This window comes from Noviherbaspirillum sp. (assembly GCF_035654295.1).
Lineage (GTDB): Bacteria > Pseudomonadota > Gammaproteobacteria > Burkholderiales > Burkholderiaceae_D > Noviherbaspirillum.
In genome coordinates, this window is the sequence record NZ_DASRXF010000016.1 from 1 (window position 1) to 85140 (window position 85140).

Sequence of the window (85140 nt, forward strand, 5' to 3'; positions counted from 1 at the left end):
GCCAAACAAGGACTTATTCTTAGCATCACGAACCTTCGAGCTGACAATATTGCCGCTGCATGTGCAAGTTTGAGTGATGTCATTGCAGCCCACATAAAAGCGTAGCCATAACGTGCTGGGGCAGAGTGTCCGCTTTGGGTCGACTGGATCGATTCGCTGGCACAAGGAGAAGGACTGCGATCCGGGCGCTGGACGAAGCTCGTAGGCGGCGCGGTCGGCGTCTCACAGGCAAGCATAGCTTGTCACTCAAAGCGATAGGTTTGGCCATTACTTCGTATCTACTTCTCGGATGCGCCAACATGCGCACTACTGCTGCTGTATTGCTCGCGGTTCTTCCGTTAGCCGGCACGAGGGCGGCTGAATCGGCATTCACGGTGGCCGGTCGCTATGAATACCGCAGGGACGCCGAAAGCCTCGAAGTGCTCGGAGACGCTGTGTGCTTCTTCCCATCACCTGGGTCCGCCCAAGCGCCACCTCGCCTCAGGTCCGATAGACGTCTTGCCTGGTTCTGCTTCACGGACACGAGACGGTCAAAGAAAATGCTTGGTATTCAGTCTCCTCCGCGAACTAATGCATGTGGACTTACAGGAGAGGCCACTGTCCGGGTCGAAAACTACGTCCCGTATGTGGGGGAAGGGGACGGCTTTGATACCGCTTCGCTACATTCCGTTCGCAGGCTGTCGAAGGTAAGAATGTTGCCGTGCCAATAGATTTCCTGCGGTAGATATGTGGCTAGCTGCACCGCCTGCGCCTGACCTTGAACGCTGAGCGTCCGGTTTGTAGAAATGCAACTTGCCGCTTCGGGTCGATTTCGTTGGACCGGCTGATCAAGAATGCTGGTCCGCAACGGGCCCGCCACGCCGCGGTGCCGGAAAATGGAAAAGCAGGACAACAAAGCAGGCGAGCGCTGAAAAATTGTTTTGGGTAAGAGAATGGTAGATAATTCCGGCCCATGAACGACACGACACAACTCCCCCCATTCCCTGACCGTCTCTCGGTCGATCCCCGCAGCCCTTACTACAATGCGGCTGTCCTCGAGCACGATGTTGGCATCAAGCTCGATGACAAGGAACGCACCAATGTCGAGGAATATTGCATCAGCGAAGGCTGGATCAAGGTTGCGGCCGGCAAGGCGCGTGACCGCAAGGGCAATCCGATGATGATCAAGGTAAAAGGCAAGGTCGAGCCTTTTTACCGATAGCGCCTTTATGCCTTACGCAACATAAGAAAGAATGGAAGATGCCGCCTGCGACATGGAAGCAGGCGGCCAATCAGTCCGCTATCGTTTTCGGCGAGCGTTTCACGAACGTGCCGCACTGAGATTTTTAAATCGACCTCCGCACACAAGACGTCGGACACCTTCAGAAGAGACAGCTTAATCGTTGAAAAACGACATGGCTATATCCGCTTTCGAGGAAGCCAACTGACTGGTTTGGGTCGTTCTCGTTGATATTTGGTACGAGGGCGATTGGCAGGAATAGCTCGCAAAGCTGTCGACCGTGGAGCAGACCGACCGCGCACGCGGCTTTCTGGAATTGGGCAGCACGACAGTCATTGGTCGAGGCGGGTTCTTCAATCTGGGTGTCGGCTTAGGCGTGACATCGTCCGCACCGAAGCCGTCGGTGACGGCGTCGGTCCCATTCCGTTTTTAACACGATATGCCTGACGCACAGGGGGGCAACCTCCAAGCGGCGGGCCGGGCTGATGCTTCTCGCTTTCCGGCTAGCTGAGAAACCGTTACGGCTCGATCTCGCCGAGGCGCGGTTCCGAGAGGGATTTCAGTATCGGCGAATGATGCATTGGAGCTAGACGCGCTTTGGGAGTCGGCCCGCGGTGAGCGCATCGGCCAGTCGCGGTCGCAAGGCGGGCCAGAAGAAGGGGACCCGGCTCTGCAGGTAGCGCTCATACGCCTCGCCATAGGCGGTCCGGAGCCGCGCTTCCTCATGCAGCGAACCGAGCACGAGATATGCGGTACCGACTGCATTGAAGGCCAGCCGGCGCGTGGTCATGTGCGGCGTTAGCCAGAACAGCGGCACGCCCGAGAAATTGAGCGGATGCCGGCTCCAGCGGTAAGGGCCGTCGGCGCCCAGTCTGCCGTCGTCCGCGAGTTCCGGCCCTTGCGCTACGGGAGCATTCGGCATATCCAGTCCCCGCAGCCACGCCTGCAGCCGGTCCGCTCCCGACCAGCGTTTCAGGCCGACCTGGCGCAGGCCCGCGAACAGATGGAACACGCCGGCGAGCTGTCCGGCGCGGAGCAACAGCGCGCCCGGCCCGCGAATGCGGTAGACGGTGTGTTTCGGCAGGCCGGCACAGTAGACAACAAGCGCGGCAAAGGAAAGCAGACCCTGGCCCACGTAGAACACCCGGTAAGTAGCGTCGTTGCGTTCGCTGCCTACCAGGGTAGCCGCAATCTTCTTTGCCTGGCGCGTGGCGAGCGCGCTGTGGACGGCGGCGAAGGCAAGGGTGGCAATGGCAGCTTTTGTGATGGTTCGCATCTTTTCCTCGTCCAGTCGGAGCCTTCACGGCAATCTCCCGTGATAACGCAAGCGACGTGCCCGGCAAAGATTTCCTTGGGCCATTGAAGGGAGAGTGTGCGGGTCTCCTGATACGCGGCATTCTTCTGACGCTCAAAATTTGACATAACAAAAATTAGGCGAATAAATGCTGTAGCGCCCGTTTTAAAATGTCCAAATCCAGCCAAGTTCAAATGTCCATATTTCAGGCCGGTCATGCTGGAGAGTCTTTCCTGCTTCAAGGAGCTCTGCCATGGCCAATACCGGGATGATTACCATGAGCATGCGCGAGTTCGTCGGCTGGGATGCAATTCCAGCACGGTTTAACCAGCATGACGATAGCTGGGATTTCATCTCAGCCTGCCGAGGTGTATGACGGTTTTTGGCCGGCTGCCGCCATCCGGCAAAGTTCTGCGGCCCCTCGGCGGACCAGGGAGCAACGTGAACAGATACCAATAGTTCGTAAAAAAACTGCTGTAAATTTTAATAAATCGCAAACGGAATTGGAAAAGGGGTAACGCATTCACCAAGCATGCTCAGTAACATAGTCACGCTGGTACGGCAGGCATGCAATAAGGAGTGCACGAAATGCACGATCGAAGCGAGGATGAGATAGCCCGTGCATTATGGGAACAGGAAGCGACTTCGGCCTGGCAGATTTCCGCATTTCGCCGACAGATCGGCACCTTCTTCGCCATGCATCTGTTCGCTGCCTCGTTCTTCCTTTGGCTCACCATCGATCCCAGCTCTTGGCAACGCAGCGCCGGCTGGGCAATTTGCATGCTGCTATGCGCGGGAATCGCGGCAGCCTGGAGTCGCAAGGCAACCGACCCGAGGCGACGCGAGGGCCGGTCTCCGCGCGCAGTGCTTGCGTCCACCTTCATCCTGTCATTGCCATGGATTCTTGCCGTTGGGCTGCTGCTCCCCGACAGCCCGCCTGCGCGACTGGCGGTCGCGTCTGTGCTTGTCCTGCTTGCCGGCGGTGTGACACAAAGCATGGGAGCATGGTTTTCCACTGCTGCAATCAGCCTTTCATGCATCTTGTTGCCATCCGCGCTCGTTCTGATCGTCGGCGGCAGCGAGTTGGAGCGCTCGCTCGGCTACTGCCTTCTCGGTTTTTTTTGCCTCTATCTGGTTCTGTGCTTCCGTTCGACCAGGCTGCTGCAGGAGAACAGCCGGCTGCGCCTGGTCAGCGAACGCATGGTCGCGCAGCTCCAGGACCAGGTGCACAGACAAAGCTACGCATGCGAACGCGTAGAAGAGGCGCTGACGGTTGCGCAGCAGGCTTGCCTGGACAAGTCCCGCTTCCTGGCGGCGGCAAGCCACGATCTGCGCCAGCCGATGCATGCGATTTGCCTTTTCCTTGCGGCGCTGAAATCCGAGGCATTCGAAACGCGGTCACGCTATCTCCTCGACCGCCTCGATCGGTCCCTTGCCGGGCTCGACGACTTGTTTAACCGCCTGCTCGACATTTCCCATCTCGATGCCGGCCTTATTGTCCCCACGATCAAGACGGTCGACGCCACACGCATTGCGCAGACATTGGAATCCCGTTTCGTGCCGGTCGCGGCTGCCAAGTCGCTCGACTTTCGCGTCCGCTGCACGCACGGCCTGCAACTGCGTACAGACCCGGAACTGCTGATAGAACTGCTGACGAATCTGTTGTCAAACGCGTTTCGCTACACGGAGCGGGGAGGCATTCTCTTGGCCTTCCGGGCACGCCGTGACAGTGTGCTGATCCAGGTCTGGGACACGGGTTGCGGAATTGCAGATGACAAGATCGGTATCGTTTTCGACGAGTTCGTCCAGTTGAACAATCCGGCGCGCGACCGCAGGAAAGGCCTTGGACTTGGACTCGCCATTGTCAAGAGGCTTGCAGAAGCGATGCATCATCGCCTGCAGGTAAGCTCGCGGCCAGGGCAAGGATCCTGCTTCGGCCTGAAGGTGGAACGCGTTCCGGGAATCGCTCCCATGGGATACGACATCACGCCGGCGGCTTCGCCACGAACCCTCCTCAGGGGTGCGCTTGTTCTGGTCGTGGATGACGAAATCGATATCCTTTCGGCAATGGAAGCAATCCTCGACTCCTGGGGCTGCCTGAGCATTCTCGCGCGTTCCATCGAGGAAGCCGAGAAGTACGTAGAGAGCAGCCTGCGCTTCCCGGACGTCGTCATCACCGACCACCGCCTCGAAAACCACCGCACCAGCATCGACGTCAACAAGGCCATCGCGCCACTGCTGCCGTTTGAAATCCCGATGATCGTGATTTCGGGAGAGTCGAGTCCTTCACTGCAAAACGACATCCTGGCCAGAGGTTGGTTTTTCATGAACAAGCCTGTCAATGCAGGAAGGCTGCATATGACCCTCAGCGCCGCGCTCGAACGCACCTCGGCGGCGCTCAACCAGGTAGCGTGATCCCTTTCGGAAGGGTCAGCAGAAAGGCAGTTTCATTCCCTGCCGCGCGACCGCGAGCATGGCCTGGGTGCGCGACGCGACCTTGAGTTCGCGCAGGATGGCGCTGACGTGGATCTTCACCGTCGACTCGACGATGTTGAGCTTGCGGGCGATCATCTTGTTCGACAATCCGAGGATGAGCAGCGAGAGGACTTCCTTCTGGCGCTCGGTCAGGTTCCAGGCCTCTTCCCCTTCGTCCCCGGGTGCCTCCGGCCCCAGCACGCTTTCCGGCAGGTAGACGCGGCCGTCCAGCAGGTCTTCCACCACGTGCCGCATCCTTTCCGTGTTTGCCGACTTCGGCACGAAAGCCTTGGCGCCCATTTCCAGCGCGCGCATGACGGTAGGACGGTCCTCATGCGCGGACACCACCACCACCGACATCAGCTCGTGCTGCCGCTTGATGCGTTCCAGCGCATTGAAGCCCGATCCGTCGGGCAATTGCAGGTCCAGGAAGGTGAAGTCGATGTGTTCGCTGTCGGCGATTTCCATGCCGCCGCTGTAGCTGCTGGCCTGCCATACCGACGCGTCAGGCCGGAGCGTCTTGATCATCAACGCGATGCCCTCGCGAATGAGCGCGTGGTCATCGATTATCAGCACGTTCATTCCGTCCGGATCCCCAGGTTCGACTCGGATACAAGGCTACACCCCACACTCGGGTCCGTCTTTACTACTTGAGTATTATCGAATTGGCAGAAGCCTTGGCGTATCGTTTGCCATGACGGACAGAGCGGCCGCGCCTGCGGGCGCGGCTCCCTTGCTCTGACCGGAGCGGCCCCCGCTAAGTTCGTCATTGCACCCGGCGCGGAAGCGGCCGCAAGTCCGCGCACCAACGACGAGGCCCTGCATGTGGAGAAACAAGGTCATCTGGTCTGAAGGCACGTTCCTGCAGACGCAGCACTTTCAACAGCAGGAACGCTATCTCGAAGGCATCGTCGTCAATCAGGCCAGGCAGTTGCACAACTACGGCTGGGGCTTTTCCTCGCTCGACATCGACCGCGCGGCGCTGGCACGCGGCGAGCTGCTGATCAGCTCGGCCTCCGGCATGCTGCCCGACGGCACCTCCTTCCAGTTTCCGGAACAGGACCCGGTGCCGCTGCCGATGGAAATCGCTCCCGGCGCCAAGGACGCGGTGGTGTATCTTGCCGTTCCGCTAGAGAGCGACAGCGAACCAAGCATCGCCATTGAAAAGCCGGACCGTCCGACCATGCATCGCTATGCCGCCAAGGTAGTCGAGCTGCGCGATGTCAATGACGGCTTCGACGAGCGCGCGGCGGTCCAGCTTGGCCGCCTCAACCTGCGCCTGCTTCCTGCAGGCGATCATCCCGGTTTTGCCCGTATCGGCGCCGCGCGCGTGGTCGAGCGACGGGCCGATGGTCAGGTGGTGCTCGACGCCGCTTATATTCCCCCCGTGCTGTGCACCCGGGCGGCGCCGCCGCTGCGTGCCTGGCTGAACGAACTGCGCGGCCTGGTGCACCAGCGCAGCGAAGTATTGGCGCAGCGGCTGACGCAGCCCGGACGGGGCGGCATGGGAGAGGTGGCGGATTTCCTGCTGCTGATGATCGTCAACCGCTACGCCCCCCTGCTTGCCCACCTGGCCGCCATGCCCGGCCTGCATCCGGAACGGCTCTACAGCCTGTGCCTGGAGATGGCGGGCGAGCTGTCCAGTTTCGGCGGCGAACGCCGCATTGCGCGCGAACTGCCGCCCTACCAGCATGACGACCTCGACACCTGTTTCCGGCCGCTCATGCAGCTCCTGCGGCTCAGCCTGAGCATGGTGCTGGAACAGACCGCCGTGCAGATCGACCTGCACGACCGCAAATACGGCGTGCGCGTGGCGGTGATCAGCGACAAGCAACTCCTCGCCTCTGCCTCTTTCGTCCTCGCGGTCAATGCCAGCCTGCCGGCCGACGTCGTGCGCACGCGCTTTCCGACGCAAACCAAGATCGGCACCACCGAGAAGATCCGCGATCTCGTGAATCTCCAGCTGCAGGGCGTTCCGCTGCGGCCGCTTCCGGTTGCCCCGCGCCAGATTCCCTACCATGCGGGCTTCAATTATTTCGAGCTCGACAAGGCGCACGAGCTGTGGCGCCAGCTTCCGACGTCGGGCGGCATGGCCATGCACATCGCCGGAGATTTCCCCGGCCTCGAACTTGAGCTGTGGGCCATCAAGGGGGCGGCGTGAGTTCTTTCCAGTCGCCCGGCGGCGAACGCACTGTCGTGCGTCCCATGCCGGGCGGGCGTGTCGTCCATCCGCAGCAGGAGGCCGGCGTGGAGGCGGCGCCGCCGAAGCGGCGCGAACGCGCCCTGCCGGAGGCCGCCTATGCCCTGCCCTCGGCAAGCCGCAACCCCATCCTCGCCGCCGCCAGTCCGCTGCTCACGCTGGCGCCGCAGATCCGCAACAGCGCCACCCATGCCAATCCTCACCAGCTCAAGGAAGAGCTCACCTACGGCGTGCGCCGCTTCGAACAGCAGCTGGCCGAGAGCGGGACGCCGCACGCACAGGCGGTCGCATCACGCTACATCCTGTGCACCTTTCTCGACGAATGTGCAGCCAGCACGCCTTGGGGCAGCGGCGGCGTCTGGGCGAGCGATACACTGCTGGTCCGCCTGCATAACGAAACCTGGGGCGGTGAGAAGGTATTTCAACTGCTCGCGCGCCTGGCGCGGGAACCGGCGCCCAACATCGACCTCCTGGAACTGATCTACGTCTGCCTGTCGCTCGGCTTCGAGGGGCGATACCGCGTGATCGACAACGGCCGATCGCAGCTGGAAACGGTGCGCGAGCGCCTGTATCAGATGATCCGGGAGCAGCGCGAGCAACCCGACCGCACGCTCTCGGTCAAGTGGCGGCCAACGGCGGCCGAGGCGCGCCGCTGGTTCGAGATGACGCCCTTGTGGGTGTTTCTCGCATTTTGCCTGGCCGCCATGGCGGTCACCTTCCTTGCGTACCGCACGATGCTCAATACGCGCTCCGACGCGGCGTTCGCCATGCTGCAGGGCCTGCGCCCGGTCAGCAGCTTCGTGCCGGCGCCGGCAGCGCCCGCCCCGCCGCCCCCGGCACCCGAACAACCGCGCCTGCGCCGCTTCCTGGAACCCGAAATCGCGGCCGGCCTCGTGACGGTACAGGAGAGCGGCGACAAGAGCGTGATCACCATAGGCGGCGACGGCCTGTTCGAACCGGGCAGCGCCGTGCTCAACCGCTCCGTGCAACCGCTGCTGGGGCGCATCGCCGCGGCGCTGCGCGAGCATCCGGGTGCGGTGCTGGTCAGCGGACATACCGACAGCCAGCCGATACGCTCGGTCCGCTATCCCTCCAATTTCCATCTGTCGCAGGAGCGCGCCGAGGGTGTCGGCAGGATGCTCGCTGCTGTCATCGGCACTGGGCGCATCCGGGCGGAAGGCAAAGCGGAGGCCGAGCCGCTCGCCCCCAATGACACCCCTGCCGGGCGCGCGCGCAACCGGCGCGTCACCATCACCCTGGTCGCAGGGCCGGGCAGGACGGAGTGATCGATGAAGTCTGCGCTGCTTTCTCCATGGACGATGCGGCTGCTGGGCGCGCTGGTGCTCGCGCTCCTGGTCTGGTTCGCCGGGCCCTTGCTTGCCTTTGCGGACTACCATCCGCTCGAACCGGAGTGGGCGCGCATTGCCTTGATCGCCGCGCTGCTGCTCTTCTGGCTGGTGCGTTACGCTCTGCGGCAGATGCGCGCGCGCCTGGGCAACCGGAAGCTCTTCGACCTGATCGTGGACCGGGCCGATGCCAGGGGCAAGCCGGGCTCCGGCAATTCCGCGCAGATCCGGGAGCGCTTCGAAAAGGCGGCGGCGCTGCTGAAGACGACGCGCTTTGAAAATCCGGGCGGCAAGCCGTCGCGCTTGCGCCTGTTCGGCGGGCGGCGCTATGCCTACCAGTTGCCCTGGTATCTCTTCATCGGCGCGCCGGGCAGCGGCAAGACGACGGCCCTGATGCATTCCGGCCTGCAGTTCCCGCTGGCCGACGCGCTGGGCACCGATCCGCTGCATGGCATCGGCGGCACGCGCAACTGCGAATGGTGGTTCACCGACCAGGCGGTGCTCATCGACACGGCGGGACGCTATACGACACAGGACAGCAACGCCGGCGCCGATGCCGGCGAGTGGAAGGAGTTCGTCGACCTGATCAAGCGCTTCCGGCCGCGCCAGCCGATCAATGGCGTGCTGGCGACGATCAGCGCGTCCGACCTGCTGGGCGCCGGTGAAGCCGAAGTGCAGAAACAGGCCACCGCCCTGCGCACGCGAATCGGCGAGTTGCAGCGCCATCTCGGCCATTCCTTCCCGGTCTATCTGCTGGTGACCAAGACCGACCTGTTGCCCGGGTTCACGCAGTTTTTTGAAGACCTGACCCGCGAGCAGCGCGAGCAGGTGTGGGGCTTTACGCTCGACTTCAGTCCAGGCGGGCTCCTCGCGGACAGCGCGCAGCAACTGCGTCCGCAGCTCGACGCCCTGGAAGGCCGGCTGTATGCGCAGCTGCTTCCCCGCCTGCAGGCGAGCAGGGATGGCAGTGCACGCGCGCTGACCTATGGATTTCCCAACCAGTGGGTCCAGCTCAAGGAAGCGGTGGCCGACTTTGCCGCGCAGGCATTTTCTGCGTCGCGCTTGGCCGGCCCGATGTGGTTGCGCGGCATTTATTTCACCAGCGGGACGCAGGAGGGCTCACCCATCGACCGGGTGCTCGGCTCGCTTGCGCGTTCATTCGGCATCGAGCGCAAAATGTTGCCACCGCAAAAGCCGAGCGGAAAATCCTTTTTCATCACTCGCCTGCTGCGCGAAGTCGTGTTCGCCGAATCCAATCTCGCCGGAACCGACCGGAACGCTGAAAAGCGCCTGCTGCGCTGGAAGTGGGGCGGCATCGCGGCCGGCGGCCTGGCCATGACGGCCGCCATCGCGGTCTGGACGGCAAGCTATGTGGGCAATGACCGGTATATCGCGGAAGTGGCCGCCGGCACGGATCGCTTCCGCAAGGAGCTCGCGCAAGACCCGCCATCCATCGACGACCTGCCCGCGATTCTCGCCGTGCTGGAACGCACCCAGGCGCTCGCCCATGCCGGCGGCGTCGATCCGCGGGAACCCCAACCGGAAATGCGCGCCGGACTGTTCCAGGGAGAAAAGCTGCAGGCGGGCGCGGAACAGGCCTACGGACGCATGCTCTCGGCCTACCTGGCGCCGCACATCTCGCAAAGAATCGAAGCCCGCCTGCGACAGCAGGACGGCAACCCGGAGCTGCAGTACGAAACCCTCAAGGCCTACCTCACCTTGCACCGGCAGGGAAAGGCGGACCAGATGTCGCTCAAGTCCTGGGTCGCATTCGATCTCGACAGCGACAAGCGCCAGCCGGTCCCGGAAGACGCGCGCGAGAAGGTGATGGCGCATCTCGCGACCCTGCTCCAGCGCGACGCCATCGGGCCCGCGGCCGGCGGCGACCCGAAGCTGGTATCGGCGGTGCGGCAGGCACAGCTGCAGGCACCCTTCGCCCAACGCGTCTACAACCGCATCAAGCGGCAGAGCCCCCCCGCCTCGCTCAGGGAATTCCGCGTGACCGATGCCGGCGGGCCGAACAGCCAGCTCGTGCTGGCGCGGGTATCCGGCCAGCCGATCACCAGCCCTGTCCCCGGCCTGTTCACCTACAACGGCTATTACAAGGCATTCAATCCGCAGCTCGATGCGATGCTGCGCCAGCTCGCCGACGAGGAAGTCTGGGTGCTGGGCGTGAAGGATTCGGAAAACGCGCGGCGCGCGGCCGCCCCCGCTTCGCGCAGGGCGCTGGGCGACGAAGTGCGCCAGCTCTACCTGCAGGACTACGCCAGCCTGTGGGAACGCTTTATCGCCGACCTTGCGCTGGTGAAGACAGCCAACCTGTCGCAGAGCATCGAGCAGGCGCGCATTCTCTCCGCGCCCGATTCGCCGCTGCCGCGCCTGTTGCGCGGCCTGGCTCGCGAGGTGACCCTGGGCGAACGCCCGCGCACGGAAAAGCCGCCGCCCGGCAAGGTGAAGGACATGATCAGCCAGGGCAAGGATCAGTTGGGGGCGCTGATGGGGATGCAGGGGCAGGACAGCGCGATGCAGGAACCCGAAGGCCGCAAGGTAGAGGCCATTGTCGACGAGCGCTTCGAGGCCTTGCGCCGCTTCGTGCGCAGCCCGGGCGGCAACCAGCCGGCGCCGGTCGACGCCTCGCTCACGCTGATCAATGATCTCTATACGCTGCTGACGGCGACCGACGCCGCGCTCAAGGCAGGCAATACCCTGCCGCAGAGCGAGGTGCCCAACCGCGTCAAGGCGGAAGCCGCGCGTATGCCTGAACCCATGCGCAGCATGCTCACCGGGCTGGCGGACGCCAGCCTGCGCCAGGCGATCAGCTCCAGCCGCAGCAATCTCAGCACCAAGCTGGCGGGCATGGTGGGCGAGCCCTGCCACAAGGCCCTGGCAGGACGCTACCCCTTCACCCCCGGCAGCAAGAAGGATGTGGTGCCGGAAGACTTCGTGCGCATCATGGCGCGCGACGGCGTGATGGATGAGTTTTTCCAGAAAAACCTCGCACCCCTCGTCGACACCAGCACGCGGCCCTGGCGTTTCCGCAACCTCGGCGATCCGTCCACCGGCGGCGTGTCCGAGGCCCTGATCCAGTTCGAACGGGCCCAGGAGATACGGCGCGTGTTCTTCCCGCCGGGCAGCAACGGCTTCGGCTTCCGGGTGAACATGCGCCCGGTGGACATGGACAAGGGGATCGACCAATCCATACTCGATATCGACGGCCAGCTCGTGAGCTACGCGCATGACAATGTGCCGGCGATGCTGGTGCAATGGCCGGGGCCGCGCGCCAGTAACCAGATCACGCTCACGGTCACGTTGGCGCGCGGCGGCGACCAGTCGCAATCCTACGAGGGCCCATGGGCGCTGTTCCGCCTTTTCGAGCGCGCGCAGATCGTGCGCAGTGCGCAGCCCGAGCGGTTCCGTGCCACCGTCCATATCGCCGGACGCCGCGTGACCTACGACGTGACGACCAGCAGCGTGCAGAACCCATTCCGCTTGCCCGAACTACAGGCCTTCCAATGCCCAGCGAAACTCTAGCCCCAGGCGAGATCGGGTGGTACGGCAAGCTGCCGGCCGCCGGCGATTTCCTCCGCCACCATCTGCCGGATGCCTTCGTCGACGACTGGGATGCCTGGCTGCGCGCCGGCATGGCGGCCGCGGCGGATGCGCAGGGCGAGGACTGGCAGGACAGCTTTCTTCGCTTTCCGGTCTGGTATTTCCTGCGCGGCAATGACGGCAGCGGCGCGTGGGCCGGACTGCTGCTGCCGGGCGTGGACCGCGTTGGACGCTTGTTCCCCATGACCGTTGCCTTCAACATCCCGCCGGACGACTTTGGCGGCCTGGCATTCGCGCAGATCGAGACGCGCCTTGCCGCGATCGAAGACCACACTCTCGCGGTGCTCGGCGACGACGACCTTGAGCGTTTTGAAGAAGCGCTCGCCGCCTTGCAGCCCTTGCAGCCGGAGCCGCAAGACACGTCCGCCACGTCCGCCACGCCGGCCGCCCTGGTCGAGACACTGGGCAAACAAGCGCTTTACGCAAGCCTCGCAGAGCGTGCGGTCTTCTGGTCATCCGTCCACGCCGCGGAGAAATTCCTGCACGCGCTGCCGGAACCCCTGCAGGCCGACAGCTTCTGCAAGCTCGTTCTGCCCGCTCCCATCCCTATCCTGAGTGAATGACATGGACGACGACAATGACAGGACCGTAGTGCGCAGCAGCCACACGCACCGGCCGCAGGCGCCGCGCGATTTCGGCGCGCAGACGCAGGGCGTCAACGGGCTGCCGGTCGGCACCCGTCTGGGCGAGTTCGAGATCACCGGACTGGTGGGTGAAGGCGGCTTCGGCATCGTGTATCTCGCCTACGATCATTCGCTGGACCGCCAGGTGGCGCTGAAGGAATACATGCCCGCGGGCATGGCCTCGCGCACCCAGGCCTTGCAAGTGACCGTGCGCTCCCGCCACTATGTCGACACCTTCACGATGGGCCTGAAAAGCTTCGTGAACGAAGCACGCATGCTGGCGCGCTTCGATTCACCCTCGCTGGTGAAGGTCTATCGCTTCTGGGAAGACAATGGCACTGCGTACATGGTCATGCCCTACTACGACGGCGTCACGCTCAAGCAGGCGCTGACGGACCGGCTGGTGGTGCCGGACGAAGAATGGCTGCGCCGGCTGCTGACCAATCTGCTCGATGCGATCGACACGATCCACCAGGTGCAGTGCTACCACCGTGACATCGCCCCCGACAATATCCTCATCCTGAAAGACGGCAGGCCGCTGCTGCTGGACTTCGGCGCCGCGCGCCGCGTCATCGGCGACCTCACGCAGGGCCTGACCGTGATTCTCAAGCCCGGCTTCGCGCCCATCGAGCAGTATGCGGACATCCCCGGCCTGAAGCAGGGTCCGTGGACGGACATCTACGCGCTGGCCGCGGTCGTCTACTTTGCCATCACCGGCAAGACGCCGCCGCCATCGGTGGCGCGCATCGTCAACGACGAGATGCTCCCGGCACGCGAGGCGGGGCGAGGACGGTACAGCGAGCATTTCCTTGGCGTGATCGACCGCGCGCTTGCCGTCAAGCCCGAGAACCGCATCGGCTCGGTGGCCGAACTGCGCGATGCGCTCGGCCTGCAGGCCGGCATTTCACGCACCATGCCGGGCCTCGGCGCGCGCGCGCCCGCCGGCGGAGCCAGCCCTTCCCCATGGCCGGGCACGCAATCTCCCCGCCGCACCGGCACCGGGAAGACGGCGCAGGACGACGACTGGCACAAGACCATGGTCTCCGACCAGCGTCAGATGCCGCCCAGGAAGCGCAGCAAGGTCGGCGCGATCCTCGGCACTCTGGTTGTCCTCGCGGGCGTGGGCGGAGGCGTGGCCGGATACCGCTGGATGACCGGTGCCGGCAATCAGGAAACGCCTACCGCAGAACGGCCGGCGGCCGCAACCGACGAAGTGCAAAGCTCAGGCTCCACCGAGGGCGCCGGGACCTCCGCCTCCGGACCGGGCCCGGGCACCCCCCCGCCCCCGGCGGCTGATGCATCGCCTCCCCCTCCAGCCGCCCCGCCCGCCACGCCGCCCGCAGCCATCACGCCTGCACCGGCACCGCCGCCCCCGGTCGCGCTCAACACGGAAAAGCCCGCGCCCGAACCCCGTCAGGCCAAGCCGCTGCCGCCCGCACCTGCTGCGCCGACGACCGCACCCGCAGCGCCGGCAGCGCCGGGCCTGTCAGCAGAAGACGAACTCTGGCGCGCGGCAACGGAAAAGGATACGCGTTCCGCCTATGAGGCCTACCTGAAGAAGTACCCGCGCGGCAAACATGCGCAGGCCGCGCGCGTGATGATCGACAGCACCGCGCCGAAACTGACGCAGGCGGAACCCGCGCCCGCTGCGCCAACGCCGCCGGTGAAAGAAGACAAGCCCGCGCCGCCGGCGTCAAAATCGCCCGACACGGCTACCGCCATGAACAATGCGACGGCACCGTCCGCGCCAAAGCCGGAAGCAAAGCCTCCCGCTCCGGAGCCGGAACGCCGCCCCGCGCAAACGTCCGTCAATCCGGCAGGTACACCCTCCGTCGCCCCGCCTGCGCCCCCGCCTGCCCCTGCTCCCGCCGCGCCACCGCCGCCCGTCACACTCAGGACCCCCGGCCCCGACCCGTCCACCGAGGCGAAAAAGGAAGCGCCAAAACCCGAAACGCCTCCGCCGCCGCCGGCAGGCACGCAGAAGACGATCAAGCTCGCGGGCCAGACCATGACCGGCAATTTCACTGCCGATCCTGCCACCGGCATCGTGTCCGGCAGCGGCCATATTGTCTGGGACAACGGCGACCGTTACGAAGGCCGCCTCGTCAAGGGCAGCAAGGAAGGCCGGGGCCAGTTCACCTGGGCCAACGGCCAGCGCTATACCGGGGACTGGGCCGGCGACGTACCGAACGGCAAAGGCGTGCTCCGCTTCGCCAACGGCAACCGCTATGAAGGCGAGGTCAGGAACGGCGAGCCCCACGGCCAAGGCACCATCCGTTTTCCGAGCGGCGACGTCTATACGGGCGGCTGGATGAAAGGCAAGCACCACGGCCAGGGCAAGTACACCTGGGCCAACGGAACGTACTGGGAAGGCGAGTTCAGGGATGGCGCGAAGACCGAGAACGGCAAGACGGTGTTTGCCGATGGCCGCGTGCAGATGGGAACCACCGCCTCGGCCGAAGCAGGCGGTGCGCAGCAGAACACCTCGGGCAGCACGACTGAGAGATAGGAGATTCGTACGTAAGTTGTATGGCGCGGCGGAGGGTATCGGCTATATCGTTATTCAACCGCTCATGAACAGCAACCAGAACAAGGAGAGATGCCATGGCTGTGGATATGTTTTTGAAACTTGACGACGTCAAGGGTGAATCGCGGGATTCCAAGCACAAGGATGCGATCGAGGTACTCGCCTGGAGCTGGGGCATGAGCCAGACCGGCACCACGCACACAGGAACCGGCGGCGGCGCGGGCAAAGTGAGTGTTCAGGACCTGTCCATCACCAAGTACATCGACAAGGCAACGCCGAGCCTCACGATGTACTGCTGTAACGGGAAGCACTTTAAGGAAGGCGTCCTCATCGTGCGCAAGGCGGGCGAGAAGCCGGTCGAGTATCTGAAGATCACGATGAAGGAAATCATCGTCTCCTCCGTCTCCACCGGCGGCAGCGGCGGCGAAGACAAGCTGACGGAAAACATTTCCCTGAACTTCGCCGAGTTCAAGGCCGAGTATGTGCCGCAGAAGGCGGATGGGTCTTCGGATTCGACGATTACTGCGGCTTGGCATATTGCGGAGAACAAGCAGGGGTAACAAGCTGTTCGCTACAGTCAGCAGAAGGAGACGGGTCGCGAGGCGACGCGCGGAGAACGGCAAGAAACGATCGCGTCGCTTCTCCTCTCCCTGCCTGGCATCTTTAGGAGAATCGCCATGCCAGTTTTCAGGCCTGCACATCTCCTCTACGAAGGAGGAAGCGAGGAGATCAATAGGTACCGGGGGAGAAAGGTACGATCCATAGGAAAAGTCGCCCTGTATCTGCCGCCGGGCCGTCCCGAGCCAGGCGGCTCTGTGGTGTATTTGAAGTCGATGTACGTTGAACCGGCCTGGACAGGATTTATCGGGGGATGGCATGCGGAAAACGGCTGTATCGCCCTCGCTTACCCCAAGGCACAACCCATCGGCGAGGTGATGACCTTCGAAAAGCTCATGTCGGGACGGAACCTGACCGAATGCCACATATTCAACCTGGTGGACATGTCCACGTTCAGGTTTCACTTCGAGATGGAAGACACCGGCCGTTCCAAGACCTAGGCGAATCTCACGAAGAGGGCCGCTGATTTTCGCTCTTGCTTCAGTGGCCTTCCATTCTCCCGATCCGGCCTATGTGCCACGAGTGCGGCGTCTCGTTTCTCATGAGTCGCTCCACGGTGTGGCAAGGAGAAAGTGATGACTACATTAGACAACACCGGATTCTCCATCCTGATGCCGAAGGACCGGCCGCGTCCAAAAATCACAAACCGGACGCATGCCCGATTACGCCATACCTACAACATGTGGCACGACGATCTTAAGGAACAGCTGGCAGAGGAAGAGGCTGTCGCACAAAAGAAATACAAGGCCAAAGAAAATCAGATTCTTTTCGATGACAATTTGAACATAGAAGATCCTCGAGGAAAGAGCAAATATACGCAGGGAAGAAAAAGCAAGTTCGACTCGGACACTTTCATCCGGCAAGCGGTTGACGAGTCCTATAAGCATCCTGCTATCGCAAAACCGGGTAAGGAAAAATCCCATTCGCACTCCATCACTTTCGACTTCGGATGCGAAGTGGGATTTGATGCAAGGCATAACCGCCGGACGTCCACGGTAACGGTTGTTGTTCATCCCGGCAAATCCGACGGCCCGCCGGAAGGCAGATTCGAACCCGGAGAAGTCATCACCGTTTACCCCGGCTTTTAGTTTCCAACAGTAGAGGGATTTTCGCCGCGCTATCGTCAATAGACCTGTTTGGCCGGCCCGTTCTCCCGTTCAGAATCTCGCGCGGCATATGGCCTTCTTTTCATTTTCAAGGAGCATAACGTGGCACTAACTTTCGATCCCCGGTGCAAAAAACTGCTGCAGGAGGAATACGCGCGCCTGAAGTATTTCAATGGACCGCTCTGCAGCATAGTGGAAGGCCTTTCGGCCTACGTATCCGGCCTGTGCAAGAAGGACGTCATGGTCACCTGCATCTGCCGCACCCAGGCCCGCAACGACGAAATCTACGCTTGCATGAAGGAGAAAGCGCGTCCCAAGCCGCGCAAGACCGCGCACAGCGTTTATGCCGCCATCGACTTGCGGTCCCGCGGGCTTGAAAAGCACATTCCAGCCATGCTCGATTGGCTTAATCAGTACAACAGCAGTAATGCCAACCCCACGAAGTCCGGCCGGACCGCCTTCTTTCATGAGGTCAACGGGCATGGCCCTCACTTTCATGTCCAGTACCAATTGAAGACGATCAAGCAAAAGCCGCTGACCAAAATGCATGCCAAGCAGGTACGGTAGACGGCCACTCGCAGCTCCGTGAAGGATGGCTCCTCGAGAACTCGTGCGTCGTTGCTTTGCGGGGGAGGAGGTAACGCTAGCCGGCACTCCAGCTAAACGGCACCCATCCTCCCTTCACACCGCCAGACGAGGCCTGCGCCGCGTACTCATAGGTTACCCGCTGGAACGTGAACGCCACGGCTTCCTCGGGCAGCTCGCGCTGGCTGTCGTGGGCCATTTCCACATTGGTCAGGCGCACCCGCTCGAACCTGATGGTGGCAAACAGCTGGGCGGCGCCGCCTGCACGCCGCATCGACAGTTTCGCCGTCGGAATTTCCTTGCCGGCCACGCAGCGCGCCATCAGCGCCGGAGAGGCGGTGTCAATGAGATGCGTGAACCGGAACTCTCGTACGTCCCCCCTGCCCGTTCCCTTGCCAGACAGGTTGTGCTCCGCATGCCAGTTCACACCCCAGTTCCAGCCGGTGACCATGATGGCGCCCTTGTAGTCGGCATCCACCGCTTCACCGGTGATCTGGTCGAACTGGATGAAGCAATCGCCCATCGCTCACTCCCTGTCAGGCGGCCTTCTGCGACGGCAGCTTCGATACCAGGCGCAGGGAGACGGTGAGTCCTTCGAGCTGGTAGTGCGGCCGCAGGAAGAACTTGGAGCTGTAGTAGCCGGGATTGCCTTCCACATCTTCCACCACGACCTCGGCCGAGGCCAGCGGACGGCGTGCCTTGGTTTCGTCGGAGGAAATGGACGGGTCGCCGTCGACGTACTGCATGATCCAGTCGTTCAGCCAGCGCTGCATGTCGTTGCGTTCCTTGAAGGAGCCGACCTTGTCGCGCACCATGCACTTGAGGTAGTGCGCAAAGCGGCAGACCGCGAACAGGTACGGCAGCCGGGCGCCGAGATTGGCGTTGGCGGTGGCATCCGGATCGTCGTATTCGGCCGGCTTGTGCAGGGACTGGGCGCCGATGAAGGCGGCAAAGTCGGAGTTTTTCTTGTGCACCAGGGGCATGAATCCGGTCTTGGCAAGTTCGCTTTCCCGCCGGTCGGAGATCGCGATTTCGGTCGGGCATTTCATGTCCACGCTGCCGTCGTCGGTCGGGAAGCTGTGTACCGGCAGATTGGGTACCGCGCCGCCCGACTCGATGCCGCGTATCTGCGTGCACCAGCCGTAGAGCTTGAAGGCGCGGGTGATGTTGGCGGCCATTGCATAGGCGGAATTGGCCCAGGTGTAGCGGCTGTGGTCGCCGGCGGCGGTGTCTTCCTCGAAGGCGAAGTCTTCCACCGGGTCGGTCTTCTGGCCGTACGGCAGGCGGGCCAGGAAGCGCGGCATGGCCAGGCCGATGTATTGCGAGTCTTCGGAATCGCGCAGGGTCCGCCAGGCTGCGTATTCCGGCGTCTGGAAGATCTTGGTCAGGTCGCGCGGGTTGGACAGTTCCTGCCAGGAGTCCATCTGCATCACCGTCGGCGAGGCGCCGGCGATGAAGGGGCAATGCGCCGCCGAGCCGATCTTGGCCATCTCCGACAACATTTCCACATCCTGCGGTGAATGGTCGAAATGATAGTCGCCCACCAGGCAGCCGAAGGGTTCTCCGCCGAACTGTCCGTACTCCGCTTCATAGATCTGCTTGAAGAGCGGGCTCTGGTCCCAGTTGGTGCCCTTGTAGCGCTTCAGCGTCTTTTGCAACTCGGCTTTGGAAATGTTCATCACGCGGATCTTGAGCATCTCGTCAGTTTCAGTATTGTTGACGAGATAGTGGAGCCCGCGCCATGCGCCTTCCAGCTTCTGCAGGTCGGGATGGTGCAGGATCAGGTTCAGTTGTTCCGACAGCTTGCGATCGAGCGCCGCCACCATCGACTGGATGGTGTCGACGACGTCGTGCTCCAGCAGCTGCGTCTGCTCCAGCGCCTGCTGCGCCAGCGTCTTGACGGCGGTTTCGACGGCAGTCCTGGCTTCGTCGGTCTTGGGCTTGAATTCCTTGTTCAACAGGCGCGCAAAGTCGTCGAATTGAACCGCGCCCTGTAATTGCTCTACTTGCAGCTCTGCCATGTCGGTCTCCTGCGGCGTTTGATGGTGACGGTTAGCTTGCTTCCGGTTTCGGGCTGGCCGCTAGCGACTTGAGCAGCTCCGGGTCGTTCAAGACTTTTTCGATCAGTTCCTCCGCGCCCGTCTTGCCGTCCATGTAGGTGATGAGATTGTTGAGCTGCTGCCTTGCCTCCAGCAGCTTGCGCAGCGGCTCGACCTTGCGCGCCAGCGCACCGGGGGAAAAGTCGTCCATGCTCTCGAAGCTCATTTCCACCTTGATGTCGCCTTCGCCCGTCAGCGCGTTGGGCACCGTGAATTCGGCGCGCGGCTTCATCGCCTTCATCGCGGCGTCGAAATTGTCGACGTCGATCTCGACGAACTTGCGCTCCGCCACCGGGGGCAGCGGGTCCTTGGGCTTGCCGGCGAGATCGGCGAGCACGCCCATCACGAAGGGAAGCTGCACCTTTTTCTGGGCGCCGAAGACTTCGACGTCGTATTCGATCTGGACGCGCGGTGCGCGGTTGCGTGCGATGAATTTCTGACCTTGTGCCATGCTGCCTCCTGTCATGCTTGCGATGAATATTCAGACGCGCCTGCTTACGCCTCTTCCCTGCTGCCGGCCACCATGTCCACGGCGGAAATCGCGTCGGGCGCGATGTCGCGCACGATGTCGTAGAAGCTCATGGTGGAGAGCCGCTGTGCGCGGCGCAGCAGCAGCGGCGCCGGATTGGTCGGTTCATGCTTTTCAAAGTAGGTGCAGATGAGATCGAGCATGCGGGCGGCATCGGCGCTGGAGCGGATTTCGTTCGATAGCTGGACGCCCGCGGCCTGGCGCGCAACCGCAGGGGAAAGCTGTTCTTGCACGGGCTCCGGGACAGGCTCGCCCGCCGATTCGCGCGGGGCCTCGTCGGACACGAACTTCCGGCAGTATTCGGCCAGCGGACGCAGGCGGTCGATCAATGGCTGCAGGTCCGGCGCGCGTTCCACGCCGACCTGTCCGGACAGATAGGCATGGAGCGCGCGCGTGAGCTCGACGGCACGCTGCGCATGGTTCTCGGAAAAGTGTCCTTCGGATTGCGCGGAGGCGACCAGTGCATCGATCTCGGGCAGCGCCAGCGGACGGGTGCTGCTATCCGATGACGGCGGCAGTATGCCGAGCGCGACTTCCAGCTCACGCACCGTGCAGCCTCCCATTCCCCGCGCCGACACGAAGACGCAGTCGCGGATGTCGGCCAGCAGGCCGGCGCGGTCCGACAGCGGCGCCAGCGCATTCATCCTGAGGGTGGGGTCGTTATCCTCGCTCTCGTCCAGCTGCGGGTAGATGTGGTCCCAGAGCGTGCGGCACAGCCGCTCGATGATCTGCAAGCCCTGGACCAGGCCGGCGGGGCCGTGCAGGTGCGTGAGCGCGCGGGTCAGCGCGCAGGCTACGCGCAGGTCGCGCGTGCGGGCCGCCAGCGTCGTCGCCTGGACCAGCACCTGTTTCCAGTCGGGCGGCTCGGCGGGTATGACGGTCTCGCCGAACTGGCGCTCCGCCCTTCCGCGCTGTGCGACGTCGAGGGCAAGGAACGCATGGTCGTATTCCAGATCGGAGCCGGCCGGGTTGTCGCCATCCAGCACGCTGCAGAACTGTTCGATCTCGATCAAGGTCTTCTCCTGTCGCTTGCGCAGATTACTCTAGCGAGAAATGCAAGGCGTGGCACTAGTACTGAAGCTGTATCCCGCGCCTTCGCAACGCGTGTCGCGCAGCAATACGGCTTTCGTACGATTGACCCTCGCCGCGCACTCTCGATACAGTCGGACGATGCGAACTCTCTTGCAGGGGAAGCGAACATGCACGTTGCGGATACGAGGGCGGCGCAGTCCGAATTGATCGGCCAGCTTCGCAAACGCCCGGATGATGTCGATGCGCGTCTACAACTTTTCCGCTACGCGGTTGTCGACGGCAACTGGGATCGCGCGCTGAACCAGCTGGACGTGGCGGAAAGACTGGACGCCGGTTTGTCGCATACCGCGCTGGTCTACCGGCGCAACATTGTGTGCGAAGGCTTGCGGCAGCGTGTGTTCGGCGGCGAAGGAACCCCGCTCTTCCTTGGCACGCCGCCGCCGTGGATCGGCTATCTGGTCGAAGCCTTGCGTGCCGAAGACGACGAAACATCCGCAAAGCTTGTACAGGCTGCGCTGGGCGCTGCGCGTTGTGCAAGCGGAATCATCGATGGCGCACCATTCGCCTGGCTGGCCGATGCCGACAGCCGGCTCGGCCCGGTGCTGGAAGCCTTCATCGACGGCAAATACTATTGGGTGCCGTTCGAACATTGTTCCCGCATCGCGATACCCGCCCCGGAGGATTTGCTCGACCTCGCATGGTGCCCGGCGGAACTGACGCTGACCAACGGCGGAACATGCAACGGCTACATTCCCACGCGCTATCCCTCCTGCGCCGCCGATGCCACCGATACCGCCGACGCACTCAAGCTCGCACGCCTCACCGAGTGGCATCCCTGGTCGGATAGCCTGCAGAAGGGCGCCGGGCAGCGCATGTTCGTCAGTGACGCGGGCGACTACGCGCTGCTCGATTGCCGCGAGATCCGCTTCGATGCCCTGCCTGCGGACCTGCCGCAATGAGCGCAGACCTGTATTCGCGCGACCGTCTGCAGCCGGCGCTCATCGATCGCCTGATCGACGACGCGCCGCAAGACAGGCAGGAAGCGCCGGAGACCAAGGCGATTTCACGCTCCCGCCTGCGCGAAATCGTGTTGCGCGACTTGAGCTGGCTGTTCAATGCCACCGCGCCGCTCGGCGCCGTGGACGAGCGGCGCTATCCGCAGGCGCGCCATTCCGTGCTGAATTACGGCATGCCCTGCCTGTCGGGCAAACTCGCGTCGCGGGTGGAGCTGTTCGATCTTGAACAAACCCTGAGGCAGGCCATCCTCGATTTCGAGCCGCGCATCTTGCCCGCCTCGCTGGCCGTGACCGGCAGGCAGCCGGAAGACGAACTCGGTCATCACAATGTGCTTCAGTTCGAGATCACCGGCGAATTGTGGGCGCAGCCTTACCCCGTCGAATTGTGGCTGAGGACGGATGTCGATTTCGAGACGGGCATGGTCAAGGTGCAGGACGGCAAGCTGAGCGCGTCAGCCTTGCGGGCACCGGGAGCAACCTGACATGCATCCCCGCCTGCTGGAGTACTACAACCGGGAACTGGCGCACCTGCGCGACATGGGTGCGGAATTCGCGCAGGAATTCCCGAAGGTGGCGGCACGGCTGGGAATGGAAGGCCTCGAGGTCGCCGATCCCTATGTGGAAAGACTGATGGAGGGCTTCGCCTTCGTGGCGGCGCGCATCCAGCTCAAGCTCGATGCCGAGTTTCCGCGCTTCTCGCAGCACATGCTGGAGATGGTGTATCCGCATTATCTTGCGCCGCTGCCTGCGTTTGCCATCGTCGCGCTGCAACCGAACTTTGCGGAAAGCGCGCTCGCGTCCGGCGTGAAGGTGCCGCGCGGCAGCACCATGCACAGTGTCATTCCGCGCGGCCAGCAGACGGCGTGCGAGTTCCGTACCGCGCACGATGTCACCCTCTATCCGATCTCGCTCACGCGTGCAGCCTCTTTCACGCATGCTGCCGACCTGCCGCTCAACCAGGCGAGGCTCGGTGCGCCGCCGCGTTCCGGCTTGCGCCTGCGGCTGGGATGCCACGGCGGCCTGCAGTTCAGCCAGATCGCCTGCGATGCCCTTCCCTTTCATATCAATGCCGCCGACGATCTAGCCGTCCCCCTGTACGAGCTGATCTTTGCGCACTGCATTGGCGCCATGGTGGTCCAGGAGGGGAAACTGCTGGCGACCCTCCCGCCCGAAGCGATCATGCAGACGGGATTCGATCCCGGGGAAGCGCTGCTTCCCTTCGGTCACCGTTCGTTCGACGGTTACCGCTTGCTGCAGGAATACTTCGCGTTTCCACAACGCTTTCTTTTCTTCAGCGTCACCGGTCTGGAACGTGCCTTGCGGGCGGCGGGGCCGGGCGAGATCGAGATCGTATTGCTGTTCGACCGGCATGAGCCGCGGCTCGACGGCGCATTGGAAGCGGAGCATTTCCGCCTGTATGCGACGCCGGCCGTCAACCTGCTGGAGCGCCGGGCGGACCGCGTGCCGCTTGGCGACGGCGAATTCGAACACCATCTGGTTATCGACCGCACGCGCCCGCTCGACTATGAGGTCTTTTCCGTGCAGCGCGTGCGCGGCTTCGGCAGCGGCGAGACCGCCGAGGTGGAATTCCTCCCTTTTTACTCCAGCGTGCACGGCCAGGGCCACGGCAGCGCGGGTCAGGCCTACTACACCTTGCGCAGGGAGCCGCGCAAGCCGTCTGCCCGCCATCAGCAGACCGGCGGGCGCAGCGGCTATGCGGGAACCGAGGTCTTCATGTCGCTGGTCGACGCCCGCGAAGCGCCCTACCCGGGCAGCATCAAGCAGCTGGGCGCGGAAGTGCTGGCGACCAATCGCGATCTTCCGCTCCTGCTGCCGGTCGCCGCGCAGAATGCGCTGTCGCTCGATGCATCGGCGCCGGTATCCCGCATCGCCATCCTGCGCGGGCCGACACGCCCCCGTTCGGGCGCGCCGGAAGGCGACCATGCGTGGCGCCTGGTGCATCACCTGTCCTTGAATTACCTCAGCCTCGGCGGCGAGGAAGAAGGCGGCGAGGAAGAAGGTGGCGTACGGCAGGACGGCGTGCGGGCGCTGCGCACGCTGCTCGGCCTGTACACGGATGCGGGCGACCCCGGCATGCGCAAGCAGATTGACGCGCTGCAGGCCATTGCGTCGCGGCCTGTCGTGCGGCGCCTGCCCATTCCCGGGCCGATCGCCTTCGGACGCGGGATCGACATCGACATCCATCTGGACGAGTCGCGCATGGCCGGCAGCGGCGGTTTTCTGCTGGGCGCGGTGCTGGAACGTTTCTTCGCGCAGTACGTATCGATCAATTCTTTCACGCAGACCAGGCTTGTCTCGGCCTCGCGTGCGGAGGTGTATCAGTGGCCGGCGAGAATCGGACGCAAGAGCCTGGCATAGACTGGTACGCGGCCTTGTCCGCGCAGCCGTATGCCTTCGACTTCTACCAGGTATTGCGGCGCATCGACGCCATTCATCGCGGCCTGCCGCGCCTGGGCGATGCGCTGCGTCCCGCCGACGAAGCGGTACGCCTGTGCCAGGAGCCCTCGCTCACCTTTGCGCCGGCCAACGTGAGCGCCTTCGAGCATCGCCCTCATGGCCCGCCACGGCTGGCGTCGCGCTTTCTCGGCCTGTTCGGGCCGCAGGGCGCACTGCCCACGCACCTGACCGAGCTTGCGCGCGCGCGCCTGCGCTCCTACGGCGACCCGACACTGGCGCGCTTTGCCGATCTCTTTCATCACCGCCTGCTGTGCGCGTTCTACAAGGCGTGGCGCCAGGCGCAGCCGGCGGCCTGCCACGACCGCCCGGAGAACGACCGTTTCGCCGCGTATATCGACGCCCTCTTCGGCGGCGAGCTTCACGATGACGCCCTGTCGCACGCCCGGCGCCATTTTGCCGGCGTACTCTCCCGGCGCACGCGCAATGCCGCCGGGCTGGAAGCCGTGTTGTCCGGTTATTTCCGCGTTCCGGTCTGCCTGGAATCCTTCCACGCGCGCTGGATGGATCTTCCGCGGGATCAGCTCTCCACCCTGGGTGGCGCAAGGAACAACTGCATCGGACGCAGCCTCGTGCTGGGCCGGCGCATCCGGGATGCGCAGCATCATTTCCTGCTCCGCATCGGGCCGTTGACGCTGGCCGAGTACACCGCGCTGCTGCCCGGCAGCAGCGCGGCGGCGCGACTGCGCAACTGGGTACGTTTTTATACCGACCGCCAGTTCGGCTGGCGCGCCCAGCTCACGCTGCGGCGCGAAGAGGTGCCGGCCTTGCAGCTTGGCCGGCAGCGGCGGCTGGGCTGGGACGCGTGGTTGGGCCGTCCCGCTCCCGGCGCAGCAGTGAAAGGCCATTTGCTGAATCCGGAACAGCGAACCGCCGCGCAATCCGCTCCAGGCATTTCCGCACCCGCCATCCATCCCGAGATCCGCACCATTCCTGAGGAGGAGCCATGTCTGAAATAACCCGTGTCGCGCTGTTCGGCAAACTCAATCCGACGCTCTACAAGGCACTCGAAGGCGCCACCGTGTTCGCCAAGCTGCGCGGCAATCCCTACGTGGAATTTGTCCACTGGCTGAACCAGGTCCTGCAATTGCCGGACTCCGACCTGCATCGCATCCTGCGCCACTTCGAATGCGATGCCGGCGTGCTCGCCGCCGACGTCACGCGCAGCCTGGACCGGTTGCCGCGCGGCGCAACCGCCATCTCCGACATTTCCCAGCATATCGAGGACAGCATCGAGCGCGCCTGGGTCTACGGCACGCTGATGTTCGGCGCCAACCAGGTACGCAGCGGCCATCTGCTGGTCGGCATGCTCAAGACCCCGTCCTTGCGCAACCTGCTGCTGCAGATCTCGGCGCAGTTCCAGCGCATTCAAATCGACACGCTTTCCTCGCGCCTGCACAGCATGGTCGAGGGTTCCTGCGAACAGGGGCAGGCGGCAAGCGGTGCGTCTGCGGCGCCCGGCGAGGCAAGCGCGGCGATTCCCCCGGCGGCGATGGGAAAGGAAGAAGCGCTCAAGCGTTTCACCCAGGACCTGACCGAGCGTGCGCGCGCCGGTGAAATCGATCCCGTGACGGGCCGCGACGAGGAGATCCGGCAACTGGTGGATATCCTGATGCGGCGGCGGCAGAACAATCCCATCCTCACCGGGGAAGCCGGCGTCGGCAAGACGGCGGTGGTGGAAGGATTCGCGCTGCGCATCGCGCGCGGCGACGTCCCGCCGGCGCTCAGGGATGTGCGACTGCTGTCGCTCGATATCGGCCTGCTGCAGGCCGGCGCATCCATGAAGGGGGAATTCGAGGACCGGCTGCGCCAGGTCATTGACGAGGTGCAGGCATCGCCCTCGCCAATCGTGTTGTTCGTCGATGAAGCGCATACGCTGATCGGCGCAGGCGGAGCAGCCGGCACGGGCGACGCCGCCAATCTGCTCAAGCCGGCGCTGGCGCGCGGCACCCTGCGCACCATCGCCGCCACGACCTGGGCCGAGTACAAGAAGTACATCGAAAAAGATCCCGCGCTGACCCGCCGCTTCCAGGTGGTGCAGGTACATGAACCGGACGAGGAAAAAGCGATACGCATGATGCGCGGCGTGGTCACGCCGCTTGAAAAGCATCATCGCGTGCAAGTGCTCGACGCCGCCGTGCGCGCCTCGGTGCAGTTGTCGCATCGCTATATTCCGGCCCGCCAGCTCCCAGACAAGTCGGTCAGCCTGCTCGATACCGCCTGCGCCCGGGTGGCGGTGAGCCAGCATGCGACGCCGCCGGAAGTCGAGGACCTGGCGCGGCGCATCGAAGCATTGGAAGTCGAAGCCGGCATCATTGCCCGTGAAGAAGCGATCGGCGAAGAGGTGCAAGCGCGCAAGGAAGAAGTCCTGCGGGCGATGGCAGCCGCGCGCGACCGGCACGCCACGCTTGAATACCGCTGGAAAGAGGAAAGGCAGCTGGTCGATCGCATCCTTGCCCTGCGCGGCGAGTTGCGCAAGGAAAACCAGGCGGTGGATGACGAGGCGGGATTCGGCACCGACGCCGGCCGGCAATCGCAGCTGGCGCAGTTGCGCGAGCTGCAGGCGGCGCTGGCGCGGCTGCAGGGCGACAGGCCGCTCATCCTGCCCTCGGTGGATGAACAGGCGGTGGCCAGCGTGGTGGCGGACTGGACCGGCATTCCGGTGGGGCGCATGGTCAGCAACGAGGTGAACGCGGTGCTGCGCCTGGCCGATACGCTCAACGCCCGCGTGCTCGGCCAGCGGCATGGCCTGGACATGATCAGCCGCCGCATCCAGACGGCCCGCGCCAGGCTGGACAACCCGGACAAGCCGGTCGGCGTCTTCCTGCTCGTCGGCCCTTCGGGCGTGGGCAAGACGGAAACGGCGCTGGCGCTGGCCGAGGCCTTGTACGGCGGCGAACAGAACGTGGTGACCATCAACATGAGCGAGTTCCAGGAAGCGCACACCGTCTCCACGCTCAAAGGCGCGCCGCCAGGCTACGTGGGCTATGGGGAAGGCGGCGTGCTGACCGAAGCGGTGCGGCGCCGCCCCTATAGCGTGGTGCTGCTGGACGAGGTGGAGAAGGCCCACCCCGACGTGCACGAACTGTTCTTCCAGGTATTCGACAAGGGCCGCATGGAAGACGGCGAAGGACGGATGATCGATTTCCGCAATACCATCATTCTGCTCACATCCAATGTGGGCAGCGACCTGGTGATGAATCTTTGCAAGGACCCGGAGCTGGTGCCGGACCCGGAGGCACTCGCCACCGCCTTGCGCGATCCCTTGCTGAAGGTGTTTCCGCCGGCGCTGCTGGGTCGCATCGTCACCATTCCCTACTACCCGCTGTCGGATGCCATGCTGGGCGACATCGTGCGCTTGCAGCTCGACCGCATCGTGCGCCGCGTGCAGGAGAACCACGGCATTCCGCTGTCCTATGGCGACGAGGTGGTGCGGCTGGTCGCCAGCCGCTGCACCGAGCTGGAAAGCGGCGGCCGCATGATCGATGCCATCCTGACCAATACGGTCCTGCCCCGGATCAGCCGCGCCTTGCTGGAGGGGATGGCGGCGGGGGAAACGATTGCCGGCATCCGGCTCGGGGTGGAGGACGGGGATTTCACGTACGCCTTCGACAAGTCCCCTAATCCGGCGGTTGCGGCGTAAGGGATCATGGGTGCCTACCGCACACCCGGCCCGCAGGGAAAGTACCTGTCGCCGCCCGGCACGGCATCAAATGGAAGGCCGAGCCAGGTGCCGCCGCCATTGTCGTCTGCGGCGTCGCCAGCGTTGCAGAAGGCAGGAAGCCCTCCCGCGTTCAGCGCGCTCGATCCGGCGGTGATCAATAGCGCCTATTTCACTGCCGACGCGCGCTACTGGTTCGAGAAAGGTGCGACACCGCGGGGAATTTTGCTCATGGAGGCCGGCACCACCATCTACAGGATGGGCAGCTCCAGTTACGCGGCGCCGGATAACTCCGGCAACAAGAGCCTGGAACAGAAGGCGAACGACAGGGAAATGCAATGGATTGAAACGAATTGCAGCAGTCCATGGTGGATGCGGCGGGCGGAGCTGGACCGCATCCTCGCAAAAGGGCAGCAGGACACGGCCTGGGCAGGCAGGGTGATGGCGGCGATTGCGGAAGTGTGGGGCAGCCTGTGCGACTTGCAGATCCGCGCGGCCACGACCTGCGATCTCTACGTCTGGATTGGCGAGCCCAAGTCAATCGACGTGAAGGGAAACGCCGTCCGCGACGATGATCACGCCGCCTACTGGATTCCGGAAAAGGACCTGATGCAGCTCTACATTCCCGGCCTCTACGGCACGCAGCTCTGGCGCCATGTCTTCCAGGACATTTCCGCCACGCCGTGGCTATGGCCCGGCGTGCAGGCCAATCTTGCGACCGGAAAGAAATACAGCCCTGCGTCTGACAAGAAAACCAGCTTGCCCGCGGGGAAGCGATAAGGCCTCTCTATACTTCGGTCGTATGGCCGCTGCGCGGGAAAATTGAGATGCTGTCGTCAGAGGGCGTTTTCCACCCCTGAAAGGAGAGCCGTCATGGCGGCGATCGCGAAGATCTTCCTCGATGGCGCCGATCAATCTTCGTCTTTCGACCTGGTGTCGCTGCACGCGCACGAACAGCTTGGCCGCTGCTATGCGCTGGACGCCGTGCTGCTGGCCGACAAGGCAAGCCTTTCTCCGGCGGAGGTGCTCGGGAAAAGCCTTGGCGTCGCGCTGACCCTGCAGGATGGCGTCAAGCGCTGCTTCAACGGCATCGTGTTCCGGATGAGCCGCGGCCCGCGCCAGGGGCACAGGCATGAATACCGTGTCCACCTCCAGCCGGATTTCGCCCTGCTCGGCCTGCGCAGCGATGCCCGGGTGTTTCAGAACAAGACCGTTCTGGAAGTCTTTGAAACGGTCGTGGCGCAGATTCCTTCGCTCGCCTGGCAGTTCTCCGCAAGCTCACTGCCCCATCTGCCGTGGGAAAACTGCGTCCAGTACCAGGAGACGGACCTGTCCTTCCTCCTGCGCCTGCTGGAACACGAAGGCATTTATTTTTACTTCGAGCACCTGGAAGGCGGGCAGACCAGGATGAAACTGCTGGACACCGTCGCCGGCGGGGCGCAAAAAAGCCTGAGCTTCAATCCCAATGCGGCCGCCAGCAAACGGCCCCACGACTATGCAGAAGCATGGAGCCGCACCAGCAAGCTGGTGCCGGGGGTGGCCGAGCTGTCCGACTTCGACTTCACCAAGCCGATGCAACAGCGTGAAGTGCGCAGCGCGCAACCGGCCGGCCACACGCACGACGCCATGGAGCTGTATTTCTATCCGGGCGAGTTCGATTCGCGGCAGGAAGGCGCCACCTTCGCCGATCTGCGCATGCAGGCGCTGCACGTCGAGCATGCCAGTTTCGAAGGAAGGACCAGCTCGCCTGACATCGCCATCGGCAAGACGATCGGCATCCAGCAGCATCCGGCCGACGACCTGAACGGCGATTATCTGGTCGTCTCGACCTCGTACTCGATCCTCAATCGCGATCCCGATGCCGGGGGCGGCGGCGGCGCTTCCATCGAGTGTCACTTCACCGCGATCCCGGCGAAGATTCCTTATCGGCCGGAACGCATTACGCCCAAGAGCATGATCTTCGGTCCGCAGACGGCCTTCGTGGTCGGGCCGGAAAACAACGAGATCCACACCGACGAGCACGGACGCATCCGCGTGCAGTTTCACTGGGACCGTTACGGCAAGCCGACACAGGACACCTCCTGCTGGATACGCGTCGCCCAGCCCTGGGCCAACCAGGGCTTTGGTTTCTGGGCGCTGCCCAGGGTCGGGTCCGAAGTCGTGGTGCAATTCCTCGACGGCGATCCCGATCGCCCGCTGGCGGTCGGCAGCGTCTACAACGGCGAAAACCGCATTCCCTACCCCCAGCCGGCGAACAAGACGCGCAGCGGGGTGCGCACCTTGTCCACGCCTGAGGGCGGTATCAATGATTTCAACGAACTGCGTTTCGAGGACAAGAAGGGCGAAGAGGAAATCTATCTGCAGGCGCAGAAGGATCTGAACACGCGGGTCAAGGCGGACGCCACCTGTGTGGTCGGCGGCGAAGACAAGCTTTCGGTGGAGAAGGGACAGAATATCCGCGTGAGCAAGGGGCGCGAGCTGACCGTGGCCGAAATCCAGGTCACGTCCATCGGCGGCGACCACAAGCTCGCCGTGGCGGGCAACCAGGCCTGCAAGGTGGACGGCGACCGCACGGCGCAGCTCGGTTCGGACAGCGTACAGGTGCAGGGTGATGCGGTGTTTGGCACCGGCGGCGACCTGGGCATTACCACCGGACAGAACTATGCGCTCAACGCGCAGCTCGGCATTGCGATGAGCGCGCAGACGACGGTGGACTTGAAGTCGGGCATGACTATCGCGATGGACGCTTCCGCCGGCCTCTCCCTGCGCTGCGGCGGTTCTTTCATCAGCCTCACGCCGGCGGGCATCTTCATCCAGGCGCCGATGCTCATGCTCAATTCCGGCGGTTCGGCATTGAATGCGAAGGCGGCCCGCCCCGCAAAAGCGAAACCGGTGCAAAAGCCGGGCGAGGCAGGCGCGATTTCGGTCGCAGACAGTCCGCCCGTGGTGCCCGCAACCCGTCAGCCGCGCGCCGGATCGCTGGCGGATGCGGCACGCACCGGCTCTCCATTTGCCGAGGCGGGCTGACATGGGCCAGTTGCGCGACCTGATCATCGCCCAACCGCGTGCGAACCTGTACGCGGTCGCGGACGCGGCAAGCCTGCCCGGCCTGCTCGAGCCGATGTATGCACCGGGACGGCGGTCCTTCGCCTGCCTGCTGCCGGGAGAAATCAGCGCGGACGTGGCCCACGTCGCTCCCTACCTGATTGCTTTGCACGGAGCGCCGGCGCTGGTGGACTGGCTTGACGCGAGGCTCGCGCTGCCCTGGGGATATGTGGTGCAAGCGGACGCGGGCCTGCTTGCCTTGCAACTGCACCTGCGCCGTTTCACCGAAACGCGCGGGCCGAATGGCGAAGAATGGCTCTTTCGTTTCTGGGACCCGCGGGTCCTGCGCACCATGCCCGACATCCTCACGCCGGCGCAGACCGCCGAATTCATGGCTGGCATTGCGCGCATCTATCTGCCCGGCCCCGGCGCAGGAAGCGCGTTGCACGCGGATTGGGATGCGGGATCGCAGCGGCTGCGCTTTGCCGGAAGGGCCGCAGCGTCCGAACAAGGAGTGGCCCATGCTTATGTTTGACCGGGAACAGCTGCGCAGCTTTGCGCAAGCCGCCTTTGTACGACGCATGCGCGATGTGCTGCATGCGCTGTCCCCCGCCGCTGAGCTGGCCGAAGGCGATCTGGACAAGGAAATCGCCGCGCAGCTGAAGACGGCGCGCGGCTACGGTTTCGAGAGTGAGCGGGATTGCGCCCGGTGGGTCTTGTGCGCATGGTGCATGGGCCGTGACTTCGACAGAAAGATCGCGTCATTGGCCGAACAGCTCAAGCGCGAGGACGTCACCCCCGCCTACAAGGCGCTTGTCCTGGAGCTGATGCTCCGTTCCGTCTTCTCGGCGCTGGCCGGACGCTCGAGGGCGGTGCCATGAGCTGGGGCAGCCCCTTCCGCAACGCCTGGGACGCGGCGTCCTCCGGCGCAAGAGCAGCGGCGCGCGAAGCGGTGATCAGTCCGGAAAAAGCCGCCGGCCTGCTGGCCGATACGCTGGCCCACACGCTGCAGCGGACGCAGTACGCGGCCCGCGACGTGCGGCGTCTGCAGCAGGCCACGCAGGCCGCGGAAACACCCGACGCGGCAGCGGCACAGGCTGCGGCGCTGCGCAGCGCGATGGACGACATCCGGGCCGGCAAGGTCCCGCCGGAACGCGCCGAGAAGCATGTGCAACAGGCGCTTCGCCCGGCCACCGGCAAAGTGGCCGTGCCGGACGGCGAGCGGCATAGTGACGGCCGGCACGCGGCCCAGCGTTTCGTGGAGCTGCGCAAACGCCTGCTCGAGCAATTGGATGAAGCGCAAGAGCGCTGGACTGTCAACAACGTTCCAGCCGACGCAGCCTTTGTGCAAGCCCTGGACCGGGCCTTTGCCCTGGTCGACGAGCTGTTCCTCGAAGGCAAACGGGCGGACGACCCCGCCGCACCGCTGCCTTCCGGCCCCGGCCCCGGCCCCGCGAAGGAGGACGCCTGATGCCCTTCGCAGCGCGCCTGACCGATATGCATGTCTGTCCGATGGCAACGCCGGGTACGCCGCCGGTGCCGCACGTGGGCGGACCTATCATCGCACCCGGCTCGCCCACGGTACTCATCCAGGGACTGCCCGCTGCGCGCCTCACAGACCAGGCCATGTGCGCGGCGCCGCTGCCCGATGTGATTGTTTCGGGCTCGTTCACGGTTCTCATCAACGGCCTGCCCGCCGCGCGCGTGGGCGACCGTACCGCGCATGGCGGCGTCATCCTTGCCGGCGCGCCTACTGTGCAAATCGGGGGATGAGGTGCTGATCCGTGTGATGCGCTTTCGCGGGCGCCCTCCCGATGTCGCCGCCGAGGCCCGGTTCAGCGAGACCGGCGGGACGATAGGCAGAAGCAGCCAGTGCACCCTGCCCCTGCCCGACCCCGACCGCCACATCTCCCGCATCCAGGCCGAAATCAATTTCGAAGGCGATCAGTTCGTTCTGGTCGACCGCGGCAGTGCGAGCTGCATCCAGCGCAATGGCGTGGATGTCGGCCCGGGGCAGACGGTGGCGCTGCAGGACGGCGATGAACTGCATGTCGGCGACTACGTGCTGCGCGTGGAGCTGCCGGCGGTAACGATGACCGTGCCCGATGATTCGTCGCGCCCCTACGATCCGTTTGCCGATCTCGTCGGGAACCCTGCACCGAAGGCGGAGGTTCCGAAGGACCATCCGCTCGCCGGTGGCGCCGCGCCGCTGATTCCTGACGACTTTGACCCGTTCGGCAAGTCCGCCCTCGTGCCGCGGGGGAAGAACGCCGCCGCCATGCCGCAGCCCGCTGCACGTCGCGAGGACAGCCTGGACGCGCTGTTCGGCCTCGGCGAGCCGCCCGGCGCGGCAAGCCGGGGCGCCAAACCACCCGATGACCTGTTCGGCGGGCCGCCTGCACACAACACGGCATCCGCGGAAGACCCTTTCGCCGCCTTGCAGGCACCGCCCTCGCCCGGCTTCGATCCGGTTCCGGACCAGGCTCCGGAGATCCACAACCCGATGCCCCTGCCCACCGCGCAGCCGCTTGCCAACGATGGTTTCCTGTCGTGGAAGACGCCGGAGGGAGCGGCAAGCAGTTCCATTGCCGGCAAGACGATTGCCGCCACTGCGCGCATGAAACCGCCGCCGGCCATCCCCGGTGGCGGCACGCCTGCCGGCCCCACCCTGTCGCGCGACGCCCCGCGGCGCTTTGCGCAGCCCCGCTCGCACAGCCCCGATGTGCAGGCATTGCTCGACGCGCTGCTCGCCGGCGCGGCGCTGCAGGAACTCCCGAAGGATCCGGCAAGAGGCGGGAAAGAGCCGCGCCAGCTGGATGAGGAAGTGATGGAGCGCATGGGCGCCCTGCTCCGCCATTTCGTGCAGGGCGCCATCGACCTGCTCGCGACCAGGGCCACGCTCAAGACCGAGATGCGTTCGCCGATGACCGTCATCGCTCCACAGGGCAACAACCCGCTCAAGTTTTCCCCGGACGCGTCGACCGCGCTTGCACTCCTGATGGCTTCACCCATGCCGCGCGGCTTCATGTCTCCGGACATGGCCGTGCAAGATGCGATGAACGATCTCGTCGCCCACCAGGTCGGCGTGCTTGCCGGCATGCGCGCGGCACTTCAAGGGCTGCTTGCGCGCTTCGAGCCGAAGGCGCTGGAAGCGCGCCTGACGAACAAGAGCATGCTCGACAGCATGCTCCCCAAGAACCGCAAGGCGAAACTCTGGGAGCAGTTCGAAAACACGTTCAACGAAGTATCCAAGGAAGCCGAAGACGATTTCGAGGCCCTGTTCAGCCGCGAGTTCGTCCGCGCCTACGAAGCCCAGATCAAGTCGCTCGAAGACCGCGACACCATTAAAAAGCCGCGAAGGTGAGCGCCATGGAGTGCCGAGTCTCTGCATTTTCCCGCGTCGGCGGACGCGAACACAATGAGGATGCCTGCGGATATGTCGAAAAAGACGGCATCGTCTGCTGCGTGCTGGCGGACGGCGCCGGCGGGCACCAGGGCGGCGAAGTGGCATCGCGCGTCGCGGTGCAATCGGTGCTCGACGACTTCCTGACCGGCCCGGAAGTGAGCGCCGCGGCACTGTCGAGGATCATGGACAACGCCAACCGGGCGGTGCTGCGCCGGCAGGAAGACTTGCCCGAGCTGGCCGACATGCGTTCCACGCTCGTCGTATTGCTCTTCGACCCGGCCCGCAGCAGCGCGGTCTGGGGGCATGTGGGCGACAGCCGTCTCTACCTGTTTCGCGGCGGCGCCTTCCATTTGCGCACGCGCGACCACAGCCTGGTGCAAAGCATGGTCGACAGCGGGATGCTGTCGCAGAGCGAAGCCGCCAGGCATCCCGACGCGAACGTCCTGTTCGCATCGATCGGCCTGCAGGACGCATTCATGCCCACGGTGCTCGACGCTCCGTACGCGCTCTGCGTCGGCGACGCCTTCCTCCTGTGCAGCGATGGCGTGTGGAGTGCGGTGGCAGAAGACGGCTTTCAGCAATGCCTCCATAGCGCCTCCGACTCCGATGCATGGTTGCGATGCATCGAGCAGAAGGTAAGCGCGGGCGTGGCAGCCGGATCCGACAACTATTCGGCTGTCGGGATCTGGTACGGGGATGCGGGAGACTTCATGCACACCATTCCGCTCGCCGGGAAAGCGTAGACTCGCCGAAACCAGGCAACCAGGCTCGAGAACGACCCGAAGCGGTCCTTCAATGGAGGAAATGCTGCATCTTGCCTTGATCTGATAGAGCGGAATGCCGATCAGTGCTAAGAGCAACTTGTACGTACTTCTGATGAGGCGATCGGTTTCACCGGCGTCCGCCTGCATATAATTTCTGATTCGGTCTCCCGGAATTCATCGCACATGCCAGTCAACTCGCCCAACACCGCATCCCTGCCGCCGATGCACGAACGCGTCATGATTCAACCGGCCCCAAGGGGCTTTGAGCGTACCGTAGTGTGTGCAATCTGGCGGACACTGGACGCCGTCCATGGCCCTGCATTCCTTGAAAGTACGATTCCAGCGAATGTATATGCGTGTCTGAACATCCTGCCTTTCGGCGATGTTCGGCTGAATCACCCGCAGGGCATCTCCCTGCCACCCGTGTTCTTGATGGGGCCACTGACAGCTCCGCTGACGACACACGCAGCCGCTCCGCTGCGCTCCTTGAGCCTGGTACTGCAACCTTGGGTGCTTCCTGCCTGGTTTCACGTCCAGGCAACGTCGCTGGTGGACACATTCGACGGCGGCACGCAAGTGAAGCGCTTGAACGAACCGCTGCTCGTGGAAGCGCTGCGCAATGCGGCGGAAACTCCCGAGCGCCTGGTCTTCGGACTGCAAATGCTTGCTGCAGCGAGTTCCGGCATCGACGAAGAAGCAATGACGCTGGCCGACATGCTGACCCACAACAGAAGCGTCTCAGCGGTAGCCGAAATGCTCGGGATTGGGATACGCCAGCTCGAGCGCCGCTGCAGGCGGGCATTCGGGCTCGGCCCGAAACAATGGCTGCAAGTGAAGCGCTTCGAAAGCTCGTTGCGGCATCTGGCGCAAGATGACGCTTCGCTGGTCGAGGTTTCGGCAGAGGCAGGCTATGCCGATCAATCGCACATGACCAGAATTTACCGCCGTACGGCCGGCCACACGCCTGCGCAGACCAAAGACGCCATCGATAGCGACGTGCCGGGTTATTGGGCGTTCATGCCGTCCAAGGCATCTTTGCCGGAATAGCAAGTTCGACAACAGATGTCGTGTTCGTTCAAGAGTAAACCGAGACGCCTGGGTACCCTGTTGACCATGGAGTATGCGTTCATTGTTCAGGGACACAAAATATGGAGAAATTCAAACGGGCCGTCGTAATGGCGGTTGGATCGGGAGGAGACGTGGCTCCCCTCGCTGCCGTCGCAGCGAAGCTGGCCGCCCACGGCATGGAGACGACGCTGATGGCACCGCAGCGATACCGGCACCTCACGGCGGGAACAGCGGTGCAATTTCAATCGATCGGGGCGGACGACGTCTTCGAGGAGGTTTTCGGCAGCGCAGATGTATGGAGTGCGACCAAAGGGCTGGAGGCTTCGTGGCGATATTATGGCGCGGCGATGTGCACCGGATTGCGCGTCTTGCGCCAGGGCTGGCATGCCGCCGATACCATCCTGGTAAGTTCGTCGTTCGCCGTTGCGGCCCGTTTGGCCGAGGAAATCGACGCGTACCGGAATACCACTGTCCATTTGTCGCCATCGATTGTGTTTTCGGCCCACAGGCCGCCAAAGTGGCCTGTGGTTTCCATCCCGCAGCACTGGCCCTTGCGGCTAAAGCGCATGATGATTGCCGCGGCTGAACGAATCGCCACCGATCGTGTGATCGGCTCGCATGTGAACACGTTTCGCTCGGAACTTGGCTTGCCGCCGGTTCGGAATCTGTTTTCGCAATGGATCCACTCTCCACGGCGTGTGATCTATGCGTTTCCCCGCTGGTTCGCGCAGGCGGCACCGGATTGGCCGGCTCAGGGGGCATTCGCCGGATTCCCGAGGTGCATGCAGCATCAGCGCGCTCTCCCCGTGGCACTGGAAGCATTCCTTCGACGCGGGACCGGGCCGGTCATGGTCATTACGGCGGGTACGGCCGTCGCTTCGCGGCCACGTTGGGTGGAGCGGCTTACAGCCTTCGCTGTTACGCAGGGTGCCAGGGTAGTCGTCATCGAGCCGGATGCGCAGGGGGACGAGATCTCGCCCGCCGTGCACAGGACGCCCTTTGCACCATTTGACCTGCTCCTGCCGCGTGTGCAACTGATCGCTCACCATGCCGGCATCGGCACCATGGCAGAAGCCCTGCGCGCGGGATTGCCACAACTGTTGGTGCCAAGCGCGCACGACCAGCCGGACAACGCCTGGCGTCTGCAACACCTCGGGATTGGACATAGTCTGCGCCCTGCCCCCACCCCGAATGACCTTACGCGCGCCTGGAATTGGGCACTAGGTAACAGCGCCCTTCGGCCGGTGTTGGACGAGGTGCAGGACAGGATCACGCAAGACGAAGAAGGGGCCGGCCGCATCGCAGAAATGGTGATCGACACGTTCCGGGTACCCGGCTTGCCAGGCAAGACCTAGTTCATAGGCTGGGATGCAATCCCGGCACTGTTTAACCATCATGACGATAGCTGGGATTTCATCCCAGTCTACCGAGATGTATGATGGCTTTTGGCCGGTTTCGACCAGCGCTGCGCTCAGCCGCTCAATTGATGCGCAAGCCGAACACCGGCTCCGGGCCGGCATGCTGGCCGAACTCAATCCCAGGTTGAGCTATGGCGGCCGCCTGTGGCAGAGAGCAAACGTCGATTAGCGCGACCATGACGCGGGAAAGTTGGTGAAAAGAATCCGACATCGCCCTCGTCTATGCGTCTTTGCAGGAGTACACAAGTCTTGCGCTTCCTGGCAAAAATGGCACTACGTATGCCGAAGCTGGCGATCGCTGCATTGTTGTTGGCGCTGGCGGGTTTGGCCGGCACCATGAGCTATGCCGGGTATCTTGTTGTCGGCGTCGTTGCAAACCATCTCGGTACTGGCCGTGTGATGGCAGGCCTGTTGCTTGGAGTGCTGTTTGCGAGGCTGCCGTGGGCACGCGAAGGGAAATGGCGCAGCATTGGTCTGTTACCGAAGCGGGCTCGGCTGCCAGTACTGCTTGCCTTGCTTGCCTTCTGCTTGCTCAGCTATCTCTACCGTGGCGAACTGCTGCCCACGCTGGTTCTGGGTTTCGCCATGACATTTCTACTCACGTATCGAAGGATGAGACAGCTGGTTATTAGCCGGGCGATATCGTCTCTCTTCAAATTTTCGCCTGACCCAAAACATCCAAAGAGCACCGATGACGCAGTCATTGATGTCGAATTCCGAGAAAAGAAAGACTAAGCGTCTGAATTCCGCCGTAGGTGAAGACGCGATTCGTGGAGCGGGTACTGGTAAGGCCCGCAGCTAGGTGAGACGAAGCACGTTATCGGTGCGTGCCGTTGCCTTGTCATCGAGTTTGAAGACGCCCACCGCAGCCGACAACCTGCCGGCCTGGTCCCGCATCGCACTCGCCGCCGCCGCGGCCTCCTCCACCAGGGAAGCATTTTGCTGGGTTACATGATCCATGTGGGAGATCGCCACATGCACTTGTTCAATGCCGGATTGCTGCTCGCCGCTTGCCATGGCGATTTCGCTGACGATTTCGCTCACCCGCCTCACCTGCTCGACGACCTGGTGCATCTTGGAACCGGCGTGGTCGACCAGCTTGCTCCCCAATTCCACCTTGTCGACGGAACCGGAAATCAGCACATGGATATCCTTGGCAGCGGCGGCAGAGCGTTGCGCGAGGTTGCGCACCTCAGAGGCCACCACCGCGAACCCCTTGCCTTGCTCGCCGGCCCGCGCCGCTTCGACCGCGGCGTTAAGCGCGAGAATATTGGTCTGGAAGGCGATCCCCTCGATGACGCCGATGATGTCGGCCATTTTTTTCGATGAGGTATGAATAGCCGTCATTGTCTCGACCACCTGCGACATCGCGGCTTCGCCCTCGGCGGCCACATCCGACGCGGATGACGCGATCTGGTTGGCGTGCCGCGCATTGTCGGCATTCTGTTTCACCGTGCTCGTCAGTTCTTCCATCGACGACGCGGTCTCCTCAAGCGAGGCGGCCTGCTGCTCGGTGCGGGACGACAAGTCCAGATTGCCCGCAGCGATCTGGTTTGAGGCTGTGGCAATCACATCGCTTCCGGTATGCACTTCACCGACAATGCGGGCCAGGTTGTCCCGCATCTGCTTGATCGCGTACATCAGGCTGTCCTCGTCTCCCGGCCGGACGTCGACGCTCACCGACAGGTCCCCTTGCGCGATCGCATTGGCGATTTCTTTGGCTTTCACCGGCTCGCCGCCAAGCTGGTGGCGGATACTGCCCGCGATGACCGCGGCAACGCCTATACTGAAAAGCATGGCCAGCGCACCCGAAACAATCAGCAAGCGCTGCGAAGCACTCGCCATGTCCTCGATATCGTTGCGCATCGTCGTGATCGATGCTGCCTGATACGCCGTCAGTTTACCGATGCCGGCGACATAGTTATTGAGCGCCGGTTCAAGCGTCGATTGAACGAGGCGGCGGGCATTCTCCTCGCTGCTGCGCTTTTCCTTGAACACTTCATCGCGCGCCGCAATGTAAGCACTCCTCAGCGCCGCAATCTCGGCAAACAAGGGCTTTTCTTCCGCGTTCTGGTTAAAAGTGTCCAGTTGCTTCTGTATCGCGGAAATTCTGGCGCTTGTTTCCTTGATCTTCTTTTGAACCTGCTCCTGGCGCGCGGCGTCGTCCGATTCCGCCACCGCGATCGTGCGAGCGCCGTTGAGATTGGTGCTCGCCGCCCACTCCGCTACCAGCCGCTCTTTCGCCATCACTTCATCGACCATCCGTTCGACGGCATTCTTGGCACCGTGCAGACGCAACGAAGCAAAACCGACGATGAGCACTAACATCAGCAAAGAGAAAGAAAATCCAATTGCCAACCGTGTACCGACCGTTGTTCTGTCAAGCTTCATATTTGCCTTTTGATCCATTGCGTTGACGCCAATAATGCCTTGCTGGCAATTCCCCTACAGCAACAATAGGTATTCAGTTGCCATTTTTCCTTGACGTAAATCAACATGCTGCACGTCGAAAAGTGTGTTGACGCTGAACAATGTTCAGAGTTCCCGTTTCGGTCCGGGAGGAACGACTCGAGCCGGAAGAAGGTCCGATCGCGGCAGTTGTGCCTCGTGTGGCAGAGAGCGAAGTTTGATGAGCGCGGCCATGACGCGGGGGAGTAGGCCTGGTGCTCTTGCGTTCTGCTTGCTGAGCTATCTCTCCTGGCCCAACACATCGAAAGAGCACCGATGGCGGAGTCATTGATGTTGAAGTGCGAGAAAGGAAAGACTAAAAGTCAGAATTCCGCCGTAGGTGAAGACGCGATTCGAGCAAGCGGCCCGAAGCCGTCATTGCCGCTTCCTCAAAGCAGTCATCGGAACTCGCTCGCGCGACAAGTTAAATTGGCTCGGCTTCATTCAACCTTTTCCTCGAATTTGTTTAGCTCTTGGATCACGGATCGATTGTTTTTATAACGCCTTTTAAGCGCAGCCAGCCGTCTATCCGTTCCAGAACAGAAGATATCTAAGCTATCGATGATGAAGGTGCGTCGCTCAATTTGTTCTGGACTGTCTCCCTCGTAGGGTTCGCAGCGAAAGTGGTCACATGTGTTTCGTTCCGCGATGAATTCCTTGACCTCTTTCGGCAGCGGTTTTGGTCCAGCTTCCGCAACGGCGAAAACTGAGAATAAACCAAGAAGTATCAGCGCTCTCATTGCCATATAGTACAGAGCTGACCGATACAAGTGTACGTGTACAGTGACAATTTAAACACTGTGCAGGTTTTCATACGTGCAGCGATAAATTTCGCTTAATGGACTGAGATGTCCTGCGAGCCGATAAATAAAAGTCATTCTCATCGTTGTTTGTATCGAGTACGAGAGGAATGCCTTGAGAGCATTGTATTGGTCCAGTCAAGGCAATCCTGGCCAGGATGACCTGCTATTCAAACTGCCACGCCTTTACGTAGTTGATTTCAAAAGCGTTGGACTCACCTGTCGGGGTGGTGTCATCCGGATCGCCGCTGGCACTGCCGAACCAGAGGTCCAGTATAGGAAATAGCGGATCTGTTATCGAAGCCTGCAGCGAATAGACTTCCTTGCCATCGAAGTAGAAGGTCGCTTTATCGGGCTCCCATTTGAGGCCGTAACGATGAAACCCGGCAGACAGGTCAGGCGTTGCAACCTTTGAATAGCCGGCCCTGTCTCCCCGGTCGATCCACACCACCGGCGCGTACATCATTGGAACGGGAATACCGTCCTCGCCGGGCGCCCCCCACGGAGCGGCTCCGCCCGGGTACGCTTCGAGAATATCGATCTCGGGCCGCCGGCCATCTTGATAGCCAAGCAGCCAGAATGCAGGCCATACGCCTTTGCCTTTGGGGAGCTTGGCTTCCATTTCAAAGTATCCGTATTGCTGCGAAAAGCGGCCGTCGGTATCGAAGGTGCGGTTAAAGAATTTACCGTTCGTCCCACGTTCGGGCCAGATCTTGAGCGTGCCGTCCTTTACGGCGTAATTGGTTACCGCAATATCGGCGTCCGTGCGCTCGGTGTTCCAGATGCTGCGGTCAAGGCCGGCGTCGAAGCTGTCGTGGAAAGTGAGCCTGTAGCCGCTGGGATCTTGTCCCGTAGGGCCGCCTGACGCGAGGAGAGTTGCCGGGTATAAGGAGGAAGTGTGGGAAGCTTGAGGCGAGCTGGAGTTTGCGGTTGAAGCAGATGCAGGAGGGGCTGCTTGTGGCGGACTGTCGGTTGTTCCCGATACTACGCCTGCATGCGTTAGCGTCGATGAAGTGTCGGGAGCCGATGCCGCTCCGCTTTCAACTGAGGTACCGCCGCATGCTACGAGTAATCCGGCAACTGCCGCAGAGATCAGATAGGTGTTTACTCTCGAATTAGGTTCAATCATTAGAACTTCTCCATTGTAAAAAATGGTAGTTCGAGAGACTCAACTCCTCATAGTTCCGGCAATAGTTCTATGTTTTCCTATAACTTTTGCTATTACGATTCGAAAAAATCGATATGGAACTTGCTGGCAGTTGCGATGCAGAGTTCGCAGGCTGGGATGTAATCCCAGCATGTTTGCCCATTTTCGATAGCTGAGATTGCGTCCCAGCCTACCGCGTTTGCAGTCTCCTCTCAGATCATCGCGTGATGCCGAGCTGGACGCGCTTCTTCTCCTTGAACGTGTACAGGGTCAGCGTCCCGTTCCTGACATCGCCCTTCGGGTCGAATGCAATCCGTCCCGTAAGGCCGTCGTATTCGAGCGTCGCGAGCTGCCCCAGGTACTTTGCGGGATCCGTTGAACCCGCCTTGCGCATGGATTCCACCATCACCATGACGGCGTCGTATGCATAGGGCGCGTACAGCTGCACGTCCGAGCCGTAGCGTTTGCGATAGGCCGTCCTGAACGCGTCGACCTTTGTCTTGTGCTTGTCTTCGATCCCGCCGGCCTCGGCACAGGTCACAAGCCCTTCACCGATCGCGTCGCCCGCCAGTTGCAGCATGCTTTCGGTGCACACGCCATCGCCGCCCATGAACTTCGCGCCAATGCCCAGCGATTTCATCTGGCGCAGCATGGGGCCGCCGACGGCGTCCATGCCGCCGTAGAAGATCAGGTCCGGCTTTTTCGACTTGACCGCGGTCAGGATGGCGTTGAAGTCGGTTGCCTTGTCATTGGTGAATTCCCTGGTGACGATTTCACTTCCGCCCTTGGCGCGCACAGCCTTCACGAACTCGTCAGCCACCCCCTGGCCGTAGGCAGTGCGGTCGTCGATCACCGCGATGCGCTTCGCCTTCACGGTGTCGACCGCGTAGCGCCCGAGCACGCTTCCCAGTTGCGCGTCGTTGGCCACGAGCCGGAACGCGGTTTTGTATCCCTGCTGGGTGTAACGAGGATTGGTTGCCGATGGAGAAATCTGTGGAATGCCCGCGTCACTGTAGATCTTGGCAGCGGGGATCGTCGTCCCCGATGTGACATGTCCGATGACGCCGTTTACTTTTGCATCGGCCAGCTTTTGCGCGGCGGCGGTACCGAGCCGGGGGTCGGCGCCATCATCCTCCGACATCAGCTCGAACCGCACATTCCTGCCGCCAATCACAGGTTTTGCCGCATTCAGCTCCTCGATCGCCATGCGTGCACCGTTCTCATTGTCCTTGCCAATGTGTGCAATCGGGCCGGACAGGGGCCCGGCGTGGCCGATGCGCACGACCACCTCTTGCGCCTGTGTTGCGGCGGCGCCCGTCGCCAGGACAATAGCTGCCCCCGCCAGATACCTGCGTGAATTCATTCGCTCCAACTCCTAAAGTGTTGATGTCTGCTGCTTCTCTTATTGCGTGAGCCTCTAACTTGCCCGAGCTGAATGAATTGCCCGGCATGTTTTGTACGCATCGGTACATTAAGGGTGAACAGAGAAAGTGTCAAGCGGTGGTCATGCACCGACGACTTTCTCTATACACTGCGGGCATCGGAAATGGCGCTCAGAACCAACGGGAGCGGGTGCAGACGCCGGCCCCGCGTTAGGGGCCGGGCAAGACAAACAACCGCGCTAGCGGCCGCGCTGCGACATTTTCCCCAGTGCGATGGCAAGTGCGGCACCGCCCAGTGCTTTGACCAGGGTCGGGTTCTGCGCATAGAAGCGGCTCATCTGGTCGATCACGCCGGGATTCTCGCGTTCGGCATGCATGGCGAGTTCCTGGAATTCATCCGGGCTCATCCGTTCCACGTCTTCGGGGCGCACGTTCATCTGCTGTTGCCCCATCGCGCCGCCGAGCAGCCCGCCGAGCATGCCGCCTCCGCCTACGCCACGGTTCAGGAATGAGCCGATGACCGCGGGGCCGAGCGCACCGAGAAGCTGGTTCATCATGCCTGCGCGCTGTTGCGTGTCCGCCTGGCCGAAGAGTTGCCCTACCATATTGGGAAACGGCGGCGTCTGGTTGGAGCGAAATGCCTCGCTCAGTCCGTCGGCGAGTTCGTCATGATGCGACGATTGCGCCACCTGGTCGAAGTGTTGCTCAACATCGTTCGGCGGCTGGGTGGGGTTGGCACCACCGCCGTACTGTTCAAGAATACGTCCAATATCGAAACCTAGTCCCATCATGCTCTCCTTTGTACACGGGCCGCCTGAGCGGCCCAATGTAGGAAGCGGATATGGGAATGAAGTTCCTTGATCGTTTGCGCAGGGAAAGGCGGCGTTCAGGGGAGGTAATCCGGCGCTGGGCCGAATCCCGACTCCTGGGTGGCGAGCGTCGCGGCCTGGCTTCTGAGGCCGTCGAATATCCGCTCAGCCACTTGAACCGGAAAATCGCCGGGCAGTTGCGCCGCGACGTCGTCGATCACTTTCGGAGTGCGATCGATGAAATGCCGGATGGTCTCCTCGAAGTCCGCTCCGAGCGCGTTGACTTTCGCGAGCGCGTTCCAGTGCCGCCGGCGGATTTCGCATATCTTGTAATGGACATTGCCGGTGCGCACGGCCATTGCCAGTTTTACTTTCGGCCACTGGAACATGTTCGGGGCATCCCCGATGGCAGGCCAGGCCGACAGGATGTCGTAGAGTGGCGTCATGCGAAAGGCATCGCCGCGATCGATGAAGATGCTGAAATTCTTGGCATGTCCGTCGGGGGCGGCAAGCAGCCAGAAGAGCAGCTGTGCGGCAAGGAAGTTGCGGCGGTCTTCGAGGGCGCGCGAACTGCCGCGCAGGCGGTCCAGGATAGCCGCCATTCCGGGGCCGCCCATGCTCTCGTACTTGCTTGTCGCCGGTTGGCCGAGCGCCTGGCAGAAGTCTTCCTGCGGCAGCCGGATGATCCAGTCCTGCTGGACAAGACGATCGAAGCGTTCAACAACGAGTACGGTATGGCGACCGAACCGGCGGATTTCGCTTGGCGCAACGGGCAGGCCATATGCCTCTGCAATCCGTGCGCACAGCCATTCGTTTTCCACCGACGTCGAGAAGTCGGCCTGCGCGGTTCCAACGATGCCGAGGGGAAGCTTCAGTATATGTGTCGTCGGGGTGGCACCGTGAGGCCGGCACCACTTGCCGCCATGCCAAAGCAATGCCGTCTTTTCCTGGGCACCGGCGATCGAGATCCGTAGTTCATCGTCTTGCGGACCGCCGGGTGCGGCAGGCGATATCGTCCCATCCAGCAATCGCTCGACCTGTTCGTCCGTCAAGGGTTCAGCGTCAATGCGCCGCACTTGCGGCGGCTCCGATCCGGCGGGAAGCAGCATGACCGAACCGACGCAGTCGCGCCCGATCTTCTCCAGGACGTCAAAAGCGCCGGTGGAGGCCGCACCGAATTTCTGCGCAAGGCGCCGGCGGATATCGGCGCTGTCGGGCAGCAGGTTGTCGAAGTAACTGGATACGATCGGACCGGTGATGGCGGCCGTGCCGACGGCCAGCGGCATGGACAGCGAGAGAGGACGTTTGCTGGGGCTTGCAAGCCAGGATGCTTCGTAGGCGAAGCTCTCCCCGGCGCGTGGTGCCAGCGTCCATTTGCCGACCAGCTCGCCGTTCATCCAGACGTCAAGGACGCGCTTCGCAGAGGGGCGGCCGGCCACTACCAGCCCTCCCCTTCGTTTGGCGGCGATACGCCTGGATCGTCGCGATCCACGGCATGAAATTCCGCACCCAGTGCCATCATGATGGTCAGGAGGGAGTCGAAACGCACTTTCTCCGGCGCGCTCTCGATCTTCGCAATCCGTTCCTGGGACAAGCCGATCCTGGCCCCGAGCTGTTCCTGCGACCAGCCCCGCGCCCGCCGGAGGGATTTCAGATACGGGCCCAACTGGCCGGACGTGCGAATCGGTGAGGAAGTCATGGCGCGCTCCAATTATTCTTCCAGAGGAATAAAACCAGTTTATTCCGTGAAAAGAATAAGGAGAAGATATTCTTTTTTGGGAATAAATACAAGTTATTCCGATAAAAGCATAATTATTGCTGTGATGCACGAGGCCCCACACGCCGAGCGCCCTTTCCTGCTTAACCGACCGGGAACTCCGTCATGGCTTGCGCCTGCCCCGCAGGCGAGGCAGTGGAAGCACATCGCGCTCGGCGGCATCGGCGAACGCGAAGCATGCGGCAAGCATGCGCAGATCGTGGTCGCTTGCGCCCGCCTCGCGAAAGACCTTGCGCCAGTCCGCCACGACAGCCTTCACCTCGCGCACGATGTCAAACGCCTCCTCCGGGTCGAGGAAGAAGCGGCCGCACTGGCTCAAGGCATTTTCCAGCGTGCCGGCGCAGCCGAATACGCCGACGCCGATCGACTGCGGGGCGTTGGGCGCCTCCAGATGCGGCAGGATGTCGAATGCGGGCGTCAGGCGAACCTGCCCCGGGGAGATCATGAGCACCCCATGATTGCGCAAGTGGTCGTCCACGTTGCCGCGCTCAGACTTCGGCGTCAGAACCGATGCCGCACGCCCAGTTGCACCGCTCTCGCATCCTGTCCGCCGCGCGTGGTGAAACCGCCGCTGTAACCCGCGCCACCCAGTGCGTACTGTGCGTTCGCCTCGTTGTTGGCGATGGCGAAGAACAGGTACACGTCGGTCCGCTTGGACAGGTTATGGTCGTAGCCGAGCGAGATCAAGGTCACGTCGCTGTCGGGGAACAGGTCGTTCCTGGTGTGGGCAACCGCGCCCATCAGGCGCCCTGCCCCGATGGTGTAGTGCATGCCGAGCGAGGCGCTGTCGGCATCCAGCCGTGCGTTCGAGTTGATCGTTGCCACTATGGCGGGCACGAGCGCAGCGCCTGCAGTGCCGAGCGATGCGGCGATCGTCGGCGTCAGTGCGAAGCCGATGCCGGGGTTGTCGTTCTTCATCGTCATGTAACCGGCAAAGAACTTCATCTTGCCCAGGGTGTACGAGCCCCCCACCACACCAGTGCGCAGCGAACGGGCGCCGAACGGGTCGTCCTCCCGGTTGTAGCCGATGCCGACGTTGAATCCGTGCGCCTGGTACCGCACGTTCCCGCCGACGAAGCGGTTCGATACGCCGAGCGAACCGGAACCGCGGTCTTCGGGGCTGTACATCAGCGATGCGCCAAGGCCGTTCGGCAGTTGCAGCCGGTACTGGATCGCATTGCTGGAACGGATGGCGACGCCCGGCGTATAGAGCGCGCTGGTACCGGTCGTGATACCTCCCCAGCCGCCGACCGTACCGGTTTCAAAGGTATCGGCGATGGCGCCGATTTCATAGGCAGGCGTGTACTGGCGTCCAAACAGGATGGCGCCGGCCGGCGTGATCAGGCCCACCATTGCCGTACGGTCGAACAAGGCGCCGTTGGCATTGACGACGGTGGGGTTCTGTCCCAACGCGGTGGCCAGTGCGACGGATGTCGCCGCCGGCAGGGGCGCACCTTGCAGCAGCGCGAAGTCGGGATTCCTGCCGAGATATCCATTGCGCAGCTCGCCGGTATCCAGCTCGAACCGCGACTCCAGCGTAAACGTTGCCTTGAAGCCGCTGCCAAGGTCTTCCATTCCCTTGAAACCGATTCGCGAGCCGTCCGCAAGGCCGCTGGCGAGGTTGTACTGCGTGCCGTTGCCGAAGCGCGATGCCTGGATGCCGGCATCGGCAATGCCGTAAATGGATAAGCTGGTTTGTGCAAGCGCCGGCATGACGCCAAGGATGCCTGCCAAGGCAGTGAGAGTCTTGAACTTCATGTTGCCTCCATAGATTGTTTTTCTTCGCAGGAAGCCGCGCCGTCGCGTACCGCGGCGCTGCCACTTACTGAATATCAGTTCGTCGGCGGGCAAGCTTGGGAGGCGTCAAAGAATGAGAGGACTAAGGGACTGCCGCGACCTTGTGTGGAAAATTCGCGACGGGTTGGGTCTGCATTGCCAATGCATGAGAGGGCTGGGCGGCAACGCCGTTGCCCGCCCTCATGCATGAATAAACGCCTTGCTCAATCGGCACTGATGTTTCTCGCCCGGATGATATCGGGCCAGCGCTTCATTTCCGAATCCAGGTACTTCGCCAATTCTTCTGGAGAAGACCCGACCGGTTCCGCGCCCAGTTGCGCAAACCGCTTGGCGACGTCCGGATGCTTGATGGCGTTGGTGATTTCCGCATTGAGACGGTCCACGATCGCACGCGGGGTCTTGGCGGGAACGAACACCGCATACCAGCCGTTGAGCTCATAACCCTTCAGGCCGGCTTCGCTCAGCGTGGGCACGTCGGGCAGAACGCTCGACCGCTTCGTCGTCGTCACCGCCAGCGCCTTGAGCCGGCCCGAGTCGATGTGCGGCTTGGCCGAGGAGACGGAGTCGAACATGATGTCCACCTGCCGGCCGAGAAGATCGGTCATCGCCGGCGCGCTGCCCTTGTAGGGGACGTGCAGAATATCGACGCCGGCCATCGCGTTGAACAACTCGGCGCGGAGATGAATCGTGGTTCCGTTGCCGGCGGAGGCGTAGGTCATCTTTCCAGGCTGGGCCTTGGCGGCTGCGATCAGCTCGGTCACGTTGTTCGCCTTGATCCCCGGACCGGCCACCAGCACGTTCGGCACGATCGCCACGAGGCTCACAGGCTCGAAGCTCTTCACCGGGTCATACGACAGCTTGGGGTACAACGCGGGATTCACCGCATGGCCGATGGAGACAATCATCATCGTGTGGCCGTCGGGCTCGGATTTTGCGACCATCGACGAGCCGATCGTGCCTCCGGCACCGGGGCGGTTTTCGATGATGACGGGTTGTTTCAGGCTCTGGGAAAGACGCTCGCCTATGGATCGCGCCATGCTGTCCATCGCGCCGCCCGGCGTGAACGGCACTACCCACTTGATCGGACGGTTCGGAAAGTTGTCGTTCGCAACGGCGCCGAATGCGGTGCCAAGCAACATGCTGGCGGATAGCAGTTTTGCAAATGCAAGTTTCATGTCATCTCCTGTTGGCAAATGGACCGCTTCAAGCGATCGCGGATGGGTGCTTGGCGAGCGGGGTCACCTTGATTTTCATGAACGGGAACAAGGGCAGGCCGGAAAGGAGCGCATGCAGTTCGTCATTCGATTCGACATCAAACACGCTGTAGTTCGCATACTCTCCAACCACCCTGTAGAGGTGGACCCATTTGCCGATGCGCTGCAGTTCCTGCGCGTAGGCCTTTTCGTGTGCCTTGATATCGTCAGCGACTTTGGGCGCGATGTCGCGCGGAATGTCTACATCCATGCGGACCAGAAACAACATGGCGATCTCCTTAATGTTTTCTGCTGTAATGGGAAAGCTTGTCTTCGTCGAGCGCGACACCGAGACCCGGCGCCTGCGGCAGGGCGAGCGCGTAATTCACGATGCCGGGACGTTCCACCACGATGTCGTCCTTGAGCAGCAAGGGGCCGAACAGTTCGGTGCCCCATTCGAGCGTTGCGCAGGCGGCAAAGGCATGCGCCGATGCGATGCTGCCGATGCTGCCCTCGAGCAGCGTGCCGCCGTAGCAGCCGATGCCGGCGGCGTCGGCCACCGCCGCGCAACGCAGCACGCCGAGCAGGCCGCCCGATTTGCCGATCTTGAGTGCGACGATGTCGGCAGCCTCATGACACGCGTAATCGAACATGTCGTGCGCGGAATGGACAGCTTCGTCAGCCATCATCGGCACGTCGAAGCGCTGTGCAAGACGCGCCAGCCCGCGGCGGTTTTCACGCGCGATGGGCTGCTCGACCAGCATCACGCCGGCAGCCTCCAGTTCAGGAATGAAGCGGCAGGCGATGGCCTCGCTCCAGGCCTGGTTGAGGTCCACCGTAAGCTCCGCTCGTTCGCCCAGCGCGGCCTTGATGGCAGCGACGTGCTTCACATCGTCCCGGGGATCGCGCTTGCCGATCTTCAGCTTGAACACCTTGTGCCGGCGCAGCTCAAGCAATTCCTCGGCTTCGGCGATGTCGCGCCGGCTGTCGCCGCTGGCCAGCGTCCACAGCACGGGAAGCGACTCGCGCACCGCGCCGCCGAGAAGCTGGTGCACCGGGACGCCGAGCCGCTTTCCCTGCGCGTCGAGCAGTGCGGTTTCGAGGGCGGACTTGGCAAGGGCATTGCCCTGCACGGATCGCGCCACGCGCGCCATGACGGCGTTGACGCTGCGCGCGTCCTCGCCGACGACCAGCGGGGTCACGTAGCGGTCGAGCGTGAGCTTGATCGACTCGGGGCTTTGGTCGCCATAGGCGAGTCCGCCGATGGTCGTCGCTTCGCCGATGCCTTCGATGCCGTCGGCGCATCTCAGTCGGAGGATGACGAGCGTCTGGGTGCGCATGGTGGTCATTGCCAGCCGATGCTCGCGTATGGTCGGAAGGTCGACGATCACGGCTTCGAGCGATGTGACGGGAACAGGTTTGATGTTAGAGTCCATGTGTTCAGAGAGTGCTGGCTGGATAAGGCTGTCAAGAGGATGGTAGGTGCAGCCTCTTCATGCGTCCAATATCATTTCCATCCTGCGCCATACTCAGGAGGTATCGATGGAACTGCGGCAATTGCGTTATTTCGAAGTGCTCGGGCGCACGCTCAACTTCACCCGCGCGGCCGAGCAGTTGCATATCGCCCAGCCCCCGCTGTCGCGCCAGATCCGGCAGCTGGAGGAAGAGCTCGGTGCGGAACTGATCGACCGTAATGCGCGGCCGCTGGCGCTGACAAAGGCCGGGGTGTTCTTCCTGGAGCAGTGCACGCAGATGCTGGGCCGGCTCGACGAGGTACGCGCGGCGACGCGCCGCATCAGTGCAGGCCAGCGGCGGTGGTTCGGGATCGGCTTCGTGCCGTCGGCGCTCTACGGCTTCCTTCCGGGCCTGATCCGGAGCTTCAGGGAAAACAGCGAGGGCGTCGAAGTCGTCCTCTCGGAGATGACATCCATCCAGCAGGCGGAAGCCTTGAAGGCCGGCCGCATCGACGCCGGCTTCGGCCGCCTGCCGCTGGACGATCCTCAGCTTGTATGCGAAGTGCTCGCGCAGGAACCGCTGGCGGTCGCGCTGCCGTGCCGGCATCCGCTGACCAAGGAGCCGCACATCTCCCTGGCGATGCTCGCCTCCGAGCCGTTCATCCTCTACCCTGCCCGCCCGCGGCCGAGCTATGCGGACCAGGTGCTGCAGCAGTTCCGCGTGCGCGGCCTGAATTTGAAAAATGTGATCGACGCCAACGAAATGCAGACCGCGATCGGCCTTGTTGCCGCAGGACTGGGCGTGACCCTGGTGCCGGGATCGGTGCAGCGCTTGCGGCGTGACGACATCGTGTATCACGCGCTGCATGAAAAGGACGTGGCCTCACCGGTCATCATGAACACGCGCGCGGGCGATGCGAATCCGGATTTGCAACGGTTTATCGAGGCCGCGCGGGTACATGCTGCGCCCGATTCCGCCTCTCCGGTTCCCTCCCCTTTGCAGGGGGAGGGTTAGGGTGGAGGTAGTGCGGTTGAGCCGTCGCAGAGGTGTAATCAGCGTCACTACCCCATCCCAGCCTTCCCCCTGCAAGGGGGAAGGAGCCGTTCAGCGCTCCGTCGCCGGGAGGACAGGTTTACTGCTAGGCCTTCAGGAAAGCTAGCAACGCATCTGTGAAGCGGACGGGCTGCTGCAGGTTGGCGATGTGCGCCGTATTCAGCTCCACGTACTGGGCGTCGCGGATCGCCTTCACAAGATACAAGGCATCCGACGGCGGCGTAGGCAGATCACCGTTGCCGGCGATGACCAGCGTCGGTGCGGCGATGTTTCTTACTTCCTCGCGCAGGTCAGCATCCCGCACCGCATGGCAGTTGGCGGCGTAGCCTTCAGGATCGGTGGCGACCAGCATGCGGCGCAGCTGCGCCACCAGCTCGCCGTGCGCCTGCGCGAAATCCGGCGTCAGCCACCGCGCGACGACTGCATCGGCGATCGACTCCATGCCCTCGGCGCGAACCTTCTCCACACGCGCGGTCCAGTTGTCGGGCGGGCCGATGAAGGCGGCGGTATTGCTGAGCACGAGGCTGTCTATGCGCTCGGGAAAATCGAGCGCGAGCCGCATGCCTGTGATTCCGCCCATCGACAATCCGCAGAAATGCGCCTTCGCAATGCCGAGGTAATCCAGCAGGTCAACGACATCGGCAGCAAGGCGGGCCATGGTATAGGGGCCGGGCGGCACGCCGGATTGACCGTGGCCCCGGGTGTCATACCGCAGGACACGGAAGTGCTCGCTCAATCCCGCGATCTGCGGCGCCCACATTTCCAGGTTGGTGCCAAGCGAGTTTGACAGGACAAGCACGGGTTTGCCCGGATCGCCGTCAATACGGTAATGGATGCGGGTACTACCCAATTCGGCAACAGGCATTGCTTCCTCGATTAAACACGTTCAATGGCAACGGCGATCCCCTGCCCCACCCCGAGGCACATCGTCCACAGGGCAAACCATCCGCGCGTGCGCTGCAGCTGATAGGTGGCCGTCGTGACAGGCGGCATTCATCGTCCGGAACCACCCTCTGTCCGGGTGTCGATGAGCGGCACGCCGGTCAGCTCCTGCAGTTCCTCAAAGCCGATGTCCGAATAGATTTCCCGGACGTGCAGGCCATCCTTGCCGACTTCCAGCATGGCGAGGTCGGTATAGATACGGCTGACGCAGTTCATGCCGGTCAAGGGATAGCTGCATTGCGCCACGATCTTGCTCTCGCCCTGCTTGGTCAGGTGTTCCATCATCACGAATACCTTCTTTGCACCGATGGCGAGGTCCATCGCTCCGCCGACGGCGGGAATGGCGCCGGGCGCACCGGTATGCCAGTTCGCCAGGTCGCCGCGAGCGGAGACCTGGAACGCGCCGAGCACGCAGTAGTCGAGATGACCGCCGCGCATCATTCCGAACGAGTCGGCATGATGGAAATACGCGCCTCCCGCCAGCAGCGTCACGAACTGTTTGCCGGCATTGATGAGATCGCCGTCCTCCTCACCGGGCGCAGGCGCCGGGCCCATCCCCAGCACGCCGTTCTCGCTGTGCAGGATAATCTCGCGGTCGCCGATGTGATTGGCAACCAGTGTCGGCACGCCGATCCCGAGGTTCACATAGGCCCCCTCGGGAATATCGCGCGCCACGCGCTGCGCCATTTCGTCTCGCGTCAAGCGTTTCATTCTTGCTCCTTGTCCGTCACGCGCACCACGCGCTGCACGAAGATGCCCGGGGTCACGACTGCCTCCGGATCGAGCTCGCCCAGCGGCACCACCTGATCGACCTGGACGATGGTGGTTTTCGCCGCGCTCGCCATGATCGGGCCGAAGTTGCGCGCCGTCTTGCGATACACGAGATTGCCCCAGCGATCGGCGGCAAGCGCCTTGATCAGGGCGAAGTCGGCATGCAGCGGCAATTCGAAGACATAGTGGCGGCCGTTGATCTCCCGGCATTCCTTGCCCTTGGCCAGCAGGGTGCCGTAGCCGGTCGGCGTGTAGAAACCACCGATGCCGGCGCCCGCAGCGCGGATACGCTCCGCCAGGTTGCCCTGCGGGACGAGTTCGAGCTCGATTTCGCCGCGGCGGAACAGCTCGTCGAACACATGCGAGTCGGTCTGGCGCGGGAAGGAACAGACGATCTTGCGCACGCGCTTCGCCTTGAGCAGCGCGGCCAGTCCGGTATCGCCATTACCCGCATTGTTGTTGATGATGGTGAGTTCCCGCGCGCCCTGTTCGATGAGCGCGTCGATGAGCTGCGACGGCATGCCAGCCGTACCGAAACCACCGATCATGACCGTCGCGCCGTCGGGGATATCGGCGACGGCGGCGGAGAGGGATGGAAGGATTTTATCGATCATGGATGTCCAATCCTGCGATTAGGCAGCGCTCGGCGCAACAGCCCGTTCGTAACGTCCCAGGTGCAGGGCGTCCTGCTCGCCGGCGGCGGGCTGCAGCTTGAAATCGAAGCGGATGCGGGTGAAGGCGAAGTCGATGCCGAGCGATTCGTATCCACCCTGTGCCGGTACCTCTTCGAGCGTCACGACGAGGCCGTCGCGGGTGGCGAAGGCAAAGTCGTCGTCGATATAGGTATCGCCGGGAATATTGACCTGCGTGGTGAGGGCGCGCTTGCCGCCGGCCGACACCAGGAAGTGGATATGTGCAGGCCGGTTGCCGTGGCGGCCCAGCAGGTCGAACAGTTCCGAGGTCGGGCTGTCCGGCGGGATCGCATAACCCGGCGGGAGCACGCTGCGGAAGCGGTAACGGCCCTGCGCGTCGGTGACGATACGGCGGCGCAGGTTGTAGGGTTCCTGGCTGGGATCGAAATGCGAGTAGGCGCCCTTCTCGTTCGCGTGCCACACATCGACGACGGCGCCCGGCAACGGATTGCCTTCGATGTCGCGCACCGTGCCTTCCATGACATAGACGCTGCCCGGCATTTTCCCGTTGTCCAGGCGTGCCTCGTACTCGGACTGCGGCGCCCCCGGCACATACAGCGGGCCTTCGATGGCGCGCGGCGTTCCGGCGGCAAGCCCTGCGCGCGCATCCGCTTCATCTTCGAGAATGTCGAGCAGGCGGTCGAAGCCCAGGCCTGCGGTGATCAGGCCGATCTGTCCGCTCGCGCCGAGACGGGACAGCCACTGCATTGCCGCCCAGAACTCCACGGGCTTGACCTCGAATTCCTCGATCGTCTTGAACAGGTCGGCGACAACGCGCTTCGTAATGGTCCGTACCCGTTCGTTGCCGTCCTTGGCCCTTGCCTCGGTGACCCGGCGCAGCAATTCGCTTCGATCGAACTCATTCTTCATCGCAGACTCCTTTCATTCCAGTGATGGAATCATGGTATGTGCCGTCGCGATGAGCGTCCAATATCATTTCGGTCCGCGGCGATATCTTTAAGGTATAACGCCGAGCATCCTTACGCTGCGGCTTGCCATACCTTTCGGCTCACCTGCCAAACGTGTTCCTGCATGTCCAAATGATCGGGCGCAGCCGCTATGCGATCCGGACGACGGTACGTCCTTTGACACGGCCGGCAATAAAGTCGTCGAAGCAAGCAGGCAGGTCGTCGAAGTCAACGACGCGTGTGACGGCGTCGAGATGGCGCGGCTTGAGGTCGGATGCGAGGCGGTCCCAAACCCTCTGCCGCGTCGGGAACCCCATGTAGCCGGAATCCACGCCGAGCAGGCTGACGCCGCGCAGGATGAACGGGAACACGGTCGTGTCCATCTTGGCGCTTGCCGCATTACCGATGCTGGCGACCGTGCCGGCCTGCTTCATCGTGGCGAGGATCCAGTGCAGGATCGGCCCGCCCACGTTGTCGACGGCGCCGGCCCAGAGCCCTGCTTCGAGCGGGCGGACCTTGTCGAAGTCGATGGAGGAAGTCGGCTTGATCTCGGCGGCGCCGAGCATCTTGAGATAGTCCGACTCGCTCTCCTTGCCGGTCAGCGCAACGACGTGATAGCCGAGCCGCGCCAGCATGTCGATGGCAAGACCGCCCACGCCGCCCGTGGCGCCGCTGACGACGACCGGCCCATTGCCCGGGGCAAGGCCGTTGTCTTCCATGCGAACAATGCCGAGCGCCGCCGTAAAGCCGGCGGTGCCAAGCGCCATGGATTCCTTCAGATCGAGTCCGTCAGGCAAGGCGACAACCCACTTCCCCGGCACGCGGGCGTACTCCGCGTAACCGCCGTGGTGCGACACGCCGATATCAAAACTTGTCGCGATCACTTTCTGGCCGGGGGTGAAACGCGGGTCCGTGCTCTCCGTGACTTCCCCGGCCATGTCGATGCCGCCCACGCAGGGGAAGCGGCGGATGATCTTGCCCTTGCCGGTTGCCGCGAGCGCGTCCTTGTAGTTGATGCTGGAGTAGTGGACGCGGATCGTCACTTCACCGGCATCCAGCTGCTCGGGCGAAAGCGTGGTCAGGCGCCCGCCGACCTGCCCGTCGGCCGACTGCTCGATAAGGTAGGCTTTGAATTGAGGCATCGGTATCTCCTGGTTGAACCTGACTAGTTTAACGCAGGTGCGGATGGAGTCTTTTCCTTGCCGGAGCGCGTGGCGGGTTTCGCTGCGCTTTACCCACCCTACAGTGCTTATAGAAAAACGTAGGGTGGGTAGAGCGAAGCGAAACCCACCACCGCCCATAAAGAACCGTAGCGTGGGTAGAGCGAAGCGAAACCCGCCATGCACCCCACCCGTCTCAGACCCGCTCGATGATGAGTGCGATACCCTGCCCCACGCCGATGCACATCGTGCACAGTGCATAGCGTCCGTTGGAGCGCTCGAGCTGGTTCAAAGCCGTGGTCACGAGCCGTGCGCCCGATGCGCCGAGCGGGTGGCCAACTGCGATCGCGCCGCCATTGGGATTCACATGCGGCGCATCGTCGGCGAGTCCGAGGTCGCGGGTCACCGCGAGCGCCTGGGCGGCAAATGCTTCGTTGAGCTCGATGACATCCATCTGCTCGATACGCAACCCGGTCAGCGCCAGCACCTTCCGGCTGGCCGGAGACGGACCGAAGCCCATGATGCGAGGAGCCAGGCCGGCCGTTGCCATGCCGAGGATGCGTGCGCGCGGCGTCAGTCCGTGCCTGACAGCCGCTTCCTCGGAGGCGATGAGCAGCGCGCATGCGCCGTCATTCACGCCCGACGCATTGCCGGCAGTGACGGAGCCATCCGGCCTGACCACGCCCTTGAGTTTTACCAGCGCTTCCAGCGTCGTGTCGCCGCGCGGATGCTCGTCGGTGTCGAACAGCTTCGTCTCCCCCTTCTTCTGCGGGATACTGACGGGAATGATCTCACCGGCGAAAAATCCCGAAGCGTGCGCCGCCGCCCAGCGTTGCTGGCTGCGCAAGGCGAAGGCATCCTGATCCGCGCGTGCAATGCCGAATTCAGCGGCGACGTTCTCGGCTGTTTCCGGCATCGAATCCACGCCGTGCTTCGCTTTCATCTGGCTATTGATGAAGCGCCAGCCGATGGTCGTGTCCTCCATCTTCATGCTGCGCGAGAAGGCGGTATCCGCCTTGCCCATCACGAAGGGCGCGCGGCTCATGCTCTCGACGCCGCCGGCAATGATGAGCTCCTGCTCGCCGCACCGCACGGCGCGCCCGGCGGTCCCGACCGCATCGAGACTCGAGCCGCAGAGACGGTTGATCGTATTTCCCGGCACCTCGGCAGGCAGCCCGGCCAGCAAGGCGGCCATGCGGCCGACGTTGCGGTTGTCCTCGCCTGCCTGGTTTGCGCAGCCGTAGTAGACATCATCGAGCGCCTGCCAGTCGACGCCGGCGTTGCGCTCCATCAGTGCCTTGATCGGCAATGCGGCGAGGTCATCGGCGCGGATCTGCGACAAGGTGCCGCCGTAGCGGCCGAACGGGGTACGTACAGCGTCACAAATGAACGCGGAATTCATGCTGTTTCCTCTGAAAAAATATCACGGATGGAAGCGGTGGCCGCTCCACACCTTCTTCTGGATCAGCGGCGACACGCGATAGCGGTCCTCGCCGTACAAGCGTGCAAGATTGAGCAGCACGCGCATCACATAGGCCACCCCGATGCTGTCCGCCCAGGCCAGCGGCCCGCGGGGATAGTTGACGCCCTTTTGCATGGCGACATCCGCGCCGGCGGCGTCGCACACGCCCTGGTTCACCGCATCGGCGGCCTCGTTGGCCAGCATCGCCACCGTGCGCATCACCGCGAGGCCGGGCACGTCGGCAAGGCGTGACACGGCATAGCCTGCCGATTGCAGGAAGCCGACCGCGGCGAGGAATGCCTGCGGGTCGCACTGTTCCGAGGCCGACACGGCCAGCCGGACGGCCTTGCCGTAGTCCAGCGCGAGGTCGAACAGCACGAGATTGGGCCTGCCCTCCTCGGCTGCGCGCTGGGTGGCGCTGCGCCCATCGGTGAGACAGAGCACGGCGTCGCCGCACTGAATCAGCGCGTCGTCGCCGCTACTTTCCTGCGCGGTCACGTCCACTCCGGCTGCCTGTGCCTGCGATACGACGGCATCGACGAAGGGGGAACGGCCCGATACAGTCACGCGCGCGGGATGCGGCGCGGCATCCTCTGACGCCGGCTGCGGCTTGCTGCCGTCGTCATAGCGATAGAAACCGCGCCCGCTCTTGCGGCCAAGGAAGCCGGCGTTGACCAGTTCCTGCTGCACCAGGGAGGGCGTAAAGCGCGGGTCGTTGAAGTAGGCATTGAAGACCGACTGCGTGACAGCGAAGTTGACGTCATGCCCGATCAGGTCCATCAGCTCGAACGGCCCCATGCGGAAGCCGCCGGCTTCGCGCATGACGGCATCGATGGTGGCGGGATCGGCGGCCTGCTCGTTCAGCAGGCGCAGCGCCTCCGCGTAGTACGGCCGGGCGACGCGGTTGACGATGAAGCCTGGCGTGGACTTCGCGTGCACCGGCGACTTGCCCCAGGCAAGCGCGGTATCGAAGATGCGGTCGGCGGCTTGTGCATCCGTCGCCAGTCCGCTGATCACTTCCACCAGCGCCATCAGCGGCACCGGATTGAAGAAATGCATGCCGACGAAGCGCCCGGGATGCGCCAGTTTCGCCGCCAGAGCGGTGACGGAAATCGACGATGTATTGGTGGCGAGGATGCAGTCCTGGGCGACCACCTTTTCCAGGTCGGCGAACAACTGGCGCTTGATGTCGAGATTCTCGACGATGGCCTCGACCACGAGGCCGGCGCCGGCCAGTTCGGCGATGGCTCCCGCCGCTTGCAGGCGGCCGCCCGCGGCGTCGGCTTCCTCCGGTTTCATGCGCCCCTTTTCAGCCAGCATGCCGAAGGTCTTGCGGATGCCAGCAATGGCCTTCTCCACCGCTTCGGGCCGGGTGTCGTACAGCTTCACCGTGTGGCCGGCGGCGGCGGCGATCTGGGCGATACCCGAACCCATGGCACCGCTGCCGACGACGGCGACGAGGGTCGATGCTGCCAATGCATTACTCATCAGGCTCTCCTCATTATTGTGTAGTCAGGACGACCTTGCCGTTCACCTTGCCGTGCTTGACGAGGGACAGCGCTTCGGCGAACTGGTCCATGGGGAAGGCCCGCATCACCTTCGGCTTGAGCTTGCCGGCGGCGTACAGCGCGAACAGCTCATCCTGCACGCGCCGCACCCAGGCAGGATCGCGCTCGCGGTAATCGCTCCACTGCAGGCCGGACACCGCGATGTTCTTCACCAGCAGGTAGTTGGCCTTGATGGTCGGAATGCGGCCGGCGGCAAAGCCGATCACTACCATGCGGCCGCGCCACGCCATGGCGCGCAGGCTGGCGTCGAAGACATCGCCGCCGAGCGGGTCCAGCACCACGTCGGCGCCGCGGCCGTCCGTCACCGCGTGTACCTGGCGGCGGACTTCCTCCTTCAGGTTGTCCACGCCGAGGTCGATGATGTGGTCGGCACCGCTCTCGCGCGCAAGCTGTGCATGGGCTTCGTGGCGCACGCCGGCGAGCACGGTGGCCCCGAGCGCCTTGGCGATCTGGATGGCGGCCAATCCAACGCCGCCGCCGGCGCCGGTGACCAGCACCGTTTCCCCGGTACGGTACTGGCCGCGTTCCATCAGCGCGAAATGCGCGGTCTGGTAGACCAGCCCCATGGCCGCAGCGTCGGTGAAGGACATCGCATCCGGGATGACGAAGCAGTTCTCGCCGCGCGCCACGAGCTGCTCGGCATAGGCGCCGTACTCGACCTGCGCCACGACGCGGTCGCCGGGCTTGCACGATGTCACACGGCTGCCGGCCGCGGCGACGACACCGGCCGCATCCTTGCCGGGACTGAACGGGCGCGGCGGCAGGATCTGATACTGGCCGCCGATGACGAGCAGGTCGGGATAGTTGACGCCGATGGCGCTCACGTCGATCAGCACCTCATCGTCGCCGATGGCGGGAGTGGGAACGTCTTCGATCTTGAGGGACTCGGGCTCGCCGTGTTCCCTGATGAGGATGGCACGCATGGTTCTTTCCACGTTTCTCAGTCCAGTCCAAACTCTTGGTTGGCCTCGCCCAGCGCCGGATAGCCGCTCACGGGAGCATCGTTTCGGAAGGCGCCGGCCACCGGCACCGGCAGCGCCGCGATGCGGCGGCCATTGCTCTCCAGTTCCTTCGCAAACAGCCCGCGCGCATGGAAGTGCTCATCCTGCATCGCTTCGTGCATGGTCGCGACGACCACGCTGCAGACGTCCTTTCCGGCGAAGCGTTCGCGCCAGTGCGCAGCGGGCTTGGCGCCGATGATGGCAGCGATCGCCGCGCGCACACCGGCAGGGTCCTTGCTGTCATCCTGCAATTCGGGCGGTGCCTCGATCGCTTGCAGGAAGTTGGCCCAGAACTTGTCCTCCAGCGGACCGGCGGCGACGAACTTGCCGTCGCTGGTCCTATAGATCTGGTAGCGCGGCGAGCCGCCGGTCACAAGCTCGCCGCCCGGCGCCGGCCACTTCCCTTCCACCTGCCCGTTGCCGATGGCCCAGTAGAGGAAGGTGAACAGGTTGTCGGCCATCGCGATGTCGAGCTTGCATCCTTTGCCGGTACGGTCGCGCTGGCGCAGCGCCAGCAGGATGTTGACCACCGCGGGATAGGTTCCTCCCGCGATGTCGGCAATCAGCGCCGGCGGCAGGACAGGCGCGCCGTCGCTGCCGGCCGAGAGTCCGAGCATGCCGGCCTCGGCGACATAGTTCAGGTCATGCGCCGCGACATTCGCCTTGGGGCCGGTCTGTCCATAGCCGGTGATGGCGCAATAAATGATCCCTGGGTTGATCTGCGACAGCGCCTCATAGCCCAGCCCGAGGCGGTCCATGACCCCCGGCCGGAACTGCTCGACCACGATGTCGGCGCTTTCGATCAATCCGCGCAACCTGTCCGCCACGCCCGCTTCCTTGAGGTCGACGGCAATGCTGCGCTTGCCGCGGTTCAGCAGCCCGAAGTTCACGCTGTCGTCGCCGAACTTCGGCGTGTAGCTGCGCATTTCGTCGCCGCGCCCGGGGCGTTCGATCTTGATCACTTCCGCACCGGCCTCGGCGAGGATCAGGGTTGCCATCGGCCCGGGCAGGAGCGTGCTGAAGTCGAGCACGCGCACGCCTTCCAGTGGTCGCATCATCTCAGCCGCCCTTTTTCTGCGCGCGCGCCTTGGCCACTCGGGCGCGGCGCGCCGGCGCATAGGGCGACTCGCCATAGGCCTCGAACAAGGCCTGCGTCACATCGAAGTGATGGGCAAGCCCGGTGCGTTCCAGCAAGGCGATCGGCCCCTCCGGATAACCGAGGCCGAGCTTGAGCGTCAGGTCCATGTCGTCGGCAGTGGCCAGGCCCTCGTCGAGCCGGCGCAGCGTTGCGTTGTAGTAGGGACGTACGAGACGGTCGATGATGCGGCCGGCGAAATCGAGGCAGACCGCAACCTTCAGGCCTGCGCCTTCCAGCACCGCCTTGGCGGCATTGATCGCCGATTCAGGCGTATTCGGCTGGCGCACCAGTTCGACGAGGTTGGACGGATCGCTGTCGCCGAGGCGGAAGCGCGCGAAGCCGAGGATATTCGAACCTTCCCTGGCGCGGCTTTCGCCGGTGTGGACGCCGAGGCATTCCGTGCCCAGTTCGATCAGGATGGCGGCCTTGCCCTCCGCATTGCGGATCTCGGGAAGCGCTTCACCGGCCTTCTCGCCGATGAGGATGACGACCTCGCCATCGTTGGATTTTCCCTCCAGCAGCGGATGGCTGGCCGGGAAAGAACGGCTGTTGCCGGTATCGATAATGAAATAAGTCATGTCTCAGCTCCCGAACATCGCGTTGCCTTCATAGGTATAGAACCCGCGCCCCGATTTGCGGCCGAGGTGGCCGGCGGCGATCATGCGCTTGACCAGCGGCGGGCAGGCGGCGCGCGGCTCGTTGGTAATGCCGTACATCGCCTCGCACAGCAGCAGCTGGGTATCGAGGCCGATCAGGTCGAGCAGTTCCAGCGGCCCCATCGGATAGCCCAGGCCCTCCTTGATCGCGCGGTCGATGTCGGCCGGCGAGGCCACGCCAGCCTCGACGAGACGGATCGCATCGTTGTTGTAGGGGATGAGGAAGTAGTTGAGGATGAAGCCGGGGTTGTCCTTGGTCTTCACCGGACGCTGGCCCATGGCCTCGCACGCGGCCCAGGCCTTGGCGAAGGTTTCCTCCGAGGTGTTCAGGCCGGGCGACATTTCCACCAGTTTCATCAGCTGCGCCGGCAGGCAGAAGTGCATGCCGACGAAGCGGTCGTCGCGGCCGGAGCCGGCGGCGATCTCGGTGATGGATAGCGTCGATGTGTTGGACGCGAAGATGGCATGCGGCGGGCAGACCTTGTCGAGCTTCGCGAACAGCTCGTGCTTGACCTTCAGGTCTTCGAACACCGCATCGATGACGAGGTCGCACTCGCCCATGTCATCCAGGTTCGTGGTCATGACCAGGTTGCCGATGGCTGCGCTCATCTTTTCCTCGGTCATCTTGCCGCGCTGGACCGATTTCGCGAAGAAGTCGCGCGTCTGCTTCAGCGCCTTGTCGAGCGCCTCCTGGCGGGTGTCGAACACCACCGTACGGAAACCGGCGCGGGCGGCGACGATGGCAATGCCCGCTCCCATCGTGCCGCAACCGGCGACACCGATCGTCTTGATCTCACTCATTGGATTCCTCTCATTTGGTCAGGAAACTGCGGCCGATCAGCTGGCGGTGCACCTGGTTGGTGCCTTCCCAGATCTGCGTGATCTTGGCGTCGCGCATCAGGCGCTCGACGCGGAAATCCTGGCAATAGCCATAGCCGCCGAAGAGTTGCACCACATCGGTGGTGATGCGCATGGCAATGTCGGTGGCGCGCATCTTCAGCATGGATGCATCGATGCTGAAGTCGGTTCCGCCGCTGTCGACCAGCTTGCCCAGGCGCCACAGCCAGGATTCGCACATGGCGAGATCGGTCGCCATGTCGGCCAGCATGAACTGGATGCCCTGGAACTCGATGATCTTGCGACCCGACTGCTTGCGCTGGTTGATGTATTCGACGCCATCCTCGAAGGCGGCGCGCGCGATGCCGAGCGCATGGGCGGCCACGCTGGGACGCGACTTGTTGAGCGAGGAGAACAGGATGTTCAGGCCGTCTCCCGGGTTGCGCAACAGGTTGGCGCGCGGCACGCGGCAGCCGTCGAAGGAAATGGTGGCGGTGCTGGAAGCGCGGTGTCCCATCTTCTGCTCGGTGCGCACCACCGACAGCCCCGGCGTACCCTTCTCCAGGATCACGACCGAGATGGCCTTCTTGGGATCCTCGATCTCGCTCCATTTGCCGAACAACACATAGACATCGGCCACGTCGCCGTTGGTGATGAAGGTCTTGCCGCCATCGATGACGATGTCATCCCCGTCCGGCGTAAAGCGGGTGCGCATGCCGGTGGCGTCCGATCCTGCATCGGGCTCGGTGATCGCCAGTGCGGCGAGGCCGCCTTCGGCGATGCGCGGCAGCAGGCGCTGCTTCTGTTCGTCCGAGCCGAAGTCGATGAGCGGCTTGATGGCGTGGAAATTGGTCGCCCAGATGATGCCGGTCGAGGCGCAGGCCTTGGCGATCTCGCGCACGCACTCCAGGTAGGCCGTGTAGGACAGTTTCGCCCCGCCGTACTCCTCCGGGATGAACATCGCGTTCAGGCCGAGGTTGTTGATCGCCTTGACGTTTTCCCAGGGGAATTCGCCGGTCTTGTCGTAGTGTTCGGCGCGCACCATCAGCTCGCTGCGCGCCAATGCACGCACGCTGTCCAGCAGCTGCTTTTCGTCGTCCGAAAGTTCGATGCTCGCATCGAGCCGCTCAAAAATATTCACGTCAGTTCTCTTTGAAGGTTAGTGCGCGACGCCTTGCGCGCCGTCGATGTAAATGGTCTCGCCAGACAGGAAAGGCGAATCCGCCAGGAACAATGCCTTGACCAGCTTCGCCACGTCTTCCGAGGTGCCGGGCTCGCGGCCGGGGATGCGCTTTTCCAGGTACTCGCGCAGCGGGCCTGCGGACATGGCTTCCTTGTTCAAGTCGGTCATGATGTAGCCGGGGGCGACGTCGATGACGCGGATGCCCTTGCCGGCCCACTCCACGGCCAGGCAGCGGGTGATCGCGCCCACCGCCGCCTTGGAGGCGCAGTAGGCGAGGTTGCGCTTGACGCCCAGCTTGTCGAAGAAAGACCCGATGTTGATGATCAGGCCGCCGCCCGATGCCACCAGGTGCGGATAAATGTGCTGGCAGCTCATGAAGACCGACGTGGTGTTGGTGACGAAGACGGTCTCGTAGTCTTCGTGCGAGAAGCTGGCGCTGGGGCCTTCGAGGTGGACGCCGGCATTGTTCACCAGGCCGGCGACCGGACCGCCCAGCTTTGCCGCTTCCGCGAACGCGTCGCGCAGGCTGTCGCTGCGGGTGACATCGCAGGTGAAGGCCTTGCAGCGCCCCAGCGCTTCCGCACTCGCGCCCGGCACGGCCGGCAGCTCGCCGCGGCGCGACAGGCAGGCGACGGTATACCCGAGTTCGGCCAGCGCGATCGCGATGGCGGCGCCGATGCCCCGGCTGGCGCCGGTGACGATGATGGTTCCTTTTTCCGACATGGTCAGCAATCCTTGAATTGGGGCTTGCGCTTTTCGAGGAAGGCGGCCATGCCTTCGTTGGCATCCTTCGTCTGGTAGGCGAGCGTGGAAAGGTCGGCCTCGATCCTGAGGCCTTCGGTCAGCGGGGTTTGCAGCGCGCGTTGCACGGCACCGCGCGCCAGGCGCAGCGCCACCATGCCGTGGCCGCTGAATTCGCGGGCGAAGGCCATGCCGGCTTCGACCGCATCGCCCTCCACCAGCCGGTTCACGAGTCCGATGCGCGCCGCCTCGTCGGCGGCAACGGTGCGACCCGTCATGATCATTTCCAGGGCGCGTGCTTCGCCGACCACGCGCGGCAAGCGCTGAGTGCCGCCATAGCCCGGAATCAGGCCGAGCTTGATTTCCGGCAGGCCGACCTTGGCATTTGCGGTGGCAAGGCGGAAGGTGCAGGCCAGCGCCAGTTCCAGCCCGCCGCCGAAGGCATAGCCGTTGATGATGGCGACCGACGGCATGGGCAGCGTGTCGAGCCGCCCGAACACTTGCTGGCCGAATTCGGCGCCGCGCTTCTGCGCTTCGAGGTCGCGGTTGGTGAGCTCGGCGATATCCGCGCCGGCGCAGAACGCCTTTTGCCCGGCACCGGTGATGAGAAGCGCGCGCGCCTTGGACTTTTCCGCTTCGTCAAGACAGCGGCCGATATCGCCGATCAGCGAGAAGCTCAGGGCGTTCAGGGCTTCCTGACGGTCGATGGTGAGGATCGCGAATTCGTCGCGGTAGGATAGTGTGATCGGCATGGTCAGTTCGCCTTCCCGTTGGTTTTATTGTCGTCGCCTACCCAACGCACGGGGGCAGGTTGGATGCGGCCCTGCTTGACCCATTCCACCAGCTCGCGCTTGAGGATCTTTCCGCTGGCGGTCTGCGGAAATTCATCGAGCGGAATGTAGAACTCCGGCATGTCGAACTTCGACAGCCCGGCATCATGCAGGTGCTTCAGGATTTCATTGCCTGCCGGCGGCCTTGCCCCCTCGGTGCAGGTGACGGCCAGGCAGACCCGTTCGCCGAGGCGATCGTCGGCCACCGGGAAGGCGGCCGCCTTGAGCACGGCCGGATGCGTGATGGCGAGGTCTTCAATGGTGGACGGATGGATGTTGTGGCCGCCGCGGATGATGAGGTCTTTCTTGCGCCCCATGATGACGAGGCAGTCGTTTTCGTCGAACATGCCGAGGTCGCCGCTGAGGAACCAGCCGTGCGCGTTGAAGGATTTCTCGGTGGCCGACTGGTTGTTGAAGTAACCGAGCATCAGGCAGCCGCCCCGCCCGCCGATCTCTCCGATCTCGCCGGGCTTGGCCTCGATGTCCGGGTTCTCCGCATTCCACAGCTTGACTTCATAGGCGCCGCAGGCACGGCCGCAGGTGCCGACGATGGTATCGGCGCTGTCGGTGGGCAGCGTGTACTGGTGCGAGCCGTTTTCGGTCATGCCGTAGATGTTCTGCGGCAGGATGCCCCGGTTCAGGAAGCCCTGGGCGATTTCGCGTGGAATGGCGGCGCCCGCCATGTAGAACACTTTTACCTTCCCGAGCTTGTCGAGGCCGCGCCGCTTCGTTTCGGCCAGGATATCCATCGCATGCGTGGGCACGCCCATCACATAGGTCGCGCCGGTCTCGAGTATCCAGTCGATCGGCTTCAAGCCGGAGGGCAGGTCGTTCACCACCAGTTCCATGCCGGCGACAAGCGCCTGCTCGATTGCCACCGTTGCGATGTGGTGGCTGATCGGGCTGAGACTGAACAGAATCGTATCGGCATCGTGCCCCCAGTCCTTCACCATCGCCCTGCCGTTGGCAAGCAGAGTGTTGTCGCTGTGCATGACGGCCTTGGGCAACCCCGTGGTGCCGGAGGTGAAGGCGAGGTAGACCACCTTGTCCGGATTGGTTTCCGGCTCGAATTGCGACCCCGCCCCGTCCGCTCGCGGAAACTCCCCGGCGCCGTCGCGCGAGGGCTCCAGCCAGTAGGAGCGGCGCAGGCTCTTGACGGCGCCGATCTCGTCGGCCACGCCTTCCCGCTTGCCATCGGCGCCATAACCTCTTTGCCCGAAGAAGGCTTCGCAATCGATGCGCTCGATCAGCCGCACGATCTCCGCCACCGTATAGTTCTGGTGCAGCGAGGGATTGCAGATGTAGCCGTTGCGCGAGCAGGCGAGGAAGATGATGACCGACTCCACGCGGCTGGGCAGCCACACCGAGACGCGCGAGCCCTTGCGCAGGCCCGCAGCGGCAAGATCGGCGGCGACCGCGTCCGTCCATTCCAGGAGCTGTTCCCACGTCAGCCGCCGCGTGCTGTCGCGCAGCGCCCACGCGCCGGGACGTGCCTGCGCATGCGAGCGCAGCAGCGTGTACAAGGTTTTGTCCTGCCAGACGCCGGCTGCGTAATACGCGCGCGCCTGCTGCGGATCGTGGAGGGTAAGGACCGTGTTCATGGCGCCGCTCTCGCTCAGTGACCGAACTTGGACGCGTCGGGCGAACGCTTTTCGCTGAACGACTTCGACAGCTCCTTCGACTCCTCGGTGTCGAGGTTCAGGCGCAGCAGCAGGTCATGCGTGACGCGCGACAGTCCGCCCACGCCGCCGTGGCGGGCGCCGAAGGCCGCCTTGATCGAGGCCAGCGCAAAGGCGCCGCGCTCGGCGATCTCCAGCGCCATTTCGCGCGTGGCGGCGGCCAGCTGGTCGTCGGGCACCACCTTGTTGATGAGGCCCATCTCCTCCGCTTCCCTGGCGCTGATCTTCGGATTGCGGAACCAGATTTCCTTGGCCTTCTTCTTGCCGACCAGGTCTTCCAGGTACCAGGTGCCGAAGCCTGCGTCGAAACTGCCCATCATCGGCCCGACCTGGCGGAACACCGCGCTTTCCTTGGCGATGGTGATATCGCACATCACTTGCAGCACGTTGCCGCCGCCGACGGCAAAGCCGTTCACCGAGGCGATCACCGGCTTTTGCAGGCGGTCGATGGCCTCGTACATGTCGAGCACCGGCAGCACGCCGGGGTAGAGGTGGGTGTCGGGCATGCCGGTCTTTTCGCCGCCGATGCAGAAGAAGCGGTCGCCGGCGCCGGTGATGACGATGACCCGCGTGCGGGTCTCGCGGCGGATATCGTTGATGCAGTCACGGATCTCGTGGCACATGGTTTCGTTGAACATGTTGCCGTTGTCGGGACGGTTCAGCGTGATGGTGCCGATGGGGCCGTCTTCGGTGTAGAGGATGGTCTCGAACTGGCGTGTCATGTCTCGTTCTCCTGGTGTGTATGTGTGTGGATGGATGTCTCAGAGCAGTCCTGCGTCGTCCAGCTTCCGGATCGCGTCGTCGTCCCAGCCTAGCCATGTCGCGAAGGCGTGCCGGGTATCTTCGCCCAGGCGGGGCGGGTCCTTGCGGTGGGTGTGGTGATTGCCGTCGAAGCGGATGCCCAGGCCGACCTGGGGTACGGGCACGCCGTTGCGGCGGGGCGCGTAGAACAGGCCGCGTTCGGTCAGGGTCGGGTCGGTCACCACCTGGTCGAGGCTGTTGATCGGCCCGGCGGGGATGCGCGCGCCGGCGAAGAGGTCGAGCCAGTGGACGCGCGGCTTGGTGAGCAGGATGGCCTGGATCTCCTGCACGATTTCCGGACGGAAGGCGCGGCGGCCGGCGTTGTCGGCGAAGCGCTGGTCCTGCGCCATGTCAGGGCGCCCGATCGCTTCGCAGAAACGCTTCCAGATCGCATCGTTGCCGAGCCCGAGCGTGATCGGATGGTCGGCCGTGTAGAAGGTGCGATAGATCGCGATCACGCTGTCGGTGCCGCCGCTGCGGCGCGGCAGTTCGCCCGAACCGAGATAGGGAACGATGCGCGGCGTCATGAATCGCGTCATGCTCTCGACCATCGCGATGTCGATCTCGTGTCCGCGGCCGGTGCGGTTGCGGTCGATGAGGGCGGCCATCGCCGCCATGGCCGCATCGGCGCCGGACAGCAGGTCGGCCGCCGGCGTGCCCACCTTTTGCGGGTCGCGCTCGGGGGACTCGCCGGTCAGGTCCATCACGCCGCTGTAGCCTTCGGCGATCAGGTCGTAGCAAGGCTGGTCGGCCTTGGCGCCTTCCAGCCCGAAGCCGGTGATCGATACATGCACCAGCCGCGGATTGATATGCCGCAGGCGCGCATAGTCGATGCCGAGTTTCTTCTGGCTGCGTCCCACCTGGTTGATGAGGATGACGTCAGCGGCCTTCACCAGTGCATGGAGGGCTTCGAGCCCGGCGGCCTGCGCATAGTCGAGCGTGACGCTGTGCTTGTTACGGTTCACGCTCAGGAACCACAGGGATTCACCGTCGAGGAAGGGTGGCCCCCAGGCGCGCGCGTCGTCGCCGCGGCCGGGGCGCTCGATCTTCAGCACTTCGGCGCCGAGGTCGGCCAGCAGCAGCGATGCATAGGGGCCGGCGATGGAGGTCGTCAGGTCAAGGACGCGGATGCCTTCGAGCAGGTCAAGCGCGGGAGAGTCCGGGGCCGGGGCGAGTTGTTCAGCAGGCAACATGAGTGTGTGTGTACGTCGAATGTGGTCTCCTTCACTTTGCAACGTCCGTGCCACCGCGCTCCGCCTTGAGCGGCGTGGCACGAAAACTGCCTGTTTTCACTGGAAAATCGCGGGCTTAAGTGGTGCAAGGACAGCATTGCGCAACAAATCCGGGGCGATGCAAGCAGCGCCGGCATGCACAAGCTGTCTTCCCGATGGACAGTCGCGGCGGCGAATTCTGTATTTACAGGAGACACACTGAAACTCATGGATGCGACAAGGGAATATAACCCGGCCGCCTTTGGCGTGCTGATACTGGACGCCGATGGCAAGGTGATGTGCGCAACCGGCTTTGCCCGCGACGATGCCATCCGGCAGCGGGTTCTGGAGTGCTATCGAAACGAGGGGCGCCGGCGGGGCATGCTGGCCGTCGCCGGCGCTCCCAGGCTGATCGCAAGCTTCCGTTCGGGGGAGGACTCGACCCTGATCTTCATTCAGCATGCCGCCAGCCAGTCCACGCTATTCGATTTCGTCGCCAATGTCGACTTCGCGCACGCGGTCTTCGACTACTTCCTGAACAATCCCTACGAGTCGGTGGTGGTGGTCGATGGCCAGGCGCGCATCCGGTACATTCCCCCGGTCCATGAACGTTTCTTCGGCATCGCCCACGGCGAGGCGATCGGCAAGAAGGTCACGGAGGTGATCGAGAACACGAAACTGCATGAAGTTGTCCGCACCGGCAAGGCCGAGATCGGCAAGCTGCAGGAAATGGGCGGCGTCACCCGCGTCGTCGCGCGCATCCCCCTGGTCGAGAACGGCAAGACGGTCGGGGCGCTCGGACGCGTGATGTTCAAGGGCCCCGAAACAGTGGTTGCGCTCGGCAACGAAGTGGCGCAGCTTCGTTCGAAGGTGGAGTTTTACCGCAACGAACTCACCGGACTGAAACGGCGTACCTTCGGCCTGGACAAGATGGTCGGCAACAGCGATGCGATTCGCCAGCTCAAGGCCGACATCGCCAAGGTCGCGCCGCTGTCGGTGCCGGTGCTGATCATCGGCGAGAGCGGCACCGGCAAGGAACTGGCCGCGCACGCCATTCACGCATTGAGCCAGCGCAGCGAGAATCCGATGGTGTTTGTCAATGCCGCCGCCCTGCCCGCTTCGCTGGTGGAAAGCGAACTGTTCGGCTATGAAGCCGGCGCCTTCACCGGCGCCGAAAAAAAGGGCCGCAAGGGCAAGTTCGAGCTGGCCGACCACAGCTCGCTGTTCTTCGACGAAATCGGCGATATGCCGTCGGACGTACAGGTCAAGCTGCTGCGCGTCCTGCAGGATGGCATCTTCGAGCGCGTGGGCGGCGACCGGCCGCGCCACTCGGACTTCCGCCTCATCAGCGCGACCAACCGCGATTTCCGGGAGATGATCGCCAACGGCGAGTTCCGGCTCGACCTCTACTACCGCATCAGCGGCGTCACCATCCGCATGCCGAGCCTGCGCGAGCGGCGGGAAGACATTCCTGAGCTGGTGCAAAGCTTCCTGCTTGCGTTTGCCGAGCGGCACCACACCTCGGCCAAGGGCGTGGATTCGCGCGTCTATGCCTACCTGAAGGAGTTGCCGTGGCCGGGCAATGTACGGCAACTGCTGCACGAGGTGGAAAAAGCGGCGATCTTCTGCGATGGCCCGGAAATCACGCTCGATAATTTCCGTCTGATGTCGCCGCCTCCGCTACCGGCGGCGGACGCCGCGCCACGCGCACCGGTCCCGGGCAGGATGCAGGACGCGATCGAGGAACTGGAAAAAACGATGATCCGCGACGCCATGCACAAGCACAAGGGGAACAAGAGCAAGGTCGCGGAGGAGCTGGGAATTTCGCGCGCCTACCTCTACAAGAAACTCTCCGGCGAGGAGCCGGAGAGCCTGGATCGTCAAAAAGACTGGTAGCAGTGAACAGCCCTCGCGCCTTCCATGACTGCCGTCGCATGGGCGGCAGCGTGCGGCGCGATGTTGGTGAAATAGAACTCGGCCAGCCCGATGATTCCGTTGAAGTAGGCGTCCGGATCTCCTCGTTCGCGCAAAGCCGCGGCGGCTGTCGCGGCACGCACGAGCTGCCACCCTCCGCAGGTGATGCCGGCCAGGTGCAGAAAGGGCGTACTTGCGGACAAGACCTCGCCCATCTCCTTCTCGCCCTTGAACAGCACCCAGTCGACCGCTTCCTGCAGCGTGTCGATGCTGCGCATCAGCCGGGCGCCCAGGCCCGCGACGGGCGATTCCTCGGCGCGCCGGGCCGCGGCCCGCATTTCGGCAATCAGGAGACGGAAGGCTTCGCCCTTGTCGCGCAGTGTCTTGCGGTTGATCAGGTCTTGTCCCTGGATGCCGGTGGTGCCTTCGTAGATGCTGGTGATCCTCACATCCCGCAGATACTGCGCCACGCCGGCTTCCTCGACAAAGCCCATGCCGCCGTGGATCTGTATGCCGAGGTTGGCAACCTCGATGCCGAGTTCGGAGCCCCAGCCCTTGACCACGGGCATCAGCAGGTCGAGCAGCTGCCTGCTGTGTTTCGACCTTTCCGGATGGGGATCGCAGCGGGCACGGTCAAACCAGCCTGCCGCCGTATAGGCCAGCATCCTTGCCGCCATCACGCGCGCGCGCATGGCAAGCAGCATGCGCCTGACGTCGGGGTGGCGGATGATGGGAACGTTGGTTTCACCCGTCTGGGCGTCCCGGCCCTGGCGCCGCTCGCCGGCATATTCAAGGGCTTTCTGCCAGGCGCGCTCGGCGAGCGCGATGCCTTGCAGACCGACGTTGAAGCGGGTCTCGTTCACCATCACGAACATGTACTCGAGGCCGCAGTTCGGTTCACCGACCAGGTAGCCGACCGCCCCATCCTTGTCCCCGTAACTCATCACACAGGTCGGGCTGCCGCGGATGCCCATTTTGTGTTCGACGGCAATGCATTGCATGTCGTTGCGCGCGCCGGGCGTACCGTCCTCGCCAACGAGGAACTTGGGGACCACGAACATCGAGATGCCGCGCACGCCGGGCGGTGCATCGGGAAGACGTGCGAGCACGAGATGGACGATGTTGTCGGCCAGCTCGTGATCGCCGTAAGTGATGAATATCTTTTGCCCGAACAGGCGATAGCTGCCGTCCGCATGGGGCACGGCGCGCGTCTTCATCGCGCTCAGGTCCGAGCCGGCGTTCGGCTCGGTGAGGTCCATCGTCGCCGTCCACTCGCCGCTGGCGAGCTTGGGCACGAAGGTCGACTTCAGTTGTTCGTTGGCGGCCAGCAGCAAGGTTTCGGCAGCGCCCTGCGCCATCGGTGGCAGCAGGTTGAACGCCATGTTCGCCGAATAAAACATTTCGGTGACCGGCGCCGCGACCAGCTTCGGCAGCCCCTGTCCGCCGAACTCGGGCGCCATGCCCAGCCCCACCCAGCCGGCGTCGCGGAACTCGGCGTAGGCCTCGATCCATCCGTCCGGCGTGACCACCCTGCCGTTCTCCACGCGGCAGCCCTGCGCGTCGCCCATGGGGTTGAGCGGAGCCAGCACGCCGGCCGAAAAGCGCGCCGCCTCGTCAAGGACCGCTTCCGTCAGTTCGACGCTTGCTTCTTCGCAGTTCGGCAGGCTGCCGATCTGCTCAAGATCCGCCAGGTGACGCAGAATGAACTGCATGTCGCGCAGCGGTGCTGCATACGCATTCATCAGTGCGGCCTCGCGATCACCATGGCGATGCCGATACCGCCGCCGATGCACTGGGTCGCCAGTGCATAGCGCCCTTCGCCGCGCGAGAGGCGCAGCGCAGCCTTGCCCACCAGGCGGCCGCCGGTCGCGCCCAGCGGATGACCGAGCGCGATCGCGCCGCCATCGGCGTTCAGTTTTTCCGGCGCGATGCCGAGCTCGCGGCGGCAGGCTTCGGCCTGGGCGGCAAACGCCTCGTTCATTTCGACGACATCGATGTCCTCGATGCTGAGCCGGGCGCGCGACAATGCCTTGCGGCTGGCGCCGATCGGCCCCAGTCCCATCACATCCGCGGCGCAGCCGTCCACCGCGAAGCTCACCACCTCGGCCAGCACCGGCAGGCCATGGCGCATGGCGAACGCCTCGGAGCAGACAAACAGCGCGGTGGCGCCGTCCGTCATCGGCGAAGTCGAGCCCGCCGTCACCGTGCCGCCCTCCTTGAACGCGGGCGCCAGGCTGGCCAGCTTTTCCATGGATGGCATGCGGATGCAGCCGTCCTTGTCCACCCGTTCGCCCTTGACGTCGATGGCGACGATTTCCTGCGCCAGACGGCCGTCCTCTTGCGCGGCCAGCGCCTTGTTCTGGCTGTCGAATCCGAAACGGTCCTGCTCTTCACGCGTGATGCCGTAGCGCTCCGCCACACGCTCGGCAGTCAGGCCGACTTTCATGTAGGCGTCCGTCTCCTCCTGCGACCAGGCAGCCGGCGGCGCAATATTGAAACCGAACATGGGCACGCGCGACATCGACTCGACGCCGCCGCAGATGAAGGCTTCGCCGGCGTTGGTGGCGATCATGCCGGCGGCCATCTGAATCGACTGCAGCGCCGAACCGCACCAGCGGTTCACCGTCACCCCGGCGACGGAGTCCGGCAGGCCGGCCAGCATGCCGACGATGCGCCCCAGATTCAAACCTTGTTCGCCTTCCGGATAGGCGCAGCCCCAGATTACGTCCTCGACCTCGCTCGCCGGGACCTGCACCTTTTCCATCAGTGCCCGGATCACTTGCGCGCTCAGGTCGTCGGGACGGATTTCCGCCAGCGCCCCCTTGCGGGCCGCGGTAAAGGGCGAGCGTACATATGCAGTGATAACTGCCTTCTTTGATTCCAATTCTTGCTCCAGATTAAGGTTCAACGATAGCTGCGGCGTTTCGACTCGCTGTCGCTGTGCACGCCCAGGTAGAGCTCCCTGACGACGGGATTGCGGGTCAGCTCTTGGCTCGGCCCGTCCAGCATCACCTTGCCGTTTTCCACGATGTAGCCGTGATGGGAGACGGAAAACGCCATCGACGCGTTCTGCTCGACCAGCAGCATCGACACGCCTTGCTCGCGGTTGATGCGCGAGATGATGGAAAAGATTTCTTCGACCAGTTTCGGCGCCAGGCCGAGCGAGGGCTCGTCGAGCAGGATCAGACTGGGCTGCGCGATCAGCGCCCGGCCGATGGCGAGCATCTGCTGCTCGCCGCCGGAAAGGTAGCCGGCCAGGCCGTTGCGCCGCTCGAACAGCCGCGGAAAATAGCCATAGACGAGGTCATAGCCTTCCTTGCCCAGCGACGCGCGGCCGGACAGGGCGAAGCCGGCCGTGGTCAGGTTCTCCTCCACCGTGAGGTCGGTGAAGATGCGCCTGCCCTCCATGACGTGGAACATGCCCTTGCGCACAAGGCGGTCGGGAGCGACGCCGTGCGTCGATTCGCCGCTGAAGCGAATCGCGCCCGCCGTCACCTGTCCGTCTTCCAGAGGAAGCACGTTGGTCACTGCCTTCAGAGTGGTCGACTTGCCGGCGCCGTTGGCGCCGAGCAGCGCAACAACCGAGCCCTTCCGCACCTTCAGCGAGAGGCCGGATAGGGCAGTGACGGATTTGCCGTACACCACCTCGATGTTGTCCACTTCTAGGATGTTGGAAGACACGTCAGCCATGATTTCTTTCCGGGTTTTGCAGGCGGGTTACTTCGACAGGTCGATCCAGCCCGATGCCGGGAGCATGGTCTTCTTGCCTGCGTCGTATTGGTACACGCGGCCCACCGGGATGGAGTTTCCCTGGACCGAGATCGGCGTGCCGATGATGCCGCCCGTATCCCAGTTCTTGATGGAGTTGAGCGCGGTCTTCATGTTCGAACCGGTCAATTCCTTGCCCGATTCCAGCGTCCGCTTGGCGGCCTCGACGAACAGCATCGAGGTGAGGAAGCCTTGCATGTAGGCGACCGACTGGTATTCCGGGCGGATCTTGCGGATCTGCTCCAGCATCGGCGACTTGCCCTCCTTGTCGAAGTAGTAGCGGTAGGGCATGACGCCCATGAAGCCGTCCGCGCCAGGGCCCATGCGCTCGATGTTGACCAGGTCCATCGACCAGAGCGTGCCCATGAACTTTGTCTTCATGCCGAGGTTCTTCGCCTGCGAGATGAATTCGGGGATCGGCGCCAGCACGTAGCCGTGGAAGATGGTGTAGTCGGGGTTGGCGCGGCGCAGCTTGAGCACTTCGGTCGAGACGTCGACGGAGCCGATCGGTGTCGGCAGCGTCTGCGCCACGGTCAGGCCGAGCTCCTTGGCGTACGCTTCCGCCGCCGCGATCGGGTCGCGGCCGAACTCGTTGTCGGAATAGACGAGCGCCACGCGCGCCTTCGGCTTTTCAGCCGCGATATGGCGCAGCAGGATCTTGACCATCTGCGAGTAGTCGGGGCCGGACATGAAGTAGTTCGGGAAACGTTCCGGATTGTTCAACTCAGTCGCGAACGAGGTGCCGGACATCAGGATGTTGCCCTTGCGCTGCAGCTCCGGGGAAATGGTTTTGGCAAAGCCGGTCGAGTCGCCGTAATAGAAGCGCACGTCGTTGCTGGCGGTGAGCTTGTTGAACACGGCGACAGACACGTCGACCTTGTAGCCTGTGTCTTCGGCCGCGTAGCGCAGTTTGCGGCCCTTGATGCCGCCCTGCTCGTTCACCAGATTGATATAGTCCTGCATCGCGGCGTGATAACCGGCCGCGGTGGCGGCCATGACGCCGCTCAACGGAATCGAGGCGCCGAGAACGATGTCGGATTTATCCTGCGCCGTCGCGGCATTGAAAGGCAGGGCCAGGGCACCGGCGAGGCCGAGGGCGAGCTTGAGGGTATGGCGTTTCGCGCTGGTCATTTTGTGTCTCCTATCCAGGTGTGAATCAAGTTTTTGATGTGGTGCTGCCGAGATTTCCTCTACCTCTACGCGCCCGCCAGTGCTTGCGCAGGCGCGGTATCACTTCTGCGAGTCCCTGGGGTTCGAACAGCAGGAAGCCGATGATCAGGGTGCCGAACACGATGGCGCGGATGGCGGGAATGATGGTGATGGCATCGGCGGGCGCGATCACGTTGAACGCGAGGCGCAGCATCTCCGGCACCATGGTCATGAAGGCGGCGCCGATGATGCTGCCGGAAATGCTGCCCATGCCGCCGACGATGATCGCGGCCAGGAAGAAAATCGACATCTGGATCGGGAAGCTTTCCGGCGTCACCACGCGGAAGAAGTAGGCCCATAGCCCGCCCGCGACGCCGGCATAGAACGACGACAGGCCGAAGCTCATCAGCTTGTAGCGCAGCAGCGGGATGCCGAGCACTTCGGCAGAAATATCGCGGTCGCGGATCGCGATGAAGGCGCGTCCGACGCGGGTGCGGAAAAGATTGGCGGCTGCCGCCACCATCACCACGGCCACCGGAATGATGATCCAATAAAGCTGCTCGGGACGCGCAAGCTCGGTGCCGAACAGGCTTGCGGGCGCGATGTTCAGGCCGCGCACACCGTTGGTCACGGAATCCCAGTTGGCGAACGTGAACTCGAGGATGATCGACGCGGCGATCGTCGAGATCGCGAGATACAAGCCTTTCACGCGCAGGCTCGGAATGCCGACCACCAGTCCGATCAGGGCAGCGGCTGCGCCCGCGATCACGATATTGAGCAGGAAGGGCGTGCCGGCGTGCATCTCCAGCAGTGCGACGCAATAGGCGCCCACGCCCATGAACGCCGCCTGGCCCAGGCTGGCCAGGCCCGTGTAGCCGGCCAGGATGTTCAGCCCGGTTGCACTGATCACATTGATCGCAATGAGACAGGCCCAGTAGAGCCAGTACTCGGACGAGATGAACGGGAAGGCGCCGAAGGCCAGCAGCGACGCCGCCATCCACGCGCGTTGCCGGGTGATCGCAGGCGCAGGGGCTACGGCCAGAGAGGCCGGTGTATTGAGTGTTTGCATGTTCACAGTCGATCGATTTCAGCAGTTCCGAGAAGCCCGTGCGGGCGCACCAGCAACATCGCCAGCAAGAGCGTGAAGGTTGTCACCAGCTTGAATTCACCGCCGAGGAAGGCGATGGCGAACGATTCGGCCAAGCCGACGAACAAGGCTGCCAGCAGCACGCCAAGGATGGAATCGAGCCCGCCCATGATCACCACCGACAGCACCGTCAGTCCGAACACGCCCATCGCCGAGGAAATTCCGCCGATTGCTCCGACCAGGATTCCGGCACCGGCGGCGATCATGCAGGCGACCACCCAGGACAGCGAATACACCTTCGGCACGCTGACGCCGCAGGAATAGGCGGCGCCGGGGTCGGTGGCGGTGGCGCGCAGGGCCAGGCTGCCGCGCCAGTAGCGGAACACGAGCAGGAACAGGCCGATGGTGAGCGCGGCGACGACGAACGCCACCGCGGTCTTCGACGATACGTAGATCTCGCCGAGGAACACCGGCTTTTCAGGCATGAAGTTGACCAGGCTGTGCGGCTCCAGGCCCCATACCAGTTCGACCACGCCGACCAGGATCGAGCCCAGGCCGATGGTCACCATGAAGACCGACAAGGCGCTGCTGCCGAGCATGCGGCGGATGACGGCGCGTTCGATCGCCGCACCGTACACGCCCCCGCACAGCAGCACCAGCGGGACGGCCAGCCAGACCGCCATGTTCAGCCCGGAGGTAAATCCGAAGAACAGATAGGCCCCGAGCATCAGCGTCTCGCCGATGGCGAGGTTCACCACGCGCGTGGCCTTGTAGATGAGCACGAAGGCAAGTCCGGTCAACGCCAGCAATGCCCCTGAACCGAGTCCCGCGAGCGCAACTTCGGTGAAATACAACCAGTCGTTCATACCACCTCCAGTTGTGCGGCCGTCAGTGCGAGCTGGCCTGCGGCGTCTTGCCCCAGGTAGGCACTGATCACCTCCGGATTGTTCTGAATGTCTTCCGGCCTGCCCTGAGCAATCACCTTGCCGAAACTGAGCACGACGACATGATCGGAAATGTCCATCACCATGCCCATGTCGTGTTCGACCATGAGCACTGTCAGTTCCCATTCGTCGCGGATCTTGAGAATGAACCTGGCGATGTCTTCCGTTTCCTCGCGGTTCATCCCGGCCACCGGCTCATCCAGCAGCAGCACGCGCGGATGCATGGCCAGGGCGCGCGCGAGCTCGACGCGCTTGCGCAAGCCGTACGGCAGGTTCGCCACCGGTTCATCGCGGATGGAGGCGATGTCGAGCAGGCCGATGATCTTGTCGTCGATCTCGGCGCTCAGCGCTTCCTCTTCCTTTCTCGCGCGGCCCCAGTAGAACAGGCCATCGAGCAGGTTGCTGCGCATGTGGCTGTGGCGGCCGAGCTTGATGTTTTCGAGCACGGTCATGCCGCGGAACAGCGCAATGTTCTGGAACGAGCGCGCCAAACCCAGTTTCGCCCGCATCGGCGGGGGCGTCCGGGTGATGTCCTTGCCCTCGAACAGGATCTCGCCCGAAAAGGGTTTGTAGAACCCCGACACGCAATTGAACAGCGAAGTCTTGCCGGCCCCGTTGGGACCGATGAGCGCGGTGATCGAACCCGGCTCGACCGAGAAGGAGACGTTCGCCAGCGCCTCGATGCCGCCGAAGCGCAGGCATAGATTGCGCGCTTGAAGCACCGGCTCCGCTGACCGTTGTGTGAGAACTTTCATGACTGGGTCCCCCTAGAGGCTGTAGGCGAGGCGCGTGCCTTCGTCAATGGCGCGCTTGGCGTCGAGTTCGGAAGCAAAGCGTGCGCCGCCGATCAGCTCCACCCGCTTTCCGCTGCGCTCGAGCGCATCAGCCAGCGTACGCTCCGGATCCTGGCCGGCGCACATCACGACGTGATCGACCGGCAGCACCTGCATCCGGCCATCGACGCTGTAATGCAAGCCTTCGTCATCGATCTTGTGATAGGTGGCGCCCGAGATGACCGGGACGCCGCGCTTGATCAGCTTGCTGCGATGGATCCAGCCTGTGCTCTTGCCCAGGCGCGCTCCCGGGCGCACGGTGCTGCGCTGGAACATGGTCACCTCGCGCTTCGCCTTTTCAATGACCGGTTCGGCAAGGCCGCCGCGGTTCGAAATGGTGGGGTCCACGCCCCAGGCGGCGAAAAACTCGGGCACCGACTGCACGCCCTTCTTCGGCGCCGTCAGCAATTCCGCCACGTCATGCCCGATCCCGCCGGTGCCGATCACGGCAACGCGCTCGCCCACCTCTACCTTGCCGAGGATGACATCCAGGTAGCCGACAACCTTCGCATGCGTCGCGCCCGGCAGTTCCGGCAGGCGCGGCTTGATGCCGGTCGCGACAACGATGCAGTCGAAGTTTTCCTGCGCCAATGCAGCGGCATTGACCCGTACGTTCAGCCGTACCTCGACGCCGCTGCGTTCGACGCGCTTGCGGAAGTAGCGGATCAGTTCGGCGAACTCCTGCTCCTTGCCCGGAATGCGGCGTGCGACATTGAGCTGGCCGCCAATATCGTCGCTGGCGTCGTACAACACCACCTGGTGGCCGCGTTCCGCGGCGGTGGTGGCACAGGCCAGCCCGGCAGGGCCGGAGCCGATCACGGCCACACGCTGCTTGACGGCCGGCGGCGTTTCATCAAATTCGGTTTCGTGGCAGGCCTTGGGATTGACCAGGCAGGTCGCCAGACGGTCGGTGAAAATGTGATCGAGGCATGCCTGGTTGCAGGCGATGCAGGTATTGATTTCTTCGGTCCGGCCGCTCGCCGCCTTGATGACAAATTCCGAGTCGGCGAGGAAGGGGCGCGCCATCGAGACCAGGTCGGCTTCGCCCTTGGTCAGGATTTCTTCCGCCGTGCCTGGCATGTTGATCCGGTTCGAGGCCACGACTGGCACCGAGACGGCCTTTTTCAGCCGCGCGGCTGCAAAGGCAAAGGCGGCGCGCGGTACCGAGGTCGCAATCGTGGGTACGACGGACTCGTGCCAGCCCACACCGATGTTGATGACATCGACGCCAGCGCTTTGAACGGCGCGGGCGAGCGCGTCGACCTCGTCGCCGGTCAGGCCGCCCTCGACCAGGTCGATCGCCGAGATGCGGTACATGATCAGGAATTCAGGACCGAGACGCTCACGCGTACGCCGCACGATCTCCACCGGAAAGCGGATGCGGTTCTCGAAGGAGCCGCCCCATTTGTCGGTACGGCGATTGGTGCGCGGCGCGGTGAATTGCGTGATCAGGTAGCCCTCCGACCCCATCAGTTCGATGCCGTCGTAACCGGCTTCGCGCGCGAGGACGGCGCACTGCACGAAATCATCCACCGTCCGCTCGACCTCTTCGGTCGTCATTTCGCGCGGGATCCGGCGGTTGATCGGTGACGGCGCCGAGCAGGGACCGCAGATTTCCGGATGCTTGGCGTAGATGCCGGTGTGCAGCACCTGCAAGACGATCTTCGCGCCCCCTGCGTGAACGGCGTCGACGATCGGGCGGTGTTCATCGAGCTTGTCTTCCGAGTCAAGCACGGTGGCGCCCTCTTCCACACGTCCCTCGAAGTTGGGTGATGTTCCGCCCGTGATCACCAGGCCGACGCCGCCGCGCGCACGCTCCGCGTAGAACGCTGCCAGCTTGCGAATCGAGTCCGGTTCGTTTTCAAGGCGCGTGTGGATCGAGCCCATGATCACGCGGTTGCGCAATGTGTGCGCGCCGACCTTGATCGGCGAGAGCAATAAGGGGTACTCGCTGTTCTTTGCCAATTGATGCATTGTTTCCATTGTCATGCTCACTTACTCCGGAATGCGCTCGACCAGGTGATCGGCGTACTTGGCACGCAGCACTTTCTTGTCCAGTTTTCCGGTCGCGGTGTGCGGCAGTTCGTCCACGAACACGATGTCGTCCGGCAGCCACCAGCGCGCCACTTTTCCGGAGAGGAATTCCAGGATTTCTGCCTTGTCCGGCTTTGCGCCTTCACGCCGGACGGCAAGCAGCAGCGGACGTTCGTCCCATTTCGGGTGACGGGCGCCGATCACCGCGGCTTCGCGCACGCCGGGGTGATCTGATGCGAGGTTTTCGAGGTCGACCGAGGAAATCCACTCGCCGCCGGATTTCACGAGATCCTTGGCGCGGTCGGTCAGTCGCACATACCCGTGCCGGTTGATGGTGGCGACGTCGCCGGTATCGAAGAAGCCCTCTTCATCCAGCGCGCTTCCCTTCGGCTTGCCGTAGTACGCCTGGACGATGCAGGGGCCGCGCACCCTCAGGTGTCCGGAGGTCTGGCCGTCCCACGGCAAGCGGCGGCCATGCTCGTCGCAGATCTTGAATTCAACGAGGAAGGGCGGCCGGCCCTGCGTCTGGCGCAGATCCATCATGGCCTCCCCTTCCAGGCCGTTCGTCTCCGGCATGAGGGAGCAGATTGCTGACATCGGCCCCATTTCGGTAGCGCCGAATGCGGAGCGCACCTCGACGCCGTGCCGCTCGTTGAAAGCCTGGATCATGGAGCGCGGACACGGAGAGCCGCCGATGTAGATGCGCTTCAGGTGGGTGAGCTTTTCGCCCTGTGCGTCCAAATGGTCGAGAACGCTCTTCCACACCGTGGGCACGCCCCCGGTGCAGGTGACCTTTTCGCTCTGCAGCAATTCCGACAGAGAGGCACCGTCGAGCCCCGGCCCCGGCAACACGAGCGACGCGCCCGCCATGGGCGCCGAGAACGGCCACGTCCATCCGTTTGCGTGGCACATCGGCACGACTTGCAGCACGATGTCGTTGGCAGAGAAACCATACATGTCCGGCGAGTTGGCGATCAGGGACATCAGCACGATCGAACGGTGGGAATACAAGACGCCCTTGGGCTGACCGGTGGTGCCGGAAGTGTAGGCGAGGCTCGCCGCCGAGTTTTCATCGAAGTCCGGCCAGCGATAGCTGGCATCGCCTTCGGCAATCCAGTCTTCATAGGCGATCGCGTTGCGCAATGAAGTCTCCGGCATGCTGGAACGATGGGTCAGGATCACGTAGCGTTCCACCGACGGCAGGCGATCGGCAAGGCTCTCCACCAGCGGGACGAAAGCGATATCGACCAGCAGGATGCGATCCTTCGCATCATTGATGATGAAAGCGATCTGTTCGCTGAACAGGCGCGGATTGATCGGGTGGTATACCGCGCCGGCGCCGGCGATGCCGAACCAGCATTCGAGGTGGTTGGCATTGCTCCAGGCGAGCGTTCCAATGCGGTCGCCCTGCTGGATGCCTTCGGCAAGCAGACGCTGCGAAACGCGCATGGCACGGGACTCCATCTGCGCGTAGTTGGTGACCGCGATCGACCCGTCGTGAAGACGCGAAACGACGCGCCGCCCCCCGTGCTGCCGTGCTGCGTGTTCGAGCACGCGATGACAGAGCAGCGATCTATCCTGCATCAGTCCCAGCATGTCGCCCCCTTACCGGCAAAGCTGGCGATCGCCTCGGTGGCGTGCCGATTGAACGCACAAATCATGCCCCGGTCTCCTTCGATGTTTGAGTAATCAATAACGCTTTCGCGAATTGAGCAGCTTTCGTGCCACCGGGCGGAGGCCTTGTTTTGCGCCGCTTTCCGCCGATTGCCGAGTCAATCTGTCTTTACTGAATACAGCTGCGATACGCCTTTGTTCTTGCAGAAGACAGCGTGCCTGCCGTCAGTACTCGTAGAATCCGCGACCGCTCTTGCGGCCGAGGTAGCCTGCGTCGACCATCTCCTGCAGCAGTGGCGCGGGGCGGTATTTCGGATCGTTGAAGTCGTGGTAGAACACTTTCAGCACCGCGAGCAGCGTGTCGAGTCCGACCAGGTCGCACAGCGCGAGCGGGCCCATGGGCTGGCCGGTCCCCAATCTCATGCCGAGATCGATGTCCTCGCGCGTGGCGAGCCCTTCCTGGAGGACGAAGATGGCTTCGTTCATCATCGGAACGAGAATCCGGTTCACCACGAAGCCGGGTGCGTTCTTCACCGAGATCGGCGTCTTTCCGATCTGGCGCGAGAGCGCGTCGGTCGTCGCGAAGGTAGTGTCGCTGGTTTGGATGCCGCGGATAAGCTCGACGAGCGACATCATCGGCACCGGATTGAAGAAGTGCATGCCAATCAGGCGCTCAGGACGGGACAGTGCCGCGGCGAGCTTGGTGATGGATACCGAGGAGGTATTGCTGGCGATAACCGCCTCGGCCTTTGCTACGGCCTCGACCTCCTTCAGGATCGCAAGCTTGATCTCCACGTTCTCGGTGGCCGCCTCGATGATGAAATCGGCCTGCGCCAGCGCGCCGGTTTCGGTATGCGTGCTGATGGACGCAAGCGCCCGCTCCTTTTCTTCGGCGGACATTTTTCCCTTGGTGACCGCACGGTCGAGACTTGCCGAGATCATCTGTACACCTTTGGTCAGCGCGGCCTCGTTCAGGTCGCGCAGCACCACCTTCAGCCCGGCAACGGCACACACCTGCGCAATGCCGCTACCCATCAAGCCGGCGCCGATCACGCCTACCGTTTCGATTTTCATGAATCCCTTTCAGTTGGAAGATTGCTCGTATTCGAAATTTGCAACATGCATGCCAACGGCGGGGGCGCACGGATTTGATGGCGTGGCGCCGGTTTAGCGGGAGGCGACAGCGCCCGATCGCCACAAGTGTTCGTGCGACGAGCAACCGGACTGTCTTCATGAAGCACACTTCGCGGAAGCGTGCTGGCCCTGCACCCTATGAATGCCGCTGCAAGAACGCCCAGACACTGCTTGCGTACCAGCGGCCGCCGTAGCCGCCGCTGCAGCCTTGCTTGTTGAGGGCTGCGGCAATGGAAGCAAAGGACTCGCCTTTCGAGCGCCGCGCGTGAATACTCTCCAACAGGCCGGAAGCGGGCATGGGCCGCATGTTTTCATTTGGTGGCATCGCTGCCCGGGCTTCGCTTCGCCGCCAACGTCGATGCCCCGAATCGTCAAGCAGTTGCTGAAGCATGAAGTGGCCCTTATCCATGGCGTGCATGTGAAGAGATTTTCTGAGGAGAAATTTATGTTGCGGCGTGCTCATTCCAGCGCGCGCCGGCCCGCTGGATGCCGTCGGACAATCGCCACTTTGCAACCTCCATGCCACCCGGGAAAGCAACTTCCCGTCTGCAGAAAATGTCTATTTGGGAGACAATCATGTCAACCCACTCTCCCCTGTACTTATTGAAGACGGTCCGAGAATCATGGACACCACTGACAACGACCCGCTCGCCTTTGGGGCACTGATCCTGAACGCGAAAGGCGAAGTGACTTGCGCCACCGGGTTCGCGCGCGACGAGGCCGTGCAACAGCGCCTGCTTGAGAAATACCGCAAGCAAGACCGCAGGCGGGGCATGTTGGCGCTGGATGGCGAGCCGAAGCTGATCGTGAGCTTCCGTGCCGCCGACGATGCCACCTTGTTTTTTATCCAGAAGGCATCCAGCAAATCCACCTTCTTCGATTTCGTCGCCAATGTCGACTTCGCGCACGCGGTGTTCGATTACTTCCTGAACAACCCCTACGAGTCGGTCGTGGTAGTGGATGAGAAGGCGCGCATCCGATATGTCCCGCCGGTGCATGAACGGTTCTTCGGCATCGAGCATGGCGAGGCCATCGGCAAGAAGGTGACCGATGTGATCCCGAACACCAACCTGCATGAAGTCGTCCGTACCGGCAAGGCCGAAATCG

At 63.4% G+C, this 85140-nt stretch carries 77 protein-coding genes and 1 pseudogene; 32 read left to right on the forward strand and 46 right to left on the reverse strand.

Annotated elements, in window-relative coordinates:
• Window positions 1-952: 952 nt before the first annotated feature.
• Window positions 953-1201: a DUF3297 family protein gene (locus VFF99_RS01390; RefSeq protein WP_325014267.1), complete on the forward strand. Its 249-nt coding sequence runs from the start codon at window positions 953-955 to the stop codon at window positions 1199-1201.
• Window positions 1202-1805: 604 nt separating this feature from the next.
• On the opposite strand, the gene VFF99_RS01395 is transcribed toward VFF99_RS01390, so the two are convergent.
• Window positions 1806-2495: a hypothetical protein gene (locus VFF99_RS01395; RefSeq protein ID WP_325014269.1), complete on the reverse strand. Its 690-nt coding sequence runs from the start codon at window positions 2493-2495 to the stop codon at window positions 1806-1808.
• Window positions 2496-2766: 271 nt separating this feature from the next.
• Here VFF99_RS01395 and VFF99_RS01400 point away from each other — a divergent pair, with 271 nt between their 5' ends.
• Both VFF99_RS01400 and VFF99_RS01405 read left to right on the forward strand, forming a co-directional pair.
• A complete protein-coding gene (locus VFF99_RS01400) occupies window positions 2767-2889 on the forward strand; it encodes a hypothetical protein (RefSeq protein WP_325014271.1) in 123 nt (40 codons plus the stop codon).
• A gap of 212 nt (window positions 2890-3101) precedes the next feature.
• A complete protein-coding gene (locus VFF99_RS01405; RefSeq protein ID WP_325014273.1) occupies window positions 3102-4928 on the forward strand; it encodes an ATP-binding response regulator in 1827 nt (608 codons plus the stop codon).
• Window positions 4929-4943: 15 nt separating this feature from the next.
• Here VFF99_RS01405 and VFF99_RS01410 read toward each other — a convergent pair whose 3' ends face one another.
• Window positions 4944-5564 carry a response regulator transcription factor gene (locus VFF99_RS01410; RefSeq protein WP_325014275.1) on the reverse strand — a complete coding sequence of 207 codons (621 nt, stop codon included), beginning with the start codon at window positions 5562-5564 and terminating at the stop codon, window positions 4944-4946.
• A gap of 247 nt (window positions 5565-5811) precedes the next feature.
• Between VFF99_RS01410 and tssK the strand changes: the two genes are divergently transcribed.
• The 9 genes from tssK to VFF99_RS01455 all read left to right on the forward strand — a co-directional run bounded on the left by tssK (window position 5812) and on the right by VFF99_RS01455 (window position 17584).
• Entirely contained in the window at window positions 5812-7149 is a 1338-nt protein-coding gene (gene tssK, locus VFF99_RS01415; protein ID WP_325014277.1) for a type VI secretion system baseplate subunit TssK, read from the forward strand.
• The gene (gene icmH / locus VFF99_RS01420; RefSeq protein WP_325014278.1) at window positions 7146-8474 is read left to right on the forward strand and encodes a type IVB secretion system protein IcmH/DotU; all 1329 of its coding nucleotides are present in this window, start codon (window positions 7146-7148) and stop codon (window positions 8472-8474) included. Before tssK ends, icmH begins: the two co-directional genes overlap by 4 nt.
• 3 nt (window positions 8475-8477) lie before the next feature.
• Window positions 8478-12065 carry a type VI secretion system membrane subunit TssM gene (tssM, locus tag VFF99_RS01425; protein WP_325014281.1) on the forward strand — a complete coding sequence of 1196 codons (3588 nt, stop codon included), beginning with the start codon at window positions 8478-8480 and terminating at the stop codon, window positions 12063-12065.
• The gene (gene tagF / locus VFF99_RS01430; protein WP_325014283.1) at window positions 12047-12706 is read left to right on the forward strand and encodes a type VI secretion system-associated protein TagF; all 660 of its coding nucleotides are present in this window, start codon (window positions 12047-12049) and stop codon (window positions 12704-12706) included. The genes tssM and tagF overlap by 19 nt, the downstream gene beginning before the upstream one ends.
• 1 nt (window position 12707) lies before the next feature.
• Window positions 12708-15275: a protein kinase domain-containing protein gene (locus VFF99_RS01435; RefSeq protein WP_325014285.1), complete on the forward strand. Its 2568-nt coding sequence runs from the start codon at window positions 12708-12710 to the stop codon at window positions 15273-15275.
• 95 nt (window positions 15276-15370) lie between these two features.
• Complete coding sequence (locus VFF99_RS01440) at window positions 15371-15853, forward strand: type VI secretion system tube protein Hcp (protein WP_325014287.1); 483 nt, start codon at window positions 15371-15373, stop codon at window positions 15851-15853.
• 273 nt (window positions 15854-16126) lie between these two features.
• Window positions 16127-16351 (forward strand): hypothetical protein, encoded by a 225-nt coding sequence (locus VFF99_RS01445; RefSeq protein WP_325014289.1) that lies wholly within the window; start codon window positions 16127-16129, stop codon window positions 16349-16351.
• Window positions 16352-16486: 135 nt separating this feature from the next.
• Window positions 16487-16999, forward strand: a complete 513-nt coding sequence (locus VFF99_RS01450) for a hypothetical protein (RefSeq protein WP_325014291.1) — start codon at window positions 16487-16489, stop codon at window positions 16997-16999.
• Between the two features lie 120 nt (window positions 17000-17119).
• Window positions 17120-17584, forward strand: coding sequence for a hypothetical protein (locus VFF99_RS01455; RefSeq protein ID WP_325014293.1), 465 nt, complete (start codon window positions 17120-17122; stop codon window positions 17582-17584).
• Window positions 17585-17660: 76 nt separating this feature from the next.
• Here VFF99_RS01455 and VFF99_RS01460 read toward each other — a convergent pair whose 3' ends face one another.
• The 4 genes from VFF99_RS01460 to tssA are packed head-to-tail and all read right to left on the reverse strand — an operon-like array spanning window position 17661 to window position 21243.
• A complete protein-coding gene (locus VFF99_RS01460; protein ID WP_325014295.1) occupies window positions 17661-18125 on the reverse strand; it encodes a type VI secretion system tube protein Hcp in 465 nt (154 codons plus the stop codon).
• A gap of 13 nt (window positions 18126-18138) precedes the next feature.
• Complete coding sequence (gene tssC / locus VFF99_RS01465; RefSeq protein ID WP_325014297.1) at window positions 18139-19623, reverse strand: type VI secretion system contractile sheath large subunit; 1485 nt, start codon at window positions 19621-19623, stop codon at window positions 18139-18141.
• Between the two features lie 31 nt (window positions 19624-19654).
• The gene (tssB, locus tag VFF99_RS01470) at window positions 19655-20152 is read right to left on the reverse strand and encodes a type VI secretion system contractile sheath small subunit (protein WP_325014299.1); all 498 of its coding nucleotides are present in this window, start codon (window positions 20150-20152) and stop codon (window positions 19655-19657) included.
• A 44-nt stretch (window positions 20153-20196) separates the two neighbouring features.
• The gene (gene tssA, locus VFF99_RS01475; protein WP_325014301.1) at window positions 20197-21243 is read right to left on the reverse strand and encodes a type VI secretion system protein TssA; all 1047 of its coding nucleotides are present in this window, start codon (window positions 21241-21243) and stop codon (window positions 20197-20199) included.
• A gap of 186 nt (window positions 21244-21429) precedes the next feature.
• On the opposite strand from tssA, the gene VFF99_RS01480 reads away from it, so the two are divergent.
• The 17 genes and pseudogenes from VFF99_RS01480 to VFF99_RS01560 all read left to right on the forward strand — a co-directional run bounded on the left by VFF99_RS01480 (window position 21430) and on the right by VFF99_RS01560 (window position 38850).
• The gene (locus VFF99_RS01480; RefSeq protein ID WP_325014303.1) at window positions 21430-22221 is read left to right on the forward strand and encodes a type VI secretion system accessory protein TagJ; all 792 of its coding nucleotides are present in this window, start codon (window positions 21430-21432) and stop codon (window positions 22219-22221) included.
• Window positions 22218-22760: a type VI secretion system baseplate subunit TssE gene (gene tssE / locus VFF99_RS01485; protein ID WP_325014305.1), complete on the forward strand. Its 543-nt coding sequence runs from the start codon at window positions 22218-22220 to the stop codon at window positions 22758-22760. Before VFF99_RS01480 ends, tssE begins: the two co-directional genes overlap by 4 nt.
• Window position 22761: 1 nt before the next feature.
• Window positions 22762-24657: a type VI secretion system baseplate subunit TssF gene (gene tssF / locus VFF99_RS01490; RefSeq protein ID WP_325014307.1), complete on the forward strand. Its 1896-nt coding sequence runs from the start codon at window positions 22762-22764 to the stop codon at window positions 24655-24657.
• A gap of 14 nt (window positions 24658-24671) precedes the next feature.
• Complete coding sequence (gene tssG / locus VFF99_RS01495) at window positions 24672-25712, forward strand: type VI secretion system baseplate subunit TssG (RefSeq protein WP_325014309.1); 1041 nt, start codon at window positions 24672-24674, stop codon at window positions 25710-25712.
• Window positions 25700-28396: a type VI secretion system ATPase TssH gene (tssH, locus tag VFF99_RS01500; RefSeq protein WP_325014311.1), complete on the forward strand. Its 2697-nt coding sequence runs from the start codon at window positions 25700-25702 to the stop codon at window positions 28394-28396. The genes tssG and tssH overlap by 13 nt, the downstream gene beginning before the upstream one ends.
• 6 nt (window positions 28397-28402) lie before the next feature.
• Window positions 28403-29194, forward strand: a complete 792-nt coding sequence (locus VFF99_RS01505) for a hypothetical protein (protein WP_325014313.1) — start codon at window positions 28403-28405, stop codon at window positions 29192-29194.
• A 93-nt stretch (window positions 29195-29287) separates the two neighbouring features.
• A complete protein-coding gene (locus VFF99_RS01510; protein WP_325014314.1) occupies window positions 29288-31441 on the forward strand; it encodes a type VI secretion system Vgr family protein in 2154 nt (717 codons plus the stop codon).
• 1 nt (window position 31442) lies between these two features.
• A complete protein-coding gene (locus VFF99_RS01515) occupies window positions 31443-31994 on the forward strand; it encodes a DUF4123 domain-containing protein (RefSeq protein WP_325014316.1) in 552 nt (183 codons plus the stop codon).
• Window positions 31981-32340, forward strand: a complete 360-nt coding sequence (locus tag VFF99_RS01520; protein ID WP_325014318.1) for a hypothetical protein — start codon at window positions 31981-31983, stop codon at window positions 32338-32340. Before VFF99_RS01515 ends, VFF99_RS01520 begins: the two co-directional genes overlap by 14 nt.
• Complete coding sequence (locus tag VFF99_RS01525) at window positions 32337-32930, forward strand: hypothetical protein (RefSeq protein WP_325014320.1); 594 nt, start codon at window positions 32337-32339, stop codon at window positions 32928-32930. The genes VFF99_RS01520 and VFF99_RS01525 overlap by 4 nt, the downstream gene beginning before the upstream one ends.
• Window positions 32930-33232 (forward strand): PAAR domain-containing protein, encoded by a 303-nt coding sequence (locus VFF99_RS01530; RefSeq protein ID WP_325014322.1) that lies wholly within the window; start codon window positions 32930-32932, stop codon window positions 33230-33232. Before VFF99_RS01525 ends, VFF99_RS01530 begins: the two co-directional genes overlap by 1 nt.
• On the forward strand, window positions 33198-34823 hold the full coding sequence (tagH, locus tag VFF99_RS01535; RefSeq protein ID WP_325014324.1) for a type VI secretion system-associated FHA domain protein TagH: 1626 nt from the start codon (window positions 33198-33200) through the stop codon (window positions 34821-34823). Before VFF99_RS01530 ends, tagH begins: the two co-directional genes overlap by 35 nt.
• 5 nt (window positions 34824-34828) lie before the next feature.
• Complete coding sequence (locus VFF99_RS01540; RefSeq protein ID WP_325014326.1) at window positions 34829-35608, forward strand: PP2C family protein-serine/threonine phosphatase; 780 nt, start codon at window positions 34829-34831, stop codon at window positions 35606-35608.
• Window positions 35609-35866: 258 nt separating this feature from the next.
• Complete coding sequence (locus VFF99_RS01545) at window positions 35867-36676, forward strand: helix-turn-helix domain-containing protein (protein ID WP_325014328.1); 810 nt, start codon at window positions 35867-35869, stop codon at window positions 36674-36676.
• A 101-nt stretch (window positions 36677-36777) separates the two neighbouring features.
• Window positions 36778-38052 carry a glycosyltransferase gene (locus VFF99_RS01550; RefSeq protein ID WP_325014329.1) on the forward strand — a complete coding sequence of 425 codons (1275 nt, stop codon included), beginning with the start codon at window positions 36778-36780 and terminating at the stop codon, window positions 38050-38052.
• Window positions 38053-38128: 76 nt separating this feature from the next.
• Window positions 38129-38251, forward strand: a pseudogene (locus VFF99_RS01555) (TA system antitoxin ParD family protein); the annotation flags it as partial.
• 113 nt (window positions 38252-38364) lie between these two features.
• Window positions 38365-38850: a hypothetical protein gene (locus VFF99_RS01560; protein ID WP_325014331.1), complete on the forward strand. Its 486-nt coding sequence runs from the start codon at window positions 38365-38367 to the stop codon at window positions 38848-38850.
• Between the two features lie 63 nt (window positions 38851-38913).
• Here VFF99_RS01560 and VFF99_RS01565 read toward each other — a convergent pair whose 3' ends face one another.
• From VFF99_RS01565 to VFF99_RS01620, 12 genes are all read right to left on the reverse strand, one after another.
• Window positions 38914-40506, reverse strand: coding sequence for a methyl-accepting chemotaxis protein (locus VFF99_RS01565; RefSeq protein ID WP_325014333.1), 1593 nt, complete (start codon window positions 40504-40506; stop codon window positions 38914-38916).
• A 497-nt stretch (window positions 40507-41003) separates the two neighbouring features.
• Window positions 41004-41303 (reverse strand): hypothetical protein, encoded by a 300-nt coding sequence (locus VFF99_RS01570; RefSeq protein WP_325014334.1) that lies wholly within the window; start codon window positions 41301-41303, stop codon window positions 41004-41006.
• Window positions 41304-41529: 226 nt separating this feature from the next.
• Entirely contained in the window at window positions 41530-42492 is a 963-nt protein-coding gene (locus VFF99_RS01575) for a glycoside hydrolase family 16 protein (RefSeq protein WP_325014336.1), read from the reverse strand.
• A gap of 235 nt (window positions 42493-42727) precedes the next feature.
• A complete protein-coding gene (locus VFF99_RS01580) occupies window positions 42728-43873 on the reverse strand; it encodes a branched-chain amino acid ABC transporter substrate-binding protein (RefSeq protein WP_325014338.1) in 1146 nt (381 codons plus the stop codon).
• 258 nt (window positions 43874-44131) lie between these two features.
• A complete protein-coding gene (locus VFF99_RS01585; RefSeq protein ID WP_325014340.1) occupies window positions 44132-44683 on the reverse strand; it encodes a hypothetical protein in 552 nt (183 codons plus the stop codon).
• 95 nt (window positions 44684-44778) lie between these two features.
• Window positions 44779-46098: a type II toxin-antitoxin system HipA family toxin gene (locus tag VFF99_RS01590; protein ID WP_325014342.1), complete on the reverse strand. Its 1320-nt coding sequence runs from the start codon at window positions 46096-46098 to the stop codon at window positions 44779-44781.
• 41 nt (window positions 46099-46139) lie between these two features.
• Window positions 46140-46400 carry a helix-turn-helix domain-containing protein gene (locus VFF99_RS01595; protein WP_325014344.1) on the reverse strand — a complete coding sequence of 87 codons (261 nt, stop codon included), beginning with the start codon at window positions 46398-46400 and terminating at the stop codon, window positions 46140-46142.
• 181 nt (window positions 46401-46581) lie between these two features.
• A complete protein-coding gene (locus tag VFF99_RS01600; protein ID WP_325014346.1) occupies window positions 46582-46956 on the reverse strand; it encodes a HipA domain-containing protein in 375 nt (124 codons plus the stop codon).
• A gap of 23 nt (window positions 46957-46979) precedes the next feature.
• A complete protein-coding gene (locus VFF99_RS01605) occupies window positions 46980-48236 on the reverse strand; it encodes a porin (protein WP_325014348.1) in 1257 nt (418 codons plus the stop codon).
• A 242-nt stretch (window positions 48237-48478) separates the two neighbouring features.
• Window positions 48479-49450, reverse strand: coding sequence for a tripartite tricarboxylate transporter substrate binding protein (locus VFF99_RS01610; RefSeq protein ID WP_414691489.1), 972 nt, complete (start codon window positions 49448-49450; stop codon window positions 48479-48481).
• 28 nt (window positions 49451-49478) lie between these two features.
• A complete protein-coding gene (catC, locus tag VFF99_RS01615) occupies window positions 49479-49757 on the reverse strand; it encodes a muconolactone Delta-isomerase (RefSeq protein WP_325014350.1) in 279 nt (92 codons plus the stop codon).
• Between the two features lie 10 nt (window positions 49758-49767).
• Window positions 49768-50904: a muconate/chloromuconate family cycloisomerase gene (locus tag VFF99_RS01620; protein ID WP_325014352.1), complete on the reverse strand. Its 1137-nt coding sequence runs from the start codon at window positions 50902-50904 to the stop codon at window positions 49768-49770.
• Between the two features lie 106 nt (window positions 50905-51010).
• Between VFF99_RS01620 and VFF99_RS01625 the strand changes: the two genes are divergently transcribed.
• Window positions 51011-51937, forward strand: coding sequence for a LysR family transcriptional regulator (locus tag VFF99_RS01625; RefSeq protein WP_325014417.1), 927 nt, complete (start codon window positions 51011-51013; stop codon window positions 51935-51937).
• Between the two features lie 124 nt (window positions 51938-52061).
• On the opposite strand, the gene pcaD is transcribed toward VFF99_RS01625, so the two are convergent.
• The 17 genes from pcaD to VFF99_RS01710 form a co-directional block, all read right to left on the reverse strand.
• Window positions 52062-52841: a 3-oxoadipate enol-lactonase gene (gene pcaD / locus VFF99_RS01630; protein WP_325014354.1), complete on the reverse strand. Its 780-nt coding sequence runs from the start codon at window positions 52839-52841 to the stop codon at window positions 52062-52064.
• A gap of 128 nt (window positions 52842-52969) precedes the next feature.
• The gene (locus tag VFF99_RS01635; RefSeq protein WP_325014356.1) at window positions 52970-53629 is read right to left on the reverse strand and encodes a 3-oxoacid CoA-transferase subunit B; all 660 of its coding nucleotides are present in this window, start codon (window positions 53627-53629) and stop codon (window positions 52970-52972) included.
• Window positions 53626-54303 carry a 3-oxoacid CoA-transferase subunit A gene (locus tag VFF99_RS01640; protein WP_325014358.1) on the reverse strand — a complete coding sequence of 226 codons (678 nt, stop codon included), beginning with the start codon at window positions 54301-54303 and terminating at the stop codon, window positions 53626-53628. Before VFF99_RS01640 ends, VFF99_RS01635 begins: the two co-directional genes overlap by 4 nt.
• A gap of 18 nt (window positions 54304-54321) precedes the next feature.
• Window positions 54322-55251, reverse strand: coding sequence for a dioxygenase (locus tag VFF99_RS01645; protein WP_325014360.1), 930 nt, complete (start codon window positions 55249-55251; stop codon window positions 54322-54324).
• Window positions 55252-55438: 187 nt separating this feature from the next.
• On the reverse strand, window positions 55439-56431 hold the full coding sequence (locus VFF99_RS01650; RefSeq protein WP_325014362.1) for an oxidoreductase: 993 nt from the start codon (window positions 56429-56431) through the stop codon (window positions 55439-55441).
• Between the two features lie 214 nt (window positions 56432-56645).
• On the reverse strand, window positions 56646-57851 hold the full coding sequence (pcaF, locus tag VFF99_RS01655) for a 3-oxoadipyl-CoA thiolase (RefSeq protein ID WP_325014364.1): 1206 nt from the start codon (window positions 57849-57851) through the stop codon (window positions 56646-56648).
• A 21-nt stretch (window positions 57852-57872) separates the two neighbouring features.
• Window positions 57873-59399: a 3-hydroxyacyl-CoA dehydrogenase PaaH gene (gene paaH, locus VFF99_RS01660; protein ID WP_325014366.1), complete on the reverse strand. Its 1527-nt coding sequence runs from the start codon at window positions 59397-59399 to the stop codon at window positions 57873-57875.
• A 13-nt stretch (window positions 59400-59412) separates the two neighbouring features.
• Window positions 59413-60402, reverse strand: a complete 990-nt coding sequence (locus VFF99_RS01665) for an NADPH:quinone oxidoreductase family protein (protein WP_325014368.1) — start codon at window positions 60400-60402, stop codon at window positions 59413-59415.
• A gap of 17 nt (window positions 60403-60419) precedes the next feature.
• Window positions 60420-61538, reverse strand: coding sequence for a CaiB/BaiF CoA-transferase family protein (locus tag VFF99_RS01670; protein ID WP_325014370.1), 1119 nt, complete (start codon window positions 61536-61538; stop codon window positions 60420-60422).
• A gap of 1 nt (window position 61539) precedes the next feature.
• Window positions 61540-62196 carry a 3-hydroxyacyl-CoA dehydrogenase family protein gene (locus tag VFF99_RS01675; RefSeq protein WP_325014372.1) on the reverse strand — a complete coding sequence of 219 codons (657 nt, stop codon included), beginning with the start codon at window positions 62194-62196 and terminating at the stop codon, window positions 61540-61542.
• Window positions 62197-62199: 3 nt separating this feature from the next.
• Window positions 62200-63075: a 3-hydroxyacyl-CoA dehydrogenase family protein gene (locus VFF99_RS01680; RefSeq protein WP_325014374.1), complete on the reverse strand. Its 876-nt coding sequence runs from the start codon at window positions 63073-63075 to the stop codon at window positions 62200-62202.
• A 10-nt stretch (window positions 63076-63085) separates the two neighbouring features.
• Entirely contained in the window at window positions 63086-64252 is a 1167-nt protein-coding gene (locus VFF99_RS01685; protein ID WP_325014376.1) for an acyl-CoA dehydrogenase family protein, read from the reverse strand.
• Between the two features lie 18 nt (window positions 64253-64270).
• Window positions 64271-65017 (reverse strand): SDR family oxidoreductase, encoded by a 747-nt coding sequence (locus VFF99_RS01690; protein WP_325014378.1) that lies wholly within the window; start codon window positions 65015-65017, stop codon window positions 64271-64273.
• 2 nt (window positions 65018-65019) lie between these two features.
• Entirely contained in the window at window positions 65020-65787 is a 768-nt protein-coding gene (locus VFF99_RS01695) for an enoyl-CoA hydratase/isomerase family protein (RefSeq protein WP_325014380.1), read from the reverse strand.
• 2 nt (window positions 65788-65789) lie between these two features.
• Window positions 65790-67466 (reverse strand): class I adenylate-forming enzyme family protein, encoded by a 1677-nt coding sequence (locus VFF99_RS01700; RefSeq protein WP_325014382.1) that lies wholly within the window; start codon window positions 67464-67466, stop codon window positions 65790-65792.
• Window positions 67467-67480: 14 nt separating this feature from the next.
• Window positions 67481-68266, reverse strand: a complete 786-nt coding sequence (locus tag VFF99_RS01705; protein WP_325014384.1) for an enoyl-CoA hydratase-related protein — start codon at window positions 68264-68266, stop codon at window positions 67481-67483.
• A gap of 39 nt (window positions 68267-68305) precedes the next feature.
• Entirely contained in the window at window positions 68306-69538 is a 1233-nt protein-coding gene (locus tag VFF99_RS01710) for a CoA transferase (RefSeq protein WP_325014386.1), read from the reverse strand.
• Window positions 69539-69784: 246 nt separating this feature from the next.
• On the opposite strand from VFF99_RS01710, the gene VFF99_RS01715 reads away from it, so the two are divergent.
• Entirely contained in the window at window positions 69785-71452 is a 1668-nt protein-coding gene (locus tag VFF99_RS01715) for a sigma-54 interaction domain-containing protein (protein WP_325014388.1), read from the forward strand.
• Here VFF99_RS01715 and VFF99_RS01720 read toward each other — a convergent pair.
• The 11 genes from VFF99_RS01720 to VFF99_RS01770 all read right to left on the reverse strand — a co-directional run bounded on the left by VFF99_RS01720 (window position 71437) and on the right by VFF99_RS01770 (window position 84496).
• Window positions 71437-73212: an acyl-CoA dehydrogenase gene (locus VFF99_RS01720; protein WP_325014390.1), complete on the reverse strand. Its 1776-nt coding sequence runs from the start codon at window positions 73210-73212 to the stop codon at window positions 71437-71439. The two genes, VFF99_RS01715 and VFF99_RS01720, sit on opposite strands and share 16 nt — an antisense overlap.
• The gene (locus VFF99_RS01725) at window positions 73212-74354 is read right to left on the reverse strand and encodes a thiolase family protein (RefSeq protein WP_325014392.1); all 1143 of its coding nucleotides are present in this window, start codon (window positions 74352-74354) and stop codon (window positions 73212-73214) included. Before VFF99_RS01725 ends, VFF99_RS01720 begins: the two co-directional genes overlap by 1 nt.
• A 20-nt stretch (window positions 74355-74374) precedes the next feature.
• On the reverse strand, window positions 74375-75160 hold the full coding sequence (locus tag VFF99_RS01730) for an ABC transporter ATP-binding protein (RefSeq protein ID WP_325014394.1): 786 nt from the start codon (window positions 75158-75160) through the stop codon (window positions 74375-74377).
• A gap of 27 nt (window positions 75161-75187) precedes the next feature.
• Window positions 75188-76369: an ABC transporter substrate-binding protein gene (locus VFF99_RS01735; RefSeq protein WP_325014396.1), complete on the reverse strand. Its 1182-nt coding sequence runs from the start codon at window positions 76367-76369 to the stop codon at window positions 75188-75190.
• 25 nt (window positions 76370-76394) lie between these two features.
• Window positions 76395-77456 (reverse strand): branched-chain amino acid ABC transporter permease, encoded by a 1062-nt coding sequence (locus tag VFF99_RS01740; RefSeq protein ID WP_325014398.1) that lies wholly within the window; start codon window positions 77454-77456, stop codon window positions 76395-76397.
• Window positions 77457-77458: 2 nt separating this feature from the next.
• Window positions 77459-78340, reverse strand: a complete 882-nt coding sequence (locus VFF99_RS01745) for a branched-chain amino acid ABC transporter permease (protein WP_325014400.1) — start codon at window positions 78338-78340, stop codon at window positions 77459-77461.
• A complete protein-coding gene (locus tag VFF99_RS01750) occupies window positions 78337-79173 on the reverse strand; it encodes an ABC transporter ATP-binding protein (RefSeq protein ID WP_325014402.1) in 837 nt (278 codons plus the stop codon). Before VFF99_RS01750 ends, VFF99_RS01745 begins: the two co-directional genes overlap by 4 nt.
• Window positions 79174-79185: 12 nt before the next feature.
• Window positions 79186-81240: an NADPH-dependent 2,4-dienoyl-CoA reductase gene (locus VFF99_RS01755; RefSeq protein WP_325014404.1), complete on the reverse strand. Its 2055-nt coding sequence runs from the start codon at window positions 81238-81240 to the stop codon at window positions 79186-79188.
• A 6-nt stretch (window positions 81241-81246) separates the two neighbouring features.
• Window positions 81247-82881 carry a long-chain-fatty-acid--CoA ligase gene (locus VFF99_RS01760; RefSeq protein WP_325014406.1) on the reverse strand — a complete coding sequence of 545 codons (1635 nt, stop codon included), beginning with the start codon at window positions 82879-82881 and terminating at the stop codon, window positions 81247-81249.
• 243 nt (window positions 82882-83124) lie between these two features.
• Window positions 83125-83973, reverse strand: coding sequence for a 3-hydroxybutyryl-CoA dehydrogenase (locus VFF99_RS01765; RefSeq protein ID WP_325014408.1), 849 nt, complete (start codon window positions 83971-83973; stop codon window positions 83125-83127).
• Between the two features lie 196 nt (window positions 83974-84169).
• Complete coding sequence (locus VFF99_RS01770) at window positions 84170-84496, reverse strand: recombinase family protein (RefSeq protein ID WP_325014410.1); 327 nt, start codon at window positions 84494-84496, stop codon at window positions 84170-84172.
• A gap of 160 nt (window positions 84497-84656) precedes the next feature.
• On the opposite strand from VFF99_RS01770, the gene VFF99_RS01775 reads away from it, so the two are divergent.
• Window positions 84657-85140: PAS domain S-box protein (locus VFF99_RS01775; RefSeq protein ID WP_325014413.1), on the forward strand; the 484-nt coding region annotated here is incomplete at its 3' end.

Bases quoted from the DNA above. Each gene is read 5' to 3' on its own strand.
- VFF99_RS01390 (WP_325014267.1), top strand. From the start codon at position 953: ATGAACGACACGACACAACTCCCCCCATTCCCTGACCGTCTCTCGGTC.
- VFF99_RS01395 (WP_325014269.1), bottom strand. From the start codon at position 2,495: ATGCGAACCATCACAAAAGCTGCCATTGCCACCCTTGCCTTCGCCGCC.
- VFF99_RS01400 (WP_325014271.1), top strand. From the start codon at position 2,767: ATGGCCAATACCGGGATGATTACCATGAGCATGCGCGAGTTCGTCGGC.
- VFF99_RS01405 (WP_325014273.1), top strand. From the start codon at position 3,102: ATGCACGATCGAAGCGAGGATGAGATAGCCCGTGCATTATGGGAACAG.
- tssK (WP_325014277.1), top strand. From the start codon at position 5,812: ATGTGGAGAAACAAGGTCATCTGGTCTGAAGGCACGTTCCTGCAGACG.
- tssM (WP_325014281.1), top strand. From the start codon at position 8,478: ATGAAGTCTGCGCTGCTTTCTCCATGGACGATGCGGCTGCTGGGCGCG.
- tagF (WP_325014283.1), top strand. From the start codon at position 12,047: ATGCCCAGCGAAACTCTAGCCCCAGGCGAGATCGGGTGGTACGGCAAG.
- VFF99_RS01435 (WP_325014285.1), top strand. From the start codon at position 12,708: ATGGACGACGACAATGACAGGACCGTAGTGCGCAGCAGCCACACGCAC.
- VFF99_RS01440 (WP_325014287.1), top strand. From the start codon at position 15,371: ATGGCTGTGGATATGTTTTTGAAACTTGACGACGTCAAGGGTGAATCG.
- VFF99_RS01445 (WP_325014289.1), top strand. From the start codon at position 16,127: ATGTACGTTGAACCGGCCTGGACAGGATTTATCGGGGGATGGCATGCG.
- VFF99_RS01450 (WP_325014291.1), top strand. From the start codon at position 16,487: ATGACTACATTAGACAACACCGGATTCTCCATCCTGATGCCGAAGGAC.
- VFF99_RS01460 (WP_325014295.1), bottom strand. From the start codon at position 18,125: ATGGGCGATTGCTTCATCCAGTTCGACCAGATCACCGGTGAAGCGGTG.
- tssC (WP_325014297.1), bottom strand. From the start codon at position 19,623: ATGGCAGAGCTGCAAGTAGAGCAATTACAGGGCGCGGTTCAATTCGAC.
- tssB (WP_325014299.1), bottom strand. From the start codon at position 20,152: ATGGCACAAGGTCAGAAATTCATCGCACGCAACCGCGCACCGCGCGTC.
- VFF99_RS01480 (WP_325014303.1), top strand. From the start codon at position 21,430: ATGCACGTTGCGGATACGAGGGCGGCGCAGTCCGAATTGATCGGCCAG.
- tssE (WP_325014305.1), top strand. From the start codon at position 22,218: ATGAGCGCAGACCTGTATTCGCGCGACCGTCTGCAGCCGGCGCTCATC.
- tssF (WP_325014307.1), top strand. From the start codon at position 22,762: ATGCATCCCCGCCTGCTGGAGTACTACAACCGGGAACTGGCGCACCTG.
- tssH (WP_325014311.1), top strand. From the start codon at position 25,700: ATGTCTGAAATAACCCGTGTCGCGCTGTTCGGCAAACTCAATCCGACG.
- VFF99_RS01505 (WP_325014313.1), top strand. From the start codon at position 28,403: ATGGGTGCCTACCGCACACCCGGCCCGCAGGGAAAGTACCTGTCGCCG.
- VFF99_RS01510 (WP_325014314.1), top strand. From the start codon at position 29,288: ATGGCGGCGATCGCGAAGATCTTCCTCGATGGCGCCGATCAATCTTCG.
- VFF99_RS01515 (WP_325014316.1), top strand. From the start codon at position 31,443: ATGGGCCAGTTGCGCGACCTGATCATCGCCCAACCGCGTGCGAACCTG.
- VFF99_RS01520 (WP_325014318.1), top strand. From the start codon at position 31,981: ATGCTTATGTTTGACCGGGAACAGCTGCGCAGCTTTGCGCAAGCCGCC.
- VFF99_RS01525 (WP_325014320.1), top strand. From the start codon at position 32,337: ATGAGCTGGGGCAGCCCCTTCCGCAACGCCTGGGACGCGGCGTCCTCC.
- VFF99_RS01530 (WP_325014322.1), top strand. From the start codon at position 32,930: ATGCCCTTCGCAGCGCGCCTGACCGATATGCATGTCTGTCCGATGGCA.
- VFF99_RS01540 (WP_325014326.1), top strand. From the start codon at position 34,829: ATGGAGTGCCGAGTCTCTGCATTTTCCCGCGTCGGCGGACGCGAACAC.
- VFF99_RS01545 (WP_325014328.1), top strand. From the start codon at position 35,867: ATGATTCAACCGGCCCCAAGGGGCTTTGAGCGTACCGTAGTGTGTGCA.
- VFF99_RS01550 (WP_325014329.1), top strand. From the start codon at position 36,778: ATGGAGAAATTCAAACGGGCCGTCGTAATGGCGGTTGGATCGGGAGGA.
- VFF99_RS01565 (WP_325014333.1), bottom strand. From the start codon at position 40,506: ATGAAGCTTGACAGAACAACGGTCGGTACACGGTTGGCAATTGGATTT.
- VFF99_RS01570 (WP_325014334.1), bottom strand. From the start codon at position 41,303: ATGAGAGCGCTGATACTTCTTGGTTTATTCTCAGTTTTCGCCGTTGCG.
- VFF99_RS01575 (WP_325014336.1), bottom strand. From the start codon at position 42,492: ATGATTGAACCTAATTCGAGAGTAAACACCTATCTGATCTCTGCGGCA.
- VFF99_RS01580 (WP_325014338.1), bottom strand. From the start codon at position 43,873: ATGAATTCACGCAGGTATCTGGCGGGGGCAGCTATTGTCCTGGCGACG.
- VFF99_RS01585 (WP_325014340.1), bottom strand. From the start codon at position 44,683: ATGATGGGACTAGGTTTCGATATTGGACGTATTCTTGAACAGTACGGC.
- VFF99_RS01590 (WP_325014342.1), bottom strand. From the start codon at position 46,098: ATGAACGGCGAGCTGGTCGGCAAATGGACGCTGGCACCACGCGCCGGG.
- VFF99_RS01595 (WP_325014344.1), bottom strand. From the start codon at position 46,400: ATGACTTCCTCACCGATTCGCACGTCCGGCCAGTTGGGCCCGTATCTG.
- VFF99_RS01605 (WP_325014348.1), bottom strand. From the start codon at position 48,236: ATGAAGTTCAAGACTCTCACTGCCTTGGCAGGCATCCTTGGCGTCATG.
- VFF99_RS01610 (WP_414691489.1), bottom strand. From the start codon at position 49,450: ATGAAACTTGCATTTGCAAAACTGCTATCCGCCAGCATGTTGCTTGGC.
- catC (WP_325014350.1), bottom strand. From the start codon at position 49,757: ATGTTGTTTCTGGTCCGCATGGATGTAGACATTCCGCGCGACATCGCG.
- VFF99_RS01620 (WP_325014352.1), bottom strand. From the start codon at position 50,904: ATGGACTCTAACATCAAACCTGTTCCCGTCACATCGCTCGAAGCCGTG.
- VFF99_RS01625 (WP_325014417.1), top strand. From the start codon at position 51,011: ATGGAACTGCGGCAATTGCGTTATTTCGAAGTGCTCGGGCGCACGCTC.
- pcaD (WP_325014354.1), bottom strand. From the start codon at position 52,841: ATGCCTGTTGCCGAATTGGGTAGTACCCGCATCCATTACCGTATTGAC.
- VFF99_RS01635 (WP_325014356.1), bottom strand. From the start codon at position 53,629: ATGAAACGCTTGACGCGAGACGAAATGGCGCAGCGCGTGGCGCGCGAT.
- VFF99_RS01640 (WP_325014358.1), bottom strand. From the start codon at position 54,303: ATGATCGATAAAATCCTTCCATCCCTCTCCGCCGCCGTCGCCGATATC.
- VFF99_RS01645 (WP_325014360.1), bottom strand. From the start codon at position 55,251: ATGAAGAATGAGTTCGATCGAAGCGAATTGCTGCGCCGGGTCACCGAG.
- VFF99_RS01650 (WP_325014362.1), bottom strand. From the start codon at position 56,431: ATGCCTCAATTCAAAGCCTACCTTATCGAGCAGTCGGCCGACGGGCAG.
- pcaF (WP_325014364.1), bottom strand. From the start codon at position 57,851: ATGAATTCCGCGTTCATTTGTGACGCTGTACGTACCCCGTTCGGCCGC.
- paaH (WP_325014366.1), bottom strand. From the start codon at position 59,399: ATGAGTAATGCATTGGCAGCATCGACCCTCGTCGCCGTCGTCGGCAGC.
- VFF99_RS01665 (WP_325014368.1), bottom strand. From the start codon at position 60,402: ATGCGTGCCATCCTCATCAGGGAACACGGCGAGCCCGAGTCCCTCAAG.
- VFF99_RS01670 (WP_325014370.1), bottom strand. From the start codon at position 61,538: ATGATGCGACCACTGGAAGGCGTGCGCGTGCTCGACTTCAGCACGCTC.
- VFF99_RS01675 (WP_325014372.1), bottom strand. From the start codon at position 62,196: ATGACTTATTTCATTATCGATACCGGCAACAGCCGTTCTTTCCCGGCC.
- VFF99_RS01680 (WP_325014374.1), bottom strand. From the start codon at position 63,075: ATGAGTGAGATCAAGACGATCGGTGTCGCCGGTTGCGGCACGATGGGA.
- VFF99_RS01690 (WP_325014378.1), bottom strand. From the start codon at position 65,017: ATGTCGGAAAAAGGAACCATCATCGTCACCGGCGCCAGCCGGGGCATC.
- VFF99_RS01695 (WP_325014380.1), bottom strand. From the start codon at position 65,787: ATGCCGATCACACTATCCTACCGCGACGAATTCGCGATCCTCACCATC.
- VFF99_RS01700 (WP_325014382.1), bottom strand. From the start codon at position 67,466: ATGAACACGGTCCTTACCCTCCACGATCCGCAGCAGGCGCGCGCGTAT.
- VFF99_RS01705 (WP_325014384.1), bottom strand. From the start codon at position 68,266: ATGACACGCCAGTTCGAGACCATCCTCTACACCGAAGACGGCCCCATC.
- VFF99_RS01710 (WP_325014386.1), bottom strand. From the start codon at position 69,538: ATGTTGCCTGCTGAACAACTCGCCCCGGCCCCGGACTCTCCCGCGCTT.
- VFF99_RS01715 (WP_325014388.1), top strand. From the start codon at position 69,785: ATGGATGCGACAAGGGAATATAACCCGGCCGCCTTTGGCGTGCTGATA.
- VFF99_RS01720 (WP_325014390.1), bottom strand. From the start codon at position 73,212: ATGAATGCGTATGCAGCACCGCTGCGCGACATGCAGTTCATTCTGCGT.
- VFF99_RS01730 (WP_325014394.1), bottom strand. From the start codon at position 75,160: ATGGCTGACGTGTCTTCCAACATCCTAGAAGTGGACAACATCGAGGTG.
- VFF99_RS01735 (WP_325014396.1), bottom strand. From the start codon at position 76,369: ATGACCAGCGCGAAACGCCATACCCTCAAGCTCGCCCTCGGCCTCGCC.
- VFF99_RS01740 (WP_325014398.1), bottom strand. From the start codon at position 77,456: ATGCAAACACTCAATACACCGGCCTCTCTGGCCGTAGCCCCTGCGCCT.
- VFF99_RS01745 (WP_325014400.1), bottom strand. From the start codon at position 78,340: ATGAACGACTGGTTGTATTTCACCGAAGTTGCGCTCGCGGGACTCGGT.
- VFF99_RS01750 (WP_325014402.1), bottom strand. From the start codon at position 79,173: ATGAAAGTTCTCACACAACGGTCAGCGGAGCCGGTGCTTCAAGCGCGC.
- VFF99_RS01755 (WP_325014404.1), bottom strand. From the start codon at position 81,240: ATGACAATGGAAACAATGCATCAATTGGCAAAGAACAGCGAGTACCCC.
- VFF99_RS01760 (WP_325014406.1), bottom strand. From the start codon at position 82,881: ATGCTGGGACTGATGCAGGATAGATCGCTGCTCTGTCATCGCGTGCTC.
- VFF99_RS01765 (WP_325014408.1), bottom strand. From the start codon at position 83,973: ATGAAAATCGAAACGGTAGGCGTGATCGGCGCCGGCTTGATGGGTAGC.
- VFF99_RS01770 (WP_325014410.1), bottom strand. From the start codon at position 84,496: ATGAGCACGCCGCAACATAAATTTCTCCTCAGAAAATCTCTTCACATG.